Origin of the sequence: Paucibacter sp. TC2R-5 (assembly GCF_025717605.1) — a bacterium.
GTDB lineage: Bacteria > Pseudomonadota > Gammaproteobacteria > Burkholderiales > Burkholderiaceae_C > Paucibacter_A > Paucibacter_A albus.
Map to the genome: position 1 here is coordinate 189,571 of NZ_JAJIRQ010000002.1, position 110,186 is coordinate 299,756.

The window sequence follows — 110,186 nt, forward strand, 5'->3', positions numbered from 1 at the left end:
GCTTTGCGGCGGTCGAACTTTTGCTGTGCAAAGGCGGTTTGGCCCTGTACCGCGCCAGCTGAGAGCCGCTGCGGCTATGCTGCCTCTATGCCAAGAAGAATTCCTATCGACTCAGTTCAAGAAACGCTGCAAGCGCTTGAATGCGAGCTGCATCAACCCAAGGCCAGGGCCGACGCCGGGCGTTTGGCTGAGTTGCTGCACGCCGACTTCCGCGAGTTCGGCCGCTCCGGGCGGGCCTACAACCGCGCCGAGATAATGGCCAGCTTGACGGCCGAAACAAAGCCGGTCACGGTACAAGCGCAGGATTTCAAGCTGACGGTACTCGGCCTTGACGTCTATTTACTCAGTTATCGATCGGCGCATCTGACGCCGGACGGCGGGCTGGTGCATCACACAAATCGCAGCTCGATCTGGCGGCTGACAGCTGCCGGCTGGCAGATGGTGTTTCATCAAGGCACGCCGACCGCTGAGTTTGGCGCTTAGCCCCCGAGCAGCAAACAAGCAAGCGATCGGGCGCACGCATGTCCCAAGCATCCGAACCGGCACCACACCCCCGTCCGCGCTTGCCCGCCGCCATCTGGATGCTGGGTTTTGTCAGCCTGTTGATGGATGTCTCCTCCGAGATGATCCACAGCCTGCTGCCGCTGTTCATGGTCGGCAGCTTGGGCGCCTCGGCCTTCACGGTCGGGCTGATCGAGGGCGCCGCCGAGGCCACGGCGCTGATCGTCAAGGTCTTCTCCGGGGTCTTGAGCGACTATCTGGGGCGCCGCAAGGGCCTGGCCTTGTTGGGCTATGGCCTGGGTGCGGCCACCAAGCCCGTCTTTGCGCTGGCCGGCGGCGTCGGCTGGATCATCGCGGCGCGCCTGACCGACCGGGTCGGCAAGGGCATTCGCGGTGCGCCACGCGACGCGCTGGTGGCCGATCTGGCGCCAGCCGCCTTGCGCGGCGCGGCCTTTGGCCTGCGCCAATCGTTGGACTCGATCGGCGCGGTGCTGGGGCCGCTGCTGGCGGTGGGCTTGATGCTGCTGTGGGCGAATGATTTCCGGGCGGTGTTCTGGGTGGCGGTAATTCCGGGCGTTATGGCCGTCGCCTTGCTGGCTTTCGGCGTCCACGAACCAAAGGCCGTCGCCAGCGAGAAGCGCCACAACCCGATCAGTCGGGCCAATCTGCGCCAACTCTCCCCGGCCTATTGGTGGGTGGTATTGATAGGCGCGCTGTTCACCTTGGCGCGTTTCAGCGAGGCCTTTTTGGTCTTGCGGGCGCAGCAGAGCGGCCTGACGCTGGCCTTAATCCCGCTGGTGATGGTGGCGATGAACCTGATTTACTCGGCCAGCGCCTACCCCTTCGGCAAGTTGTCCGACCGCGTCAGCCACAGGGCGCTGCTGGCGCTCGGTTTGCTGGTTTTGCTGGCGGCCGATTTGCTATTGGCCAGCAGCACGCAGCTGGCGGCCTTGCTGGGCGGCGTGTTGCTCTGGGGCGTACACATGGGCATCACGCAAGGCCTGCTGGCCACGCTGGTGGCTGACACCGCACCGGCGCATTTGCGCGGCACGGCCTACGGCTTTTTCAACCTGCTCAGCGGCGTTGCCATGCTGCTGGCCAGCGCCTTGGCGGGCCTGCTGTGGGATGGCTGGGGTGCGGAAGCGACGTTTTATGCAGGCGCCGTGATGTGCGTGCTGACGCTGCTTGTTTTGTTGGTTAGGCAGCCAGCGGCCGTCAAGCCCGGCTAACAATTACTGCGGGCCGCGATGCAACATCAAGCCGGCAATCGCACAAGTCATCACCTCACGCTGGGGCGCAGGCAGGCGCTCATGCAGCCAAACGGTGCCGGGGTAGTTGAGGCCCAACGCAGCCACAGCGCCTTGCGGGCCATCGACGCGGTAGCCATGGAAGGGCTCATCGGCTGGGATCAATTGCCCCCGGTCGCCATAACGCCCCACCCGGTAGGACTGGCCGTCCACATGGATGGCCAGGCTCAGCGAGGTCGAGCTGCTGCGCCCTTGAACGGACTGATCACCGGCAATGCTCAGCTTGGACTCGTGCCCATCACTGTTGCTGCCGCCGCCATTGCACACGCAGCTGAACAAGCTACGCCCCTGCTCTTGCTCCATGCCGAACTTGGGGGTGCTGCTGCGCTCTTGGCTGCGGCTTTCGCAACGGCCGATCAACTCGGTCTGGCCGCTAGGCCCGCCGACGAGGCGGTAGCTGAAGCCGCTGCGCTTGTTTTCGGTCTTGACCCCATTGATGGTTGTCGAGTTGGCGGAGCTGCTGCCCTTGCCCTGAACACCTGTCACGCGGTAGGGCCCCAGGTCGAAGGACTCATCCACCAGCACGCCGGTCAGGCGGCTGCGGTTTGCCGCCGGCAAGACCTGGCTCTGGCCGGCAAAGTCATGCGGCGTGACCAAAGGGGCGGTGCTGGCGCATGCCGTCAGCAGCATCAGGCTCATGACCATGGTCGATCCCAAGGCCGAAGCCGAGAACTTGTGGTGTTTCGCGATGTTCTTCATTGGGAGACTCATAAAGAGGGGCTGATGGGCAGGCACTGTAGCGACCGCGGCCCGTTCAGGCCAAGCCCACGCCAGAAGTATCGAAATGCGCCCCCCGGCATGTCAAAACCCAGACCTTTCATGAGCCTGCGTGCAAGAGCAGGCCCGCCAGCGCGCAGCTCACCGCTGCTCTTTGCGAGGCCGGCAAGTTGTCGTGCAGCCAGACTTGGCCTGGAGAGAAAAGCCCCACCGCCGCCGCCGGCCCGCCCGCTGAGTCGAAACGGAAGCCGACAAAGGCGCGTCCGTCCTCAGAGGTGTCACCCATCAGGTCAAAAGGCCGGCCGGTGAGGCTCTGTCCATTGACCCTGAGCTGAACCCGCTCGGGCAACCAAGCATCCTCGATCTGCCAGCTGGAGGCGCTCGCCAGCTCCAGCTGCGCATGGGTTTGCGGGCCTTGGCAATCGCATTTCAGCCCAAAGCTCGCCTGCAGCGGGATCTGATTGCCCCACACCGGCAGCCGGGTTTCGCCTTCCCTGCGCTCGCAGCGACCCTGCACCCGCTCCTGCGGGCCTTGCAGCTGGAAGGAAAAGCCGTCCGCCGTTTTACCCCAGCTCAAGGGTCCCAGGCTCAGGCTGCTTTGGCTGCTCGCCAGATCGCGTCGGACCTCGGCCACGCGATAAGGGCCCAGGTCGAAAGATTCATTGGTGAACAAGCCGCTGCCCGCTTGGCGCTGGCTCGCCGCCCAGGCCTCGCTATGCCCGTCAAACCCTCGCGGTGCGTTGACGGCGATCGGGGCCACGGTGCCGCAGGCGCTCAACAGCAGGGGCGCGACAAGGCCAATCCATAGGATGGGGCCGGAAAAGCGTGCGGTTGTCTTCATGGTGAATGTTCTTTGGCTGGGCCAAGCAACTGACTGTGGCGCCATCCTAGGCCGGCCGTCATGCCGGCCCTAGCGCCCTCTTGCAGGTCGCATTTGCCGGCGCCGACGGTAGCGCTTGACGAGACTTTTGGCCGGGGCTGGGCCGATCGACCGTCCGCCCGACAGACATATGGGCGCAACAAAAAAATTGCAGAATTCATTTTGCTGCGCTGCACAATAGCGTGGCCACCGCTTCTTTTTCTGGCTGGCTGCATGACTGGAATACCGATGTTCAATCAGAATTTTTTCGCCGCCACGGGCCCGAGCTGGGTCGAGAACCTGCCTGCGAAGCACGCGCTAACTTATTGGATTGACGCATGGCAGCGCTCGGTGCTGACGCTGGACGTGCTGCGCGAACGCGGCAATGTCTACGCCCAGCATGCCAAGTCGGGCAAGCCGCCGGTGCTGGTGTTCGACTTTGAAACCATCCTGGACGCGCGCGACTTCGAGCTGCCGGCCAACTACGCGTTGGTGCGCATCACGCCGCCGGCCGAACACCCGACTGATCCCGCCAAGCGGCCATTTGTTGTCATCGACCCGCGCGCCGGCCATGGCCCCGGCATCGGCGGCTTCAAGCCCGACAGTGAGATCGGCATAGCCCTGCAGGCGGGCCACCCCTGCTACTTCTTCAGCTTCTTCCCCGAGCCCATGCCGGGCCAGACCATTGAGGCAGTGGCGCGTGCCGAGCTGAAGTTTCTGCAGCATGTAGGCGAGCTGCACCCAGGGGCCGAAGGCAAGCCCTTTGTGATTGGCAACTGCCAGGGCGGCTGGGCCTTGATGCTGCTGGCCGCCGCACAGCCGGAGTCCGTCGGGCCGATTCTGTTGGCCGGCGCGCCGGTGTCCTACTGGGCCGGCGTCGAGGGCAAGCATCCCATGCGTTACTCCGGCGGGCTGATGGGCGGCTCTTGGCTGGCCTCCTTGACGGGCGACCTCGGCAACGGCAAGTTCGATGGTGCGCATCTCGTCAGCAACTTCGAAAAACTCAACCCGGCCAACACCTACTGGAGCAAGCTCTACAACTTGTATGCGCAGGTCGACACCGAGCGCGAGCGCTTTCTGGACTTCGAGCGCTGGTGGGGTGGGCATTACCTGATGAACAAGGCCGAGATGGACTGGATCGTGCAGAACCTGTTCGTCGGCAACCGGCTCGCGCGCGGCGGCGTGCAGACGGCCGATGGCGCGGTGCAAATCGACCTGCGCAAAATCCGCGCGCCCATCATCGTGTTCGCCTCCTGGGGCGACAACATCACGCCGCCGCAGCAGGCGCTGAACTGGATTGCCGACCTCTACGCCGATACCAGCGAGATCCGCGCCCACGAGCAGACCATCGTCTACTGCTTGCATGAGAAGGTCGGCCATCTCGGCATCTTTGTGTCCGCCGGCGTGGCCAAAAAAGAAACGACCGAGATCGCCGCCGCGCTGGATCTGATCGATATGTTGCCGCCGGGCTTGTATGAAATGACCATCGAAGACACGGCGCCGGAGATGAGCCATCTGGAGCTGACCGACGGGCGCTATTTGTCGACCTTTCACCCGCGCGAGGTCAGCGACATTCTGGCGCTGGACGATGGCCGCGAAGATGAGCAGGCCTTTGACGTGGCACGCCGCGTGGCCGAAATCAACCAGGCCAATTACGACAAATTCCTCTCGCCGGTGGTGCGGGCCGTGGCCAACGAGCCCAGCGCCAAGCTGGCCCGCAAGCTCAACCCGGCGCGCATGGAGCGCTGGCTGGTGTCGGACAAGAACCCGGCACTGTGGCCGGTCAAGGCGGTCGCTGAGGCCGTGCGCCAGCAGCGCCGTCCGGTCGCCCCGGACAACCCCTTTGTGCTGGCCGAACAAGCTGGCTCGGCCTGGATCGAGCAGACGCTCAACAGCTACCGCGACGCACGCGACGCCGTGCAGGAGCAGTTGTTCCTGAGCATCTACAACTCGCCGCTGCTGAGCGCAGCCCTGCCGCAAGCAGAGCAGGCGCCTGAGCGGGCTGCCGTTCCCGCCCACACGCATGCATCCGATGAGGCCTGCATCGAGCAAGGCAGCGCGCTGGACGCCGGCATGCGCATGTTGATCCATATCGCCTCGGACGGCTCAGGGCTGGACGAGCGCCCGCTGCGCATGATGCAGCTGCTCTTGCAAGAAGCCCATGCCGCCGGCGAGACCTCGCTGACGCTGGCCGATCTGAAACGCTCGGCTAAAACCCAGCACCGCGCCTTGCTGCTCGACCGCAGCCGTGCCATCGCGGCGCTGCCGCAGATGCTGCCCGACCCCGCGCAGGCGCACAGCGCATTTGCCTTGGTGCGCAAGATTGCCCGCGCCCAAGGACCGCTCAGCGAGGCCCATGCGAAGCGCTTGGCGCAGCTGGAGCAAGCCTTGCACTTGCAGCCGGTCGTCGAGGCTTCAAGCGCATCAGCAGAGGCTGTGAGCGCGACCGAACCCACGCCAAACACAGGAGCAGCAGCACATGAGTGAACTCAAGCCGGGCGAAAAATACGAACGCCTGATTGCAGCCGTCAAAGACCTCCCGCCGGCCCTGACGGCCGTGGTCCATCCGGTTGACGCCGCTTCTTTGGCCGGCGCCATCGACGCAGCCAAGCTCGGGCTGATCACGCCCATCCTGGTCGGGCCACGCGATCGCATCGAAGCGGCTGCACGCGCCGCCGATCTGGACATCTCGCCTTACGACATCGTCGACGCACCGTTCAGCCACGCGTCCGCCGAGTTGGCCGTGGCCTTGTTGCGCGACGGCCGCGCCGAGCTGCTGATGAAGGGCAGCTTGCATACCGACGAGCTGATGGCCGCAGTGGTCAAACGCGACAGCGGCCTGCGCACCGAGCGGCGCATCAGCCATTGCTTCGTCATGGATGTGCCGCGCCACGCCAGCGCCTTGTTCATCACCGATGCGGCCATCAATATCGCGCCCAGCTTGCAGGACAAGGTTCATATCGTGCAGAACGCGATCGAGCTGGCCCATGCCCTGGGCATTGCCTGCCCCAAGGTGGCGATTCTGTCGGCGATGGAAACCGTCAACCCGAACGTGCCTTCCACCATCGAAGCGGCTGCCCTGTGCAAGATGGCCGATCGCGGCCAAATCACCGGCGGCCTGCTTGACGGCCCCCTGGCGCTGGACAACGCGATCAGCCCCGAGGCCGCCGCCATCAAGAAGATCGGCGGCCCGGTCGCCGGCAATGCCGACATCCTGGTCGTGCCCAATCTGGACGCCGGCAATATGTTGGCTAAAAGCCTGTCCTTTCTGGCCGAATCTGACGCCGCCGGCATCGTGCTGGGCGCCCGCGTGCCCATCATCCTGACCAGCCGCGCCGACTCCCTGCTGACTCGGCTGGCCTCCTGCGCGGTGGCGGTGCTGCTGGCGCGGCACAACAAGGCGCTGCAGGCTCAACAAACACAACAAAGCCTGCCCGGCTTGCCCGTGAAGGTCGCGCCATGAGCCTGCCGCACGGCAGCAGCCACGATGCACTGCTGGTGCTGAATGCCGGCTCGTCGAGCCTGAAGTTCAGCGTCTACCGGGTCGATGCTGACGAACAACTGCATCTGCTGGCCAGCGGCGGCATCGAGGAGCTGGGGGCGGCCGCGCATTTTTGGGCCAAGAATTCACGTGGCGAATTGCTCGGCGAGCAGCGCTGGCCCGGCCCCGCGCCAGCACCTGCACCTGGCCCCTTGGGGCATAGCGGCGCGATCGACTTCCTGACCGAGTGGCTGCGCGAGCACAACGGTGGCGGCATGCGTTTGATCGGCGTCGGTCACCGGGTCGTGCATGGCGGCCTCAGCCATTCGGCGCCCGAGCTCGTCACCACTGAACTGCTCAGTTATTTGCAGTCCCTGGTGCCGCTGGCGCCGCTGCATCAGCCACACAATTTGCTGGCGATTCGCTTGATTGCGCAGCGCCTGCCGGGCCTGCCCCAAGTGGCCTGCTTCGACACCGCCTTTCACCGCACGGCGCCTGCCGTATCGCAAGCTTTTGCGCTGCCGCCCACGATCACGGCCAAGGGAGTGCGGCGTTATGGCTTCCACGGCCTGAGCTATGAGTACATTGCACGCGCGCTGCCCGACTATGACGCGCAAGCGGCCGCCGGCAGGACCGTCGTGCTGCATCTGGGCAATGGCGCGAGCATGTGCGCGATGCAAGCCTGCAAGAGTGTTGCCAGCTCTATGGGCTTCACTGCCGTGGACGGCCTGGTGATGGGCAGCCGCTGCGGCAGCCTGGACCCCGGCGTGCTGCTCTATCTGATGGACGAGCTGAAGATGGATGCGCGCGCGGTGGAGCGCCTGCTGTACAAGGAGTCGGGCTTGCTGGGCGTATCCGGCATTTCCAGCGATATGCGCGCCTTGAGCGAAAGCCAAGACCCGCGCGCGATCGAAGCCATCGAGCTTTTTGTTTACCGCATAGGCCGCGAGTTAGGCTCGCTGGCCGCCGCACTGGGCGGGCTGGACGCCATCGTCTTCACCGCCGGCATCGGCGAGCACAGTGCACCGGTACGCGCAGCCATCTGCCGCGCCGCCGCCTGGCTGGGCGTCGAGCTGGATGAGGCCGCCAATCTGGCCGGCGGCCCGCGCATCAGCACAACAGGCAGCCGCTGCGCTGCCTGGGTCATCCCGACCAACGAAGAGCTCACCATCGCGCGCCACTGTCTGGCGCTGCTCAGCCAACAAGAGGAAGGCACCCGCCATGAACAACAGCACGCATGAACACGCCGGCATCAACCAACCATTGGCCGGCAAAAAGGCCTTGGTGGTGGGCATCGCCAATGATGCTTCGATTGCCTGGGGTTGTGCCCAAGCCTTTAAGGAACTGGGCGCCGAAGTCGCCGTGACCTTTTTGAACGAAAAGGCTCGCCCCCATGTCGAGCCCTTGGCGCGCGCCATCGAAGCGCCGCTGTGTTTGCCACTGGACGTCACCCAGCCGGGCCAGCTGGAGGCCGTTTTTGAGCAGATCGATGCGCGCTGGGGCCAGCTCGACATCGTCCTGCATTCAATCGCCTTTGCACCCAAAGACGATCTGCAAGGCGGCCTACTGAACTGCTCGGCCGAGGGCTTCGGCAAGGCGATGGATGTCTCCTGCCACTCCTTCATCCGCATGGCCAAGCTGGCCGCGCCCTTGATGACCGAGGGCGGCACTCTGTTTGCGATGAGCTATCACGGCGCCAACAAGGTCGTGCCGAACTACAACGTGATGGGCCCGGTCAAAGCCGCGCTGGAGGCCGCTTGCCGCTACCTGGCCTATGAGTTGGGCCACCAAGGCATCCGCGTACACGCCATCTCGCCCGGCCCGCTGAAGACCCGTGCGGCCTCGGGGCTGAAGGACTTTGAGGCGCTGCTGCACGACACAGAGCAGCGCGCGCCACTGGGCGAGCTGATAGACATCATGGACGTCGGCTACGCCTGCGCCTATATGGCCACCCGCTATGCGCGCCATATCTCGGGCAACACCAGCTATATCGATGGTGGGGCGAACATCATGGCGTGAGGGCCGCTCAAGGCCCGTCGCCCGATGGTTTTAGAAATGAGCGCGCCGCCCAAAAGGCGGCGCTTTTCAATCACTCCATCGCCCGCCAGCAGCGTTGGCGGGCACATTCACTGCATCAATCAGTCTTGCCGGCGGCGGCGTGTCACAAAGCCGATCACAAACAAACCGCTGAGCAGCATCGCGTAGGTTTCTGGCTCGGGTATCGGCGGTGTTCCGCCCCCACCACCGCCCATGCAGGACGACGTCGTGCACAAGCCACCGCCGCCGGTCACCACCCCGCCATAGTCGGCACCGGATTGCGCCAGAATCCGGATGCCGGTCGGCACTACAACCTTGGTCAGCATGACAGTGTTCTCGGCATCGGATATGCCATTGCCCGAAACCCAAGACTGCGCAAAAGAATCGACGTAGACGATCTCGCCGGTAGCGAAAGCTCGGTTGCCGCTGATTTCACCGGAGAAGCTGACGCCATCCGAGGAAACCAAAGTCATGCCAGCTGCGCCGCCCACGGTCAACGAGCCGGTGCCCAAGTAAGTGTGCCAACCGAACAAACTGCTGGACGCGTCATTCGAAAATGTTTGCGCCCACCAGCTGTCACTGCCGGCGTCATAGCCGCCATAAAACTGGGCGACGGTGTTGTTGCCGAAGTCCCGCTCATGCCAATAGAAGGTTGAGGTGCCATATGGCGCGCCGCTGCCACTGGTGCTCGCGCCCAGCGAGGCATGGATGTTGTAGCCCATGGTCAAGGCGCCGGCGCCACCGGCCGTTTGATAAATTTCCTCCCAGCGCGACTGCGAGTTGGCGTAGGCGCTGTTGTAGGACGAGAACGTTTGGGTCTGCTCAGGCGCGCCAGGAATGCAGTTGCCTGTGCCCGGGATGGTGGGGCAAAGTGTGGTGGAAGAGGAAGTGCTGGTTTGATCGAAGCCAGAGATCGACGCGTAAGTGTGATTGGCCCCCCAGGTCGTGCCTGCACGGGCATCAATTTGCACCGTCCATGGGCTGGTGATGTCACTGCCATAACGGCTCTGGCTGATCACCGCCGGCGCCGGCACAGCGGCTGTGGAAGTCCCGCTGTTGCCATCACCGCCGGAGTAAAACCACTGCGTGCTGTTGTACGTCGGCAGGGGATTGCCACCAATCGAAATATCAAGGCTGGTATTGGCGAAATACTCTCCCCACACATTGTTGCTGACGCGCGCCACTTGCGCCGAAGCATTGGCGCCAAGCACCAGCAACGCAGCGACCGTGATGATTTGAACCTTGAACCGTCGAGACATACTGTTTCCTTTCAAAACGCTGCGCCACACAGCAGAAAAAAGTTCGGCGGAGCGATCATAGGTACGCCAAGCGTAGACGCCCCCCCCTAGAACATAGGAGTTTGTCTTGGGTCAAGTCGAAGCCCAGGCTCGGCTAAACCTTCGTTGCTTGAGCTACAAGCGTGGCAGGGCAATGGTGCGCATCGTGGCCGGACTTTCGCCCATCGCTGTGCCTCTTCATAAGCTCAGTTGTTCTCCGTATATCGAGCGGCCCTGCCAGGCCGCACAATGCCGCCACCACTCTTTTTCAAATGGCCGCCCGACCCGGGTCGCCTGGACACGCGCATGAAGCTCTATTTGTCGACGCCCCGCACGGCCACCGCCGCCGCAGCTCTCAGCCTGGCTGCCCTGTTCTGCCAAGCACCCACCGTTCACGCGGCGGCTGCCGCCACCAGCCCCGGTGTGGCCTGGCAGGCCGCCAGCGCCGACGCCGATATTGAAAAGGCCTTCGCCCAGGCCCGCGCCGAGAAGAAGCCAGTGCTGCTCTACTGGGGCGCCAAATGGTGCCCACCTTGCAATCAATTGAAGGCGACGCTATTCAACCGGCAAGACTTCATCGAGCAAACCCAGGCCATAGTGCCGGTGCATATCGACGGTGACTCGCCCGGCGCGCAAAAGCTAGGCACTCGCTTCAAGGTGCGCGGCTACCCGACGATGATTTTGTTCAGCGCCGATGGCCGCGAAATCACGCGCCTGCCGGGCGAGATCGATGCGCCGCAGGTGATCAAGGTCTTGCAGCTGGGTCTGGCTGGCGGCCGGCCCGTTGGTGATGTCTTGGCCGACGCCAAGGCGGGCAAAAAGCTCAGCGCCAATGAATGGCGCTTGTTGGGCTTCTATTCCTGGGAAACGGGCGAGTCGCAACTGGTGCCTGCGGCCGAGCTACCGGCCTTGCTGGCGCAGCTGGCAGCGGCGTCCCAGGGGGTTGACGCTGAAACGACGACGCGGCTGTGGCTGAAGGCCTTGAGCGCCAGCAATGAAGGCAAGGGGCTGAAGCCCGACGCCAAGCTGGCGGACTTGGTGCACGGTGTGCTGGTCAGCCCAGCCGAGTCGCGCGCACAAATGGATGTATTGACCAACGGCGCGGCCGACATCGTCAAGACGCTAACGCCAGAAGCCGGCGCCGCCAGAACCAAGCTGCTGGGCGAGTTCGAAGTGGCGCTCAAACGCCTGGAAGCCGACACCGGCTTGTCACGCGCCGACCGCCTCGGTGCGCTGGGCGCCCGCCTGGACTTGGCTCGCCTGGACACGGCCAAGACCGAGCTGCACCCCAAACTCAGCCCGGCCCTGGTCAAGGAAGTCAAGGAAGCCGCAGCCAAAGCCGACCGCGAAATCACTGACGGCTACGAACGCCAAGCGGTGATCAGCTCGGCCGCCTATCTGCTGGGCCAGGCCGGCCAGTGGAAAGACAGCGACGACTTGCTCAAGAGCAGCCTCGCCAAGAGCCACTCGCCCTACTATCTGATGAGCCAGCTCGGCGGCAATGCCAAAAAGCAGGGCCGCAAAGACGAGGCGCTACGCTGGTACGAAGAGAGTTTCAACAAGAGCGAAGGCCCGGCCACTCGCTTGCAATGGGGGTCGGGCTATGTGGCCGCGCTGACCGAACTGGCGCCGCAAGACACCGCCCGCATCGAGAAAACCGCCGCGCAATTGTTAAGCGAGGCCGCGCAGGACAAGGGATCTTTCTACGAGCGCAGCGCCCGCTCTCTGCAAAAGGTCGGCAGCTCATTGGTCAAGTGGAACGCCGACGGCAAGCATGACGCGAGCATCGCCCGCCTGAAAACGCAGTTAGACGGCATCTGCACCAAGGTCGACACGGCTGACAAGCAGCGCGCTACCTGCGAGAGCTTGCTGAAGGCCCCGGGCAAGAAGGCCTGAGCGAGCGCCAGGGTCGGGTTGGCCTGCACCGTCGGGCAAATCTTCTGGGCTAGCTCGACGGTTGAGCGCACCATTCGTGCGTCGCCCAAATCGGCTTCCATCGCCAGCACAAAGCTCTTGTCGATCTTCAACTCGTCGACCGGCAGCCCCTTCAAATTAGCCAAAGAAGGGTAGCTGGCGCCATGCTGTGCCGGCATCGCAGTGATTCTGCAAGGCATCAATGCAAACTCATCTCCGCTCAAGCGCAGCAGCAATATGTCGCTGCAAACGCAATTCTGATCGGGCACAGCGCCCTCAGGCCAGCCACTCCCGCAGTTGCAGCACATTGCCTTCCAGATCGTAAGCATTGCGCATCTGAAAGCCCGGCCCCGCATAGACCGGGCCGAACAGGCCGCCGCCCAGCGCACGCGCCCGCTCGGCCGCTGCTGCCAGGCTGTCCACACTGAAGAAGAGCTTAATCGCCTGATCCTCTCGCTGCACGGGCGGCACAGCAATGCTGAAACTCGCCGCAACCGAGGCGGGCAAGGCATGGATGAGCAGCTGAAAGTCAGCCGAAACCATCACATGAAGTTCGGTGCTTGTATGCAGCAAGCGCATGCCCAGCACTTGCTGATAGAAGGCCGAGAGCTTGTCCAGGCTGTGGGCGTAAATGAGCGCACCGGCGCGGGCGGGTCCTGCCATGGGGCCAACTCCTGAGTTGAGCGCTGATTATCAGCTCCCAACCCAGCACAATCAAACCCAATCAGCGAAGGCAGCAGCTCGCGGCGTGCTCAGAAGACCTTGTTCATCGCCGCCTTCAGCTCGGCCGGCGTGACGGTCCGGCTCGCGCTGGGTGTGCCGGCGCCGGTCGGCCGCAGTTCCAACAGCACATTGTTGCCCAACTCCGACACACTGAGCACAGAGCCATCGGCCGCGGTGATCGTATCGGCCCGCGCATCGCTGTAGACGCTGATCTTCAGGGGTTGGGCGAATTTGGCGGTCTTGATCGTCACGGTGGCCGATACCAGCACCTCGCCGAAACCTTGCGGGGTCTGGCGGTTCTCGACATTGTCAACAAAGGTGACGCTGATCTGCTGACCGTTCTTGCTGGCAATGTAGTCGGCCGTGCGGCTCAGCATGTTTGTGCCGGTGCTGCGCTCAGCCACCTTGCCGGTGAGGGAGATGGTGTCCAGCGCGGCACCTTCCAAGGGGTTGTGCAGCGACGAAACCCAGTCCTTGTAGCTCAAGTCATAGTCATTGCCGGCGGCACTGGCGACCTTGGCTGTGCTGACCGTACCCGAGCTGAGCAAATAGTCCTTGCCCACATAGGCATGCTTGCAAGCGCTGGCGCTGAGGCTGAAGTCACTGCCGGTCTGGCTGTAGTTCACCGAGCCGGTGCTTGAGCAGTTGCTGCTGGCGCTGCCGTTCTGTCCGGTCGAGAACCAAAGCGGCAACAGGCGGTAGCCATTGGCCACCAATTGGCTCTGCGCGCGCTCGTAGCCGGCAAGTGCCGCTACATCGACCATATTGGCTGCATTGATTTGCGTGGGCGCCGGCGCCGGTGGATCGACCGGGTCAGAGCCGTCTCCGCAGGCGGTTAAGGCGAGTGTGGCGGCCAGTACGGCGGCACTCAAAGAGAAGGATTTGCTTGTGGCAAGGGCGTTCATATCGGATTGCTCCCTGGTTGTGTGAACGGAGCGGATTGTGCGAATCCGATCCGTACATCGCCACTGCCATCACCCAAGTAGCAAAATTCGAAACCGACGGTAGCTTTTGCCACTACCGCAGGCGAGCCTGACCCCTGGCAAGGCTAGCTCAGCGCCCTGCGCGCCGCTTCAGGGCCATCCAAGTCCAGATGGCACCGGCCAGATCGACCGCGCCAAAGGCCACCAACATCGGCGGAGCAAGGCCCAGCAGCGCAAAATCCAAGAAGGCCAGAAAGACCAAGGCGCGCGTCAACACCGAGGCCCGAAAGGCCGACTCGGCTTCTGCCTGGGCGGCAAAAAGGTAGTACACGCCGATATTGAAAACCAAGACACCGACGACCCGAATCCACACCTCCTCGGTCGGCGGGATGAAAAACAGGCGCAGGAGCAGATTGGGAAAGGCCGTCAAGACCGCCCCCAAACCCAGCAAGTAAAAGCCGAAGACTCGAATCGAAATCGCTGCTTTGGACATGAACGCTACACCTGTGAGAAGGACTTGCTCTGCATTCTATTGAGCCACGACTGGCCTGAGCAGGGGTCCAGCTCTCAGTCACTCACGTTAGGCAGCTCTGAGTGCATAAAGCATCAGCTGCCGCTCGCTGCCGTCCGGATGCGGCATCAGGCGCTCGAACTGCAGGCCGAGCTTTTCCAGCAGCTTTTGGGAGCGCAGATTGTCCGGCCGCGTGGTGGCCAGCACGCATTTGAGGCCCAGCTCACCCTGCGCATAACGCAATACTTCGGCGGCAGCCTCGTAGGCAAAGCCCTGGCCGCCATGTTCGGGCAAAAAAGCGAAACCCAGATCGGGACTGTCTAAATAGTCGCGCTGCGAAATGCCGCAGATGCCCAAGCGCTGTCCTGCCGAGTGCTTGCTTTCGACCATGCAAAAGCCAAAGCCCAAACGGCCATACATCTCGACCGGACCGTTTTCGATATAGGCTTGGGCGTCTGCGAGCGTACGCACGCCTCTGTCGCCGATAAAACGCAGCCAACTGGGATCATTCAGCAAGCTCAACATAAAGGCCGCGTCTTCGGCGGCCGACATGCGGCGAATGCGCAGGCGTTCAGTCAGAAGTGTTCTCATGTGCGGCTTGGTGATTTCTGGCGTGTCTAGAAGGCGGCCATTTGAGCTCAAACGCTTGCTACATTCACTGAGCAATCGACGACTTCTGCTGCGCAATACCCAGCAATAGCCGTTGCTGCGCCTCAATCAGCGCGGGGTTGGGATCATGGCCGGCCAAGGGCACGACGGTGAGTGATTTTTCGGGGGCCTGGATGCTGTCCACAAAGCCCCGCGTGACGACGAGCGGCGTCAGCAGATCCTGCTCACCTTGGATGAAATGCATGGGGACGCGGTACTCGGGGCCCAGCGCTGGCAGATCGATCTTGGACAACATGCCGTCACCGGCCAAGCCGACGAACTGCAGGAAAGAATACTCTTCGCCCTCTTCCGTGGCCGCCTGTGCCTCGGCACTCTGATAGCGAGCCTCGGCCTGCCACCAATCGCGGGGAGCGGGCGCGGAAGTTTTGGATTCGTAAACCTTGATGGCGCGGCGCAACACGCCGAAAGCGCGCGGGTCGCGGTGTGGCGGCGGGCCGATGGCTTTCAACGCGGCGACCGTGCCAGCATCGCCGGCCGCCTCGGCCAAGGCCAAGGTCTGCGTGAAGCTCGCCTTGCCATTGGCCTGCGCGCTGACCAATTGCCCCGTGCCCACATAGGCGGCAAACAAGTCGGGCCGGCGCTTGGCCATGTGCACGCCCAGCACCGAGCCCCAGGAGCTGCCCATCAGCAAGACCTTGCGCGGGCCGAGTTGCTGCTGCAACTGCTCCGTCAGCTCAATGCCGTCGGCCACCATGCGCTCCAGCGTCAGTGATTCTTGCGCCTGCGCGGGGTTCTTGCCAAAGCTGAGCCCGGCGCCGCGCTGATCCCATTGCACCAGGACGAAGTCGCGGCTCCATGTGCCGTAGATGTTTTTGGCAAAAGGGCTGAGCGGGTTGCCGGGGCCGCCATGCAAAAAGAGCAGCACCGGTTTGCTGCTGTCTTGGCCATGGATAGTGACCCATTGCTCGATGCCGCCTATGCGCCTAAAGCCCTCTTGGTCGACCGCCGTTGCGGCCTGGGCCGAGCCCACGGCGCTGAAAAATCCGAGCGTCACAACAAGGCTAAAGCTCAGAACGCCGATCAAACGGCGGCGGGATTTTGTACGGTTCATAAGGCTGGCCTTGGATTCGCGACAAGGCCAATTCCAACGATTGGCCAGTGTGGCCGCACTGTAGGCCAGGCGCCCGCCTTACTCAAGCCAACAGGGACAGACTGCAAATCGGTCTGACAGGCCGCACAAAAACCGCAAGGCCCGAAGTTTGCGGCCCAGCCTCAAGAACAAATCACTTACTTGCGCAGTTGCAGGGACCAAGCCGCGAGTGCGGCCAACTGCGCCTTGACGCCGTCTTTGATCTTGTCGTCGGTGAGGTTGCCATCGGCATCAAACTGGCCAGCGAAGGCATTGGCGAAAACCTCGGGTTTGTTCAGCGGGTGCACGTCAATGAACACGCAGACCTGGCGCAAATGGTATTGCGCCCGCGAGGTGCCCATGCCACCGCCGGCGCCCATGATGGCGGCCGCTTTGCCGCCTAGCAAGGCGTTGTTCGGCGCACGCGAAGCCCAATCCAATGCATTCTTCAAGGCCGGCGAAATCGAATAGTTGTATTCGGGGCCACCGAAGATAAAAGCATCGGCAGCGCCAAACTGCGCCAGCAATTGCGTGACGGCCGCCGGCACCTCGGTGATGTCCGCGTTGTAGAAAGGAATTGCCGACAAATCGGCAATCTCAATACTCATGCCCTCGGGCGCATGGGCTTGCGCAAAGCGCAGCAGCCCTTTGTTCGAAGATTTGGCGCGCAGGCTGCCGCACAGGGCCAGAACTTTGGTGCTTTGAGTCATCGAAAATCTCCAGGTTGCGGAGCGAAGATCAGACCGAATACTTGTTGAGAATTTTTTGGTTCTCGGCTTCGATGTGCTTGAAGAACTCGACGTCCGACAACTTGCTGGCGGCCGCCTCATCCACAATCACGATCGCATTCTCATGCAATTGCAGCGCCGAGGCCGGGCAGGCTGCAGACAAAGGGCCTTCCACCGTCGCCTTGATCGCCTCGGCCTTGCTTTCGCCGGTGGCCAGCAGCACGATCTTCTTGGACTCCAGGATGGTGCCAATACCCATGGTCAGCGACAAATGCGGCTGAAATTCATCGGGGCCAAAAAAACGCGCGTTGTCTTCAATGGTCGCGCGCGTCAAGGTTTTGACGCGGGTGCGCGAGCGCAGCGAGGAGGAAGGCTCATTGAAGCCGATATGGCCGTTGCGCCCGATGCCCAGCAGTTGAACATCGACGCCGCCCTTGGCGACAATCGCCGCTTCATAGGCGGCACAGGCCTTCAGCGGATTAACGGCGTCGCCGGCCGGCACGGCTGTGCGGGCCTTGTCGATATCGATATGGTCAAACAGCTGTTGATTCATAAAGTAGCGATAGCTTTGCGGATGGGTGCCGGCCAGGCCCAGATATTCGTCCAGATTGAAGGTGCTGACCTGGCTGAAAGAAACCTTGTTCTCCTTGCGCGCAGCGATCAATTCTTTGTACAGCGCCAGTGGCGTTGAGCCGGTCGCCAGACCCAAGACAGCATTAGGCTTGGCCGCAATAGTCTTGATGAATATCTGCGCGCCATAAGCAGCCACCTCGGCGGCATTTTTCAAAATCACAACTTTCATAGCGCGTCCTTGGTAACAAAATTTATGCACGGCACCGTCGCATCGCCAAGCGCGGGCCAGTCTCAGCTGCAGGCGCACAGCGCCATCGCGCGTAAGTATTGCATGCAGGGCTCGTAACCGTTTTGTACCTTGGCAGGCTTGAGTGCTTGCCGAGGCGCGGGCAAATGCCCTGTGCAGCCATCGACTATGCTGCAGGCGCTGCTGCTGCCAGAACAAAGGCGTACTGGGTCGGCACTGGAGGATCTAGATGGCTCGTCGGACGTGGGAGAAGCCTGGACTGGGCCTGGCGATAGTCCTTGCTTGGAGCATCAGCTTTGGCGCCATGAGCGCTGCTCCGCCCTTGAACTTTGTGACCGAGTCTTTCCCGCCCTATACCTATGCCCAAGGCGGCCAAGCTGCTGGGCCTATGGTGGAAGTCTTACATGAGGTCTGCGCGCAGCTCAAACGCGAGTGTCGGGTCGAGTTGCTGCCTTGGCGGCGGGCGCTGCGATCCGCCGAGCGCGGCGAGGTCGATGGCATCCTGGCTTTTGTAGATTTGCCGGCGCGGCGCAAGCTCTTCTACATTTCGGCACCTGTGATTGATGCCCGCTATGTGTTCTTCGCCCGCGCTGGCCAGGAGTTCAATTACCAAGGGCCGAATTCCCTGCGGGGTCATACCGTTGGCGTGTACGGCCCCTCAGGTGCCAGCCTGGTGCTGGCCGATCTGACCCAGGGACTGGACGTGAAGACGGTCCTGGAGCCCGACAACCCGACCGTGTTGCGCAAACTGCTGGCCGGCCGCTACGGCGAGCAGGGTTTGGTCTTGCTCAATGAAAGCATGGCCTTGTTGCTGATGCGCGGCGAAGGGTTCGGCGGCCTGCAAGCCGCCGGCACAGCTAAGACCTTTGGCTACAGTTTTGGATTGTCATTGCAACGTGTCAAACGCAGTGAGCGCCAAGCCTTTGATGCGGCCCTGAGCGATCTTTGCCGCAAAGGCCGCGTAGCCGACCTGCTCAAGAACCACGGTCTGCCCGCCTCGGCGTGCCGCAAGGTGGTCAATTCGGGTTGACCATTGATCACGCACATAGGGAACAAGCCCGCCCATAGCAGAAGCGAGCTGCCCATCGCTGATAACCATCCAGCGTGAGCCAAGCTCGCCTTCTTCGGTTGAAAACTTCAATTCGATATTCGCCGCGCGGCCGAAATATTCTACTTTGCTGCGTACGGTATTGCCGTATAGCTTAGTTTCGAACGCTGCCAGTCATCCACACGACTGGTCATCAAATAGTAAGCTGAGTCTTTCAAGAAAAAATAATCCGCACTGTTTTTCTTGCCATCCTGATCTTCCGCTTCGCAGGCTACCAACAATGCTTCGCCCTGCAATGACTCATGTAATTTATTCGCTGGGACACTTTCATTCCCAACCTTGCATTTTGCATAACTACTTCGCTCAAATACTTTTGTGCCACCAAAAATACCGCTAGTCTTCATCGTCAATTCATATAAAAACTTATAGTTGAACTCCTGTCCAACCGAGGGATTACACAAGGATGGATAACTCGATTCAAGCTTCGTCAGCCGATATCTATTAGCGAAATCAACGCTCGATTTGATACCAAATGGAATAAACAACTTCCCAATAGGCAAAATGCTGGTAGACGAAGTATCCGTACTTGATTGCGATTCAGACAAGACAGTGATCAATCCACAAACACTCATTCCCCGACCTACTCCTTGTGCCGCGCCGGAACGATAAATCGTCTTTGATGAAGCACCTGTCAAGCCATTTTCAAGCAGCAGCAACTGCGCTACTGAATCCACGTATATTTTGGATAAGTTGGTTTTATGATCGATTTCTTCGACCACGGTATAGCCCGCCAATGGCCGCATTGGAATATCATTCGACGCATGCGCCTTGAGCTGGGCCTGCAGTTCCGCTGATACGGTGATTTCAGGCTCAGCCGACTGAGCCTGAGCACCAATAAAACTCAAGCTTGCCAATAGCAGCAGGATTTTGAAATTAGAATTTACTGAAATTTTACTCACTGTTTTCTCAATAAAATTTACAAACTCACCCGCACAAAGCCTTAACAGGCCGTATTGCAATCCTGATCACCCAATCGCTAATCAAACGCCCCTGAGAAAAGCATTGGATCAGTCGCCAACACTCTATTTAGAGACTATGACGGTAGCCGGCTTGCCGGTTTGGGCATCTTCTATCCAGACTGAAGACTTTTCTTTCTTTAGTTCGCCCTTGACGACGTATACACCACCCGCTTGCGGCGTAAATTCAATGATACCCTCGACGGAAAAGAAGGTACCCGCCATTTGGCTGGCAATTGCGGCCACCGGAGCGCCGGTGGCATGGCTGGCCCTAATTTGGATTTTGCTTGGCACGGCCTTCACTTTGCGCTCCGGAAAGACAGTCAGAATGCTCATGCCGCGACCTTGGCTGGCGTTTGCAGTCGCCCCAAACGCATTTTCGAGTCGATTTCCATCAATTTCCATAGCCGCGAAGATCTGCGCTTTTGTACCATCTTCAGAAAACCCGCTGTCTTTCAGAACGGCGGTCGGACCGCTGTAGTCCTTGGGTACAGGCACATAACTCGCGCATCCACTCAAAGCCAGGGCGGCGCTCACGATCAGAGAATTGAGAGTAAATCTCATGTCTTTATTTGCATTATTCGTATTAACTGATAACTAGCAGGTACCTTCTTGCGGCGGCTTCCGTTCGAACTTGCACTGCCAGCCCCGATAACTGCTGATTCTCACTGTAGAACGCATATTTGCGGCCCCACCATAGGTGGGAAGGGTTTTTCACAATATCCCGCCAAAACGATTCTTGATTTGCGTATTCGTGCTCCGGACAGGGGTGGATTCATTTCCTTGGCTCTTGCCTATTCGTCCAAGCAAATTGGCCTCACTCCCCCACCCACCTCCTCAGCAAGCCTCGCTCCACATTCGGCAACTCGTGTACCGACACCCAGCTCGACTTGTCGGCCCGATACAGCCATTGCGGCGGCGCGCTCTTGGCCATGCGCTCGCGCAGCGGCGCCAAGACCTGCTGAGACTCCTCAAGCCGCCCCAATGACTTCAAGGCTGCCCCCTTGACGATCAAGGCCAGATCATTCCACGGCGCCTTTTCCAGCGCCGCATGGGCCAAGAGCCGCGCACCCTCGGGATCTTTCTTGCTCTCAAGTGCCAGCCAAGCCCCCAGCGCAGCCAAGCGCGGATCCTCGGCGTCCAGCAACAAGGCCTCGCTCAGTTGCTTGGCGGCAAGATCAAAACGGCCGGCGCGCAGCAGGTCTTGCACCAGATCGGCACGCAGTGCGACGACCCCGGTGCGCAGGCGCAGCGCCTGCTCATAGACGGCAAAGGCCTCGTCCCAGCGCTCGTCCAGCATGGCCAACGCGCTAGCGCGGCCCCACAAACCCTCGGGGCTGTCGGACTGATAGGCCAGCGCCGCATCAAAAGCAGCCAGTGCGCGCGGGCCGTCGCCGAGCTTGCGGTGGTTGTCACCCAAGGCGAGATCGACCAGATAACGGTCGTCCGCGCCGGTCAAGCCCAATCGGCCGGCAGCCAAGTTGTCGGTCACTGCCTCCAAGCTGTGGCCTGCATGCCAAGAGGCTTCGGCCGCCGCCACCGCCAAGGCTCCGCTGCCGGGCTGTGCTTTCTTCGCCTGCACTGCCAGAGTCAACACCGCCGCCGGCTCGGCGCCGCTCATAGCAAGCCCGCTGAGTTGCGCCGTCAGCACGACCGCATCATTCGGCGCCACCTGCGCAGCGCGTGCGTACAAAGCCAGCGCTTGCGCGGCCTGCCCCTCCTCCAGTTTTTGGTTGCCGGCATTGACGAGGGCGATGGGCAGGCTCGCGCTGACATCTTGCTTGGCCAGCAGGCGGGTCACCAAGGCCTGCAAATCGGGGTCGATCTCGATCAGGCGCTCGCGCACGATCTCACGGTTGTCAAAGGTGTCGCGGCGCGGCGTGTCCAGACTATTGGCGCCTTCCGCGAAATACTCCCACACCGAGCCGGCGGCATAGCGCGACAAAAATCCGTTCTTACTCGCCTCGTCGCGCAGCTTGGCGCGTTGATACAAAGCTTGAATCTCGCGCGTCTGCTCGACCGTCATCACCCCATGCACTTGGTGAGTGAGCTCATGCAGCACGGTGTTGTAGCGATCAAAGATCGAGCGCTCCACATCCTCGATGCCGGTCACCGTGTTGAAGCCGCCGGCGCCGCGCACGTCGTCCCACAGGCGCGAGTCGTAATTGATGCGCTGATCCTTCAGCGCCTGCCCGCCGGGCGTTTCGGACAGCTTCATATGCAGCGGCTTGATGAAATGCGTGGCACCGCCCTCCACCAGCACGGGCACATAGGCCTTCCAGGGTGCGATCGACAGCGCCACGCGTTTCTGATGGCGCGGCGACAGCTGCGCCCAATTCAGCACATAACGCTCGATACCAGGGATTGCCGGCATAGGCATGGCGGCAAAGCGCGCCTCGGCGCCCGCACGGTTCACGTCCAAGACCATGCGCTGCGATTCCAAGGCCTTGGCCAGCACCGCGTGCGCCCGGCCGTAGCCCGGCAGCAGACGCAGCGCCTGCTCGCTTAGAGCGGCCGCGCGCTTGAAGTCGCCGCCGACAAAGGCCTCGGACGCCTCGCGCGTCAGCTGCTGCGCCTGTGCGTATGCGGCCGGCTGCGCGGCGGCCAGTTCGCTGTAGTTCTTGCGTGCATAGCCGTTACCGAGCAGGTAATGCGCCATCTCATGCTGCGGCTCCAGCGCCACCGCCTGCTCGGCCGCCGTGACGGCCTCGGCCGTGCGGCCCAAGCGAATCAAGGCATCGGCTAAGGCAATCAGCCCGTCGCCCGAAGGCTTCAACTTAATGCTGGCCTGCGCCTGCTTGAGTGCCACCTCATAGTCTCGCTGCTGCAAGGCAAGCTGGCTCAAGCCCGACAGCGCGGCGGCTTTGTCCTGCGGTTGCGCCTTGGCATGTGACAGCGCGCGAGCGAAGGCGCGCTGCGCCCGCTCAAAATTGCGCTGCTCCAACGCCAGGCGGCCGGCCGCCAGCAAATCAGCCGGCAGCACGCGCGACTGGGCCGCCGGCTCAAGCGCGGCCTGGGTGCGCCGTTCGATCTCGGCCAAGTCATCGATGGCAAACAGCCAGCGGTAGACCTGCGCTCGCTCTTGATTGCTGCTCGCCTGTTGCGCTTTGCTGAGCAAGGCCTGACCGGCCAAGTAATCGGGCGCAGCGGCAAGGGCAAGCACCGAGCCACACAAGCTCGCCGCAATCAGGCCAAGCTTGGCCATGGAATTCAATCGTTTCATGATGGAAATTTTCAAAATACTAGGGAGCTTTGGGGCTCAGCCCATTGGCAATGCGGCAGCGCTGAATGTCACAAGCAGTCGGCAAGATCGAGCGGTACTCCACCACGCTTTTGAGCTGTGTCAGATCGCGCGCGTAGCAACTGCCGCCCTTGCCATCGTTGTAATACGAGGTGACATCAACGCAGCGGCGCGAATGCGCCATCAAGCCGAAGAAATGCCCCATCTCATGCGAGACCACCATTTGCAGCGTCTGCTCGGCGGGGTAGTTAGGGTTGCGGGTGCGCAGCAGCGCAAACATGGCCGGGCTCAGCGCCAGCGTGCGCTGACCCAGGTTGGCGAGGCCGAAGTTGCCCCGGCTGCCAGGCTCGCTCCACTGCACGACCACCGCCTCGGGCGGCAGCTCCGCATTGCCGACCAAGGCAATGATCTGACTCTCCACGCCGCAGCCTCCCCAGGCGCGACCCGCTCGCTTGAGCACGGCCATCATCTGCGAGGACGAAAACCAGGCCGGCGCGCCCGCATGCCAGTACACAAACACCAGCGGCTTGCTCAGCGCCGGGCGGTCGCGGCCATCGCCCCAGGTGGCGATTTCGCCAGGGCGGCATTCGGCGATTTCTTGTTCGCGCACCGACTCGGCCGCTGCGGATGAGAGGCTGCTGAGAGCCAAAACCGCCGCTACTACAGCCACCAAGAAGTCAGACCGCACAGCCGCCCTCTTCTGCGCCCGAGCGCAGTTGCGAGCTGCTCAAGCGAACGCCGTAGCGCTCCGCCGTCATGTGAGCGAGTATGGACAGCGCAATCTCGGGCGGCGTGCGTGCGCCGATATGCAAGCCCACCGGCCCATGCAAGCGAGCGAGTTGCTCGTCGCTCAGACCGAAATGCTCGGCCAAGCGCGCCTTGCGCTTGCTTTGATTGACACGCGAGCCGATCGCGCCGACATAAAAGGCCGGGCTCTTGAGCGCCTCCATCAAGGCCAGGTCGTCAAGCTTGGGGTCATGCGTCAGGGCGACCACGGCGCTATGGCCGTCGGGGGCAAAAGCCGTCACCACATCATCGGGCATCTCGCGCGTCAGCTTGGCCCCAGCCAGCACCAAGCCATCTGCATATTCCTCACGCGGGTCACAAATCAAGACCTGGTAATCCAGACCCAGCGCCATGCTGGCCAAGTAGCGCGTCATTTGACCGGCGCCGATGATGAGCAAGCGCCACTGCGGGCCATGATGGGTGATCAGCTGGCGCTCGTTGACACTCAATAGATCAGCGCCGGCCAGCGGCGCGCTCAAGACCACGGCACCGCTGGCCAGGTCCAGCGTGCGGCAGACCCGCTCGCCAAGATCCAGCCGCGCCAGCAACTCGTCAATCATCGAGGCGCCGGTGAGTGGTTCCAGCATCAGCTCCAAAGTGCCACCGCAAGGCAGGCCAAAACGGGTAGCTTCTTCGGCACCAACGCCCCAGCGTTGCAAGCGTGGGCCGGCCAAATTTAGCGCGCCCTCGCGCACCCGGGCGATCAAATCATCTTCGATGCAGCCGCCCGACACCGAACCGGCAATTGCGCCATCATCGCGCACGGCCACCACCGAGCCAACCGGGCGCGGCGCCGAGCCCCAGGTGCGCGTGATGGTGCCCAGCACCACGCCACGGCCTGCTTTTGACCAGGCAGCGACTTGGCGCAACACATCTAAATCAACGTTATCCATGACCGAGATCCTACGATGAGTAGCTGAACCCCGGCCGCTCAAGCCTGATGGCGCAGCCCCGCGTCGAGCTGGTCGACCAAGCCGGCCCAGTCAGCATCATCACGACGCGACTTGCGCAGCATCTCTGCCTGCGCGGCGTTCCAGAACGGCGCGTCGGCGAGGCGAATCTCCGGTGCCAAGGGGGTGTGGCGACTCAGAAAGTCGTGGATGCCCGCGTCATCATTCGGCAGACCCAGCTGTGCGAACAGCTCATTGAAGCGGTGATATGCGTTTTCCATGCGGCCGGCCTTTGCACTCTTAGATTGAGACCCCGATAGTCGCATGATCCGCCCTGCCCATGCTGCTGCGCTCTCGTAAAGCCAAAACGACACAGCGCGAACGCAGCCGAACAGCCCATGTATGGACATACAGGCGGGTAAACCGTGAGTGGCGCGCCGGCCCGGTGGAGGAGATGATGTGGCGGGGTTTGACAAGCCCGCCCGCCACCCTCCAGGAGACGAGAGATGAGCCAAAGCAAAATTACGCTCAAGGTCAACGGCAAGACGGTCACGCGCAGCACTGCGCCCGAGCGCCTGCTGTCGCAACTATTGCGCGAAGACCTGGCCCTGACCGGCACGCACATAGGCTGCGACACCGGCCAATGCGGTGCCTGCACCGTGCATGTGAACGGCCGCGCCGTCAAGAGTTGCACCCTGCTGGCCGTGCAAGCGGCCGGCACCGAAGTGACCACCATCGAAGGCTTGGCTGCCGCCGACGGCACACTGCATCCGATGCAAGCCGCCTTCAAGGAATGCCATGGCCTGCAATGCGGTTTTTGCACGCCAGGCATGGTGATGAGCGCGGTGGACTTGGTTCAACATCACGGTTGCCACTCCGAGGCGCAGGTGCGCGAGGCGCTGGAAGGCAATTTCTGCCGCTGCACCGGTTATCAGAACATCGTGCGAGCCGTCATGCTGGGCGCGCAAGGAGTGCAGCCATGAGCGCGGCGCTGGGAGCCCAGACCGGCCTGATCGGCCAAAGCGTGCGCCGCCGCGAGGACGCACGCTTTCTGACCGGGCGCGGCCAGTACACCGATGACATCGTGCTGCCGCGCCAAACCTACGCTTACTTTCTGCGCTCGCCCTATGCGCATGCGCTGATCAAGTCGATTGATACGGCAGCGGCTGCAGCGGCCGAGGGCGTGCTGGCGGTCTACACCGGCGAGCATTTCCGCGCGGTGGGCGGCTTGCCCTGCGGCTGGCTGATCAAGAGCCTGGACGGCAGCCCGATGAAGGAGCCCAAGCATCCAATTCTGGCCGATGGCAAGGTGCGTTATGTGGGCGACCAGGTCGCGCTGGTGGTGGCAGAGACCTATGAGGAAGCCAAGGCCGCCGCGCAGCTGATTGCAGTCGATTACGAGGAGCTGCTGCCGGTGGTCGATACCGCCAGCGCCAAGAACTTCGCCAGCAGCGTGCACAGCGAAGCGCCCGACAACGTCTGCTACACCTGGGGCTGCGGCGACCAAGCCGCCACCGACGCGGCCTTTGCACGCGCCACCCATGTGACCAGGCTGGAGTTCCGCAACAACCGTCTGATCCCTAACGCGATTGAGCCACGGGCCGCGAATGCGTCCTACAACCCCGGAGACGAGAGCTGGACGCTGTATGTGGCCAACCAGAACCCGCATGTGGAACGGCTCTTGATGTGTGCCTTTGTACTGGGCATCCCCGAGCACAAGGTGCGCGTGGTGGCTCCGGACGTGGGCGGCGGCTTTGGTTCCAAGATCTTTCTGTACGCGGAAGAAACCGCGCTGACCTGGGCGACGCGCCAGCTCGGCCGGCCGATCAAATGGACGGCCGAGCGCAGCGAGAGCTTCCTCACCGACGCGCATGGCCGCGACCATGCCACCGTGGCCGAGCTGGGCCTGGACGCAGCCGGCAAGTTCGTCGCCATGCGGGTGCATACCAGCGCCAATCTCGGCGCTTACTTATCCACCTTTGCCAGCAGCGTGCCGACGATTCTGTACGCAACGCTCTTGGCCGGGCAGTACACGACGCCGGCCATTTACGCCGAAGTCACCGGCGTGTTCACCAATACCGCGCCGGTCGACGCCTACCGAGGTGCGGGCCGCCCGGAGGCCACTTATGTGGTGGAGCGCCTGGTCGAGACCGCCGCTCGCGAGCTGGGGCTGGACCCGGCCGAGCTGCGCCGGCGCAACTTCATACGCAGCTTCCCTTACGCCACGCCGGTGGGCTTGAGCTATGACATTGGCGACTACGACGCGACGCTGGACGGCGTGATCGCACTGGCCGATGTGGCGGGCTTCGCCGCCCGGCGTGCCGCCAGCGAAGCCCGGGGTCTCAAGCGCGGCCTGGGCTACTCGACCTATATCGAGGCCTGCGGGCTGGCGCCGTCCAACATCGCCGGTGCCCTGGGCGCGCGCGCCGGCTTGTTCGAGGCCGGCGAGGTGCGCGTGCACCCGACCGGCAAGGTCACGATCTTCACCGGCAGCCACTCGCATGGCCAGGGTCATGAAACCACCTTCGCCCAGGTGGTGGCCGAGAAGTTGGGCATCGCCTTCGACGATGTCGACATCCAGCATGGCGACACCGGCAAAGTGCTGTTCGGCATGGGCACCTACGGCAGCCGCTCGCTCTCGGTCGGCGGCACGGCCATCGTCAAGGCGGTGGACAAGGTGATCGCCAAGGGCAAGAAGATCGCCGCTCATTTGTTGGAAGCGGCCGACAGCGATATCGAGTTCGAACAAGGCGTCTTCAAGGTCGCCGGGACAGATCGCAGCGTGCCTTTCGCTTCCGTCGCGCTAACGGCTTATGTGCCACACAACTATCCGCTCGACAAGCTGGAGCCGGGCCTGAACGAGAACGCTTTTTACGACCCGACCAACTTCACCTACCCCGCCGGCAGCTACGTCTGCGAGGTCGAGGTGGACACGGACACCGGCCATGTGCGGGTGGACCGCTTCAGCGCGGTGGATGACTTCGGCAATATCGTCAACCCGATGATTGTCGAGGGCCAGGTGCAGGGCGGCATCGCGCAGGGCATAGGCCAAGCCTTGCTGGAGCATGGCATCTACGACACCGAGTCGGGCCAATTGCTGACCGGCAGCTATATGGACTACGCGATGCCGCGTGCCGATGACCTGCCCAGCTTTCAGATCAAGACCGCCAAGGGCACACCCTGCACGCACAACCCGCTGGGGGTCAAGGGTTGCGGCGAGGCGGGCGCGATCGGCTCGCCGCCGGCCGTCATCAACGCGATCTGCGATGCGCTGGGCATCAAGGACATTGCGATGCCAGCCACGCCGCATGTGGTCTGGCAAGCGATTCAGGCCGCCCGGCTGGCGCAGTGAACTCACAGCAAGGAGCTTGCAATGACCACTTTCACCTATTCCCAAGCCGCTAGCCTGGCCGAAGCCGGCCAGCGGGCCGCCGCCCCGGAAGCCAAACTGATCGCCGGCGGTCAGTCCTTGCTCGGTGCGATCAAGCTCGGCCTGGCCGCACCCGAGGCGCTGATCGACCTGAGCGGGCTGGCCGACCTGAAAGGCATCCGCGTGAATGATGAGGGGAGGGGCGCCCATGTCGTGATCGGCGCGATGACGACGCACGCGGCCGTGGCCGCCAGCAAAGAAGTGCAGCAGGCCATCCCTGCCCTGGCCGATCTGGCCGGCCGCATTGGCGACCGCCAGGTGCGCAACCGGGGCACACTCGGCGGCAGCTTGGCCAATAACGACCCGGCCGCTTGCTACCCGGCGGCAGTCCTGGGCCTGGGTGCCACCATTTACACCGACCGCCGCAGCATCAGCGCCGACGACTTCTTTCTCGGCCTGTTCGAGACCGCTTTGCAGCCGGGCGAGATCATCAGCTCGGTCAGCTTCCCGGTGCCAGCCAAGGCCAGCTGGCAAAAGTTCAAACAGCCGGCTTCGCGCTTTTCACTGGTCGGCGTGTTTGTGGCGCAAACGGCCGCCGGCGTGCGGGTGGCCGTCACCGGCGCTGCTGCCGGCGTCTTCCGCGCGACCGAGTTGGAAGCAGCGCTGTCCGCCAAGTGGAGCCAGGCTGCGACGCTGGCGGTCAGCATCAGCCCGGAGCAGCTCAGCAGCGACCTGCACGGCTCGGCAGCCTACCGCGCGGCACTGATCCCGGTGCTGGCGGGCCGGGCCGTAGCCGCTTGCTCGTGAAGTTAGCGTCAGCTGCGCTGCCGGACTCGATAGACGCCACCGCCGCGCTCTTGTTGGAACATGGCTATGTGGCGCAGCGCGAGCTGGCCACGGCCGCTTTTCTCGCCCTGCGCCTGCAGCGCCCGCTCTTGCTCGAAGGTGAGCCGGGCACCGGCAAGACCGAAATCGCCAAAAGCTTGGCCTTGATGCTGGATCGGCCCTTGATCCGGCTGCAATGCTATGAGGGCCTGGACCTCAATGCTGCCGCCTATGAATGGAATTACGCCCGCCAGATGCTGGAGATCCGGCTGGCGGAAGGGCCCGAGCAAAAAGCCTCGCTGAGCGAGGACTTGTTTGCGCGGCGCTTTTTGATTCCACGCGCCCTGTTCAAGGCCATAGACCCGGCCAATGCCATCGCGCCGGTCTTGCTGATTGACGAGCTGGACCGGGCAGACGAGGCTTTTGAGGCCTATTTGCTGGAGGTCTTGAGCGAGTTTCAGCTGACCATCCCTGAGCTGGGCGTGATCAAGGCCACCCAGCCTCCCATCGTCATCATCACCTCCAACCGTACGCGCGAGATCCATGACGCACTGCGGCGGCGCTGCCTCTACCACTGGGTGGATTTCCCCGACGCCGCACGCGAGCTGCAGATCCTGCGCCTGCGTCTGCCCGGCTTGCCATTGCGGCTGGCACAGCAAATCGTCGCCTTCATCCAGGGCCTGCGCCAGCTAGAGCTTTACAAACTGCCGGGCCTGGCCGAGACCCTCGAATGGTCGCGCGCCTTGCTGGAACTCAACGCCCTGGTGCTCGACCCCGCGACGCTGCACTCGACGCTGGGCGTGCTCTTGAAATACCAGGACGACATCCTGCGGGTGCAGGGCTCGGAGGCTGCGCGGCTGTTGGAGCAGTTGCAGGCTCAAGTGATCAGCGACCGTGGCTGATCACCTGGCCGAGAACGTGATGCACTTCGCCCGCGTCTTGCGCGAGGCCGGCATGGCCGTGGGCAGCGACCGCGTGTTGTTGAGCTTGCAAGCGCTGGAACTGGCGGGGCTGGCCTCGCGCCGAGACCTCCACGCCACCTTGTCCGCCTGCTTGCTGGACCGCGCCGAGCACCGTGCGCTGTTCGACCAAGCCTTTCACATCTTCTGGCGCGACCCCGATCTGCTCGGCCGCGTGATGCGCATGCTCTTGCCGCAAGCGCAGGCCAAGTCGGGCCTGCCAGCCCTGCCCGAAAATAGGCGCTTGGTGCAGGCCTTGTTTCCACATGCGCCCAAGCAACAGGCACAGGCGGCCGAACCCGAGCAGCAGTTGGACATCGACGCCCACTTGAGCTGGAGCGAGCGCGAACAGCTGCGCCAGCGCGACTTCGACACCATGACGAGCGAAGAATGGCTGATGGCCAAGCGCCTGCTGGGCCAAATGGGCGCGCTGCTACCGCCCAGCCCGACGCGGCGCTGGCAAGGGGCAGCAGGCGGCCGGCTGGACTGGCGCGCTAGCCTGCGCGCGCAGGCGCGGTCCGAGTCTCTGGCGCTGCTGCGCCAAAAGCCCCGACAAACCGTAGCACCGCTGCTGATCCTGGCCGATATCTCGGGCTCGATGAGCCGCTATTCAAGAATGCTTTTGCATCTGGCCCATGGCCTGACTAACCCGCAAAGCCAGCGCAGCAGCAAACACACCAATCATCGCGGCTCGCCCCGCATCCACAGCTTTGTGTTTGGCACCCGCCTGACACCGATAAGCCGCTTGCTGAAGCAACGCGACCCCGATCTGGCCGTGGCGGCAGTGGCGCGGCAGGTGCAAGACTGGTCGGGCGGCACCCGCATCAGCGCCTGCCTGCATGCCTTCAACCAGCATTGGGCGCGCCGCGTATTGAGCAGCCAAAGCATCGTGCTGCTGATCACCGACGGGCTGGAACAGGGCAGCGACAGCGACCCGCAATGCCGACGCCTGGCCTTCGAAGCCCAGCGCTTGCGTCTGAGTTGCAGGCAGTTGATTTGGCTGAACCCCTTGCTGCGCTTTGAGGGCTTCGAGCCCAAAGCGGCCGGCGTGCGGGCGCTTCTGCCCGAAGTCACGCGGCATTTGCCGGTACACAATCTGGCCAGCCTGCAGGATCTGATGGCCATCCTCTCCCACACCGAAGCCCAACGATGAATTTAACCGGACAAGAATCGCTGCCCGTCTCCCAAGCCCAGGCCTGGGAAGCCCTCAACGACGCCGACTTGCTCAAGGCCAGCATCAACGGCTGTGAAAGCCTGAGCTTGATCGGTGAGCAGGAATACGAGGCCTTGATGACCGTCGCCATCGGCCCGGTCAAGGCCAAGTTCAAAGGCAAACTCAAGCTCAGCGACCTGCAGCCGCCACACAGCTATAGCCTCGCGTTTGAAGGCAATGGCGGCGCCGCCGGCCATGGCAAAGGCACGGCCCAAGTTCGGCTGGAATCCCAAGGCCCAGCCTTGACCCTGCTGCACTATGAAGTGCAAGCCAGCGTCGGCGGCAAGATCGCGCAAATAGGTTCGCGCTTGGTGGACATGGCTGCGCAGAAGATGGCAGGGGATTTTTTCGCGGCCTTTAACACCGCTTTACAGGCGCGTTATGTAGTGGCTGCCGCCGTTGCGCCAGTTGAAGCGCCGCAGAAGAGCCGCTGGCAGCGGCTGCTGGATTGGTACTTGGGCTGGTTGGGGCGGGTGTTCACGGGCAAAATTTAGACCCGCAATTTTTCATCACGCTTGGAGACTGCAATGATTGGCTATGTGACTTTCGGAACCAATGACCTGCCGCGCGCGGCGGCTTTTTATGACGAATTGCTTGCCACCATAGGCGTCAAGCGCATCATGGATTTTGGGCGCGGCTATGCCTGGGGCATGTCGATGAGCCAACCCAGCCTGGGCATTCTCACCCCCTTCGATGGCCAGCCCGCCAGCCCAGGCAACGGCGCCATGGCGGCCTTGGTGGTGGACAGCCGCGCCAAGGTGGACGCACTGCACGCCAAAGCTTTGTCGCTCGGCGGCAAAGACGAGGGCGCTCCGGGGCCGCGCGGCGAAGGCTTTTATGCCGGCTATTTCCGTGATCTAGACGGCAATAAATTGAATGCGTTTTGTATTGGCTGACATCAAGGCTCGCCGAGCGCTATAGCAACACGACGAGAGACTGCCCAGCCTGGACAGGGCTTTGCTGTGCTGCGCATGGGCCTACGCGCGATGGAATCAAAAGACTCACTAACGCCCTGTGTTCATGCATGCGCTCGGCCACCTTGCACGCCTTGCACTGACGCGAACGACATCAATATTGACATCGCCGCGATCAGCATGGCTTCAGCGCCCCCTCAATGCGCCACAAACCGGTACTCATGCTGCGCGTCGCGCATCACCAACGTGGGCTTGGCGGCCTTGTCGTCCCGCACCAACTCGAAGCCGGCCTCGCCCGGGTCGATGGAGAAATAGCTGTGCGTGCCGTCTTCGTTCTTGCGCAGCGCGACTTCACTGTCCCAGTGGGCGAACTTGAAGATCAGCTTGCCGCCCTTGGCCTTTTGCACCTGCAGTGAACCGAGCTCTGGGCTGTGGTAGCGGGCGGCCAACAGCTTGATGGCCTCCGCCGGCACCGGCAAGGTCAGCAGTTCGCGCTGCTTGTCGTTCCCCGCCTTGCGGTTGGCGATGGCGACTTGCAAGCGCTCGTCAGCCTCGGGCTTGCCGTCGAACACCAGCTCCAGCAGCTTGCGCTGCAGCGGGCCGCGCAGCAGCACGCCCGCGTCGGAGTTGGTCAGGATGGTGACGCCGATGCCGTACTCGGGCAGCCAGATCATATTGGAGTGAAAGCCCAGCATGTCGCCGCCATGCGAGGCGACGGTGATGCCGTATTGCTTGTCGATGAAGAGGCCCATGCCGTAATAGGTGTCCTCCCCCACCATCACCTGCGGCTTGTAGCGCTCGGCCCAGTTGGGCTCGCTGATCACCACCTTGCCATCGGGGGCGCGGCCCTTGCCGAGTTCCATCAGCACCCATTGGCTGAAGTCGCGCGGGCTGGTCCACACCGCACCGGCCGGGCGGGCCGGCACGATGGTGTAGTTGACGTCCATGCTGGCGCGGCGGGTGCTGCCATCAAAAGCGTCGCCATGCGGCTCGGCATGGTTGCCGCTCAGCGCCTGCTTGTAGTCAAAGGTGGTGCGCGTCATGTTCAGCGGCTTGAACAGCTGTTCGCTCATGGCCTGGTCATAGGCTTTGCCCACTTCCAAGCCCGGCTTCAGCGTGGCTGCGGCGATATAGCCGCCCGCACCCACCATCAGATTGCTGTACTGAAACACCTCGCCGAATTTGGAGGTCGGCTTCATGCCGCTGAGTTGATCGAACGTACTCTTGGCCGGCGCAGCGCCGTTGGCAAAAATCCAGTCCAGGTCTTGACGCGGCATGCCGGTGCAGGCGCAAACCAGGTGCTTGATCAGCACGCTCTGGGTCACCTCCGGGTCGGCCAGCTTGAAGCCTGGGTAGGCTTGGGCGGCGGGCTGGTCCCAGCGCAGCTTGCCGGCGTCCACCGCCTTGGCGAGCAAGCCGGTGGTCATGGCCTTGGTATTGCTGGCCGCCATGAACAAGGTGTCAGCATCCACCAGCTCGGGCTTACCCAATGCACGCACGCCCAGGCCGCCGGCCCAAACCACCTTGTTGCCGTCAATAAAGCTCAGGCCCACGCCGGGCACATCCAGCTTCTTCATGCCGTCGGCGACAAAGGCCTTGAGCTGCTCGACCCGCTCGGGCGTGAGCGGCTTGGGGCTGCGGCCCGCGAAGCTTTCGCGCTCATAGCCCTTGGGACGCAGGCTGCTGTAGAACTTGCCGATCGGCGAGCCGCGTTTTTCCAAAGTGGCTTGCGAGGCTTGCAGCAGCAGCACCACCCAGCCGCCATCGGTGCTGGAGCGCCTTGCCAAGGCCTGGATCACCAACTTTTCATTCGGCGAAGTCTCGTAATCGAACACCGACTGCTCCACCCAACCATTGCGCTTGGGCCTCGGCGTGGCCAGCAGCAAGGTGCGTTTGAAGTCGGGCTGCACCTGCTGCCAAGCCTGCGCCACAGCATCCGCGGCATCCTTGGCCTGGGCCAGCTCCACCACGGTAACCGTGGCATCGCCCTCGGGCGCGGTGAGGCGCAGCAGCGAGCCGGTCTGGCTGATCGCAAACGCATCAGGCGGTGTGTAGGTATGCCCGACCGAAGTAGCTTCGGCTTGAACCCCCACAGCAAAGCAAGCGGCCAGGGCAGTAACGATGAGCAGACGACGCATCAGGGGCTCCGGTTGAACAGGGAAGCCGCGATGTTAGTTCGTTATGCCAGGCCATGGCATTGGTCATACTCGGAATTGCCCCCAAGGCAAGGCAGCTCAGCTCAGCTCAGCGCTGAGTTCGGTGCGAGCGCCAGCAAGACCGGCCGCCATGCCCGGCCCAAGGCTTGTGTGGCCCGGCGGATTTCGGCCGGATCCACGGTGGCAAAGCCCAGCGTCAAGCCGGCTTGCTGGCTATGCGCCGGCAAGCCGCCGACTTGGGCCAGGGCGCCAATGTCGATACCGGCGTCCAGCGCCGCCTGATGCAGCTGCACTTCCAGCTGGAGGCTGGGCAAGGGCAAAAAGGCCTGCAAGCCAGCATCCACCGGCTGCAGCTTCAGATACTCCTGCCAGGGCGGCGGTAGTTGCGGCAGCATGAGCTGTGTCCAAGCATCCATCATCGCGTCGCGCCGCTCCAGCGCGGCGCGACGCATGCGCCGAACATGGCGCAAAAAATGCCCTTCGGCCATGAAGTCGGCCATCACCACCTGGTCGGCAATCGATGACTGGCGGTCCAGCACCGAGCGCAACTTGGCCAAGGTCGGCATCCAGGCAGCGGGCGCCACCAGATAGCCCAGGCGCAGGCCGGGAAACAAGAGCTTGGAGAAGCTGCCGATGTAGAGCGTGCGCTGGCGGATGCTGCCACTGGCCAGGGTCGCCAAGGGCGCCAGCGGTACCCCGTTGAAGCGGTATTCACCGTCGTAGTCATCCTCCAAGATCCAGGCCTGCTCGCGCTCGGCCCAGGCCAGCAGTTCCAGCCGGCGCTGCAAGCTCATGGCCACACCGGTCGGATATTGGTGCGAGGGTGTGGTGTAGACCAGGCTCAGCGGCCCCAAGGCCTGCAAGGCGCCGATGCGCAGACCTTGGCTGTCCAGCGGCACCGGCACTACGTCCGCTCCGCTCAGGCTCAAGGCCGCCGCCGCCGCCCGGTATCCGGGCGACTCCATGCCAACCCTGTCGCCCGGCTGCACCAGCGCCAGCGCGGCCATCGCAATCGCCTGCTGCGAGCCGGCTGTGATGATGACTTGCTCGGCGCTGCATTGCAGACCACGGGAGTGGCTCAGGTAGGCGGCAATCAGCTCGCGCAGACGCGGCAGGCCGGCAGGATCACCGTAGCTCAGGCCGGCAGCTTGGCGCTGTTGCTCTTGCTGACGCCAAAAGCGTGCCTGCAAACGGGACCACAAGGCGTGCGGAAACAAGTCCAGCGCGGGCAGGCCATGGCGAAAGGCACGCGGGCGCAAGCCCACCGTCGGCGCGGTCTCAAAGTCCTGCAGCCGCGCCCACAGCGCAGTGCCCGGTTGCTGCCCCTGGCTTGCGGGCGCGGGCGCCTTGCCCGCAGCGGGCTGACTCAGGCCGGCAATCTCGGCCACAAAGCAGCCCGAACCCACTCGCCCGAACACAAAGCCCTCGCTGATCAGCGCCTCGTAGGCTCGAACCACGGTATTGCGCGACACCCCCAGCGCCAGCGCCAGTTCACGCGTGGTGGGCAGCCGCGCGCTCGCGGCCAAGGCGCCTTGCAGGATTTTGTCCTTCAGCTGCGCGTAGATTTGCTGGGCCAGACCCTGACCGGGACGCAAGCTCATGCCGGCCGGGTCCAGCGTCATGGGGGCTGCTTTGATTGGATCCATGATATTGACGCAAAGTGGATCTTTGATCGTACCAAGCCGACCACTATGCTGCAGGCCTGTCGTTTGAATTGTTCACCGTACCCGAGGCGCCCACCATGTACAACCCCGCCCATTTCGCCACCGAAGACCTGGCCCAAGCCGCCCGCCTGATCGAGCTTTACCCCTTGGCCTTGCTGATTGGCCCGGACGTGCAAGGCCAAAGCTTCGGCACTCATCTGCCCTTGACCTTGCTGGAGGCGCCTTCACCCAAGAGCGGCTGCACCCTGCAGCTGGAAGGCCATATGGCGCGAGCCAATCCGCACTGGGCCTGGCTGGCCGGCATGCATGAACAGGGCCGGGATGTGATGGCGGTGTTCAGCGGCCCCAGCGCCTATGTCTCGCCGCGCCATGCCGACAGCAAATTGTCGGTGCCGACCTGGAACTATGCGGCCGTGCATGCCTATGGCGAGCTGGAATTGGTGCACGATGAGCAGGCCAAGGACGCCTTGCTCAAGCGCCTGATCGCCCAGCATGAGCCGGCCTATGCCGCTCAATGGCGCGACTTGCCGGCGGACTTTCAAAGCAAGATGTTGGGCGCCATCGTCGGCTTTCGGCTGCATGTCCGGCGCTGGGAGGGCAAGTTCAAGCTCAGCCAGAACCGCAGCGCCGTCGAGCGCGGCCGCATCCGCGAAGCGATGGCGGCGGGCACGGCGGCCGAGCAAGATGTCGCCGCCTGGATGGCGCATCTGAGCCTCTGACACATCAGCCACTTACTCTTCTCAATATTCTCTTTTTGCAACACCTTTAGCCATGACGCCACAGCCTATACCTACGATGCAAGTAGCGCCCATCACCCTGCAAGGCCCGGGTCTGCGCTTGGAGCCCTTGAGTCTGGACCATCTCGATGGGCTGAGCGCCGTCGGGCTTGAGCCCGCCTTGTGGCGCTGGGTACCCAGCCAGGTACGCACGGCCGCCGACATGCGTGCTTACGTCGAGGCGGCGCTGAAAGATCAAGCCAGCGGCGTCTCCTTGCCCTTCGCCTTGGTCTTGGCTGGCCCCGGACAAGCCGGCCCAGTGGTCGGCAGCAGCCGCTTCGGCAATATCTCGCTGCGCGACCGGCGTCTGGAAATCGGCTGGACCTGGGTCGCGCCGGCATGGCAGCGCAGCAACGTCAACACCGAGGCCAAGACGCTGTTGCTGACCCACGCCTTCGAGACCTTGGGTGCGCACCGGGTCGAGTTGAAGACCGACGCCTTAAACGACAAGTCACGCGCTGCGATTGCGCGCATAGGCGCAAGCCAAGAAGGCGTGTTCCGCCGCCACATCGTCACCGACACCGGCCGCGTGCGTGACACCGTCTACTTCTCCATCATCGACAGCGAGTGGCCCGATGTGAAGGCGCGGTTGCAGGCGATGCGGCGATGATGATTCGACTGTCGACCCAGGTCGAAGGCCTTGACTGGCTTGCGCTGGCCGAGGTGTTCGAGCGCGCGCCGCTTGGCACGCGCGATCCGGCCACGCTGGAGCTGAGTTTCAGAAACAGCCAAAGCCGCTGCTTTGTCTATGCGGACGGCCGCATCATCGGCGCCGGCCGCGCCTTGAGCGACGGCGTGCTGTGGTGTGTGATCTTCGATGTGGTGCTGCTGCCCGAGTACCAGGGCCAAGGTCTTGGCCGCGCCATCATGGACTCGCTGGCCGAGCAAGCCGGCGCCGCCCAAGTGATGCTGTATGCGGCGCCCGGCAAAGAGGCCTTCTACGCCAAGCTCGGCTTCAAGATGATGAAGACGGCAATGGCCAAGTTCGCCAATGTGGAGCGGGCGCAAGCGCGCGGCCTGATTGAATAGCTGCGCCGCCTTCGCAACCTCACTTGCTCAGGCCGGCTTCTTGCCCAGACTGCAGCTCGCCGGCCGGCTTGAACAGCTGCTTGACCCGCAGATCAAAATCGGGCGGGAAGGTCCAGTAACGCGCGCCTCGATCGGCATGTTGGACTTCCAGACCGCGCCGCTGTGGCTCGGCGTTGAGCAGCAAAAGCCCGAGCAGATCGCTGCTGACCCAGGGGTCTTCGTACCAGAATGCGTGCGAACGCTGCGGCAGTTTGGGAATGGACTGGGGGTCGACCTTGATCAGATCGAAGTCATACTGCCTTGACGCGTCGATCAAAAAGCCGGTCTGCTCGGCATCGAGTTCCGACCGGTCAAGCCGCCCTATGCGCGAAGCCCGGTTCACCAGGGCGCTGAAGCGCAGCGCCGAGTCATTCAAATTGCCGGCATTGCTGACCCGGCCCACCAAGTCGACATAGAGCTTCAACTCGTCGACGAAGCGGCGCGTGTCAATGTCGGCGGCGGCGAAATAGATATGGTTCAAGCGCAGGCGCTGGCGCAACTGCTCACGCGTCTCACCCGGGCGGGCCGACTGGCCCAGCTGGGCCAGCGCCGGGCTGACAATCTGCGCGCCCGCGCTGTAGGCCAGCACATTGATGCCACTCGCTTTGGAATGTTCGGCCAGCAGTTCCAGCAGGCGGACAAAGGGCTCGACCGAGGCCTTGGCATTGCCGACGTCGGTAAAGTACTTGAGGATAGAGCCTGCAGATGGCCACAAAAATGACAAGACCACCATGCGCCTGCCGGTGAAATGGCGCAGTTGCGCCGCCTGCGCAGCGCCGCGCGGAATGGTGTTGTTGGAGCCGTGCACATAAATGACCAGCTCCTGGCTCTCGCTGGCCGCCAAGGTCTTGTTCAGCAGTGCGAAGAACGCTTGGGTGGAGGCCGAATCGCTGAAGCTTTGCTTGGCGTCCAAGGAGGCCATTTGCTCCAAGGACTCCAGTTGCACGAGCGGGCGCTCATCCGCATCGTCGCTGGTGGAGAGCCGATGCAGCGTTTCCCAGTCGAGGTATTCATCACCGATGCGGACATGGGCGACGCCCATGCGCAGGCGTTCGCTGGGCAAGATGGAGTGGATGGGTTCGGGCTTTTCGATCACCGCGCCTCGGTTAGTGACATAGAGCACAGGCACCTCGGTGCCAAGCAATTTGGCGCCGGCTTGCGCGAATGGATCAACATCGCCGGTTCTGAAACTGACCGGCGTCGGCATCAGCCTGATCGGTGATTGGCAGGCGCTGAGCAGCAAGGCCAAAAGTAGGGTCAAAGCCACACGGGGCTTCGCAGGGGATGGGCGATTCGGAGTCATACGCATCGTGTTGGAATCAATTGCTTGTCGGGAACATCCAGCGCTCATAGATCTTCTTGGCCGTGCCGTCGTCGACGATGGTTTTGAAGATGGCATTGACCTGGGCCTCGGAAGCCAGCAAGGGCGATTTTTTCGAGAAAGCCACGGTCAGATAGGTGGTGTTGAGCACCAGCACATCGCCGAATTCGTCCTCCAGGCCCAGCTTGTGAATGATGTGACCCAAGGAAGACAGGGAGCCCGCCACGGCCTTGGCATCGCGCTGCGCAATCGTCATGCGAATGGCTTGGGTGTAGTCCACCAGCAATTCCTTGCGCACATCCGCATCGACGTCAAAGCGGGGGTCCACCTTGAGGCCACGCGGCGCGGCCACCACGATTTGGCGCAAATCTTCGTAGCTCCTCAGCCGCACACCTTTGCGCGCCTTAACGCCGAAATCAAGCGGCACAAAGGCCGTGCCTCGGTTGGCGTAAGCCGCTCTGGCCTCGCCCCAGGCCATGATTGAAAAATCGGTGTCACCCAGTTGCAGGTCGCGCTCCACACGGGCATAGGGCGTGAGGGTCCTGACGGTGCTGTGGCCGCTGCGACGCTCGAATTCGTTGAGCAGATCCGCGACGATGCCGACATAAGCCTCCTTGCCCTTGCGCCCAGGGTCCGGATTGGGTTTGGCCCAGGGATCCAGCTGAATCAGGTCAACCCGGAACTCCTGCGCGCCGGCCGCCGCCCAAGCCATGGGGGGCGCAAGCGCGGCACAGGCCAAGGCCAGCCGGAGCAAATTCTTGATGAGGAAGGGAGCACAGGACACGCAGGCAATTTACCAGACGTGGCCGCTGGGCCCTCAAATGGGCCGGACGCGGCGCTGTCTAAGCGTATAGGGCCAAGTCAAGCCGCCGAGAAAATCGCCTCGATCGGCATCTCAAACACCCGCGCAATTTCGAAAGCCAAGGGCAGGCTAGGGTCATAGCGTTCGTTTTCGATGGCATTGATGGTTTGCCGCGACACCTTCAGCCGCTCGCCCAGCTCCGTCTGCGACCAGCCGCGCTGGGCGCGCAGTTCGCGCAAGAGGTTCTTCATTTGTAGCGCCTCGCCGCCAGCAGCAGGCCCAGCATCCACAGCACGGCCATCAGCGGCCAGATCACAAACATGCTCAGGCGCGGGTAGCCCAGGCCTTCGAGAAAGCCATAGCTGAAACTGATGAAGGCCGTCCCCGCAAAAGCCAAGGCCAGGGCCTCGAACTGCACACGCTGCTGCAATTCATCAAGCCGGCGCAGCTGGCGCAGGATGGCCCACACCGCCAAACCTCCACCCAACATCGGGCTGAGCGCAATCAGGTCGCGCCAGGGCGAGCCCAAGTTGGGATCGCCGTTGAGCCACGCGATCGATGCGATCAACAGCGCCGCATAGGCCAACAAGGCCAGACCAAGTTCCTTCAAATATTGCTTCGAATTCATCTCGCACGCACCTTTCATGTAAAGCGTGCTTTCCACTTTACTGAAAATACGCAGACATGTAAAGCAGACTTTACATGTCCAAAGTTCCAGCGGCAGATGTTTGCTTGCCAGACTTGATCGCCTCAGCGCTTACATTACCGGACCGTTCATATTTCCGAGACTTGCATGAAGAAGACAACTTTGTCGCTGGTGGCCGCCCTTGCTGCCTTTTCCCTGATCGTGATGCAGGTCTCCCTGGTCACCGTCGGACACTCGGGCGGCGGATCCACCACCTTGCTGCTACGCCACCAAGCGCCGAAGCAGCTCAATTTCTTTGAGTCGATTGAACATGCCTGCGCCCAGGCAATCCCTCGCGAGTCCTGCGAAGCCGAATTGAAATCGGCCTTGGCCAAACATGGTTTGTTGACCTTGCCCTACTCAGACACGGTCAAGAGCCTCAGCCTGCCCGAAAACTGACGCTCAAGCGCCGGTCTATTGAGCCGGCTGGCCCGGGCCTTGCGTGCCCTCGGACCTTGCGCTCAGGTAAGCGTACAGGTCGACGATATGCGCATTCACCATCGGGTTGCTCTGCCATGCGGGCATGACGGCCTGAGCACCCGTCTGCGGGCTGCTGGCGGCGGCCGGCGTAGCGCTCCAGTCATAGCGCTTCAGCACCAAATTGGAGAAACGCTCGGCACCCATCTCGCGCACCCGTGGCAGCAGATCGGGCGCTTTGACCGTGCCCTGGGCGGCCGGGCCGTGGCAGCTGGCACAGCGCTGCTGAAAGACTCGCCAGCCGGTCGACACCGAACCCGGCAGCTTGGCGTTCTCGGCGATTTCCTTGGCACCTTGCTGGTTCAAAATCTCGATCGCATAACTGCCGGCTGGCGCCAACAGGGCCGCACAGACTGCCCCCAGCAGGCCCAGGCGACTGATCGTTAGGCGGCGCGTTGCTTGATTCAAATGGGGCATCTCTATCTCCTGGGGCTGACACTTGCTTTGATTGTGCAACAGCCCCGGGCGGACTCAGAGGCTGAGAACTTTTAGCTGCGCTGAAACTTCGTTTTGTAGCGAGCGGCCGTCAGGCTAGGCGGCCCGCGCGCAGAAACCGCAACGTACTCCCTGTACGTGAGGATTTCGAGCACCGGGCCAAGGACGCATGGCGGCCGCGCAGTAAAAAGTCCTCAGCCTCTCAGGCGATGCTGACCCCGTTGCGCCCATGCTCTTTGATGGCATACATGGCTTGATCGGAGCGACTGAGGGCCAACTCTGCATTCGCGTCGCTGCTCAATATCGCGCTGATGCCTATGCTGACGGTCACCAGGATGATGGACTGCCGATATTGCACCGGGTTTTGCTCGATGCGCAGGCGCAGTCGCTCGGCCAAAACCTGCGCGTCTTCACAGCTGGTGTCGGGCAGCAAGAGCGCGAACTCTTCGCCGCCTAGGCGACCCACCACATCCAGCGGGCGCGTGCCCAGCCGCATCAACAGCGTCACATGGCGCAAGACGGCGTCTCCCGCAGCATGGCCGAAGCCGTCATTGATTTTTTTGAAGTGATCAAGATCCAAGGTCACGACGCAACTGCATAGCTCCGGGCGCCGCTGGATGCGGCCGTACTCGGCCTGCAGACGCTCCATGAAATGACGCCGATTGGCGGCGCCGGTCAGGTGGTCGGTGCTGGCCTGGCGGTGCAGTTCTTGGCGGGTGCGAATCAGCTCGGTGATGTCCTCAAAGCTGGTGTAGGCCTCGGTCAACAAACCTTGCTTGAACAAGGGCGTGGCGTTCACCTGCAGCCAGATCAGGCTGCCCTCGGGCAAGCACAAGCCCATCACGACCTGGCGCACCGGCTGGCCGGTACGCAATGCTTCCATGGCGGGATGTTGCTCGGCGGGGAAGTCGCTGCCGTCCTCGCGGATCGCCCGCCACCCGGGGTCAAAAGGAGTCTTGCCCAGCATCTGGTCAAGACTGAGCCGCAGCAAGGCACAGGCAGCCGGATTGGCAGCGGTGATTTGCCCCGAGGCGGCATGGTAGACAACGCCTTGCGGCATGGTTTCAAAAAAGATCCGAAAGGATTCGGTGCTGGCCTTGAGCGCAGTTTCAGCCTGCTTGCGGGCCGAAACATCGGTCAAGACGCCGGTCAGCACGCATTCACCCGGCCCCGTTAATTTGGGCGTGGCCTTGATCTGCAAGCACTTGGGGCCAGCCCCGGCTTCGGGCACCCATACCTCCACTTCCTGTTCCCAGGCTTGGCCGCTTGCAACAGCCCGGCGCAAGGAGACCTCACAGGCCTCGCGATACTCTCGCGTCATGCAGCGCAACAGGGCGCGGCCATCGCCACAGGCTTTTTCGGGACTGAGGCCAAACAAGTCCTGCACACCGGGGCTGAAATAGACAAACTCAATTTTCCCCGAGGGCCGCACCAAGAGGCGAAACAAGGCACCTGGAACCGAAGCGGCCAAATCCCGCAGTTCGGCCTCTTGGCGGCGCAGCGCTTCTTGCACCAGCTTGAGCTCGGTCACGCTGTCATGCGCAACGACGATGCGTGGCGGCTCGACATCTAGCGTGCGCGACACCCGCGCCAAGAACCAACGCGGCCCTTGCGCTGAGTGGCAGGGGTATTCCACCTGAAAGCTCTGCAAGCGCCCCGCCAAAACCTCTGTGAGCTTGTCAGCGAACTCAAGCGCACCAGCATCAGCAAACGCCAGTGGCTGCCTGCAAAAATCAAGGTAGTTCTTGCCTTCGGCGCAAAGTTCGTCCGATCCGCCATTGGCAGCGGCAAACTCACGCCAAGCCCGGTTCACCTTGATGATCACGCCCTGCTCATCCAGCACGCAGATATGCGCGGTGAGTGCGTCCATCACGGACAGCACTTGCCGGCGCGATTCCTCTTTGGCATGTTCCGCTCGGCTGCGTGCGGTGATATCCAGCACATAGACCAAACGGCTCATCTGCCCATCGGCACCTCGCACCGCCACCGACTCCGACAAGACGCGCAGCAGCTTCCCGTCGCGATTCACCACATCCCACTCACCCTTGAGTTCGCTGCCCTTGCTCAGGAAGCGCTGGTGACGCTGCAGTACCGGTTCACGCTGCTCGGGCGCAAACACCATCAGGAAGCTATTGCCCAGCATCTCGGCCGCGCGATAGCCGTAGAGTTCACAGTAGGCAGGGTTGACACTCAAATACTTGCCGCTCAGGTCAATCACGGCAATGCCGACCGGCGCATGCTGGATCAAGGCATCAAGCCAGGCTCCCGTCAGCGGGAATGCCCCAGCGGCACAGGGCGCCTGCAAATCTTGATCTGGATTCGGCATCAACTCCCCTTTTGGGCTGTGGCCCAAGCCGCCCAAACAAAACCGGAATTTAACGCCGCAGCAGAGTCTTGTGATTGCGAGCTGACAATTTCATACAAAGAAAAAGGGCGCATAGCGCCCTTTTGTCCCGCGCGAGACTTTCGATCTCAATGCACACCGGCCAGCAGGGCCGCATTGCCACCGGCGGCTGCCGTATTGATGGTCAGCGTCTGCTCGGCACTGAAGCGATATTGCTGCCGCGCATCGAACAGCTCTTGCGCGCTGATCAGCGGCCGAATCGCGCCGTCCAATGCGGCCATCTGCCGCAGCAAAGCGCGCTCGGCTAAGGCGTTATTGCCAAGCCAGCAGATGCCGGCCAAGCGATCGTCATCGAGCAAGGCGCTCAAGCTCTGCACGGCACCAGGCAACAAGAGCAGGGCCTCGGTCGGCAGCCCGGCCGCACGCAAGCTCGTTTGCAAGGCTTCGGCCCGCGCCACGCAGGCGCCGTCCACCAGCAAGGCCACGCTATTGCCTGCCACCAAGGCCGCTGCGACACCCAGAGCCAAGGCTTGTGGCGAGGCGGCAATGGCCTGCAGCGCCAGCACACCCCGGCCATGTTGGCGCAGCTCATTGCTCTCACCGGTGGGGCCGGGCAGCGCTTTATCGGCCAATGCCAGCCTGGCCTGCGCCAGCCGGCTGCTCACCAAAGCGGCATCGGCCTGACCCTCAAAAGCACGTTCCAGCAAGGCGGCGCGCTCGCTCAAAGGCCGCTCGCTCCAGACCTCATGGCCGGCGGCCAAGGCCGCCATGGCCGACGCCACCTGCACGGCCGGCACGGCGGCGCTTTGCGCACCATGAGCTGAAGGGGCCGGCCCGTTCGGTGCAGCTTCGCTCACCGCCGGCACCGCACAGAAGCGATACAGGTAGTTCGGCCCGCCCGCCTTAGGCCCGGTGCCCGACATCCCTTCGCCGCCAAACGGCTGCACGCCGACCACCGCACCGATGATGTTGCGGTTGACATAGACGTTACCGATGCGAGCCTTGTCGGCCAGGCGCAGCGCCCGGCTGTCGATGCGGGTTTGGATTCCAAGCGTCAGGCCATAGCCCAGCGCATTGATTTGCTCGATCACCGCATCCGGCTCGCCGCCCCAACGCACCACATGCAGCACCGGGCCAAAAATTTCTTGGCGCAAGGCGCTGATGCTGCTCAACTCGAAGGCCACGGGGCGGATCAAGCGCGGCATCGCATCGTGCACCGGCGCCTCGGCGATCAGCTTGGCTTCGCGCTTGAGGCGCTCGATATTCTTAGCAACGTTCTCGAAGGCCTCCTCATCGATGACCGGCCCCACATCGGTGGCCAGATCGGCCGGCCGGCCGACCCACAACTCCTGCAGCGCACCGCTGAGCATTTCGATCACGCCGTCGGCAATGCTCTCATGCACGCACAGCAGGCGCAGCGCCGAGCAGCGCTGGCCGGCGGAGCGGAAGGCCGATTGCACGACCGCGTCGATCACCTGCTCGGGCAAGGCCGTTGAATCAACCAGCATGGCGTTCAGACCACCGGTTTCGGCGATCAAAGGCACGACCTGACCTTCCTTGGCGGCCAAGGTGCGGTTGATGATCTGCGCCACCTGCGTCGAACCGGTGAAGCACACGCCGGCGGTTTGCTCAGCGGCCACCAGGCCGGCGCCGACCGTCTCGCCCGCGCCGTGCAACAACTGCAGCGCGTCATGCGGCACGCCGGCAGCGTAGAGCAACTCGACAAACTTCAGCGCCACAAACGGCGTCTGCTCGGCCGGCTTGGCCGCTACGGTGTTGCCGGTCACCAGCGCCGCCACCACCTGACCGGCAAAAATCGCCAGCGGGAAGTTCCAGGGGCTGATGCAGACAAACACGCCGCGCCCTTGCATCGCCGGGCCGTCGCTCTCAGCCTGGTCGGCGTAATAACGCAAGAAGTCCACTGCCTCGCGCACCTCGGCCACGCAGTCGCCTTGGGTCTTGAAAGCCTCCTTGACGAGCAAAGCACAGAACTCGGCCAGGCGCGCGTCCAGCGCCGCAGCGGCACGCCGCATCACAGCCGCACGCTCTTGCACCGGAGTCGCGTTCCAGCCCGCAAAGCCGGCTTGCAGGCCGGCCATGGTCGAGGCCAGATAGGCGGGGCTGGCCTCGGTCACGGGCAAGACCTGGCACTGTTCCAAGGCACGCAGCAAGGGCTGGCGCTGCGCCATATCGGTCAAGTCGGCGCCGGTCGAGTTAATGCGGCCATGACCCAAACGGTCGAGGTAGAGCGCGCCCGGCAGCGGCAAGGCGCCACTGATTTGCACCTGCTCCAAGGGCGAGCCGAGCAACTCGGGCACCTGCACATTGACGTCGGCGAGCTGGTGCACAAAAGACGAGTTAGCGCCGTTCTCCAGCAAGCGGCGCACCAAGTAGGCCAAGAGATCGCGGTGCTCGCCGACCGGCGCGTAGACGCGGCAAGGGATGCTGCCATCGCGCAACACCTCGCGGTAGACGCCCTCGCCCATGCCGTGCAGACGCTGCATCTCGAACTTGGCATTCGCCTTGCGGGCCATCAGCACAATCGCGGCGATGGTGCCGGCGTTGTGGCTGGCGAACTGAGGGTAGATCACATCGGCGTGGCCGATCAGCGCCTGCGCGCAGGCCAGATAGGACACATCGGTGTGCTGCTTGTGGGTGAAGACCGGGTAAGCCGCCAAGCCCTGCTCCTGGGCGCGCTTGATCTCGCCGTCCCAATAAGCGCCCTTGACCAGGCGCACCATGAAGCGCAGGCCATGCTTTTTGGCAATCGCGGCGACTTCGTGGATGACGCTGAGTGCGCGCGTTTGGTAGGCCTGCACGGCCAGACCGAAGCCGCGCCATTGAGGATAGGTACTGGCGATGCGTGCGGCCAGCGTGTCCAGCACGTCCAGCGACAACTCCAGGCGCTCGACCTCCTCGGCGTCTATCGTCAGGTTGATATTGGCCTGAGCGGCCAGCGTGATCAGCTCCCACACGCGCGGCAGCAACTCGGCAAACACGCGCTCGCGCTGCAGCACTTCATAGCGCGAGAACAGAGCGCTGAGCTTGATCGAAATGCCGTCGGCCTGCTCCGGTGCATCGGCCCGTGCGCCGCTGGCGATCGCCTTGATGGCGCCCACATAGGCCGCATGATAGCGGCGTGCATCGGCCTCGGTGCGCGCACCTTCGCCCAGCATGTCATACGAAAAACTCAGCTGCGGCTGGACCTTGCGGGCACCGGCGGCCTCAGTCATCGCCTCCTTGATATTGCGGCCCAGCACGAACTGGCGGCCCAGCAGCTGAATCGCCCGCACCGTCGCGCTGACGACGGTCTGCGCGCCCAGCCTTGTCATCAAGCCACCCGAGCCTTCTGCGTCGGGCAGGAACTTCTTGGACAGCGAGATCGCCGAGGCCGACAGCGCCGCGAACATCTTGTGCGGGCCCTCCGAGCTGCCGTCGAACTGACCCCGGCCGAGCTGGTCGGCGGTCAGCGCGATCGCGGTCGGTGCGTCGGGCACGCGCAACAGCGCTTCGGCCAAGCGCATCAGGGCCAGGCCCTCGGAGCTGCTGATCGGGTACTCCCGCAGCAGCGACTCCATGGCCCAGAACGGCGCCGGGTTGGCGCGCACCTGCTGCACCCAGGGGCCGGCCAGCGTCAGGACGCTGCTCCAGTCCAGCCCCGCGCCGATGGATTGCGCCAAGGCGTGAACGACCGCGATCTCCTCACGGTAAGGGTCGGGCAGGCGGGCGGCTTCAGGGGGCAGAGCAAATGTGGACATGGCGAAAGCCTCAATCGGTTATTTCTAGTGAAGGGCCGAACTATATGAATGAATCAGCTGAATTAAATTCAGATGATTCACCCATCTGTAGTTGAAAATACTGCATGACCCCGGAAACCCCACTCGACAAGATCGACGCCCGCATCCTTCGTGTGCTGCAAAGCGATGGCCGCATCTCCAACCTGAAATTGGCCGAGGCCGTGCACCTGTCACCGACCGCCGTGCTGGAGCGCGTCAAACGCCTGACCCGCGACAACTACATCCTTGGCTACGAGGCCCGGCTGAACCCGGAAAAGCTCGGCGCCGCGATGCTGGTCTTCATCGAGATCTTGCTGGATCGCACGGTACAAGACGTGATGGATAACTTCAAGGCCGCCGTACAAGCTCGGCCCGAAATACTGGAGTGCCATCTGGTGGCCGGCGGCTTTGACTACCTGCTGAAGACGCGGGTCTCCGATATGGGCGCCTACCGGGAGTTCATAGGCAGCGTGATCTGGACGCTGCCGGGCGTGCGCGAGACGCGCACCTATGCGGTGATGGAAGAAGTCAAGAACACAACGGCGCTGCCGTTCTGAGCCCCCCCCTCCGGTCGACGCAAACCCCAGGGTAAACACTTACCCCCTTGGGGGGTACCGAATCCGCCCTCAGGCGGATAGGAATGACGCCGGCCAGCGCCGAATATTGCTGCACTGAATAGCCAGTTCCTTCCCGCACCTCAGTCCAAGGATACGGAGTCCAAAAATGCAAGTCCAGGCCGCCCCAAGTCTCGCTACCACTAGCTTCGCCTCAGCCCGCGCTTCAGCGCGCTTTACAGGTGCCCCTTCAAACGCAAATCAGGCTGCCAGCCTGGAGTTTGTGAGCCCCGAACCATCAAGCGGCGGCTGCGGCTACTTTGATTCCAGTTTCGAGCTCAACCAAGGCTTGCGGGTTACCGAGGAATCGGACCCGATTCTGTTGCAACTTTGGGTGCGGGTGCTGGATAGCGCGCTGTCCTTGCATTGAGTGGGGCAGGTCTGAGCCGGTGCCGATCGCCACGCACAAAGGGCTGAGTACGCCCAGACAGCTGCAGCGAGAGCTGAATCACCCAATCATGACTGCGCGATTTGGGCGCGCCGACCGGCAACAAGAGCAAGGCGCTCAGCAGGCCGACCGGCAGCCAGAGCGGCCGCGCATTGACGGGCTGCGCTTGCGGCAGCAGCTGCAGGCTGAGCAAACTGGCCAGGCCCCCGACCATAAAACCGGCCAAGGCCTCGGAAGGTGAGTGGGCGCCCACCTTGAGTCTGGAGTAGGCAATCAAAGCCGCCAGCGCAAAGCCCGAGGCCAGGCCGAGCCGGCGCAGTCGCTGGGAACACCCCAACAAGGCACACCAGGCCAAGAGCGGCAGCACCGCGGCGGAAGCCATCGCATGACCGGAAATGCCGGTGAAATCCCAGGCCGCAACACCCCAACCCCAGCCGAAAAAGGCCAGCTTGCTGGCGGCGGTCAGCCCTATGGCCACGCCCAAGCAGCCCATCCAGCGGCGGGCCAGGCGCGACTGTTCGGGCGTTTGGCTCAGAACAGACTGGCGCCACAGCCACAAGGCGCACAGCAGCGCCAAGGGCAGCAGAATTTGAATTTCGCCAAGGCGAGTCAGCAAAGCCCAAAACGGGGAGATGGAAACGGAAGGTACGCTGAGAAAGGACATCCCGCCATGCTAGCGGCACAAGATGACAAGCGCTCGTGGCAATCCGTTCAATAAATCTCGGGAACCACCATTTCCGGCGGTACCGGCTGGCGCGCATAGTCCTCATGGCGCTCGCGCGGCGGCAAGGTCACCGGCGCATGCTCGACCTCGTGATACGGCATCTGCGCGAGCAAATGCGCCATGCAGTTCAGCCGCGCCTTCTTCTTGTCGACCGCCTGCACCACCCACCAAGGCGCTTCCTCGATATGGGTGCGCTCCATCATGGTCTCTTTGACCTTGGTGTAGTCCTCCCAGCGGCGGCGCGACTCCAGATCCATAGGGCTGAGCTTCCACTGCTTGAGCGGGTCATGGATTCGGCCCAAGAAGCGCGTGTGCTGCTCCTCGTCGGTGATCGAGAACCAGTATTTGATGACTTGGATGCCGGCGCGCACCAGCATCTTTTCGAACTCGGGCACCGAGCGGAAGAATTCCTCGTACTCGTCGTCCGAGCAAAAACCCATCACCCGCTCGACCCCGGCGCGGTTGTACCAGCTGCGATCAAACAAAACGATCTCGCCGCCGGCCGGCAGGTGCGAGATATAGCGCTGAAAGTACCACTGCGTGCGCTCGCGGTCGTTCGGCGCCGGCAGCGCGGCCACGCGGCACACGCGCGGGTTCAGGCGTTGGGTGATGCGCTTGATGACGCCGCCCTTGCCGGCCGCGTCGCGGCCTTCAAAAATGATCACCGCCTTGTGCTTGGTCGCCACCACCCAGTCTTGCAGCTTGACCAGCTCGCCCTGCAAGCGGAACAGCTCTTTGAAGTAGGCGCGGCGCTGGGTCCGCTGCTCGGCGCTGAAGACGCCACGGCCGGTCTCGTCAAAGGCGCGGTCATCGATCTCCATCTCCAGCTCTTCGTCGTAGCTGTCGATCAGATCCGCCTGCATGCGCTGCATGAACTCGGCATGCTCTTCGGCGGCCGAGACTTCTTGCTGGGGTGTTTTGCTAGTCATTTCGCCAGCCTGCCAGAGCCGTATGACAAGGCCATGAAATCAAGCCAGCTGCAACCGCTTCACCACCGCCAGCTTCGGACCCACCGGCAAGACCTGCTGAACAACGACGAAGTCCTCCGCCGGCATCGGCCGGCCGAAATGCCAACCCTGCGCCCAGTCGCACCCTTCGCGCTGCAGCCAGGCGGCCTGCTCGGCCGTCTCGACGCCCTCGGCCAATACGTCCAGCTGCAGACTGCGTGCCAGCACGATGACGGTGCGGGCGATCGCCGCGACGTTGGCGTCCTGACCCAACTCCGACACAAAGCTGCGGTCGATCTTGAGCGTGTTGACCGGCATGCGGCGCAGATAGGACAGCGAGGAATAGCCGGTGCCGAAGTCATCGATCGCCACCCGCACGCCGCGCGACTTCAAGGCGCCGAGCAGCTCGATCGCGCCCTCAGCATCTTCCAGAAGCAGGCTCTCGGTCACTTCGAGTTCCAGCGCATGGGCGGGGCAGCCGGTCTCGGCCAAAACGAAATCCACGGTCTGGATGAAATCGGCCTGACGCAGCTGGCGCGCCGACACATTGACCGCCACTTGTTGAGGCTTGCCCGCCACACCTTGCCAGCGCGCGGCCTGGGCGCAAGCGGTCTCCAGCACCCAGCGGCCAATCGGGATGATCAGCCCGGTCTCTTCGGCCAGCGGGATGAACTCCAGCGGCGAGATCGGCCCCCGCGTCGGGTGGCGCCAGCGCAGCAGTGCCTCGGCGCCGATCAGCGCGCCGTCCGAAAGCCGCACCTGCGGCTGATATTCCAGACGGAACTGCGCCGCCTCATTGGCGTGGCGCAAGGCATGGGTCAGCTCAAAGCGCTGCTTGACTGCCTGCGTCAGCTCCGGCCGATAGGCTTGCACGCTATTGCGGGCATGGGCCTTGGCGCGCACCATCGCCGCCTCGGAGTTGCGCAGCAAATCATCCACCGTCACGCCGTCGGTCGGATACAGCGCGAGGCCAATGCTGGCACCCAGATTGAAGCGCTTGCTGATGTCGGTTTGGCCGTCAAAAATAGGCTCGCGCATCGCATCGATCAAACGCTCGCCGAGCCGCATCGCCGTTTCTTCATCGACCAGGCCGGACAGCACGACAACAAACTCATCCGCACCGACCCGCGCCACCGAGTCGCTGGCCCGCACCACATTGACAAAGCGCGCCGCCGCTTCTTTCAACACCGCATCGCCGGCGGTGTGGCCGGCAATGTCGTTGACCTCACGGAAGCCGTCCAGATCCACATAGAGCACCGCCACACGGGTCTGGTCGCGCTCGGCCAAGCCGACCTGGCGCTCGATCCGGTCCCGCAGCAAGGCGAGGTTGGGCAAGCCGGTCAGCCGGTCATGCAGCTTTTGGTGCAGCAACTCGGCCTCGGTCTGCTTGATGCGCGAGATGTCGGTCAGCACCGCCAAGAAATGCGGCTCGCCGCCCTGCTCGTGCGCCGGCACGCAGACGATGGTCACCCACAGCGGCACACAGCTGCCGTCCTTGTGGCGATCGACCAACTCACCGCTCCACTTGCCCTTGGAGCCGACATCGGCCCACAGCTCCTTCAGCAGCTCCGCGCCCTGCTCGCCGAGTTGCAGGTAATTCGGCATGGTGCCCAGCAACTCATCGCAGCTGTAGCCGGTGATCGCGCTCAAGGCCGGGTTGACGTCGCGAATCAGCAGATCGGCATCCATCATCATGATGCCTTCGCCGCAATGCTCGAACACGGTCACCGCCCGGTGCAGCTTGGTCGTCACCTCGCGCAGGGCGGTCACGTCGCGAGCGACGCCGATCTGCCCCAGGCACAGCCCCTCGTCGAACACCAGGGCCTGCGCCACATCCAGGCAAGCGCGTTCGCCGTCCGGCTGCGTCACCCAGGCCAGCGTGCGTTGGGTGGCCCCGCCGGCCCCGGCCAAAGCGTCGCTCCAGGCCGGGCGTTGGTCAACTTGATCATCACGACGGCCGATCAGCTGCGCTTCCAACAGGCCTGTGCAGCGCTCGAAGGCCGGATTGCAACCCTCGTAAGCGCCATTCGCATCCTTGAAGTAAACCGGGTCGGGGATGGCATTGAGCAGCGCGCTGAGCTTGCTGCGCTCGCGCCGCACCCGCGCCAACTCGCTACGCCGCTGCCGCAAGCGCAAGCGCTGCGAATGCACCAGCGCCAGCACCAGGCCCATGGCCACGGCGCCTAGCAGGCTGAAGGCGATCAGCCAGAAAACCGGGTCGCGCAAGTCGGGACCGGCTCCGCTGATCACGGCGTCGCCTGCGCTCGCCGCGCAGGCAGCGCAGGCGAGCAAAACCCCCATCAAGCGTTGAAAAAGTTGACTCATCGGCTACCAAAACATTTTTTGCTCAGGCATTTCAGATGCAGCTTTTTAAGCCACCCCCCTGCAGCGCCTTGCATTTGTAGATTTCCAAGTTCACCCGGCTGACCTCGCAGCGCAGGGTGTCCCCTCGTTCTCGTCGTTTCGGTAGTGTCGGGGCCAGCTTGAGCCCGGCTAGGGTTTACAGCAGGCAGCCAAGCTGGGTTCCCTGCAATATTGCACGCTTGGCGTCCAATTCGCCGGCCTCGAAGGCACCGCCCAGCAAATGCACGCGTGCGCCTGCCGCACGCAAGGGCGCTTCCAGCTCGCGCAAGGGCACCTGGCCGGCGCACAAGATGATGCTGTCGCAGGCTATCAGCTGCTTATCAACATGACCCTTGTCATAGCTGATCCACAGGCCCTCGTCGGTGATTTCTTCGTAGTTGACACCGGCCAGCATCTCGACCTGCTTGCTCTTCAGCGCCGCGCGGTGTATCCAGCCGGTGGTCTTGCCCAGCCCCGCCCCGACTTTGCCTTGCTTGCGCTGCAGCAAGGAGATGATGCGGGCCGGGCTGGCGGGCTCGGGCGTCACCACGCCGGCGCGCGCAAAGCTGGGGTCACCGACGCCCCATTCACGCCGCCAAGCGGCGGGATCCAAGGTCACGGAGTGGCCCGCTTCAACGCCCTGCTCGGCCAGATACTCGGCCACATCAAAGCCGATGCCGCCGGCGCCGACGATGGCCACGCGTGGGCCGACCGGCTTTTTGTGACGCAGCACGTCGATGTAAGTCAAGACCTGACCCCGCGCTTCGCCTTCGGCCTGCCCTTTGATGCGCGGATCACGCGGCGTCACGCCGGTCGCCAACAAGACCTCGTCAAAGCTCAGCAAGGTATCGGCGGCCACACGCTGCTGCAGATGCAAGTGCACGCCAGTGATCTCGATGCGGCGGCGGAAGTAACGCAGCGTCTCGGCGAACTCCTCTTTGCCGGGGATCTGCCGCGCCATATTGAACTGCCCGCCTATTTCAGCGGCACCATCAAACAGATGCACCTCATGGCCACGTTCGGCCAGCATAGTGGCCGCCGCCAAGCCGGCCGGGCCGGCGCCTACGACGGCGATCTTCTTGCGCGCCTGTTGGCTCTTGGCGAGCGGGATGACGCGAATCTCCTGCTCAAAAGCCGCTCTGGGGTTGACCAGGCAGCTGGCAATCTTCTGCTCGAAGGCGTGGTCCAGGCAGGCCTGGTTGCAGGCGATGCAGGTGTTGATCTCATCGGCGCGGTTCTCGCGCGCTTTCTTGACAAACTCGGGGTCGGCCAGAAACGGCCGCGCCATGCTGACCATATCGGCCGAGCCGTCGGCCAACACGCCTTCGGCCACCTCCGGCGTGTTGATGCGGTTGCTGGTGATCAGCGGGATATTGATGCCCTCCAGGCGCAGCTGATCACGCAGCTTCTTGGTCACCCAGGCAAAGCCGGCGCGCGGCACCGAGGTCGCAATGGTCGGCACGCGCGCCTCATGCCAGCCGATGCCGCTGTTGATGATGGTGGCACCGGCTTTGACGACGCCGCGCGCCAGCTCCAGCACCTCTTCCCAGCTGCTGCCCTTGGGGATCAGGTCCAGCATCGAGAGCCGGTAGATGATGATGAAGTCTGGCCCGACCGCCTCGCGCATGCGCGTGAGGATTTCCAGCGGCAGCCGCATCCGGTTCGCGTAACTGCCGCCCCAAGCGTCGGAGCGTTGATTGGTGTGAGTGACCAAAAACTGATTGATGAAGTAGCCTTCCGAGCCCATCACCTCGACGCCGTCATAGCCGGCCTCGCGCGCCAGCACGGCGCAGCGGACAAAGGCGCGGATCTGCCGCTCGATGCCGCGTGCACTCAACTCGCGCGGTGTGAAGGGCGTGATCGGCGACTTGATTCGCGAGGGCGCCACGCAAAACGGCTGGTAGCCATAGCGGCCGGTGTGCAGGATCTGCAAAGCGATCTTGCCGCCTTCGGCATGCACGGCCCGGGTGATGGTTTGATGACGCTTGGCCGCGCCGCCGGTCGCCAGCGTGCCGGCAAAGGGCTTGGCCCAGCCCTCGATATTGGGCGCATAGCCGCCGGTGACGATCAGCCCGACCTCGCCGCGTGCCCGCTCGGCAAAAAACGCAGCCATGCGCTCGAAATGCTTACGCCCATCCTCAAGCCCGGTATGCATGCTGCCCATCAGCACCCGGTTCTTCAGGGTCGTGAAGCCCAGGTCCAGCGGTTCAAGCAAATGGGGGTAGCTCATGAGGAGGCTCGGTGACACCCGGTAAGAGGGTGGTCGATGCTAGCAGTCGGGCCCGCCCGAAAAGAGCAGGTTTGCCCTGCATTGGGGAGCTCGCCCTAAGTGCCCCAGCAACAAGACTTCACCCGCCCGCAATGTGGCCACACGCCTCAGCAACAGAGCTCAAGCCCAATCGCGCAGCACCTTTCAACGGAGTTTTCTCGATGCGATCCAACCTTCTATCCCTAAAAAAATGGGGCCTGCTGACGCTGACCTGCGCCGGCTTACTGCTGAGCGCATGTGGCGGCGGCAGTGGCTCGGGCGATAACAACGCCAATATTCGCCTGCTCAATGCCACGCGCAGCTATGCCGGCCTGGCCTTGAGCGTCAACGACAAGAGCGTCAATGCCGATGTGGCTTACGGCTCGGTGGGCGCCTATGCCAGCGTTGATACCGGGACGACCAGCAGCCAGATCCAGACGACCGGTATCGGCACCACGGTGGCCAGCCTCTCGCCTTCGCTGAACAAGGGCAGCAACTACACCATGATCGCCTACGGCTGGGCCGGCGCCGTCCACACCAGCATGCTGCAAGAAGACCAAACCGCCGCCGACAGCGGCAAAGCCAAGCTCCTGGTGATGAATCTGGCGCCCGATTCGGGCGCCTTGGACTTCTATCTGTCCGTGATCGGTGACAGCCTGGACAACGAGGCCGCCATCGCCAGCAATATTGCCGGCGGTCTGACCAGCGGCTTCAACACCATCAACAGCGGCAGCTACCGCCTGCGCGTCACCACGGCCGGCAAGAAGGAGGAGGTGCGCCTGGACATTCCTTCCATCAGCTTGGCCTCTACCGATGTGGCGTCGCTGATCGTCACCTCCAATGAAGGCGGCATTTTGGTCAACGGCATCTTGCTGCAACAAAAAGCACAGTCCAGCAGTTTCCTCAACGGCAATGTGCGTGCCCGAGTGATCAGCGCCTTTGGCGACGGTGCCCGCGTCACGGCGCAACTCAATGGCGCCAGCTTGATCAGCAATGCCGCCTCGCCGGCCATTGGTGAATATCAAAACAGCGCCGCCGGCTCAAGCAGCTTGAGCGTGAACGTCAACGGCAACCCAATGAGCCTGGCGCCGCCAAATCTCAAGGCCGGCGGCGACTACACGCTGCTGGTCTGGGGCGACAGCGCCGCGCCGCAGCTGACCGTGCTGAGCGACGACAACCGACTGGCCGCCACGGCCGGCGCGGTCAAGATGCGGCTGGTCAATGCGGTCAGCAATCTGAACTCGGGGCTCACGCTGTCGGTCGACTACAGCGCCATCGCGGCCAATGTGCTGCCAGGCAGCAGCTCGACGCCCGCCTTGTTGTCATCCAGCACCAGCTCGCTGCTGAGCGTCAACTCCAGCGCCAGCAGCACGGCGGCCTATTCGATCTCGGCCTTGCCGCTGGTGAGCAATGGGGTCTACAGCGTCTTCATGCTGGGCCGCGCCGACAATATGATGGGCACGCTGCGACGCGAAAGGTAGCGGCGTCGGTAGCGGTGCCAATATAGGGTTAGGGCGGCATCAGGCAAGATGCCGCCATGCCCAGCGCCAATAACATCAAACCCAGCCCTTCGTCCCCGCACAGCCTGGCCGTCGGCTTGGCCATCGTGATCGCCTGGGGCCTGAACTTCCCGCTTCAAAAAGCGCTGTTGACGGCCATGCAGCCGGAAGGCTTTTTGTTCCTGCGCTTTGCCCTGATGCCGCTGCTTGTGACGGGCCTGCTCTTGGAACGATATGGCCTGCACTGGCCACGCGTCTCGCGTCGCGATGCCTGGGCCCTGGCGCGCTTAGGGCTGCTGGGCCAAGGCCTGCACCTGGCTCTGAGCAGCTACGGCATCCACTTTTCGACGCCGTTTTCGAGCTCGGTCTTGCTGGCCTGCGGGCCGGTGTTCACCTTATTGATCCTGCGCGCCTATGGGGTCGAGCGCCTGCAGCGCGCGCAGCTCTTGGGTATCGCGGTGGCGGCGGCCGGCGCCTTGCTGTTCATGTCAGACAAGCTGCTGGCTGCCAACTGGCGCGCCGGCGGCGGCGACGCCGTGCTGCTGCTGGCCGCTGCGATGTTCAGTTATTACACGGTCGCCGCCAAGCCGCTGATCGAGCGCCTCGGCGCCGTCCTGGTCATGTGTTATGCCAGCCTGGCCGCGACGCTGCCGGTCTTGATCTATGCCGGACCCAAGGCGGCGCGCGTGGACTGGGCCGCTGTGTCGCCGCTGCTCTGGCTGGGTGCGGCCTGGGCGATTGTCTGCATCGGCTTCATCACCTGGCTGGCCTGGGGTTGGGTCAACGCCCAGCGCGGCGTGGCGCGCACCGCGCCCTTGATCTATTTGATGCCTCCCATAGCCGGCCTGGCCGCCTGGGCCAGCACCGGCGAGCAGTTCGGCGCAATCAAGCTGCTCGGCGCGGCCATCACGCTGAGCGGCGTGGCCCTGGCGCAGTTCGCACCGCAGGGCAAACGATGACGATGACCTATTTGGCGCGGACCTCGGCCCCCAGCATCAGGGCCTCTTCTTCCTGATACTTTTTGCTCTTGCGTGCACGCTCGATCGCCGCCCAGACTGATTTCACCAGCGCCTCGTTGCCGGCATGGAACTGGCCATTGAACAACAGGTATTGATCGGCCACCTTGACCGGCGGGCCGTCTTCCACCAGCAGCGTGTGCAGCTCGGGCCTGGCTTTCAGCAGCCGCTGCGCCTCATAACGCTGCAAGACCACGACCTGCAAGACGCCGACCTCCAACATGCGCAGCAGGTCTTCGGCGCTGCGGGCGCTCTTGACCGGGTAGCCCAGCTCCTCGATATTGCGCCCCACGCTATAGCCCAGTTGCACGCCGACCGGCTGCCCCGCGATGTTTTCAAAACGCTGATTGAGCCAGCGCACCGGGCTGTCAATGCGCCTGAACACATGGAAGCTGTCCGTGTGCATGCGCTGCTCACGGTTGAGGCTGCCGTCCACATTGAGCGGGTAGCTGCCCCAGCTGGCACGCTCGCTGTTGTAGCTGGCCGCAATCGCGGCGTGAATGCGGCCGGTCTGGACCTCCAGCAGGCAGCGCCGCCAGGGCAGGCGGCTGTATTCGATCTTCAGGCCCAGCTCTTTTTCGACCAGCGTCAACTGCAGCAGGGCCAGGCCCTTGTCGTCGCCGGTGATCCACGGGTAGACCGAGCTGTCCTCAAAACAAAGCTTGACTGGGCCGTCAAAAGCCTGAACCGCCCCGAGCCAGAGGCTCAGAACTGCAGATGTCACGGCCCGCCAAACTTTCATTCTCGCCCCCCCGTTTTGCTTTGCCCAGCTTTAGCCGGGCAAGTGCTCCGCCCATTGGGGCGCCATGCTGACACAGATGCAGGGTCGCAACAAGGCGAGACAACCCGAGCGAGCACGCCAGCCGCTACCATCACGCCCAAGCCCAGCCCTCCCGCGATCAACATTCACGCCCCCAACACGGGCCGCATCAACTCACCATGAAGCTCCAAACCATAGAACTCTGCCCCGCCGTCCAAGCCCCCGCCAAAGCCAGCGCCAGCATGATCGTGCTGCACGGCCTGGGCGCCGATGGCGCCGACTTCATTCCCATGTGCGATGCGCTCGATTTGTCGGCGGTTGGCCCGGTGCGCTTTGTGCTGCCGCGCGCGACCGAGCGACCCATCACCCTCAACAACGGCTACCGCATGCGTGCCTGGTACGACCTCTACGGCATGGAGCTGCAGCGTCGCGAAGACGAGGCGGGTTTGCGAGATTCGATCCGCGAGGTGCATGCCCTGATCGACATCGAACGCGAGCGCGGCGTACCCGCCCACCGCATCGTGCTGGCCGGTTTCTCGCAAGGCTGCGCGATGACGCTGCTGGCCGGCCTGCGCTACCCCGAGCGCTTGGGCGGCTTGGTGGCCATGTCGGGCTATCTGCCGCTGGCTGCCAGCACCGCAGCCGAGCGCCATGATGCCAATGCTCTGGTGCCCATCTTCATGGCCCATGGTCGCCAAGACGCGATGGTGACGATGGCGCGCGGCATCCATGCGCGAGACACACTGACGGCGCTGGGCTACAAGGTCGCCTGGCATGAATACCCGATGGAGCACTCGATGTGCATGGAAGAGGTGACCGAGCTGAACCATTGGCTGCTTAAGGTCTGGGGCTGAAGCATGGCTGCGATCAAGACTTCATCGGCGCGGCGCAGCCTCTTGCGCGGTCTCACGCTCGGCCTGCTGCCTTTGGCCCTGGTGGGCTGCGCCTCGCTGGGGCAGCGGGACGCCTTGAAGGTGACGGTGGCGGGGCTGGAGCCCCTGCAGGGCGAGGGACTGGAGCTGCGCTTTCTGGTCAAGCTGCGGGTGCAAAACCCAAACGATGCGGCGGTCGAGTTTGACGGCGTGGCGCTGGAGCTCGAACTCAACGGCAAGAGCTTGGCCAGCGGCGTCAGCGATCAAAAAGGCGTGGTGCCGCGTTTCGGCGAGACCTTGCTGGAAGTGCCTTTGACGGTATCCGCCTTTGCCGCCGTGCGCCAAGCGATGGGCATGAGCGATGCGGCGGAGCGGGGCGAAATGCCTTACACCGTCAGCGGCAAGCTGGCCGGAGGCCTGTTTGGCAGCGTGCGCTTCAGCAGCAGCGGCAAATTGACCTTGCCGAGAACTGCTGCTCGCTAGACCCGAAGGCGAAGCCTACTTGCGCAAGTTCTGCTCCGCCGTACAGGTCACGGGCCTGCCGTTTTCCTGCAGCTTGGGCGTCACGGCGGTCGTCACGTTCGGCAGCGTAGCGTTGCTGCTCTGACTCTGGAAGACCAGATAGACGATGCCGTCAATGCAGGCTTCATTGACGATATTGCGCAGCACCGTGCCGCTGCTGTTGAAGCTGGTGCGGAATTTCACTTCTTCGGCGGCGCCGGCCAAGCCGACGCTGCAGAGCAAGACCCAGCTCAAGGCCATTTGTTTCATCATCTTCAACCCTTGTTTGCGTTCGACTCTTTGCGCTCAAGACTGGCCAAGCATGGCGAATCACAGCTTGGTCTAGGCCATGGCCAGGTAGGCCCATGATGAGGATAGCAGCCGATGCGGGCGCCCAGCTCAGTGCCTGGCCGGCGGCGATTTTCAAGATCGCGTCCCAAACGCCGGCTTGGCAGGCCGGTCAAGCTATCCGCTGCGCCAATTCCGGCGACTGAGCCGGCCGGCTTTGTGTTAATTTGCTTCCCTGCGCCCGAAGCGGGCGTTTGGGACAGCAGTTTCTGAACCTCAGGGTGGCTTCGATGGCATTAGCAAATGAGTTCACTTTGTTCCCGCTGGAGCACGATGTGCTGGCGGCTGGCGAACTGCTGAACGAGCGCGCGGACTGGAACTCCAGGCTGTACGTCGCTTGGGGGCTGCGCCAGCTCAATAGCCCGCAGGCGCTGAGCCTGGCCAACGGGCTGCAAGCGGAGCTGGAGCAGGAGGCGGAGCAGGTCGCTTTTGTCGACCCAGCGGCGCTGAGCCATATGCGCGGGCGCCTGTTCCTGATCCAGGCCGAGGTGGCGATTTTGACCATGCGCCTGGACGAAGCCGAGCCGCTGCTGGCCAAGGCGCAGGCCGAGTTTGCGGCCTACCCGAATGCGAGCGCCCAGGCCGATTTGCAAAGCCTGCGCGCCAGCATGCATGTCGACCGGGGCGAAGTCGACGCGCACCGCGAGGCGATGCAGAACGCGGTCGACCTGGCCGATCAGGCACAGGACAGCGAGCGCCAGCTCTACTACCGCGCCAGCCTGGCCAGGTCGGACCTGTTCCGGGATTTCGAACTGGCCCGCATCACCTGGTCGGAGCAGCTACCGCACAAGGTCGACGGCCTCAGCCCGCAGTGCAGCGCGGCCTTGGCCGACTACCGGGCGCTTGAGCATGGCCTTGCATCCGACTATCTGGAAGCTGCTCGCTGGCTGAACCTGGCCTATGAAGCCAGCCTCGAGTCGGGCCAGGTGCGCCGCGCCATCGCCGTGGCCTCCAATCAGGGCTACACCTACACCCAGATTGCCGACTTTGAGACCGCCTTGGCATGGCTGAAGAAAGGCCTGGCCCTGGCGCGCAAGGTGCGCTGGCCGGGCTCGATCGGCATGTGTCTGGCCCACACCGGCGAGGCGCTGCGGCGAGTCGGCCAGACCGGCTCCGCGCGCGAGCTGTTGCGCGAGTGTTTGCAAACACTGTCTCAACACCCGAACAGCCACACCTCGATGCTGGCGCTCAACTACCTCGGCCAGACCGAGCTGGATGAGGGCCATTTCGAGGTCGCGCTGCAGCATTTTGAAATGCTGGGCGAGCGTGAAATGCAGGCCCATGCCTCGGACATGCGCAACAACGTGGTCTTGGGCCGAGCGCGGGCGCTGATGCATCTGAACCGGCTGGACGAAGCCCGCGAGGTTGCGCTGGAAGCAGCCAAGGCCGCTGCCGTGCAGCAACAAAAATCAAGCCTGGTGGAGCTGCGCCAGCTGCTGGCGGAAATCGAAAAGCGCAGCGGCGGCACGCCCGAGGCGGTGCTCAACTGGCTGAATCTGGCGCTGGAGCAAGCGCAAGCACTGGAAGGCTTCCAGGTGCCGCCCAGCCTCTTGGACGCCGCCGCCGAAGCCCTCGACCAAGCCGCTCGCCCGCAAGAGGCCTATGCCATGGCCAGGCGGGCCGCCATTGCGCGCCAAAACAGCTGGAATATCTCCGCCAAACATGCACGGCAACAGATCGAAATCGCCCGCAATGAACGCCAACATGCCCGGGCCTTGGCGCATGCCAAGGAGACTCGGATGAACAAGCTGCAGACGGCGCATGAGGACTTGCAGCAGTTGGTAGTCCTGAGCCGCGAGCTGTGGCGCCAGCCCAGCCCCGGCATGATCTTCACCGCCCTGGGCCGCGCGCTACGCTCGGTGCTGGGCGTTGAGCTCTTGGCCAGCTACCGGCCCGACCCCGCCGGCCGCGCGCTGCGCCTGGGCGAATCATCCAAGGGCGAGCATGAGGATCTCGCGCTGAGCGTGGCGCTGGATGATCCCAGCCACCCCTGCGCGGCTTGCAGCCGCGATTGGTCGGAGCGGCAACAGCCGCTGGCCTCGGGCCTGACGCGGGTTTTCGCGCCCATGGTCGGCGACGACGCCATCCCCGGCGTGTTGGTGCTGGACCTCGCTCATGGTCAAGCCTGGGGCGCCCGTGAGCAAGGCATCTTGCGGCACCTGAGCACCGACGCCGCACTGGCCTTTAAGCGCAGCCTGGCCTGACATGCCCGGTCGCTTGAGCAGCTACTGCGCGCCCGAGTAAAAACGCACGCCGCCCTGCCCGACCACCTTGGCCTCATACATGGCCTTGTCGGCCTTGGCCATGATCTCGATGCGCGTCTGGCCGTCCTGCGGATAGCGGCCAATGCCTATGCTGGCCCCCAGGCTGAGCTCCTGCCCTTGATAGGAAATTGGCGCGGTCAGCCCGTTCAAAAGCTTGTCGGCGATGCCCAGCACATGCTCCTCGCCGGTCTGCGTGTCCAGCAGCACCACGAACTCGTCGCCGCCCAGGCGTGCCACCGTGTCGACCTCGCGCATCATCCCTTGCAGGCGGCCCGCGATGATTTTCAGCACGGCATCCCCGGCGTCATGGCCATAGCGGTCGTTCAGCTGCTTGAAGCGATCCAGGTCGATGAACAGCACACTGATGCCGCCACCGTGGCGCCGCGCGTTGGCGATGGCTGCGTCCAGCCGCTCTTCCAATAGACGTCGGTTCGGCAGTCCGGTCAGCATGTCATGCTGGGCCAGATGCTCCAGCGCCTCCTGCTTGTGCAGCAGGTCGGCCAATTGCTCGGTAATCTGCGCCTGCATGCGCGCAAAACTGCGCGCCAGGCTGCCAATTTCATCCTTACGCGCCAGCGGCAAAGGCCCCGAAGGCTGGCCCTCGGCAAAGCGCTGCGCCGCCGCGCTGACGGCGTTAATGGGCCGCGTGATCGCGCGCGCCAAGCCTACCGCCAGGAATAGACACAACAAGCACAACAAGGAGACGATCTGCAGCAGCTGTTGCGCCAGGGGCTGGCTGCGGCTCAAGACATCGGCCAGCGGTTGCGCAACGCCCAGCACCATGCGGCTCTCGTTCGAGCGCACCTTGATGGGCTGGCCGATAAAGGCCGCCACCCTCGGCGGATAGTCAGCGTCCTTGCCTGCGGTCTCGAACACCGCGGCATTGACTTTGCCGCTGACGACCTCGGCCGTTTGCGGCATTTCGTCTTGTATCAAGGCCCGCTGGCCGCGGTCGAAGCCGAAGGTCTTGCTGGCATCCGGATGAATCAAGATGTCGCCTTCGCCATTGACCAAAAAAACCTGGTACCCCGTTGGCAGGTCGGCTTGCAGCAGTGCGAACATGCCTTTCAAATCGATGTTGACGACGATCAAGCCCAGCGCCTTGTCTGCGCCTTCGGCCCTGACCGGCATCGCCAATTGCAAGGTCGGCTGCTCCTGCCCGGCATTAGGGCCTAACTCATGATTGATGCTGACCCGTGACAGATAGGTTTCACCGGTGTCCAGCTTCAAGGTGTCAGCCACATACTCAAAATGCCCCTTCTCCTGCAGCGCATCGCCGCTGACACGCAGCAAGCCGGATTGAGCACTGTCGACCCGCACTCGCTCCAAGCCATAGTCACTGGCAGCGATCAGGCGCAGCTGAAAGTAGGAGGGGTTGGCCCGCATCAGCTGGGCGAACAGGGTCGCCATTTGATCCGCCGCTTGATCTGCCGCTGGGCCCGCATCAGCAGCTCGCAAGGCCTGCAGCGCGGCCGGATGAGTGGCCAGCACTTGCAAATTGCGGCTGATCTCCTCGCGGCTCAGCGTGATGCGCCGCGCCAGCACACGGGTCGAGGTCAGCAACTCTTGGCGGGCCGACTTGAGCAAGATATCGCGGCTGGCTTGATAGGCATAGAAGCCACTCATGCCGGCCGCCACCACGCCCACCACCGCCAGCAGCACGCCCAGCTTGAAGGCGATGCCGTACTTCATGGCGCCAACACCTTGGCCGCCCGGTCGCCCGACAGGATGCGGTGCCAGAGATGATTGCGGCGCGCTTCGTTTTCCACCGTCTGCAGCCAGATCAGCTTGTCACCTGCTGGATAGTCGGGCGTTTCTTGCGTCGTATTGCCCAGGCCCTGGCGGCTGCTCAGCAGCTGGCTGGCCGACTCGCCCAGCAAATGATTGATCCAAGCATGGGCCAAGGGGGAATTTTGCTGGGCGGCCCGACTGATGACCCAGCAGTCCAGCCAGGCCAGCGCGCCTTCTTTGGGAATGACGTAGGCCGCGTCCACGCCCGCCGCCTTGAGCAGCAGCAATTGTTGACGGCCGAAATTGGCGAACATCAGCGCCGCCTGGCGGCTCTTGAACAGGGCCACCGATTCTTCCGGCTGGGTGTAAAAGCCCGCCGCATTGCGCCGCAGTGCGATCAAGCGATCCACCGCCGGCGCCCAGTCCTTGTCGCTCAGCCGGAAGGGCACCGGCAGATTCAGGGCCTGCGCCGCCAAGGAAAAATTATGCGTGCCGCCGTTGTAGGCGACGACCCGGCGCGACAAGCCGGGGTCCCACAGCGCAGAAATGCTGTCCGGAGCCCGCTGCAGCTGCCGGCGGTCATAGATCAGCCCCATCTCGGCAAAAGCAAAGGGCACGCCCAGCACATCCTGGCCCGCGTTCAAGCCCGGGATGGCCGCCGCTTGACGAAAGCGCGGCAACTGCAAGGCCAGATTCGGGATCAAGCCGCGCTCAATCGGCGCCACCAAACCTTGGCCAATATAGCGCTGCAGCTCGGCGGTATTGACGGCGAAGACATCGAAATTCGCACCCTGCTTGGCATTCATCTTCTGCCACAGATCGAGGTCGGAATCGATCAGCGTCAACTCGACGCTGGCACCGCTGCTTTGCTCAAAGCTCTTGATGACCTCGGGCTCTGCATAACCCGGCCAGGCCAAGACGCGCAGGCGCGGCCTGCTTTGCGGCGCGGCGAGGGGGCGCCGGGACATCAGCCCCAAGCCAAGCCCCATCATCAATTTACGTCGCTGCTGTTGCATATCGCCTCTTTGGCCTCGATCTGCGGCTTAGAACCTCGCCTTCAACTCAGAGTGTGCCGTAACGCAGCGTTCAGACGCGGTTTCAGCACGACAAGATGTCGTTTACTGTTCACTTCTGCGCCTTTTAGGCCAGCACGGGCTCTGGCCCGCTCTTGCTGGCCGCTGGGTCTAGGCCCACAATCGCCTTCGGCCAGATCCACATCCGCAGCGAGGAGTAGTTCATGAGCAAGCCGATTTCGCCCGCATCTCAAGCCAATCAACAGCAGCAACAGGCCCAAGTACAGGCCAATGCTGCCGCACAAAAATCCAACGCGGCCCGCCAGGCCCAGGCCAAGCAGGCAGCTGCGCAAGCGCAGGCCCCCGCTCCACCTCCTCCGCCCAAGCCCTCGCCTCCTTCTGCAAGCTCGGGCAATCGGCTCAATGTGGTCGCCTAAGGACGATTCAAGAACAGGCGCTTCAGCCCCTCCAGCAAGAGCAAGACCACGCCGCCCAGCAGCAAGGAGGCGGCCAACAACTCGGTCGGTGGCAACTCGAACTTGAACACCTCGCGCAGGGGCGCCAGACCCAGGGCCAGCGCCAGCAAGGCCGCTGTTGCCGCCACCATCCACCCCAACATCCGGTTAGGCCGCAGCCAGCCCGCGAGCAGCGGGCCGCTGTAGCTGCGGTTGGCCAGGATCAAAGCGATGTCACAAGCCACCAGGGCCACAAAGGCCAAGGCACGCGCGGGCTCGGGGGCCACGCCGTAAGACAGCAAAGCGGCAAACCAGCCGCCCACCGCCAGCAAAATCAGGCCGCCTTGCAAAAAGCTCCAGGCCAGCAAGCCTTTGGAGAACAAGGGCGCTGCCGGGTCGCGCGGCGGGCGCGCCATCACACCGGCCTCTTCGGGCTCGGCCTCGAACACGATCGAGCAAACCGGGTCGATCAGCAACTCCAAAAAGGCAATGTGCACCGGTGACAGGATCAGCGGCCAGCCCAAGAGCAGCGGGAGCAAAGACAGGCCGGCGATCGGCACATGCACCGCCAGCACAAAGGCCATCGCCTTGCGAAGATTGTCAAAAATTCGCCGCCCCAGGCGCACTGCTTGCACGATGGCGGCGAAGTTATCGTCGAGCAACACCAAGCTGGACGCTTCGCGCGCCACATCGGTGCCGCGCCCGCCCATGGCGATGCCGATATGGGCGGCCTTCAGCGAAGGCGCGTCGTTGACACCGTCGCCGGTCATCGCCACCACCTCGCCCTGCGCTTTCAACGCTTCCACCAAGGCGAGTTTTTGCGCCGGCTTGATGCGGGCGAACACCTGCGTGGCCTGCAGCTGACGGTCCAGTTCAGCGGCACTCAATGCGCCCATCTCGACCCCGGTCAGCGCGGCCGGACTGCTGGCGAGACCGGCCTGCGCGGCGATGGCCAAGGCGGTGGCAGGGTGGTCGCCGGTGACCATCAAGACCCGGATACCCGCAGCGCGGCATTCGGCAATCGCCGCCGGCACCTCGGGACGCAGCGGGTCGGCAAAGGCGGTCAGGCCCAGCAATTCGAAGTCAAAACCGACTGGATCGGCGGGCCAAGGCACAGCCGGCCAGTGATGGGGCCAAGTGGAACGGGCGACGGCCAAGACCCGCAGCCCGCGCGCGGCCATCGCCTCGGTCTGCCGCAACAAGGCCTGGGTTTGTGCGTCGCTGCAGCGGCACAGCCCCAGCACCGCCTCAACTCCACCCTTGATCGCCACCACAAAGCCGACGCCCTCGCCCTCGCCACCAGCAACATCGTCACGGCGCCACACATGGGTCATCGCCGGCAGTTCGGGGCTAAGCGCATATTCATGCTGCAGGGTCCAGCTCGGATGCTGCGCGGTGGCCGGCAGCTGAGCTTGGCCCAGCTCCACCAAGGCCTTCTCCATCGGGTCAAAGGGATCACGCTCGCTGGCCAGCACGGCGTATTCGAGCAGCAGATGGAAGGACGCGGGCAAGGCCGGCTCATCCGCTTGCCAAGTTGACGATTCGCCGGCGCTTGTCGCATCTGCACCAGCAGCGAGGGTCAACTCGGCCACCGCCATCTTGTTGACGGTCAGCGTGCCGGTCTTGTCGGTGCACAGCACGGTGGCTGCGCCCAACGTTTCAATCGTCGCGGCGCGCCGACTCAGCACGCGCTGGCGCGACAAGCGCCAAGCGCCCATGGCCATGAAGACCGTCAGGATCAGCAAGAACTCCTGCGGCAGCATAGACATCGCCAGCGTGATGCCCGCCAGCAGGCCCGCCAACCAGTCGCCCCGCAGCAAGCCATAAATCAGCACCAGCGCGGCACTCAGGCTCAGGCCCAAGACCGAGAACAGCTTGACCAAGCGCCTCGTTTGCTGATGCAGCGGCGTTGGCGGCGCCTCGATCTCGGCCAGCGACTTGCCAATGCGGCCCATCTCGCTGCGCGGCCCGGTGGCCGTGACCCGCGCCCGCCCTTGGCCGCCCACCACCAAGGCGCCGGCGAAGACGCGGTGCTCCTCGGCGTCGGAGGGGCCCGGCGGCGCCCGCTTAGACAGCGGCAAGGACTCGCCGCTCAGCAGCGACTCATCGCATTGCAAGTCATTCGCCTCCAACAGCAGCGCGTCGGCGGCCACGCGGTCGCCCTCGGTCAGCACGAGCAGGTCACCACGCACCACCTCCCGGCCGGCAATACGCTCAAGCTGGCCGTCACGAATCACCAGCGCGCGCGGGCTGGTCAGGTCGCGCAGCGCTTCCAGCACGCGCTCGGTGCGCTGCTCCTGGCTGACGCTGATGATCACCGTCAGCAGCACAAAGGCCAGCAGCATCAAGGCCTCGCCCCGGTCGCCCAGCAGCAGGTAGATGGCGCCCGCCGCCAGCAGCAGTTGCAGCATAGGTTCGCGCGCCAAATCGGCCAAGATATGCCAGACCGTGCGCTTCTTCGGCGGGCTGAGCTCGTTGGGGCCATCCTCCAGCAAACGCTGCGCAGCCTGAGCTTGGTTCAGGCCCGCAAAAGGGTCAATCTCGTCTTTGTTTTGCATGCAGATGATTGTCGACTTGCCCCAGATCAAGGCACTGATGTAGCGCAAGGCAGCGGCTGAAGCAGCCTTAAGACTGCCCTAAGACTGGGCTAGCAAGATGCAGTTCATGAACACGCGCACACTCCTTTTCAGCGGGCTGCTGGCTCTTTTGACCGCCCTCGCCGGCATCGCCAAGGCCGCATCTGCCGACTTGTTGGCCGATTACAGCGCCCAGGCAGGCCGCAGCGCCGACCCCAAGCTGGGCCAACGCTTTTTCACCGTCACCCATGGCGGGGAATGGAGCTGCGCGTCCTGCCACCAGGCGCTGCCCAGCGCAGCGGGGCGCCATGCCGGCACCGGCAAGCCGATTGACGCCTTGGCGCCGGCCTTCAACCCCAAACGCTTCAGCGACCCCGCCAAGGTCGAGAAATGGTTTCGGCGCAACTGCAAGGATGTGCTGAGCCGCGAATGCAGCGCCGCCGAAAAGGCCGATGTGCTGGCCTGGCTGATCACGCTCAAACCCTGAGGAGAGCCACATGATGAAAACTTCACTGCTGTTGCCCTGGCTGGCCCTGACGCTGCTGGCCGCCGGCGCGGCTCATGCCGATGACGATGGCCGGCGCGGCGCATCCGTCCCCTTGCTGCCCAAGTATCAGCAAGAGTGCGCGGCCTGCCATCTGGCCTATCCGCCGGGCATGCTGCCGGCAGCGTCCTGGCAACGCCTGATGGCAAATCTGCCCAAGCATTTTGGCTCCGATGCCTCGCTGGATGCAGCCAGCGTGAACGAGTTGAGCCGCTGGCTCGTCGGCAATGCCGGCACCTACAAGCGCGTGGGCTACGCAGCGCCGCCCGCCGATCGCATCACGCGCTCGGCCTGGTTTGTGCGAGAGCACGACGAAATCTCCGCCGCCACCTGGCAGCGCGCCAGCATCAAGAGCGCCGCCAACTGCGCCGCCTGCCACACCACCGCCGAACAAGGAAACTTCAATGCACACCGCATCCGCATCCCCAAATGAATCGCCGCTGGCGACGCCGGGCCACCCGCCCAGCCGCCGCGTCATCGACGCACCGACCCGGGCGCTGCACTGGCTGCTGGCCTTCAGCTTCACCGGCGCCTACCTGAGCGCCGAAAGCGAGCGCTGGCATTTGCTCCATGTCACGCTGGGCTACACGGTCTTGGGCCTGGTCTTGGCCCGGCTGGCGTGGGGCTTGGTGGGGCCCAAGCGCGTTCGCCTGTCGGGCTGGTTCAGCAAGCTTCGCGGCCTGCCGCAGCAGTTGCTGGCCTGGCCGCAGGGCAAGGGCAATCTGCTCGCCAGCTACCAGGGGCTGAACACCTTGGCGGTGGTGGCGATACTGCTGGCAGCCCTGACGGCCGCGCTCAGCGGTGTCGGCTTGGAGCAGGCTTGGTGGGGCAATCGCTGGGAAGATGCACTGGAGGAATTGCATGAGCTGCTGGGCAATGCCAGCTTGGCAGTCGTGCTGGCTCATCTGGCCTTGATCGCGGGGGTGAGCCTGCTGCGCCGCCACAACCATGCCGGCCCCATGCTGAGCGGCCGCTCGCCCGGCAAAGGTCCCGATCTGGTCAAGCAGAATATGAGCCCGCTGGCCCTGCTCCTAGTTGCCGTAGTCATGGGCTTTTGGTGGTGGCAATGGCAGGATGCACCGTCCAAGTTGTCGGACCGCCCCGGGATCAGCGCCCGCCATCAAAGTAGTCACGATGATGACGATTGACGGCGTGCAGGCTCAATAATCAGCCCATGCGAATCCTGCTTGCCGAAGATGATGCCTTGCTGGGCGATGGCCTGCGTGCCGGCCTGCGCCAGCAGGGTTTTGTGGTGGACTGGGTGCGCGACGGCCTGGCCGCCGAGCGCGAGTTGCGCGCTGAAGCTGCAAATTATGCGGCCGCCGTGCTGGACCTGGGCCTGCCGCTCAAGGATGGGCTGGACGTGCTGGCCGGCCTGCGCCGCGACCAGATAACGCTGCCGGTGCTGGTGCTGACCGCCCGCGACGCGGTGCCCGATCGCATTCGTGGCCTGGATCTGGGTGCCGATGACTATGTGATCAAGCCGGTCGATCTGTTCGAGCTGGGCGCCCGGCTGCGTGCGCTGGTGCGTCGCTCCGCGGGTCAGCCGCAAGAGCTGCTACGAGCGCAGGATGTGCTGCTCGATCCGGCCGCCCGCACCGTGCTGCGCGGCGGTGCTGCGGTGAGCTTGTCGACCCGCGAATTCGATCTGCTGCAGGCCATGATGCTGGGCGCCGGCCGCGTGCTGTCCCGCGAACAGCTGGAGCAGCAACTCTATAGCTGGGGCCAGGAGGTCGACAGCAATGCGGTCGAGGTCCACATCCACCATTTGCGCCGCAAGCTCGGGGCCGATTTGATACAGACCGTGCGTGGTGTCGGTTATGTCTTGTTGCGTGAGGCAGCGCCTTGATGCTGCGCGGTCCCAAATCGCTGCAGGGGCGGCTGCTCGCGCTGGTGCTGAGCGCGGTGCTGCTGATCTGGCTGGGCCTGGCCGCCACCGTCTGGCTGGATGCGCGCCATGAACTCGATGAGTTGCTGGACGGCCATCTGGCCCAGGCGGCCGCCTTGCTGGTGGCGCAACAACAGGGCGAGGCGGAAAGCGACGAACGAGCGATCGACGCCCCGACCCTGCACCGCTACGCCAACAAGGTCGCCTTCCAGGTTTTCCACGAGGGGCAGTTGCTGCAGCGCTCGGCCAATGCACCGGCGACACCGATGATTGCGTTTGACGAGGGATTTCGCCAGGGTTTGCGCAGCACCGTGATCGAGGGCCAGCGCTGGCGCGTGTTTGCCGCCTTTGGGGCCGAACGCGATGTGCAGGTCTATGTGGGCGAGCAGATCGATTCGCGCCTGGCCATCCTGTGGGCGGTCTTGCGCGGCGCGCTTTGGCCGATGGCCTTAGCCCTGCCCTTGCTGGCGCTGGCGGTGTGGTGGGCGGTCTGGCGCGGCACGGCACCGCTGCGCGAGCTCGGCAGCAGTTTGGCCGACCGCTCAGCGCTTGATCTGGCGCCGCTGACTCCAGTGGACGCGCCGACCGAGATGGCGCCAATGTTGCAAGCCATGAACGGCCTGTTCGAGCGCATCAGCGCGATGATGCAGGCCGAGCGTCGCTTCACCGCCGACGCCGCGCATGAGCTGCGCACGCCGATCGCGGCGATACGCACACAAGCGCAAGTCGCGTTGGCCGAGCCCGATGCCGAGCTGCGCCGGCATGCGCTGCAAGCGACCCTGCTCGGCTGCGACCGCGCCACCCGGCTGGTCGATCAACTGCTGACGCTGGCGCGGCTGGAAGGGGGCGAACGGCCGCCCTGCCTGCCGCTTGATTTAAGCGCATTGCTGCGCCAAGTGCTGGCCGACCTGGCACCGGCCGCCCTGCAACGCCGGCAAGACCTGACCCTAGATTTGGAGCCCGGACCTGTGCCCGAGATCGCCGCCAATGAGCCCTTGCTGCGAGCCTTGCTGCGCAATCTGATCGACAACGCCTTGCGCTACAGCCCGGCCGGCGCGCGCATCGATGTGAGCTTGCAAGCCCATGCAGGCCGGCTTCAGCTGCAAATCAATGACAGCGGGCCGGGCCTTTCGGACGCAGAACTGCAGCGCCTGGGTGAGCGCTTCTACCGGGTGCTGGGCAATGAAGCCAGCGGCAGCGGCCTCGGTTGGTCCATCGTGCGGCGCATCGCCGAACTGCATGACGCAGCGCTGCAGGTGGGGCGCAGCGAAAAGCTAGGCGGTCTGGAAGTGCGGCTTGATTTCCACGCGTCTGCGCAGACACATTAGTTCAAACGCATCACGCCCGGATAAGGCTCGCTCTCGCTGATCAGCTGAGTGACATCACGGCTGGACTGCTTGGCCGTCAGCACGTCCACCGTCACCAAGCGCCGAGCCGTATTGCGCCCGCCGGCGTCGTAGTCGAACACGACCAGGGCAAGCACATTCTCTTTGGCCTCGGCCAAGTAGCCGCGCACCACCGAGCTGGCCGCATTGGCCGTGCGCAGATCGGCGATCAAAGCCACCGACTTGGCGGCAGGATCCAACTTCATCAGCTTGCCGTTCGATGTGCCGTAAGCCAAGACGCCACTCTTGAGCGAAAAAATTCGCGTCGAGGGCACGTCGCTCAAACCGCTGACGAGCGGCGTTATCACCGGCTTTGCCTTGCACAAATCGGCGTCGGCCACACCCTTGTCCACCTCGAAGACCGTGCCTTGGTCGGCATCGGCGAGCTTGGCCGTGGCCAGATACATGGCCTTGTTCGCGGGCGAGTAGCTGGCGCCATAGACGATGCGATGGGCATTGCCAAAACCGGCTTGCGCGGGGCCCAAGGCATCGGACCGGATGAAGGCCGCCGGACTATCAACGCGCATGCAGGCGAGCGTGACGTCGGCATAGCCCTTGGCGGCATCGACATTGGCCTTCCAAAACGGCAGATAGAGCGCCGTACTGCCACGCCCGGCCAAGGCAAAAGGGTCGGCCGGAAAGCTGGTTTCATCACAACGCTCGGCCTTCAGCGGCAGCAACTTGCCACTGCTTGCATCGATTTTGTTGAAGGCGCGGCAGTCACCGAAGCCGTCGTTGAGGTTGTAAACAATCGCCTCCCACAAGCTGCCGTCGTCGAGCTTGACCCGCTCTTGCGAGAACGCCTTGATGGCGCGATCCTGCGACACGCTGCGCAGCATTTGCTTGGTCTTCAAATCGAACCAGGCATAGCCCTGTTGTGAGGCCAACATGCCCGGGCCACCGGCATAGCCGCCGACGCCTTCGTAAGCCTTCTCGGCCTTGGGGTTGGGCGCGGGCGCGGCGGCCAGCACGCGAGCCATGGCCTGGCCATTGCCCAAGTCCAGCAGCGGGCCCAGCGGATGCGCGCCGCTCTTGGGATCGAGAGGCAAGGTGGTCGTTTTACCGGTGGCACGGTCGTATTTGTTCAGCACCGCCGAGTAGCCCTTCACCATCGCGCCGAACCAGACCACATAGCGGTCGGCCATCGGCTCGGTCATCGCAGCGCCCACCGCCGGGTCGCCCAGGAACAGACGACCGCTGCTGGTCATATCGCCCTTGGCCAATATTTGCTGAAAATAGCCCGTCACCGGATCCAACTCCTCCAGCGTCGAATCGGCAAGACAAGGCACCGTGACGGATTCGCTGCAATCGGAGCTGAGGTCACCACCATTGATAAAGACGCGCCGCGACGCCAACGAGGAGGTTGACCCATTGATGAACTTGCGCTCGGGGTAAAAGTTATTGAGCATCGCCTGCTGGGTAAAGAAGCCGTTGGCGGTGTAATGGAAGATGCGCGGCGGCGAGTCGGGCACGGTGTCGGAGCCGTTCAGGCCGGAGCACATGGCGATCGAGTCGCCGCCCAGGTTCAGCGGCAACAGGCCTTGCAGGCGGAAGCACTGCTCGGTCGCGCCGAAATACAGCCGTGGGCCGCCATCGCCCCCGGCATAGAAATCCAGCATGCCGCCACCGACGCTCTCGGTTGTCCAGCGGACGGCTTTCTGGCGGCTGTCCCAATACAGCTGGCGGCCCAGATGCAGCAGCGGGTCGAAGGTGGTGTAGCCATGGCTATAGGACCAAGGCTTGGCCAGATCGCTCGCATCGCCGGGCTTCAAGGCAAACATGCGGCCCATGATCTTGTCTATGGTCTTGCCGTCTATCGTGGCCAGATTGCAGTTGCGCGGCTCGGTCGGATTGCTGGCCAGCGACACATCGTAGGCGACGCCCTGCACGGCCATATAGACCACCGCTTTGCCGGCGGGGTCCTGGCCCCAGACCATTTCAGAGATCTGATCATCGCCGCTATTGCGCAGCGAGTCGCAGTAGTTGCCGCGTGATTTTTCGTAGTCGAAGAAGCTGTAGGCCAGACTGTCTTTCAGGTAGTCGGCACTCTTTGGATCGAGGTTGATGTGGATCAGCGCACCTCGATCATCGACGCCGCCGTAGCTGCTGCGCAAGAGCATCGCCTTGCCGTCCGGGCTCAGCAATGGCCGCCTGAAAAAGCCGTTAGGCGCCTCGAAATCGAAGGTCTCGCCATTGACGCCCGTCACCTTGGGGTAGCTGCGTCGAGGCAAACTCTTGAGCAGGGTGAGTTTGTCGGTGGACGGGTCGAAGCTGATCAACATGCCCAATTTGTCCGCGCCGGCACCGTTGAGCAGCGCATAGAACTTGTTGTCCGCGCTGTTGAAGACCAGCCCGTGGCCGCTAGCCCGGACGCCGCGAATCCACGCCGTACCCTCGAACTTTGCATAGGCGGTCGCCGCAGCACCGGCCTCCAGCGACAACTCATTGATGGCGCCCAGCAAGCTGGCCCCGCCGTCCACGCTGCTCAACAGCAGCGTCGGATCGGCGACCACGACGGGCGGCGGTGGCGGCGTGACCGCCGCGACATCGTCTTGATGCCCGCCATGACTGCAGGCCACCAACAAAGCGGCTGTCATGCTGAGCCATCGGCGCAAAGGCCATGATGCGGACGAAGGCGCAGGAGAAGAGGCGGCGAAAGCGCCACGGCCAAGCTGAGTCATCATGAACACCCTTCATTTGCGTACGAAGTGAGTCACAAATAGTCGGGCCGCACGCATGGCCAGATGTCTTGAAATCAAGGGCAATAGCAGCTCTTTTGCAGCGATACCCTGATCAACGCGTCGCCAAGCCAGGCCGCAAACGCACTACTCGTCGAATCTATCGGATCAAGCTCAGCTTGAGCTCAACGACTTGGCCCGATTTGTTCGACCACATCCAGCAGTAGTCCTGCTCGCTGACGATCTTCAACAGACCCGAAGCGGCGGTGGCACCCTCCACCTTGGCCGGGTAGGTCACCTTCTCACCTTCATGAAAATGGATGTTGAAGTTCAGCGCTCGCTCGGCACTGAACTGCCAGCTGACCGGTTTGGCTTTGTCCAGCTTGCCGCAGATTTCGACAAACTTGCCCGCAGCCAATGGCTTGGCATGCTCAAACCGCCCGGCCTCGGTCCATTGAATCTCAATCAACTCGGCTCGCGCTTGGGCGCCGAGCAAGGCAAGGCCGAGCGCCAAGCCGGCGGTCAGCGCTATCGACCGCCGCTTCATTTGATTGCAAAACGGACCGTCACCGTCTTGCCTTCAACATTGCTCAAGGTCGCCACCACCTTGGCACCACTGGCGATTTTGATGCCGTGGGCTTCGAGTTTGTTGTCACCAGCGGCCTTGAGCTCGGCCTCGCTCTTGGCTGTGCCATTGAGCACCGTCAGCTTGCCGTTGATGCCCGCCGAGCTCATCGGCTCGTCATGGTCAACCAGATAAAGCAGTGCGCCATCGGCCAGCAACACCAGCTCGAAGCTGACGTCATTGGCGACCTGCACCACGCCGCCATGCTGCGGCTTGGCCGCACCATGCGCGTTGGCTGTGTTGAGGGTCAGAGCGCTCAGACCCAGAACCAGGGCTTGAGCCCAGTACTTCATAGTCAGCATATTGAATTCTCTCGATTGAATGCGGCGCACTTCAACATGAGGCGCCGCTAGACCTTATTATCAAAACGCCTCGCGCCCCTGGGAACTGGCGTCGCCGGCTTCGCCGCCCTCATCGTCCTGCAGCAACCGCTCGGTCGCGTTGCGCCCGAGCCGCCAGAACAAGAGCGGCGTGAGCAAAGTATCGAGCAGGGTCGAGCTGATCAGGCCACCGAAGATCACCACCGCCACCGGGTGCAGAATTTCCTTGCCCGGCGCATCACCGGCGAACAGCAGCGGCGTCAGCGCGAAGGCTGCCACCAGCGCCGTCATCAAGACCGGCGTGAGGCGCTCCAGCGAACCCCGCACGATCATCTTCTGATCGAAGACTTCGCCTTCGAATCGGCACAGATTGATGTAGTGACTGATCTTCAGGATGCCATTGCGCGTCGCGATACCGGCCAGCGTGATGAAGCCCACCATGGTCGCCACCGACAGGCTGACACCGCTGGCCCACATCGCCGCGACGGCGCCGATCAAAGCGAGCGGAATATTCGCCATGATGATGGCCGCCAGCACGGCCGAGCGGTAGCGCGAGTAAAGCACCAGAAACATCATCGTCAGCGAGACGAGCGAGAGGCCCAGGATCAATCGCGTTGCCTGCTCCTGCGCCTGGAACTGCCCCTCCAGACTGATAAAGCTGCCCGTGGGCAGATTGGTCTTGGCGACCACCTGGCGAATGTCTGCAATCACATGGGCCATATCGGTTCCGGCAGCGCCGTCGGTATTGGCATAGACGACGATGCGGCGGCGTCCGTTCTCGCGACCAATCTGGTTCGGCCCGTCGGATTCTTCGACCGTCGCGAAGCTGGAGACCGGCAAGCGGCCGGCCGGCGTGTCAACCAGCATGCGGGCCAAGTCTTGCGGGCCGCGCTGGCCATCGGCCAAGCGCAGCACCAGGTCGAAGCGACGCGGGCCGTCGACGATCTGCGCGGCGTGGGCGCCATCGGTCAGCACCTGCAGCACGCGCACCGCTTCGCCCGGCGACAAGCCGGTCTGCGCCAGTCGGCGCGGATCAATGCGCACCAAAACCTGCGGGATCAAGACCTGTTTCTCCACCGTCAAGTCCACCAGGCCCGGAATGCCAGACAGTCCGACCCGCATCTGCTCGGCCAAGCCGCGCAGCGTGTCGGTGTCATCGCCATAGATCTTCACCGCGATCTGCGCGCGCACACCGGACAAAAGATGGTCGAGCCGGTGCGAGATCGGCTGGCCTATCGCCACTTGGGCGGGCAGCACCGCCAACTGAGCCCGTATCTTGGCCATCACCGCCTCGCGGTCCACGGCCTTGCCGCCGCGCGCCAGGTCCACATCGATCTCGGCCGAATGCACGCCCTCGGCATGCTCGTCGAGCTCGGCGCGGCCGGTGCGCCGGCCAACTTTCGTCACCTCCGGCACCTGGCTGATCAGCTGCTCGGCCAATGCGCCCATGCGATTGGACTCGGCCAGCGAAGTGCCGGGGTTGAACAAGAGCGAAAGCACCAAACTGCCCTCATTGAAAGCCGGCAAAAACGCGCGCGGGAAGAAGGGCACGCTGGCCACGGCCAGCGCCACCGCGAGGCCGGCCGCCAGGATCAGGGCGCGGGCGCGCGGGAAGGACCAATTCAAGAGCTTGGCGTCCCAGGCCTTCAACTTCAGCACCAAGGGGCTGTCGCCATGATCGAGGCGCTTCATGCCCGGCAGCAGATAAGTGCACAGCGCCGGCGTCACCGTCATCGACACCAGCATCGAAGCCAGGATGGAGACGATATAGGCAATGCCCAGTGGCGAGAACAAGCGCCCTTCAATGCCGGGCAGCGCGAACAGCGGCACAAACACCAGCACCACGATGACGGTCGCATAGACGATGCCGGAACGCACCTCGACACTGGCTTGGCGCACCACCTCCAAGATCGGCCGCGGCTGGGCGGCGGCGCGGTTGTCCTTCAGGCGGCGCAAGATGTTCTCAACATCGACGACCGCGTCATCGACCAACTCGCCGATCGCGATCGCCAGACCGCCCAACGTCATCACATTGATGGACTGATCCAGCCAGCGGAACACCAGCGCCGTAACGGCCAGGGACAGCGGAATGGCGATCAGCGAAATCAGCGTCGTACGCGCGGACAGCAAGAACGCAAACAGCACGATGGCCACCATGATGGCGCCGTCGCGCAGCGCCTCGCTGACGTTGCCTATCGAGGCCTTGATGAAGTCTGCCTGGCGGAACAAGACCACCGGTGCCGCCAAGCCCGGCGGCAGGCCCGGCTTGAGTTCAGCCAAGGCCGCTTCGATCTGGCCGCTCAGGCGCACCGTGTCGGCGGCCGGTTGCTTTTGCACGCTGACGATCACCGCCGGCGCGCCCATGTAGCCGGCGTCTCCACGCTTGACAGCGGCCGCGAAGCGCACCGTGGCCACCTGCTCCAGCAAAACGGCCCGGCCGTCTTTCCAGGCCACGGCGACGCCGGCCAGATCCTCTATCTTGTTGCTGCGGGCCAGCAGGCGAATCAGGTACTCACGGCTGTTCAGATCGACAAAGCCGCCGCCAGCATTGCCGGCATAACCGCGCAAGGCCTGCTCGAGCTGACTCAGCGACACGCCCAGCTGCGCCATCCGCAGCGGGTCAGGCTCGACCCGCATCTGCCGCACCTCGCCGCCGATCGGGATCACTTGCGCCACACCGGGAATCGCCAGCAAGCGCGGCCGCAGCACAAAGTCGGCGTACTCGCGTGCCGCCATGGGCGTGGCCTTGCCGTCCAGCGGCAGCGCGATCAGCATCACCTCGCCCATGATGGACGAGACCGGCCCCATCGTCGGCGTGACACCGGCGGGCAGGGTTTCGCGCAACTGACTCAAACGCTCGGCCACCAGCTGGCGGTTGCGGTAGATATCGCTGCCCCAATCGAACTCGGCATAGACGACGGACAGGCCAACCCCCGATGTCGAACGCACCCGCGTCACGCCGGGCATGCCGGTGAGCGCAGTTTCCATGGGGAAGGTGATGAGTTGCTCGACCTCCTCGGGCGCCATGCCGCCGGCCTCGGTCAGCACGGTGACCACCGGCTTGTTGAGGTCAGGGAAGACGTCGATAGGCGTGCGCCAAGCTGTGATGGCGCCGGCCACCATCAGCAAGGCCGCAAAGGCCAAGACGAATAGCCGGTTGTGCAGGCTGAATTTAACGATCCAATTGAACATGGCTCGGCCTATCTGATTTGCGCGATCAAGGCGGCGCCTTGAACGACGACGCGGTTGTCGGGCGACAGGCCGCTGGTCACCAAGACCCGGCTCGCGTCCAGCGGCTGCACTTGCACCGGCATGGACATATAGCGCTCGGCGCTGAGCTTGATCCAGACCACCCGCTCATTGGCCGGGTTACGCACCACCGCCTCGGCCGGCAAGACGATGCCTTTGCGACGTTCCTTCAGCGCCACCACCAGCTCCACCGGCTGACCCAGCGCCAAGCTGCCACCGCTCATCTGAGCCTTGAAACTCAGCGGCAAAAGCCCGTCCCGCAAGGCCAGCGCGCCACCCAGAAAGTGCAGCTTGACACCCGGCAATCCGGCGAGCTCCGCACCCGCAATATGCGCGGCCAGCGTAGCGTCTGGGGTGCTCGCCTCCACCATCAGGCGCGCCGGGTCGACCACTTCGACCAAGACCTCGGAGGGCTCGACGACACGCCCCACTTGCAGCTCGCTGCGTGCGATCACGCCAGACACCGGCGCGCGCAGCGGCGCACGGGCATCCAGGCTGGCGGCAACACTCTGCTCCCGCGCAGCCAATGACTGGGCCTCGACCCGCGCCGCCGCGATGTCCTTGGCCGGCACCGTGCCTTCGAGCGCCTCCAAACGCTTGACGCGCTGTTCCGCCAGTTCACGGCCAGCGCGCAGCTCGGCGCGCTGTGCCTGCTGCGAGGCGACGGCGAAGGGATCGGCATGATGGCGCACCCAGGCCAGGATCTCGCCCTGACGCACCGCTTGGCCGGGCACCGGCAAACCTTTGGGCCCGGCTTCGATGCGGCCACCATGGGTCGCTTGCACGCGCCCGCTGGCGTTCGGGTCGGCGACCACACGGCCGGGCAGCAGCAGCGTCGCGGCCGCTTCGCTCTCGGGGGCCAACACGGTTCTGATCCCCAAACGGCGCTGCGCCAGCTTGGGCATATTGACGCTGCCATCGGCCAGCCGAGCCAGACCATCGGCAGCGGCCACCGTCGGCGCATCCAGATGCTCACCGTTCGGGCCATGCGCGCCCGGCCCGGCCTGAGCCGGCAATACGGCCAGCACGGGCCAAAGCAGGCAAGCGCTGATGAATTTGCTCGTCAATGCCTTCATGTTTGTGCTCCCGAGTTCATGCCAAGTTTTCTGGCTTTGCGCACGCGCACCCAGCCGCGTGGTGCCAACAGCAGTGCCAACAGCAGCACGCCCCCACCCAACCAGCGCGCCCAAGCCGGGAAGCGACTCTCGCCGTGGCCGAACTCGGCATCGTGGTCCAGCCCGGCAGCATCTGCGGCCGAGGTCCGCAACACGCCATCCAGCAAGTCGGTTTCAGCGCCGGCCACGATGGTGATCAGCAATGGGTGCTCGCCCGGCGTCGCGAGCAGCTTGAGCAGGGCCGGGTCGCTCAGGACATAAGCGCCCGAGTCGGCCTGAAACTTGGCCTTGGCCTTGAGCGCGCCGGATTCCACTTCGACCTCGGCCTTGAGCACGGGCTCGTTGCTGGCGAAACGGTCGATCATGAGGGTCAAGTCAGCAGCCCCAAGCCGAGCGACGAGTTCGAACAAATCGGTCTGGGCTTCGACGCGCGGGCCTGCCGCAAGCGTAGCGCCGGCCGACGGCGCTTGATCGAGATGCTCGCCGTTCGGACCGTGGGCACCTGGGCCGGCCAAGGCCCAAGTGGCGGCCAGGCTGCAACACACGACGACACAGGCTTGGCGGATGCGCGCACGCCCTGCTGCTTGAAAAAGAGATGTATTCATGGAAAGAGGCCCAATGTTTGTTTGACCCGCGCCTGCGCCAGCGCATGGGCGGCAGCTTGGCGTTCGGCAGCGGACTCGGCTTGCGTGGCGGCACCGAGGGCACGCAGCAAGTCGGGCAGCGAGGTTTCGCCGAGCTTGAATGATTTGTCGAGCAAGCGCGCCCGCTCGCGCAGCAAGCTTGCGCGCTCGCGTTCGGCCGCGGCTTGCGCGGCGGCTGATTGCTCGCGAGCGCGTGCAAGGGCTTGCTCGCCTTCGATCTGCAGGCGGCTGCGCTGGGCGGTTGCGAGGGCGAGTTCTTGTTCGGCCAAGGCCGCCGCCAACTGCTGTGTTTGCTGCGGCGGCTCGCTGCCCAGAGGAAGGCGCAAGCTCAAAGCCACACTGCTTTGCGCCGACTGGCCCTGACCGGGCTGCTCTTGACGCATGCTGATGCCCAGCTCCGGCGGCGCGCCACGCTGCGCCTTCCCGAGCGCCACACGCTGACGCGCACGCTCGACGCTCAAATCGGCGAGCAGCAAGGCCGGATGCTCTGTCTCTTGCGCCCCGTCCTGCGGCACCAGCAAAGCCTCCGCTGCCGGCTCGACATGGAAGCCGGTCAGCAGCTGCCAGGTCGAGCGAAGCGCCAACAAGTTTTGCTCCGCTTCGGCCAGCAGCGAGCGCGCCGCCAGCCATTCGGCCTTGGCGGCCAGCGCGTCGGCCGGAGCCAGGTCACCGGCTTGCACCCGTCGCGCCACGTCGAGAGACAGTTGCTGCAGCAATTGCGTCTGCGCGTCGGCCACCGCCACGTCGGTTTGGGCGGCGCGCAAACCACCACCGAGCTCGCGCAGCTGGCCCAGCAGCCGCCAGCGGGCCGCGCGCTCAGCGGCCTGCGCCCAGTCTTGCTCGACCTGCGCCGCTTGGGCGCCCAGTTGGCGTTGCCCGGGACGCCACAGCGGCAGCTGCAAGCCGATTTCGGTTTCACGCGCACCTGCCGCAGCCGAGCCACGACCTTGGCGCTGCGACATTTCGAGCGCCGGCGCGCCCGCCAACCAGGCATCGGCGACGCGCCGCTCGGCATGGGCCATGCCGAGCTGACCGCGGCTTTCGGCGGACTCAAGACTGCGCGACCAGGCCGCGTCCAGCGCTTGCGCCAAGGTTGGCCTGGCGGTCGAAGTAGTAGAGATAGAAGTAGAAGTAGAAGAATGGCCAGAGTCGGCCAAAGGCTGGGCGAATGCCGCCGCAGCAAGGCAGGCACTAGCGAGCAGGCTCAGCACAGCCGAGCGAGCGCAACTAGGCCCTATCCGAGGATGGGTTTTCACGATAGTCCTGACAGAGACGAGAGCGGCAGGTGCTGACGCTAGGCCTTGGCCAAAAGCGTCTCTCAAAGACAGGAGTTCCTGCCGCCGAACGAAGGTTGCTCGCCGAGGCGAGCAAGGTCACTTGCGTTTCAGGCGCTCAGTCGAGGTGGTCGCTCAAGACCGGCCAGAAATGGCAGCGGCGCCGCAATAGGCAGCGGGGCCGAAGGGGCCACTAGGCCCAAGCCGGGCAGCAGTCTTGCCACCACGGGCAGCAGCGCCGGCGCATGCACGCAGGCGTCATCGATCAGATGCTGGGCCGAAGCCTGCGATTCGTCCAGTTGAAGCTCGGCATGGTCATGGGCGGCATGGTGATGCGCCGCACCCTCGAAGTGCAAGCTGGCATGCAGCTTTTCACTCGGACTGGCCATCAGCACCGCCGCACCCGCGCAGCTCAGCGCCTGCCAAAACAGGCAGAACATCAGCAAGTAGGCGGTGAAGCGGCGGTTCATGGGCGGCGAGTTTAGCGGAAGCTTCGCAAGAGCGCCGCCAAGACCGCTCAATTCCGGACTTTCTCCGGAGCAACCCTGATTACCATGGCGGCGGAAATAGCCGATCCTGACGACGCTCTCAGAACGGCCAAACAGCAAAGGACTGACATGAAATTTTCTTCTAGCTTCCTCGCATTGGCCGCCGGCCTGACCTTCTTGCTGAACGCCGGCCCGGCCGCCGCCGCCACGACGGTCATCACGTTTGAAGATCTCGTTGAAGGCACGCCGCTGAGCACACAGTACAACGCCCTGGGCGTGAACTTCGTCGCCAATGCCTTCAGCGGCATGGGCAGCTCAAGCTCGGGCCAAGCCTGGGCGAGCAACACCGATATGACGGTCACCGCCATTGACCTGCATGGCTTCGGCGGGCCGGCGCTGGTCAGTGGCAAGTTGCTACACAACTACAGCGGCTTTTTGAACGAAGACGGCGATGCCAGCTTTTGGATCAACTTCTCGGCACCGGTCGGCTCGGTCAGCATGGACTTTGCCGGCATCTCCAAACCCGCCGACACGCGGCTGTTTGTCTACAACGGCAGCACGCTGCTGGGTATCGTCAGTGCCTCAGGCTCTGCCGGCCAGCAAACACTGGGCTACTCCGCGACCAGCATCACCAAAATTGGCGTTGCGCCAGGCAGCGTCACTGACTGGGTAGGGGTCGACAACCTCAAATTCGAGGCCGCAGCCCCCGTGCCGGAGCCGGCCACTTATGCCTTGATGGCCATAGGCTTGGGCGCACTTCTGGCCAAACGACGCGGCGGCTCAAAGGCTTGACCTCGGGCGCAACTCGCGCAAGGCATCGGCGCCAATCCAGCGCGCAGCTTTTTCGGGCCGGTCATGCAATTGCTCGGCCAACTGAATGGCCAGCGGCAGCAGCACGCATGAGCGTTTGCCGATCTGCCGCAGCGCCCAGTTGACCGACTTCTTCACAAAATTCCGCTCATCATCGGCGGCTGCGGCGATCAAGGGCAGCAGCGCGATGAAGTCGGCGTCGGCTCGTTTTTTGTCGTGCACGGCCAGTACCGCCAACAGCGAAAAGGCCGCCCGTTTGACGAATTCTGCGTCGCTGTGCGCCCACACCGGGATGCGCGCCCAAGCCAGCGGTGAACGCCGAAACGCATTCAAACAAGTCTGATCGCAGACATCCCAGGACCGCATGCCCTCGGTCCAGTGATTCATCTCGCTCACGCTCAATTGCTTGGGATCGGCGAGCAGAGTGGCCAAGATTTGCGCATCCGGAATGGCCGTGTCCCACAGCACCAAGGCCATTGCGTGATCCATTCCAAGCTGCTTGGCCATTGCGCGCAGCGCCGGCACCGACAACCCCAGCCGCGCATCACCCGTCAGGCCGAATTTGACCATTGCGCCCAGCTGCTCGGGGCGCGCCTGCTGCTTCAATAATTGCAAGACCTGTTTGAGCTCGGCCATCATGGACTCCCAGTTTGGCCGGGCTCAAGGCCGAAGCCGTGCGCGGATGCGGCTCAGGCTGACCGGCGTGACGCCCAGATAGCGGGCCAGGTCCTTCTTCGGCAGGCGCTCGCTCAGGCTGGCATGGGCCTGCGCAAAGGCCGCGTAGCGCTGCTCGGGGTTCAAGGTCAACAGCTCACGCTCACGCGCCTCTTTAAGCGCCGCAAAGTGCTGCATCGCCCGGTACAGCGCCAGCAGCCAAGCGGGATGGCGAGCGGCCAAGGCTTCGAGTTCGAAGTAATCAACCCGCTCCAGGTCGCTGTCCTCCAAGGCCATCACATCGAAACTGCTCAGGCCACCGGCCTTCAACGCCGTCAGGCTGCCGAAGAACATGCCCTCGTGGCTGAAGGACTTGACCCACTCATCCCCATTGGCCAACAGGTAGTGCAGCTTCAACAAGCCCTTGCGCACCAGATAGACATAAGGGTGAGGCTGATCGGCCTCGAACAAGGTCTGGCCGGCCGCCAACTGGACCCGTTTCAGCTTCAGCCCCTCGCTTTCGGGCAAAGGCTGGCCGGCCAGGTTTTGCAGCAAGACCAGCAACAAGGCATCGCTGGCCGGCTTATCTTTTGTAAACGACATCGCGCTGCCGCCTCCCTAAAGTTCGTGGCATGCATTCAAACACATACCTCTGCACCTCAGCGGCAAGGCCGACGCAACTTTGGCTGGTCACCGGTGCCAGCTCGGGGCTTGGCCGGGCGATCGCCCTGCAACTGGCCGAGTCGGGTCAGCAAGTGATCGCCTGGGGCCGTGACGCCGCCCGCCTAGCCGACTTGCAAGCCAGCCACCCCGGCATTGTGGCCACCGCCCGCCATGACCTGGGCAGCATTGGCGACCTGGAACAAGCAGGCCTAGACACCGTCCGCCAATGGCCCGGCCTGAATGGCATCGTGCATTGCGCCGGCATTCAGCATGAGTTGCTGCTCGAAACACCGGGCTATGGCGCCGCCGACATCGAAGCAGAGTTGCTCGTCAATCTGGCCGCGCCGATCGAGTTGACGCGTGCGCTACTGCCGCATCTGCAGCGCCAGGCCAGCGCGCACATCGTCTTCGTCACCAGCGCCCTGGCCCATGTCCCGAAACGCAGATCGGCCACCTACAACGCCAGCAAGGCCGGCCTGAGCGCCTTCGCTTGCAGCCTGCGCGCGCAGTTGCGCGGCAAACGGGTGAAGGTCAGCGAATTGATCCCGCCGCTGGTGGACACGCCAATGACGGCCGGCCGTGGCGGCAAGCGCAAGCTGACGCCGGCGGTGGTGGCACGCAGTCTGCTGCGGGCCTTGCGCTCGCGCCGTCCGCCGGCGCAGATCTGGGTCGGCCCGGCGCGCTGGCTGCCCTGGCTCTTGCGCCTCGCCCCCACGACGATCAAACAAGTTTTTTTACGTTAATCACGCTGGAGAGAATCGCTATGAACACCTGTTTCATCCTCGTCAACGCGCTGCCCGCCTGGTTGCGCCTGAGCCGAGGCCAACGCGCCGAGGTCTTCGCCCAGGAAGTGCTGAGTCTGCTGCCTCAACACCCGGGCATTCAGCTGCGCCATTTCGATGCCGAGGCCTATTCGGCCGTCTGCAGCGATGTACTGATGTGTGAGGTGCCGGATGCCAAAGCGCTGCACTTCTTCATCGAAGGTCTGCGCGACTCGGCGATCTACACCACGCCCTATTTCGAGGTCGTCCACATCATCCCGACTTGGGAGGACGGCTATCGGGCCTATGAAGTGGCGCAGGTCCTTTAGCTTGGTCGACTCAGCAGCGGTTTTTGCGGCCGATGGTCAACAAGGCCAGCAGGCCGACGGCCATCAGCAACATGGTTTGCGGCTCGGGGACGGCGGCCAGCATTTTTTGGCCCAGAATTTGATGCGTCAGCGCCGAGGGGTGAAGGTCATCCCAATACATATAGCTGGCAGGGTCAGCGCAGCTGAGACCGGGCTTGCCCACAGAGCCGCTGAAGCAAGCGTCCGTGACATTGCTGAGGCCGTAGCTGGCGGGATTCGCGATCAGATCATGCTGGCTCGCGAAGATGTCGAAATAGCTGATGTGCACACCGGGCATCAGGCGCAGCTGATCAATGGCAAGACCCAGGCCTTGATTGAAGCCCATGGACAGCAGCTGCAAACTGCTTGACTGCCCGGACGCCAAACCACGCGGCGTGAAGCCCAGATCCGCCAAACCCGGCAAAAGGAAATTCCTTGCGCCCAGGCCATACAGCGTTTGCACACCTGTGCTCAGGTTGTTGATCGCGGTTTGCGCCACAGCGGCGGTAAACCCTTGATATTCAAAGTCATTCGCCCCTGCCCACAGGAAATACAGCGCATTGGCGTCGGCACTAGCGCCGCCCAGGCCCGCCTTGAAGGCGCCGACTTGCGACAGCACGCCCGTGTTTTGCAAGGGCCCAGGTATCCCCGCAGCCACGGCGGCGCCGTTCAACAAGCCTGTTTCCGCGCCGCCGTAAGCATAGTCATTGAGCGCCACACCCAAACCCTGCGCAAGGTATTCCACTGCGACCTGGCCATTGGAGAAGCGGCCGTTGTAATACGGCGCCTGCGGCAAAGCGCCGCCGGTCGCCAGCAAAAAGTTGCCGTTGTCGGACAGGCTGTCGCCAAAGGCGACGACTTTGGAATAGCTGAGCGCATGCGCAGGCAGCGCCGCCATAGTCATGCCGCCCGCAAGCAGCAGCGCAGCGGTGGCCCGGGCAAGTATTGAGTGTTGCATGCAGTTTCCTGGTTAGCAATTTAGGTGCGCTGAAGCATATCGGACGCATGCTGAGAACACCTGCATGTTTGTCACCTCAAACTAGGGGGCGGTCGGCACCAGCCTGTATGGCTGCGCGCAGTGATACAGCGCAGGCTTGGCCGCCTGTACCTGTACCTTGGCGGATTGCCTGGCGGCCACCACAGTCGAGGCCTTGCTGTTGGAGCCCAGACCATGTCCTTATCCCCCGCCGAATTACTGCCCTTGATGAGCTACTGCTTTGTGATGTCGGGCACGCCCGGGCCCAACAATGTGATGCTGGCCAGCTCGGGCGCCAACTTCGGCTACCGCCGCGCGCTGCCCTTGATCATCGGCATCCAGGTCGGCGGCGCCTTGCTGACTTTTGTCACCTGTCTGGGGCTGGGCAGCTTGTTCAACGCCTTCCCGGTCTTGCACCAGATTCTGCGGGTGGCCGGCGCGCTCTATCTGATCTTTCTGGCCTGGAAGCTCGGCACCATGAAAGTCGGCGACGCCGCCAAGCCGATGACCATCACCCAGGCTGCGCTGTTCCAGGCGGTCAACCCTAAAAGCTGGATGAAGTCCATCACGCTGGCCTCGGTCTTCATGCCGGTGGGTTTGAGCGTACCGGTCGGGGCGCTGCTGGTGACCGTCACCGGCGTGCTGGTCGGCCTGCCGATCTCCTCGACCTGGGCGCTATTCGGCGTCGCGATCCGCCGCTTGCTGGACGACCCGCTCAAGCGCCGCATCTTCAACCTGAGCATGGGTGGCACCTTGCTGGTGTTGGCGATCAGCTTCTTGCGCTAATCTCACGCCATGTTTTCCCTCGACCGCAATGCCGCCACGCCCTTGGCCGACCAGATCGAGTTGCGCCTGCGCGAGCTGATCACGGCCGGCCAAATGCCGGCCAGCGCGCGCCTGCTGTCGATTCGCCAACTGGCTGCGCAGCTGCAGGTCAGCCCCAATACCGTCGTGACCGCCTATGACAGGCTGGTCGCGCTGGGTCTGATCGAGTCGAGGGGGACGGCCGGCTATTTCGTCAGCGAAAGCTCGCGCCACTCGGCTCTGCCGGACGCAGCGGTGCTGGAGGCGGGCGAAGAACAAGAAGCCGTCTGGCTGGTACAGCAGTCCGGCGATCAACGTGCCGGCGTGCTGCTGGCCAGTGGCGGTGCCTTGCCGCCGACCTGGCTGGAAGACGGGGTGCCGGCCGCCGCCGTGCAACGTGGCCTGGCGCGCGCCGCAGCCGGTATGGCCTCACGCTGCCCGCCGCAAGGCCTGCCCGAGCTGCGCGAGCGCATCGCCATGATGCTGCGCGGCATAGGCATTGCAGTCGACGCCGGCCGCATCCTCACCACGTTCGGCGGCACGCACGCGATCGACTTGATCTGCCGGGCTTTTTTGCAGCCCGGTGACTGCGTCTTGGTGGAAGACCCCGGCTATTTCTTGATGTTCGACCGGCTGCGCAAAGATGGCATACGCCTGATTCCGATAACTCGTCGCGCCGACGGAATCGATTTGGCGGAGTTGGAAGCCGCCGCCCTCGCGCACCGGCCGCGCTTGCTCTTTATCCAGACCGTGCTGCACAACCCGACCGGCTGGAGCAGCAGCGCCGCTAATTTGCACAAGGTCCTGGTGCTGGCTCAAAAGCATGGCTTTTTGATCGCCGAGGACGATGTGCAGGGGCATTTTCACTCCGGCCATGCCACCCGTTTGGCCAGCCTATCGGGGCTGGACCGGGTGATCTATTACTCCAGCTTTTGCAAGGCCTTGAGCCCGGCGCTGCGCATGGGCTATATCGCCGCCGACCCGCTACTTTTGAAGGCGCTGATGCGCGAGAAGATCTACTCGGTGCTGACCGGCGCCGCGTTGCTGGAATATGTCTTGCTGGAAGTGTTGGCGGCCGGCCGCTGGCGCAAGCATCTCGACCGCTTGAATGCCAAGCTGCTGGCGGCCCGCCATGCCAGTGCGCGTCAGCTGGAGTCTGCCGGTGTCATGCTCGATCACCCCGGCGAAGGCGGCCTGTTCCTCTGGGGATCGGTACCTGCCGAGGTCGACCTGAACCTGCTGGTGCAGGATGCCTACCGCAACAAGATCTTGTTGGTGCGCGGCGCTACCTTCTCCGCTGGCATGGCCTATGACTCGCATATCCGTTTCAATGTCGCTTTCAGCCAGCAGCCCCGCCTGGCCGACTACCTGCGTGAGCGCCTGCAGTCGCTGGCGGGCGCACAGCAGGCGCTGACCCGGGCGAGCCAGACTGCGTCCAAAGCCCCTGAGTAGGCAACTCATCATCCCCAGGCCGCGCTTCGTCGGGCAGCCCGCGAACGAGGCCGGGCAAATGGCTAGGCTGACGACCTTTGCACCTTGAGAGCCCCCCGTTATGCCAAGCCGTATCTGGCCCGTACTGCTGACTGTCAGCCTGTTTTTAAGCACCCTGGCAGGCGCCGCCGAGCCCAGCACCAAGGAAACCCTGGCCGCGGAGCCAGCCCAAGACCTGACAGCTGAGCCCAGCGCCAAAGCCACCTCCCATCTGCACCAAGTGCAGGTGCAGGGCGTGTCCACGATGGCCCGCGAACGCAAGACCTTGGCACAGATCTTCAAGGCGCAAGCGCTGTTCCAGAAGCATCACAAGCTGGCACCCCAGGCCAGTTTGAACTACCGCGTCTATGCCCGCAAATACCCCGACGATCTGCTGCGCGCCGATTTGGGTCTGGTCGGCGCGCAAGGTCGTACCCCGGTCACGCTGGATGAGGAGCAGCGCTTTGTCGCCGATCCGGCTTGGCGCCTCTTGGACCAAGACAGCGAGGTGCGCAGCAAGCTCGCCGATGGGCGAGTCACCTGGCGGGCCGACATCCGCACCCCCGGCTGGCCGGATGGGGAGCGCCGCCTGGGCGACCTGCGCCTGCAATGCCGAGTCGCCTTTAGCAGCGGCCTGGCGCGCACCGACGCGGGGTGGATCGGTACCTTGAGCAAGCTTTTCAGTGCCGACGATGAACAATGCAACAAGCCCGACTGGAGCCCCAGCAACTTTGCCGACCAGCCGATCTTCTCTGTCACCTTGGTGCACGGCGACCGGCGCTTGAGGCTCAACCAGCGCAATCTGCATGGCCTGTTTGATGAATCAGGAGAGGACTATGACTGGGGCTTCTTGCTGCGTGACCGCATGTTCCGCGTTCCGCTGGGCGACCTCACTTGGCCCGACGACACGCGGGTGCTGCTGGAGACTATGGCCAGCACCGCGCCCTCGGTCAACTTGGGCCTGCAAGAGTCCAAGCACCGGCTGGCCGAGCTGGCACGCGCGCTGAGGCCCGGTGTGAGCAGCGAGGCCGACATCCGCGCGCTGGCGGGCAATCTCAAATTCAAACTCTTGCGCTTTGAAAACGGCATGCAGATTTGGCGTTTTTGGAAGGCCGGGGCCGCACCGACAAGGGCCGGGCTGACCGAAATGGCCGCGCTTGCGGGGTCGGCTGGCCTGGCCGACTTGGCCAGCGCGAAGGGCATCGAAGACGCGGCCAAGGCGAAGGCCGCTGTGATCGAAATGGCGGCCAAGGCCGCCAAAGCCTCGCCGATGTCGGCCGAGCGCGGCACCGAGCTCGTCTTGCTGCTGAACGCCGACGGGGTGCTGCAAAAATTCGCCTTCACCGAACGGCTCAATGCGTCGATTGAACCTTAATCCAGCAGTTGGACGAGCCCGAGTGTGGTGCGATGCGGTGCGTTGGCAAGGCGCGACGACGCAGCGGGCTAATGCCCGCAAGGAGGAGCAACGACGCCAGCGTGACGTAGCGCGCCGCAATCGGCTGCGTAGCGCTCTCACCAAAATGGTGATTCACATCGAAGCGAACTTCATCAGTATTCAACGGCTCTTTCGAGCAAAAGCAAGCGGTCAACTGCTGGATTTAGGTTCAAATCCCGGCGCGCCCGAGTCCGGCAAGGTGATGCGCACGCGCAAGCCCTGCGGCTGATTGGGCAGCAACTCAACCTGCCCGCGCATCAGCTCTTCGACCAGATTGCGCACCAGCACCAAACCGAGCCCGCCCTCGGTCAGCAATTGCTCCGCAAAGGGCTCAAAGGCATGAGCGCGGCGGGCCTCGCTCATGCCGGGCCCCCGGTCGCTCACCTCGATGCATAGCCCGGGCTCGGCAGCTCGCCTGCCGAGCAGCAGCGTGATCTCGGGCAGACTGCCGGGCGCCCGGCCAAAGCGCAAGGCGTTCTTGAGTAAATGCTGCAAGACCTGGCCCAAGGCATCGACGGCGCCCAACCATTCGATGCCCTCCTCGAGCTGCAAAACCGGCTGCACGCCCTCCGCCTGCCACTCCTGCTGCAAGGCCACGACTTGCTCGCGCAACCAGGGTGCCAGCTGCACACGCCGGCTTTGATGCAGCTGCTCATGCAGCCCTAGCTCGCTGAAGCGCGACAAGAGGTTGCGTGAGCGCAGCAGATTGGTTTCGATCAAGGCAGCGGCATCGTCCATCTGCCCGACGCTGGCCAGCAGATCTTGCTTGCGCATCGGCGATTGCAGCTGTGCTTGCAGGCCCTGCAGCTGGTCGCGCAAGGCACTCACCGTGAGGCCGGCCGTGCCCAGCGGCGTGTTGAGCTGATGGGCGACGCCGATCAAGAGCTTGCTGACAACGCCGCGCTGCGCGTGCCTGTGCAGCGCCTGCTGAGCCTCGGCCAGCTCGGCACTGCGCTCGCGCACGCGCTGCTCCATCTCGTCGTAAGCAAGGCGCAGGTCGGCATTGCGCGCGCGCAGCTCGGTGGCCAGTTGCGCCTCACGCAGCAGCGCCTCCATGCCCGCATTGTGTTTGGCGCGCAGTTGCCGCAAGACATCGTCTTGCACTTTTTGGCGCTCCTGCAGCGCAATGCGACCGTCCTCGATACGGCCCTGGCGGAATGCACATTCGGCCTGCGCTTCGAGAATTTTGCTCTGCAAATTGGCACCGCGTTGGCCCCTATTTTCGAGCTGTAGCGCACGCGTCAGCTCGGCGGCAGCGAGGTCCAGATGCCCATCGCGCATGCCCACCAAGGCATGGGTATAGGCGCGCCAAGCATGCATCGTAATTACGGCAACTTGGTTGACTCCGGCGTCGAGCAGTTCAAGCTCGCTGAGCAATTGCTGTGCATGCTCAAACTCCCCACCCAAAGCGCAATTGACCGCGAGATTGGTACCCACCATACGGCGAAACTCGCACAGCGCGGGCTGTTTGCTGCGCTCGTACAAATCACGGTAAATCGCAATGCAGGTCGAGCGGCTGTTTTTGTCCCCGGCTTCGGCGCGGCCGTAGGCGGCCGAAGCCCGGCCGACAGCCAAAACGGCGTCTACCCAGTCATAGCGCCCGAGGAGGCGCCGCTCCAACAGCGGCTGCAGGCGCTCAACCTCATCCAGGTCACCGATGGAAATCAAGTGCACCAGCATCTGCCAGGCCGCCATGCATTCGCCAACTTTGCGCCCCGCTTGCTCAAACAGCGCCAGCGCCTCGCCCTCATTCTTCAGTGCCGTGAGCGTCAAGCCCTGCGCCATGCGCCGAGCTGCCAGCAGCAGCAAAAGCTCGCCTCGCTGCATGGGGTCAAGCGTGAGATCCTGCTCCAGCGACTCCGCCCGCTGAAGCACCTCGGGTGCGGCCTGCTCGCCAAGTCGCAAGCCCAGCCAAGACTGCAAAAATTTGCAGCGCTGCGAATCGGGATAGCTCCCGACCAGTGCCCGCGACAACTGCAGCGCCTCGCTCATCCGGTAGCTGCCGGCAGCGGTGTAGACCCCGTCCACCTCTGCATCGCTCACATCTGTTCGAACCGACGTCATAGTGAAGTCTGCCCTTTGCTCGGCGTTTTGCTCGGCGTTTTTCCTGCCGCTGTACCCGCAGCTCAGACCCCCTTGCTGGCCCTACTTTAGACCAAGTCACGCCATCGGTGCCTGCCCCTCAAAAAGTGGCAGCAGCGCCCTTGTGCCCTGATAAACCGCATCAAACAACTGCTTGATGCGGGGCACGTTGCGCAAGTCCTGGCGGGTCAATAGCCAAAGATCGCTGCGCCATTGCTTCGGTGGCGCTTGAATAACCCGGCAAATAGACGGCTCCAAATCACCCAGATAACAGGGCAGAACAGCCAAACCGGCACCCGCCTTGACCAAGTTCAGCACATTGACATGGCTATTGGTCAGCAGATTCGCCTGCGCGTCCAGGCCTTGCTGGCGCAGCCATTTGCTTGAGTCCAGATGCGCAAAGGTGTCGTCGCCAGCGACCCAGGGGAAGTCGGCCAAGTTATCCGGCGTCACGCCGCCGATCTTGCGTGAGCGATAGACGGTCGACTCGATGCGGCACAAGCGCCTGGCCACCAGCGGGTCGGCCGGGCGGCCGCCGGCGCGAATTGCCACATCGGCCTCACCCTTGGCGATATCTTGCTGCACCGTCGAGGTGTTGATCAGCAGTTGCACGCCGGCGGACCGTTGATAGGCGCTCAGCAGCGGCGCCAGCGCGGCATGCATCAGCGTATCGGTGGTGGTCAAGCGCACGATGCCGCCCGGCCAAGCGGCTCGCGCGCCCAAACGCCGAGTGGTCGAGGCCAAGTCGAGCTCCATCGCGGCGGCGACCCGCATCAACTCGGTGCCCGCCGCCGTCAAGCTGTAGCCGGCTCTGGAACGATCGAATAAACGCACGCCCAGTTCAGCCTCAAGTCCTTGCAGGCGGCGGAATACCGTCGCATGACTGAGCCGCAGGCTGGCGGCCGCCGCCGTCAGGGAGCCGGCGCGGCCGATATGCAAGAACAGACGCAAATCGTCCCAGGAGCTCGGGGTGATATTCATGGCTGACGGGTTTGACGTTGTTTGCAAATTTGACAATTATGTTTGCAAGAATGATTGAAGAGCCGTAGCAGTATTTTTCTAGACTGGTCGGATCTATTCAATCAGGCAAGCAGACTACAAATGACTCAAACCGACATCAAGGCATCACCCACCGGCAGCGCGGCGGACTTCGACTTCTTCATCGGCGCCTGGCGCATCCAGCATCGGCGCCTGAAAGAGCGGCTGCTCGGCTGCCAGGAGTGGGAATCCTTCGAGGGCAGCTCGGTGATGCAAAAAATGCTCGGCGGCTTTGCCAATGTGGACGACAACCTGCTCCACTTACCCGACGGCGACTACCGCGCACTGACGCTGCGCAGCTTCGACGCGGCGACCGGGCAATGGGCTATCTGGTGGCTTGATGGGCGCCGGCCCGGCCAGCTCGATGTGCCGGTGGTCGGCCAATTCCGCGACGGGATCGGCTGCTTCTACGCCGATGACACGCTCAGAGGCCAGCCCATTCGCGTGCGCTTCATGTGGACCGCACGCGCCGAAACAGGCCAGCCGCGCTGGGAGCAAGCGTTCTCGAACGACGGCGGCGCGAGCTGGGAATGCAACTGGGTGATGGATTTCAGCCCCCTCCCCGCCGGCCAAGCCGCAACGCCATGCGCGTGATCGAAATCAGGAGCTACCGGCTGCGCGCCGGCAGCCGCGACCGCTTTCATCAATTGGTCGAACAGCACAGCCTGCCCTTGATGCAGGCCTGGGGCATCGAGGTGCTGAACTACGGGCCCTCGCTGCAAGACGAAACGGGCTACTTTCTGATGCGCGCTTTTGCCGACCCGGCCGAGCTGGACGCTGCGCAAGCGGCGTTTTATGCCAGCCCCGGCTGGCGCCAGGGGCCACGCGAGGCGATCATCGAGTTGATCGAGTCCGACAGCAATGTGGTGCTGGCCTTGAGCGAGGCCGCGATAGAGGCACTGCGGCTCAGCGCTACTGAGTCAAGCGGGCCCGCAGCAGCGGACTAGCCTGCTCGATCGGCGCCAGCAGCAGCGGCCAGATGCGTTCGCCCAGTTCGCGCCTGAACATGCCGAAATGCCCGATCGCGCGAAGACCCAGCGCCTTGGGGTCCAGCGTGTGGCGGGCCACCCGTGCGCTGCTGAACTGTTTGCCCAGATGATCTACCGCCGGCCCCGGCCCGAACAGGCTGTCGTCGCTGACGTTCCACAAATGCACCGGGCCGGTGAAGCGGTGATAGCCCAGCTCACCTGCCAAGGCCGGGTCGGTGAACATATAGCCCTTGCGGCGGCCCCAACGGGCCCAGTCCAAGGCCGCCAATTTCGGCAGCCCCTCGGCCCGCGCGCCCAGCAGCCAGGCCGGCGCATGGCCAAAGGCGTGGCTCAAGCCGGGCAGCAAGGCGTGGAAGAACAGCGCCGCTTTGGCGCGCTGCAAGCCCGCCCAAAAACGCCAATCCGCCGCTTGGGCCGCCACGCCCAGCAAAGCGTCGACCTGCTCAAAGCCGGGCGCCAACCCGACCGCATTGCCGCCGAAGGAATGACCGATGGCCAGCAAGCCGATCGCATGCCCCTGCTCACGCTGCTCGAGCAGGCGGCGCTTGTCGGCCGCCCGCAGCGCGGCGGCCATGTCCAGCCGGGCCCAGTCGCGCAGGCCGGCGCCTTCGCGGCGCAGCGGCCCTTGCAAATTGGCACCGATGCCGCGGTAGTCGTAGCTCAACACCGCATAGCCACGCCGGCTCAGCCATTCGGCAAAGCCGCGGTAAAAAGAGCTGGCCACCGCCATCGCCGGGCTGACGACCGCGACCGCACGCACCGGGCCGGCCGCAGCATCCGGCTCGTACCAGCAGGCATTCAACAAGCGGCCGTCGGCGCAGCGCAATTGCAGCGGCCTGGGCGCGCGTGGCGCAGCCGTTGGCGGGGGCGATTGAGACTGGTTTTGTTCGGTATTCATGAGCCTGTACTCCTGCGTAAGAATCTGGGCTCAGTCTAAATTGGCAACTTCTGCGTGACTAGACCAAGTTTCGTCCACAGATTGGTGATTAAATATTGACAATGAAACTGAGCATCTCACGCAGCCGCCGCACTGCCGCCGACCAAGCCTTGGACGCCAATGCGCTGGAGCTGTTCGCCCGCATCGCCCAGGCCGGCAGTTTTGCGCGCGCCGCGCGTGAGCTGGGCCTGACCCGCGCGGCGGTCAGCCGGCGGGTGGCCGCGATCGAGGCCGCCGTGGGCCTGGCCCTGTTTGCCCGCAGCACCCGCAGCCTGAGCCTGACCGAGGCCGGCCGCCGCCTGCATGCCCGCGCCCGCGCCGTGCTGGAGGCCGCCGAGGGCGCGCGGCTGGCGCTGCGCAGCGAGCGCGACATGCTGGGCGGCACGCTGCGCATCAGCGCCGCACCGGTATTTGGCGTCCATGTGCTGGCGCCGCTGCTGGCGCGCTTTCAAAGCCTGCATCCGGCGCTGCGCTATGAGCTGATGTTCACCTATCGCAAGGTTGACCTGCTGCGCGAAGGGGTGGACATCGCCTTTCGCGCCACTGCCCGGCCGCCCGAGGATTGGGTAGCGCAAGCCGTGCTGCGCTATGCGGTGCGCGCCTATGGCGCAGCGGGCAGCGAGCCGCTGAACGGCCCGCAGGCCTTGAGCGAGCGGATCTGCCTGCTGGTCGGCCAACATGAGGAGCCCAGCGCCGCCATCTGGGTGCACGAGTCCGGCGAACAGGTCGAGCTCAGCCTACAGGCCGGTGCCTGGGGGAATGACTTGGACGCCTTGCTAGTGATGGCCAAGCATGGCGACGGGGTGGTGCTCAGCCCGGACTTCTGTGTGCCGCCCGATGCCGGTCTGGTCGATCTTTTGCCGGGTTGGCGGCTCGATGTGCAAGAAGGCGAGTGGATACAGGCCTTGACACTGCCTATGCCGGCCGGCTCGGAGACAGCGCGCGCCTTGCTGCACTTCTTGCGCCAACAACTGGTTTAGGTCGCGCTCTCGGTATTGGCCCAATGACTGGCGCAGCCGGCGCCAAACTCCTACAATCGCGGGTTTTGCGCAGCGGCTGCGTCGCTGCCCGGCCCAGGTCGCATGCTGTGCGGCCCGAGACACGAGTGGCCGCCCCTCCTTAAACATTTCGCGATAGAAGAACAACAACTAGCGCCCCTGCCACGAGCAGGGAGTGCTCGCACACCGGTATGTCCAAGCCCAACATTGCCCGCCTCCTGCATGTCGATGCGCTGAAAGCCTTCGCGGCACAGCTGATCGTGCTTCACCATCTGTCGGCCTATGGGCCTATCGCCGATGCCGTGCAGACCGTAGCACCACAACTGATCTCGGCTCTCTATCACTATGGGCGCATGGCGGTACAGGTCTTCTTGGTGGTCGGCGGCTTTTTGAGCGCACGCGCCTTGTCGGCACGTGGCCAGTTGTTCGAAGGCAGCTTGCCCGAGCAACTGCTGCGGCGCTATCTGCGTTTGACCTTGCCCTTTATGGCCGCCGTGCTGCTGACGCTGCTGTGCTCAGCACTGGTCAGCACTTGGCTGCCCGACTTGGTGCCCGCTTCAGTCACCCTGCCGCAGCTGCTGGCCCATGCCACGCTGTTGCACGGGGTGCTGGGCTTCGAGTCCTTGACGGTTGGTGCCTGGTATGTGGCGGTGGACTTCCAGCTCTTTGCGCTGCTCTTGTCGTTGCTCTGGTTGAGCCGCTACCTGGCCCCCAGCCTGAGCCGCCAGCAAGCGCGCCTGCTCGGCCCGGGCCTGATCTTGCTGCTCTGCCTGGCCTCGCTATTTGCCTTCAACCGCAATAGCGAACTCGACAACTGGGCGCCCTACTACTTCGGTGCCTACGGCCTCGGCGCCTTGGTCCATTTTCTAGGCTTGGTCAACTACCGCCGGCTCGCGCTGTACCTGATCAGCGCGGCTGTCTTGCTCGCTTTGTTGTTTGACTTCCGCGAGCGTGTCGCCTTGGCCCTGGTGTGCGCTTGGGTACTGGCTTGGTTGCAGCAGCGTCATCAGAATGGTCAGCACCTGCTGGCCGACCACCCGCGCGCTGCGCCGCTATTGGCGCATTTCGGCACCCACTCCTACGCGCTCTTCCTGGTGCATTTTCCGATTTGCCTGCTGGTCAACGGCTTGTTTGAGCATCCCGATGCCGAACATGCTGGGTCGGCTGTGCTGGCGGCCTTGGCTGCCCTGGCTCTGAGCAATATGGCGGCCGTGCCTTTCTACCGCTGGGTCGAGGCACCTTCGGCACGCCTGCGCCTGGCCCCTCTGCTGGCTCGTCTGCTGCCCAAGGCCTCACGCTCCTGAGCGCAACAGTTGTAGGGCCAAGCCCCGCTATTTTGGGGCCATGTCTTCCCAGGCCTTGATGACCTCGGCGCTGTACATCAGCGCCGGCCCGCCGCCCATATAAACGCAAACCGACAGCATTTCGTCCAACTCGGCGCGGGTGCAGTCCAGCTTGTGCAGCGCTTTGACATGAAAGCCGATGCAACCCGAACAATGCTGAGTGACGCCGATGGCCAGCGCGATCAGCTCCTTGTGCTTGGCACTCAGCGCACCGTCCTTCATCGCCGCGCCGGCCAATTGGCCAAAGGCCTGCATCGCCTCGGGCTGCGACTTTCTCAAGGGCGCGAGGTTGGCGTTGATGTCTTTGATCAGCCCAATATGGTCAAAGGTGCTCATGCAGAGGCTCCTGATGTCGGTGGAAATGTCTATCTGTTCAGTCCAGCGGCTGCGTCTGCGGCGTGCGCTGAAACGCCGCGCGATCAAAACCCAGCTCGCCCGCCCGGTCCAGCAGCTTTTGCAACACCGCCTCATCCATTTGCGGCGTGCGCGACAGGACCCAGGCGTATTTGCGGCTGGGCTCGCCGATCAAGACATGCTGGTAGTCGCTATCCAGATCGAGCACCCAGTAATTGCCGTAAAACGGCCAAAAGAAAGTCACCCTGAGTTTGGCGTTAGCGCTGCCTTCCACGACCTTGGCGTGGCCGGCCGTACGGTCGACCTCGCCCTTGGCTGTGCGGCAGCGGTTGATCACCTCGACCCGCTCGCCATCGAGCCGATAGCGCGCCTGGGTATCGGCAACGCATTGCTTTTGGAAGCGGTTAGGCAACAGCGCAATCTCGTACCAGGCGCCGGCATAACGCTGCAAATCTACTGCGGCAACGGTCGGCAGGGCAGGCGGTTCCGGCGCCGCATGGGCCGAGCCGCAGCAGGCCAAGATTGAGGCAAGAACAAAAGATGGGGTTCGCATGAGATGGGGCCTTCAGTGATCAGGCCGCCACCATAGCAAAGTGCGAATTCACCGGTCTTTCATCTGGCATGTGTTCATGCCCAATAAGGGATAGGCCGGGCAAAAACGGAACACGCCCGTCAGCAGCGGCACGATGCCGATATAGCCCCAGACACCAACAGTGCCGGTCGCAGCCAGAGCAATCAAGGCCAAGCCACCCGCAATCCGCAGAACCCGATCCACCGTACCGACATTTGCTTTCATCGCAACTCCTTCAACGAGCCCAAGGCCAGATTCAGCCCTATGTCACGATTGTGGGCACGCCCGCTCGGCCAAACTTGCGCCAGATCAAGTCTGACTCTCGGCCCGCCGCATATCGGCCAGCGTCTTGCCGGCTTCGTCGCGAAACTGCTCGTCGAGCAAGGCCAGACCCTGGATGCGATCAACCCGGAAGTTACGGAAACCGGCTCGTTTCTCGCACCAGGCCGCCAGCGTCCAGGTCGGGCCCCAGAAATAACAAGCCAGCGGACGCACCACGCGCTCGCTGGCGGCGCCGGCCAGGTCCAGGTAGTCAAGCCGCAGCTTGTGGCGGCTCTCGGTCGCTTCGCGCAGGCTGGCCAGTCGGTCACGCATGGCCTGGTCGAGCCCGCTCAAGGGGGCATACAGGGCCAAGCTCTCGGCGGCGGCCCTGGCGGCTGAGGGCATCACACCCAGGATCTTCAGCATGGCCTCCTCGGCCTGCCGCGCCAGGCCGCTGTCCAGCTGACCCTGCGCCAAGCGCAAGGCGGCCACCAGCGCCTGTGCCTCTTGCTTGGTGAACATCAAGGGCGGCAGATCAAAGCCGGCGCGCATGCGGTAGCCCACGCCCGCTTCGCCGTCGATCGGCACACCCTGAGCCTGCAAGGCGGCCACGTCGCGGTAGACGGTGCGCATCGACACCTCCAGCCGAGTGGCCAGGAAGTCGGCGGTGGACAGGCGTCGGCCTCGGATCAGATGGACAAGTTGAAAGAGTCGGTCGGCGCGGCGCATGGCCCGCATTGTCGGGCCTGCCCGACAACACTGGCACGCGACTTGCATCTTCCTGGCTACCAACGCCCGCAAACCGTTCACCCTCGGTTCACGCTCGATTCACCCCTGCATCACTGGATAAGGAGCTTTCCATGAGAAGACTTGCTGCATCCGCTTTTCAACTCGGCGCCCTGCCCTTGCAAAATCCCTTTATCGGCTCGCTTCAGGCCTTGCACGGCCAGCACTTTGGCCGTGGCCAGATCTGGGTGGCCCGCGCCAATGACATGGCCAAGCCCTCCGCACCCAGCACCACGGTCAAGATGGAATCAATGGCGCAGCCCGAGGTCCAGGCGCTGCTGACGGCACTCGATCAAGAGCAAGAGCGCCTGCTGCAGCCCCAGCCAGCAGCGCGCCCCAATGCCCGGGCCGCACTGCGCCGTGCGGCCACACGCTTGGTCGTGGTGCGCGACGCCCAAATGCGGGTCATCGCCTGCGGGGCGCTGCTGCTGCATGAGGACTATGCCGAGTTGGCCTGCTTGATGGTGACGCCCAGCCGGCGCGGCCAAGGCATGGGAAAACTTTTGCTCAGCAAACTGGAAGGCGAAGCGCTTCGCCTGGGCCGACCGCTGTTACGGCTAGAGGCTGATGTGCGCCAACATGCGTTGCATCATCTGGCCGAAGGCGGTGGCTTCAAGCGTTGCGGCCCTTTTGATGAGCGCCGCGCCCATCCCTTCGGCGTCTTTATGGAAAAACTGCTGGGCAGCTGAGCCAGCATGCCTGCCGGCCGCTCAAGAGCCGGAATGGCATTCGTCGCAACGCGCCAGCACCATCAGGCGCTCGACTTCTTCGCGATGGTTGATGCAGTTGCGCTGGTGCCAGATCCGGATCAGCGCCATCGTGCCGGCCACGATCAGACCGAAGATCGAGATGGCGATAAAGGCTGACAGCCCGATCCGTGTCATGCCGGTGTAGAGCGCGCCCAGACCCAAGATGCAGGCCTGCTCGTTGAAGTTCTGAACCGCAATCGAGCGGCCCGCGCCCATCAGGTTATGGCCACGGTGCTGCAGCAAGGCATTCATGGGCACGACCAAAAAGCCGCCGACCATGCCCAGCAAAATCAGGAAGGGCACCGCCACCCAGATATTGGTCACCGCATTCAGGCCGACCACCAACAGACCCAAGGCGATGCCCAGCGGGATCACCCGCGTCGCTCTGTCCAAGCGCATATACATAGAAGCCGCCACGGCCCCAGCCGCCGTACCCAACGCCACCACGCCGCCCAAGGTCGACGCTTGCGTGGTGGTGTAACCCAGCGCCGCAGCGGCCCAAGGGAACACGATGATGCGCATATTGCCGGAGATGCCCCAGAACAGCGTGGTCGTGGCCAAGGAGATCTGACCCAGCTTGTCGGCCCACAGGCGCGAGTTGCAAGAGGCGAAGTCGCGTATCAAGGCCAAGGGGCTGTGCGCCAGCGGCTGCAGGGTCGCCTGCGTGCGCGGAATGGCCAGATTGAATATCGCTGCCGCCAGGTACAGGATCACCAAGCTGGCGATTGCCGCCTCGGGCGGGGTATCGATGCCGGTGTCGAAAAATGGCAGATCAATGCCCAGCAAGAGCGGCGCCAGATGCGGCCCGACCAACTGCCCGCCCAGCAAGATGCCCAGAATGATGGAAGCAATCGTCAAGCCTTCGATCCAGCCATTGGCCTTAACCAGTTGCGACGGCGGCAGCAGCTCGGTCAGGATGCCGTACTTGGCCGGTGAATAAGCTGCGGCGCCCAGACCAACGATCGCGTATGACAGCAAAGGATGGGCGCCGAACATCATCATCAAGCAGCCAATGATCTTGATCAGATTGGCGTAGAACATCACCTTGCCCTTGGGCACGGCGTCGGCAAAAGCGCCCACAAAAGGCGCCAAGATCACATAGAAGAGCGCAAAAATCGGCCCCAGTGCGGGGACCTGCCAGGCGGGCGCGCCGGTATTTCTGAGCAGTTCAATAGCGCCGACCAGCAATGCGTTATCAGCCAGCGAGCTGAAAAACTGCGCTGACATGATGGTGGAAAAGCCTTTTTTCATGAACCTATTTTGTACTGCTTGGTACTGCTAAGAAGGCGCAGCCACGGCCAAATGCCCGCGGCGAAAGTGATGCTGCCTCCGGGTTATAGCATGCGCCTTGTTCTAGGGGGGTCGACCCGGCAGACAAAGCCCACGCGCCCAGATGCCACAATTCGGCCATGCCGCGTCCAATTGAAGCCCTCATCCACGTCTCCGCCTTGGCCCATAACCTCGCCCGCGCGCGCGCTTGCGCGCCGGACGCCATGGTCTGGGCGGTCGTCAAAGCCAATGCCTATGGCCACGGCATCGCCAATGCCTATGAGGGCCTGCGGGCCGCCGACGGCTTCGCGCTGCTCGATCTGGACGAGGCGCAGCAGCTGCGCGCGCTCGGTTGGCGCGGTCCGATCCTGCTGCTGGAAGGTGCGTTCGAAACCCGCGATCTGGAGCTGTGCTCGCGCCTCAAGCTCTGGCATGCTGTGCATTGCGAGCAGCAGATCGACTGGCTGGCGATGCACAAGACCCATGAGCCGCACCGGGTCTTCTTGAAGCTCAACAGCGGCATGAACCGGCTGGGCTTCAGCCCGACCGCCTTCCGCGCCGCCTGGACTCGGCTGAACGCCTTGCCGCAGGTGGACGAGATTTCGCTGATGACGCATTTCTCCGATGCCGACGCGCTGCGCTTCGGCATCGACGGCATCCAGCACCAGCTCGACGTGTTCGAGGCCGTCTGCGCCGACCTGCCCGGCGAGCGCTCGCTCAGCAATAGCGCCGCCACCTTGCGCCACAGCGCACGCGTGCACAGCGACTGGGTGCGCGCCGGCATCATGAGCTACGGCGGCGTGCCCGACTACCCCGAGCATGGCCCCGAGCATTGGGATCTGCAGCCGGCGATGACACTGCGCTCCAAGATCATCGGCGTGCAGCATTTGCAGGCCGGTGACACGGTCGGCTATGGCAGCAGCTTCACCGCCGATAAGCCCATGCGCATTGGCACGGTCGCCTGCGGCTATGCCGACGGCTACCCCCGCCATGTGCCGAGTGGCTCACCCGTGCTGGTGAACGGACAGCGCACGACGACGGTCGGCCGGGTCTCGATGGACATGCTGGCGGTCGACTTGAGCGCCTTGCCCCAGGCCGGCTTCGGCAGCGAGGTGACGCTGTGGGGCCAAGGCCCCAAGGGTCAGGTCTTGCCGATCGATGAGGTCGCCAAGGCGGCCGGCACGATTGGCTATGAGCTGATGTGCGCGTTGGCCAAGCGCGTGCCGGTCACTGTTCAACACTTAGAGTGATGCTTTGAACCTGCACTGGACGCCGGCAGATTGGGAGCTCGACTTCAGCTTCATCCGCGCCAGCGGCCCCGGCGGGCAAAACGTCAACAAGGTGTCCAGCGCCGTCCATCTGCGTTTTGACATCCAACGCTCGACGCTGCCGGCCGTCATCAAGGAGCGGCTGTTGGCGCTTTCCGATCAGCGCGTCACCAATGAAGGCGTGATCGTCATCAAGGCGCAGGAGACGCGCAGCCAGGAGCAAAACCGCGCCGATGCGGTGGCGCGGCTGATAGCGATGGTGCAGAGCGTCGCTCACACGCCCAAAGCCCGCCGCGCGACCAAGCCGACCTATGGCTCCAAGATGCGCCGACTGGAGGGCAAGGCACAGCGCAGCGACATCAAGGCGGGACGCGGGCGAGTCAGCGAATAGGCGAGCAAGCAAGGGAATACCCTTGGTTTCGCCGCTTCGGTCGGCGCGACTTGCAGTTCGTCGCATGCCGCTCGCTAGGCCCAAGACTTGACCGCAAACTGCAGACACGGCACTTCAGCCAGCAGCATCAGGAGCTCTCCATGTCTCTCAGCAACGAATTCGAACGCCTCGCCGACCTGCATCAAGCCGGCCAACTGACAGACGATGAATTCGCCCGCGCCAAGGCCAGGCTGCTGGACGGTCCGCCGAGCTTCAAGCCCGATGAAGCGCCGCGCCGTCAGCCCCAAGGCGGCGGCCTCGGCCACGCGATCAATGGCCTGCAGCGCAGCCGCGATGAACGTTGGTTGGGCGGCGTATGCGGCGGGCTGGCGCAGATCAGCGGCCTGGCCGCCTGGATCTGGCGGCTGATCTTTATTGCTTCGATTCCCTGCCACGGGATTGGCTTGATCGCCTATTTGATCCTGTGGGTCTTGGTGCCGGAAGAGCGTGACGAGCCCTTGCGGCTGAACTGAGCCGGGCTAAATCAGCGCCGCTTGGTCGCCATGTAAATACTGACTAAGCAAAGCGCCATGCCACTGACGGACAAAACCGTCGGCACCCAGCCTTCCAGCGCGGCCGAGATCACCAGTGCGATGACCGGGATCACCACCCCGGTCAAAGCGGCACGCGCCGGCCCTTGCAACTGCGCCAGCTTGAAATACAGCACAAAGGCGATGACCGAGCCAAACACCGCCAGATAGAGCAGGCTCAGGACATAGGGCGCATGCCAATCGAAATGCAATCCCTGGCCGCTGAGCAGCGACATCAAAATCAGAAAGACCGCGCCATAGCCCATGCTCCAGGCCAGCACGGGCACCAGCGCCAGCCCGCGCCTTGTCAGCGTCAGCGTCAGCACATTGCCGATGCAGGCGGCCAAGACGGCCAAGAGCCCCAAGCCAAGGCCTAAAGCGGCGCTGGGCCTGGCGCCCGTTGCCGCAATCTCGGGCCAAAAAATCATCACCACGCCGAGCACGCCGCCGCTGGCCGACAGCAAAAACCGCCGCGTCACCGATTGGCCGAAAAACAGCCGTCCGGACAAGGCGTTACCGAACACCATCAAACAAAACAAAACCGCCACCAGGCCGGTCGGGATATGCCGCTCGGCCTCGTAGACCGAAAAGTAATTGCCGCTGTACTGGACGATGCCGGTCGCCAACATCAAGCCATGCGCAGAAGCCGGCATGCGCAAGGACTCGCCCCGCATGCGCGCCAAGCCGACCAGCAACAGCGCCGCAATCGCAAAGCGCCAGGCCACCGAGTTGAGCACGGGCACGCCGCTGGCCAGCTGATACAGGATCACATGCCAGGTGCTGGCCCAGATCAGCGTCGGGCCCCAAAAGAGGGTGCGGGGAGACAGCTGCGCCATCAGGCGCTGCGCTTGAAGCTCGCCAGCAAGGCGCCGGCTACGATGAAGAGCGTGCCGAAGCTGCGGTTCATGATCTGAATGTGATGACTGGAGCGCAGCGCCGACAAGACTCTGGCGGCCAAGGCCGTGTAGCCGGCCATCACCACCATATCGGTGAAGGCCAGCGTCGCCGCGATGACCAGATATTGCTGGGTCAAATCACCCTTGAGATTCAAAAACTGCGGCACCACCGCCAGCAAAAACACCGTGCCTTTGGGGTTGACCGCGTTGATGCCCCAGCCGCGCAGCACCAACTGGCGGCGCGTGATTTGAGCGCCTTCGCTGCGGGCCGCCACCATGGGCGTGGCCGGCGCACGCCATTGCTGCACGCCCAAATAGACCAGATAGGCCACCCCCAAATACTTGACCAGGGCGAAACCGATGCTGGAGGTGGCGATCAAAGCGCCGAGGCCGGCGCCGACCAAGAGAATCTGGGTCAGGATGCCCAGAATCAGGCCAAAAGTGGTGAAGTAGCCGCGCCGGAAGCCATGGTTGAGCCCCGAGCTCATCGCTGCGATGGCGCCCGCACCGGGGGACAGGCTGATGGCCCAGGAGGCGGCGAAGAAGGCCAGCCAAGTCGAAAATTCCATCGCTGAGTCCTGAGCTGCTGAGTCGAAACAAGCCGGGTTTGTAGCACGAACGGGTTTTGCCCCTGTCGCGATGGCCTGGAATCAGTGGGTGGGATTCAGGCTGTCCAGCCCATGCATGCCGTACAAACCGTAGAGGCGCTCGCTCGGGATGCGGGCCATCAGGCTTTTGTCACTCTCTACCGCCACCACCGCAAATTCGCGCTGCGCCGTGTCGTAGCGGATCAGTTGCGCCTTGAGCTGGCCGCGCTTGTCGGCCAAGGCCATCACCAAGGGGCATTGCAGCGTGGCGCCGCGCCGAATCACCACGGCCAGATCACCATTAGCCAAGCGCAGCAACTCGCCCGGTGGGTACATGCCAAATTCCTTGATCAGCGAGGCAGCCAAGGGGTTGCCGGGATTTTGCTCATAGACCTCGCGCGCCGCCTGCTTGATCTCCAGCGCCGGGCGGTTGACCCTGGAGCTGATCTTGGCCAGGAACACATCCACCAGGCGCAGCAGCCGGGCCATCTCACCGACATCGCGCAGACCCCTGGGGTAGCCCCGGCCGCTCACTTGCTCATGATGCTGTGCCACGGCTTGCAGCCATTCCTCATCATCGACGCCGGCGGCCCGCAGGCGTTTGCAGGCTTCGTCCGGATGCAAGCGCAGTTGCTCGCGCTGAGACTGGGTCAGGCGCCCGCCCGTCATCGCATAGACGCCTTGCAGCTCGATGATGCTGGCATTCATCGTCAACGCTGCCTTGACGACCTTGCGCTGGCGCGACTCAGTCCAGCCCAGCCTCCGCGCCACCATCAAGCTCAAGGTGGCCACGTACAAGGCATGCGTCAGGCCGTAAAGGCGCAGTTGCAAGCCTTCTTGACGCACGGTTTGGTAGAGCGCCATATCGCCGTCTTGTACCGCCAGGGCGATCACCTCGCTGGCCGTCTCATCGCAACTTGCCATGAACTGCAGGCCGTCGGGCAAAGTCTTCAACATCGCATCGACCGCCCACACCGCCTGCGCCCAACGAGTGGCCAGCGGCGGCGGCTCGGCGGGCACTTGGCCGCCAGCCTGCAGCGCGCGCAACTCCGCCACATCGGCATACATGCCGCGCGCGAGCAAGGCCGCCAGCTGCGCCGCACTGATGACGATCTGGCCGCAGGCCAAGAGCAGGCCGCCCTCGGCGTCGCGCACATTGAAGGGCAGGCGCGCACCGATCCGAATTTGCTCGGCAACCAGTTTCAGCAGCTGCATGATGCCGGTGAATTTCGGCGCTAGCTGTTGCCGCCACCAAAGCGCAAGGCCATCACGACCTGATTGCGCAGCGTCTTCAACAAGGTCAACTCGCGCTCGCTGATTTGCAAGGTACCGGGATCGGCCTTGTCGCCATAGAAGGCGCCCAGCACTTGGCCGCCCGCCACCATGGGCAGCAGCACAAAGGTGCCGGCCTGCACCTGGTTGCGGAACCAAGCCGGCAGGCGCTGCGCAATCACCGGGTCGGCGGTGTCCGAGATCAAGGTGTCGGCGCCCTTGCTGCACAGCAGGCCGAACAATTCGCTCGGCGGCTGCAGCGGGATCTGGAACACCGGCGCAAGGGCCGTGGCGCGCTCGCCCACGCCCATGCCGCCCTTCAACATCTGCCCGCTGCCGTCGCGCAAGCAGACCACCACGCGGCGCAAGCCCAGCGCTTCATGCATCTGCCGCATGCACAGCTGCAAGAGCTGCCCGGCAGGCGCTCCGGCCAAGACCAGGCCGCTGAGTTTTTCGAGCGCGTCGGACAGCGACTCGGCTACCGCCGGATTGACAGGCGCCACCGGTGCCGCAGGGCGCGGCGCGGCAGCAGCAGGTTTGGGCGCACCAGCGACCGGCGCGGCGGCGGCAGCCGTTGCCAGCTTGGCCGCGCCGGGCTTGGCGGCTAGATCGGCGGCTGGATCGGCAGCCTTGGCGGGCTTGGCCGCCGGAGGTGCCGCCACCGGGCCGAAGCCCAGCACCTGCGCCAAGTCATTCCAAAGCTCTTGAACGCCGGCCACTTCCTCGACCAGCGGCTCCGGGTTGAGGCTCAAGGGCACGGCCATCTCGGCCGCAAAGCGCTCGACGCAGACGCGCCGGGCCTCGGCCTTTTCTTCCGCCGAGCCGCCACCGGGCAGGCCCAGCAACTGGGCCGCCAAGACATTGGCCGAGGTGCAAAGCACGCGCTGGTATTCCTCGGCGCTGGCGGCGCGCTCGCTGCTGCTGGGCTGCAGGCGGCGCATGCCGTGGCGCACGGTTTCGGGCCAACCCCATTGTTCGGCCACATCGATCGCGATGTCCTCAATGTCCACGCCCCAGTGCTCGCGCGCCAGTTTGTCGCGCGCATCCATCCATTCATGCTTGCCGGTGGCCAGACCGCGCGTCGCCAGCTTTTCCTCAAAGCCGTACAACTCCTCGGGGAAATGCAGGCCCCCCAACATGCCGCCGAGGTTCTGGAACAAGGCCGCCAGATAAGCCACCTCAAGATGCTTGTTGCGGTTGCAAAACTGCTGCGCCAGCAACGCGGCCAACTGGGCGCGGCCAAACTCTTCGCGCAGCCGGTTGCCGTCAGACCCCTTGGGCAGACGGTCGAACAACATCAATGAGTTGGCCATCATGCCCACGGTCTGAAAGCCCATCAGCGCGACCGCACGTTGCAAGCTGGTGATCGTGCCGCCACCGGCCGAGCTGTAAAAAGCCGCGTTGACCAGTCGCAAAAGCTTGGACGTCATCGCGATATCTTCCGAAATCGCGCCGCTGAGCGCGCGCGCATGGGCGTTCTCGGAGCGCGAAATCTTCTGCATCAAGCGCACCGAATCCTTCATCGAAGCGAAGTCGGCTTGTTTGGAAATCTTTTGCATCAGGCGCTTGTAGCGCGCCTCGCGTTCGGCTGCGGCCTTCTCTTCTGCTTCGCGTTCCGCCTCACGCTCGGCATCCCGCTGGGCTTGCAGACGGGCGGCCTCCGCCTCGGCGGCGGCTTGCTCTTCTGCGCTCAGTTCGGCTTGCGCAGCGCCGGCCGCCTCTTTCGGCAGTTCCTCCGGCGCCTCGGCTGCAGCGGCCGGCAGATCCGTGATCTCTGTAGTCATTCTTTGTGGTCCCTGTTGACGGAACTAAGACCATCGGCAGTTTTGCTGCATAGCTGAAGCCCGACTTGCAGGGACAATCCGCCCTATGGCCAAAGAAAAATCAATCTACACCTGCAGCGATTGTGGCGGAGTGAGCCCCAAATGGTTGGGTAAATGCCCATCTTGTGGCGCCTGGAACACCTTGGTCGAAGGGATTGCGGAAGTGCCGGGCGCCAGCGTGAAAAACAGCCGCTATCAAGCCCTGGCCAAAAGCCAGCCCGTTGCCACGCTGAGCGAGATCGAAGCGGCTGACTTCGAGCGCACCCCCACTGGCCAGGAAGAGCTGGACCGCGTTCTGGGCGGCGGCATCGTCGCCGGCGGCGTGGTCTTGATCGGCGGCGACCCCGGCATCGGCAAGTCCACCTTGCTGTTGCAGGCGATTGAAGATTTGTCCCACAAGCTGCCGGTGCTGTATGTGACCGGCGAGGAATCGGGCGCGCAGATCGCGATGCGCTCGCGCCGCCTCGGGCTGGCCGGCAGCAAGGTACGGGTGCTGGCCGAAATCAGCCTGGAGAAAATCCTCGCCACCTTGGAGGCCGAACAGCCCGCTTTTTGCGTGATCGATTCGATCCAGACGCTCTATTCCGAACATCTGTCTTCCGCACCCGGCTCGGTCGCCCAGGTGCGCGAATGCGCGGCGCAGCTGACCCGCACGGCCAAGGCCAGCGGCTGCGCCATCGTGCTGGTCGGCCATGTCACCAAGGAAGGGGCGATTGCCGGGCCGCGCGTGCTGGAGCACATCGTCGACACGGTGTTGTACTTCGAGGGCGACACGCACTCGAGCTTTCGGCTGGTGCGGGCGATCAAGAACCGCTTTGGCGCCGTCAACGAGATCGGCGTGTTCGCGATGACCGAAAAGGGTTTGAAAGGCGTTGCCAACCCGAGCGCTATTTTTCTAAGCACGCATGGCGAGCCGGTGCCGGGCTCCTGCGTGCTGGTGACGCTTGAAGGCACGCGGCCGCTCCTGGTCGAGCTGCAAGCGCTGGTCGACAGCGGTGGCCCCAGCCCGAGGCGACTCTCGGTCGGCCTCGACAAGGACCGCTTGGCGATGCTGCTCGCGGTGCTGCACCGCCATGCCGGCGTGGCCACCAACGATCAGGATGTGTTCATCAATGCGGTCGGCGGCGTGCGCATCAGCGAGCCGGCGGCCGACTTGGCGGTGCTGCTGGCGATCCAAAGTTCGCTGCGCGGCCGCCCACTGCCCAAGGGTTTCATTGCCTTCGGCGAAATTGGTCTGGCCGGTGAGGTGCGGCCGGCGCCGCGCGGTCAGGAGCGGCTGAAGGAAGCTGCCAAGCTTGGTTTTAGCGTCGCCGTGGTGCCCAAGGCGAACGCGCCGAAAAAGGCAATCGAGGGGCTGACCGTGCATGCGGTCGAGCGGATTGAAGAAGCGATGGATCTGGCCAGAGGGCTGTGACGATGAAGAATTTCGAGTTCGAGCCACCCTATTACGCGGTGATCTTCACCAGCCAGCGCAACTCGGTCGAGCTGGGCTATGCGGAGATGGCAGACCGCATGGTCGAACTGGCCGCGCAGCAAACGGGTTACTTGGGCGTCGAGAGCGTACGCGGCGCCGATGGTTTAGGCATCACCGTCTCCTACTGGCGCAGCCTGCAAGACATTGCTGCCTGGCGCCGCCAGGGTGAGCATGTGCAGGCCCGCGATCAAGGCCGCGCCGATTGGTACCTGCATTACGCGCTGCGCATCGCCAAGGTCGAGCGCGCCTACGGTTGGGATGCTGCAGATGGCAGCGGCGATCCGATGTTGGCCTCACGCGGTTAGCATTCGCCCCCATGAATACATGGATTGGAAGTGCGCTGGCCGTCCTCGCCTTTATCGCTGGCGGCTTGTTATGGGGCTGGAAGGGCGTGATCCTGGCGCTGAGCGTGGTGGTGTTCTGGCTGCTCTTGCAGTTCGGGCGGCTGATGCGCATCATGCGCGTCGCGTCCGAGGCGCCGGTCGGGCAAATCGACAGCGCCGTCATGCTGGCCGCCAAATTGGAGGTCGGCATGAAGCTGATAGCCCTGCTGCCCCTGAGCCGCAGCCTGGGCCGCAAACTCAGCGACAGCCCCGAGACCTATGGCTGGATAGACGCCGGTGGCGTGCAGTTGGAGATCGTGATGAACAAGGGCCAAGTTGTCAGTTGGACCCTGAACCGGCCGGATGAGCCGGGCGACACCGTCGCCCAGTCAACCTTGCCGGCCAGTCAGCTGGGGAGCTGAACGTTTAGCGATAGAACTAACTAAGGCTTAAGCGGCCTTGCGGCGCTTGGCAA

General features: G+C 63.7%; 108 protein-coding genes (2 of these 108 only partly in view). 50 read left to right on the plus strand and 58 right to left on the minus strand.

Going from position 1 to position 110,186, the window contains the following annotated elements; all coding sequences use genetic code 11:
• The 3 genes in view from LNV08_RS04505 to LNV08_RS04515 are tightly spaced (at most 38 nt apart) and all read left to right on the plus strand, a layout consistent with a single transcriptional unit that may run on beyond the window.
• Positions 1-62: the 3' end of a class I SAM-dependent methyltransferase gene (locus LNV08_RS04505; protein ID WP_263532474.1), read on the plus strand. Its footprint begins 544 nt before the window's first position; the window shows 62 of its 606 coding nt (coding positions 545-606); its start codon lies beyond the left edge, outside the window; its stop codon occupies positions 60-62.
• Between the two features lie 25 nt (positions 63-87).
• Positions 88-483, plus strand: a complete 396-nt coding sequence (locus tag LNV08_RS04510; RefSeq protein WP_263532475.1) for a nuclear transport factor 2 family protein — start codon at positions 88-90, stop codon at positions 481-483.
• A gap of 38 nt (positions 484-521) precedes the next feature.
• Positions 522-1,730 carry an MFS transporter gene (locus LNV08_RS04515; protein ID WP_263532476.1) on the plus strand — a complete coding sequence of 403 codons (1,209 nt, stop codon included), beginning with the start codon at positions 522-524 and terminating at the stop codon, positions 1,728-1,730.
• 3 nt (positions 1,731-1,733) lie between these two features.
• Here LNV08_RS04515 and LNV08_RS04520 read toward each other — a convergent pair whose 3' ends face one another.
• Together LNV08_RS04520 and LNV08_RS04525 are read right to left on the minus strand one after the other, a co-directional pair.
• On the minus strand, positions 1,734-2,507 hold the full coding sequence (locus LNV08_RS04520; protein WP_263532477.1) for a hypothetical protein: 774 nt from the start codon (positions 2,505-2,507) through the stop codon (positions 1,734-1,736).
• Positions 2,508-2,625: 118 nt separating this feature from the next.
• A complete protein-coding gene (locus tag LNV08_RS04525; protein WP_263532478.1) occupies positions 2,626-3,366 on the minus strand; it encodes a hypothetical protein in 741 nt (246 codons plus the stop codon).
• A gap of 267 nt (positions 3,367-3,633) precedes the next feature.
• On the opposite strand from LNV08_RS04525, the gene LNV08_RS04530 reads away from it, so the two are divergent.
• From LNV08_RS04530 to fabI, 4 genes are read left to right on the plus strand one after another with little or no spacing between them, the layout of a single operon-like run.
• Complete coding sequence (locus LNV08_RS04530; protein ID WP_263532479.1) at positions 3,634-5,871, plus strand: DUF3141 domain-containing protein; 2,238 nt, start codon at positions 3,634-3,636, stop codon at positions 5,869-5,871.
• Positions 5,864-6,847: a phosphate acetyltransferase gene (locus LNV08_RS04535; protein ID WP_263532480.1), complete on the plus strand. Its 984-nt coding sequence runs from the start codon at positions 5,864-5,866 to the stop codon at positions 6,845-6,847. Before LNV08_RS04530 ends, LNV08_RS04535 begins: the two co-directional genes overlap by 8 nt.
• Complete coding sequence (locus tag LNV08_RS04540; protein ID WP_263532481.1) at positions 6,844-8,106, plus strand: acetate/propionate family kinase; 1,263 nt, start codon at positions 6,844-6,846, stop codon at positions 8,104-8,106. The genes LNV08_RS04535 and LNV08_RS04540 overlap by 4 nt, the downstream gene beginning before the upstream one ends.
• Positions 8,087-8,884: an enoyl-ACP reductase FabI gene (gene fabI / locus LNV08_RS04545; RefSeq protein WP_263532482.1), complete on the plus strand. Its 798-nt coding sequence runs from the start codon at positions 8,087-8,089 to the stop codon at positions 8,882-8,884. Before LNV08_RS04540 ends, fabI begins: the two co-directional genes overlap by 20 nt.
• A gap of 119 nt (positions 8,885-9,003) precedes the next feature.
• Here fabI and LNV08_RS04550 read toward each other — a convergent pair whose 3' ends face one another.
• On the minus strand, positions 9,004-10,161 hold the full coding sequence (locus LNV08_RS04550) for a PEP-CTERM sorting domain-containing protein (RefSeq protein WP_263532483.1): 1,158 nt from the start codon (positions 10,159-10,161) through the stop codon (positions 9,004-9,006).
• Between the two features lie 324 nt (positions 10,162-10,485).
• Between LNV08_RS04550 and LNV08_RS04555 the strand changes: the two genes are divergently transcribed.
• The gene (locus LNV08_RS04555) at positions 10,486-12,075 is read left to right on the plus strand and encodes a thioredoxin family protein (RefSeq protein ID WP_263532484.1); all 1,590 of its coding nucleotides are present in this window, start codon (positions 10,486-10,488) and stop codon (positions 12,073-12,075) included.
• A 294-nt stretch (positions 12,076-12,369) separates the two neighbouring features.
• On the opposite strand, the gene LNV08_RS04560 is transcribed toward LNV08_RS04555, so the two are convergent.
• The 7 genes from LNV08_RS04560 to nagB all read right to left on the minus strand — a co-directional run bounded on the left by LNV08_RS04560 (position 12,370) and on the right by nagB (position 17,518).
• A complete protein-coding gene (locus LNV08_RS04560) occupies positions 12,370-12,756 on the minus strand; it encodes a VOC family protein (protein ID WP_263532485.1) in 387 nt (128 codons plus the stop codon).
• 89 nt (positions 12,757-12,845) lie between these two features.
• Positions 12,846-13,721 carry a hypothetical protein gene (locus LNV08_RS04565; protein ID WP_263532486.1) on the minus strand — a complete coding sequence of 292 codons (876 nt, stop codon included), beginning with the start codon at positions 13,719-13,721 and terminating at the stop codon, positions 12,846-12,848.
• Positions 13,722-13,869: 148 nt separating this feature from the next.
• The gene (locus tag LNV08_RS04570; RefSeq protein WP_263532487.1) at positions 13,870-14,232 is read right to left on the minus strand and encodes a hypothetical protein; all 363 of its coding nucleotides are present in this window, start codon (positions 14,230-14,232) and stop codon (positions 13,870-13,872) included.
• Positions 14,233-14,319: 87 nt separating this feature from the next.
• Complete coding sequence (locus LNV08_RS04575) at positions 14,320-14,841, minus strand: GNAT family N-acetyltransferase (protein WP_263532488.1); 522 nt, start codon at positions 14,839-14,841, stop codon at positions 14,320-14,322.
• A 64-nt stretch (positions 14,842-14,905) separates the two neighbouring features.
• Positions 14,906-15,970, minus strand: a complete 1,065-nt coding sequence (locus tag LNV08_RS04580; protein WP_263532489.1) for an alpha/beta fold hydrolase — start codon at positions 15,968-15,970, stop codon at positions 14,906-14,908.
• Positions 15,971-16,146: 176 nt separating this feature from the next.
• Positions 16,147-16,698 carry an NADPH-dependent FMN reductase gene (locus tag LNV08_RS04585; protein WP_263532490.1) on the minus strand — a complete coding sequence of 184 codons (552 nt, stop codon included), beginning with the start codon at positions 16,696-16,698 and terminating at the stop codon, positions 16,147-16,149.
• Between the two features lie 28 nt (positions 16,699-16,726).
• Positions 16,727-17,518: a glucosamine-6-phosphate deaminase gene (gene nagB, locus LNV08_RS04590; protein ID WP_263532491.1), complete on the minus strand. Its 792-nt coding sequence runs from the start codon at positions 17,516-17,518 to the stop codon at positions 16,727-16,729.
• A gap of 247 nt (positions 17,519-17,765) precedes the next feature.
• Between nagB and LNV08_RS04595 the strand changes: the two genes are divergently transcribed.
• Positions 17,766-18,566 carry a substrate-binding periplasmic protein gene (locus LNV08_RS04595; protein WP_263532492.1) on the plus strand — a complete coding sequence of 267 codons (801 nt, stop codon included), beginning with the start codon at positions 17,766-17,768 and terminating at the stop codon, positions 18,564-18,566.
• A gap of 140 nt (positions 18,567-18,706) precedes the next feature.
• Here LNV08_RS04595 and LNV08_RS04600 read toward each other — a convergent pair whose 3' ends face one another.
• The 6 genes from LNV08_RS04600 to LNV08_RS04625 all read right to left on the minus strand — a co-directional run bounded on the left by LNV08_RS04600 (position 18,707) and on the right by LNV08_RS04625 (position 24,798).
• Positions 18,707-19,543: a hypothetical protein gene (locus tag LNV08_RS04600; RefSeq protein ID WP_263532493.1), complete on the minus strand. Its 837-nt coding sequence runs from the start codon at positions 19,541-19,543 to the stop codon at positions 18,707-18,709.
• 123 nt (positions 19,544-19,666) lie between these two features.
• Positions 19,667-20,164, minus strand: a complete 498-nt coding sequence (locus tag LNV08_RS04605) for a hypothetical protein (RefSeq protein ID WP_263532494.1) — start codon at positions 20,162-20,164, stop codon at positions 19,667-19,669.
• A 253-nt stretch (positions 20,165-20,417) separates the two neighbouring features.
• A complete protein-coding gene (locus LNV08_RS04610; RefSeq protein WP_263532495.1) occupies positions 20,418-22,823 on the minus strand; it encodes a tetratricopeptide repeat protein in 2,406 nt (801 codons plus the stop codon).
• Between the two features lie 19 nt (positions 22,824-22,842).
• Positions 22,843-23,529 (minus strand): hypothetical protein, encoded by a 687-nt coding sequence (locus tag LNV08_RS04615; RefSeq protein ID WP_263532496.1) that lies wholly within the window; start codon positions 23,527-23,529, stop codon positions 22,843-22,845.
• On the minus strand, positions 23,519-24,520 hold the full coding sequence (locus tag LNV08_RS04620; RefSeq protein WP_263532497.1) for an XdhC family protein: 1,002 nt from the start codon (positions 24,518-24,520) through the stop codon (positions 23,519-23,521). The genes LNV08_RS04615 and LNV08_RS04620 overlap by 11 nt, the downstream gene beginning before the upstream one ends.
• 38 nt (positions 24,521-24,558) lie before the next feature.
• Positions 24,559-24,798 carry a DUF2789 domain-containing protein gene (locus tag LNV08_RS04625; RefSeq protein ID WP_263532498.1) on the minus strand — a complete coding sequence of 80 codons (240 nt, stop codon included), beginning with the start codon at positions 24,796-24,798 and terminating at the stop codon, positions 24,559-24,561.
• Positions 24,799-25,023: 225 nt separating this feature from the next.
• Here LNV08_RS04625 and LNV08_RS04630 point away from each other — a divergent pair, with 225 nt between their 5' ends.
• The 7 genes from LNV08_RS04630 to LNV08_RS04660 are packed head-to-tail and all read left to right on the plus strand — an operon-like array spanning position 25,024 to position 31,780.
• Entirely contained in the window at positions 25,024-25,500 is a 477-nt protein-coding gene (locus LNV08_RS04630; RefSeq protein WP_263532499.1) for a (2Fe-2S)-binding protein, read from the plus strand.
• Entirely contained in the window at positions 25,497-27,869 is a 2,373-nt protein-coding gene (locus tag LNV08_RS04635) for a xanthine dehydrogenase family protein molybdopterin-binding subunit (protein ID WP_263532500.1), read from the plus strand. Before LNV08_RS04630 ends, LNV08_RS04635 begins: the two co-directional genes overlap by 4 nt.
• A gap of 21 nt (positions 27,870-27,890) precedes the next feature.
• Complete coding sequence (locus LNV08_RS04640; RefSeq protein ID WP_263532501.1) at positions 27,891-28,694, plus strand: FAD binding domain-containing protein; 804 nt, start codon at positions 27,891-27,893, stop codon at positions 28,692-28,694.
• The gene (locus LNV08_RS04645; RefSeq protein ID WP_414858678.1) at positions 28,691-29,614 is read left to right on the plus strand and encodes an AAA family ATPase; all 924 of its coding nucleotides are present in this window, start codon (positions 28,691-28,693) and stop codon (positions 29,612-29,614) included. The genes LNV08_RS04640 and LNV08_RS04645 overlap by 4 nt, the downstream gene beginning before the upstream one ends.
• On the plus strand, positions 29,607-30,824 hold the full coding sequence (locus tag LNV08_RS04650) for a vWA domain-containing protein (protein WP_263532502.1): 1,218 nt from the start codon (positions 29,607-29,609) through the stop codon (positions 30,822-30,824). The genes LNV08_RS04645 and LNV08_RS04650 overlap by 8 nt, the downstream gene beginning before the upstream one ends.
• Positions 30,821-31,378 carry a CoxG family protein gene (locus LNV08_RS04655; protein ID WP_263532503.1) on the plus strand — a complete coding sequence of 186 codons (558 nt, stop codon included), beginning with the start codon at positions 30,821-30,823 and terminating at the stop codon, positions 31,376-31,378. Before LNV08_RS04650 ends, LNV08_RS04655 begins: the two co-directional genes overlap by 4 nt.
• Positions 31,379-31,411: 33 nt before the next feature.
• The gene (locus tag LNV08_RS04660; protein ID WP_263532504.1) at positions 31,412-31,780 is read left to right on the plus strand and encodes a VOC family protein; all 369 of its coding nucleotides are present in this window, start codon (positions 31,412-31,414) and stop codon (positions 31,778-31,780) included.
• Positions 31,781-31,995: 215 nt separating this feature from the next.
• Here LNV08_RS04660 and LNV08_RS04665 read toward each other — a convergent pair whose 3' ends face one another.
• Together LNV08_RS04665 and LNV08_RS04670 are read right to left on the minus strand one after the other, a co-directional pair.
• Positions 31,996-33,936 (minus strand): serine hydrolase domain-containing protein, encoded by a 1,941-nt coding sequence (locus LNV08_RS04665; RefSeq protein WP_263532505.1) that lies wholly within the window; start codon positions 33,934-33,936, stop codon positions 31,996-31,998.
• 101 nt (positions 33,937-34,037) lie between these two features.
• Entirely contained in the window at positions 34,038-35,600 is a 1,563-nt protein-coding gene (locus LNV08_RS04670) for a PLP-dependent aminotransferase family protein (protein WP_263532506.1), read from the minus strand.
• A 95-nt stretch (positions 35,601-35,695) separates the two neighbouring features.
• Between LNV08_RS04670 and LNV08_RS04675 the strand changes: the two genes are divergently transcribed.
• The 3 genes from LNV08_RS04675 to LNV08_RS04685 are packed head-to-tail and all read left to right on the plus strand — an operon-like array spanning position 35,696 to position 37,423.
• Positions 35,696-36,337: an FMN-binding negative transcriptional regulator gene (locus LNV08_RS04675; protein WP_263532507.1), complete on the plus strand. Its 642-nt coding sequence runs from the start codon at positions 35,696-35,698 to the stop codon at positions 36,335-36,337.
• A gap of 52 nt (positions 36,338-36,389) precedes the next feature.
• Positions 36,390-37,004, plus strand: a complete 615-nt coding sequence (locus LNV08_RS04680) for a GNAT family N-acetyltransferase (protein WP_263532508.1) — start codon at positions 36,390-36,392, stop codon at positions 37,002-37,004.
• Positions 37,001-37,423 (plus strand): GNAT family N-acetyltransferase, encoded by a 423-nt coding sequence (locus LNV08_RS04685; RefSeq protein ID WP_263532509.1) that lies wholly within the window; start codon positions 37,001-37,003, stop codon positions 37,421-37,423. The genes LNV08_RS04680 and LNV08_RS04685 overlap by 4 nt, the downstream gene beginning before the upstream one ends.
• A gap of 19 nt (positions 37,424-37,442) precedes the next feature.
• Here LNV08_RS04685 and LNV08_RS04690 read toward each other — a convergent pair whose 3' ends face one another.
• From LNV08_RS04690 to LNV08_RS04705, 4 genes are all read right to left on the minus strand, one after another.
• Positions 37,443-38,729 (minus strand): alpha/beta hydrolase, encoded by a 1,287-nt coding sequence (locus LNV08_RS04690; protein WP_263532510.1) that lies wholly within the window; start codon positions 38,727-38,729, stop codon positions 37,443-37,445.
• Between the two features lie 52 nt (positions 38,730-38,781).
• A complete protein-coding gene (locus LNV08_RS04695) occupies positions 38,782-39,495 on the minus strand; it encodes a substrate-binding periplasmic protein (protein ID WP_263532511.1) in 714 nt (237 codons plus the stop codon).
• Positions 39,496-39,644: 149 nt separating this feature from the next.
• The gene (locus LNV08_RS04700; protein WP_263532512.1) at positions 39,645-39,836 is read right to left on the minus strand and encodes a helix-turn-helix transcriptional regulator; all 192 of its coding nucleotides are present in this window, start codon (positions 39,834-39,836) and stop codon (positions 39,645-39,647) included.
• Entirely contained in the window at positions 39,833-40,213 is a 381-nt protein-coding gene (locus LNV08_RS04705) for a hypothetical protein (RefSeq protein WP_263532513.1), read from the minus strand. The genes LNV08_RS04700 and LNV08_RS04705 overlap by 4 nt, the downstream gene beginning before the upstream one ends.
• 165 nt (positions 40,214-40,378) lie before the next feature.
• Here LNV08_RS04705 and LNV08_RS04710 point away from each other — a divergent pair, with 165 nt between their 5' ends.
• On the plus strand, positions 40,379-40,669 hold the full coding sequence (locus LNV08_RS04710; protein ID WP_263532514.1) for a hypothetical protein: 291 nt from the start codon (positions 40,379-40,381) through the stop codon (positions 40,667-40,669).
• Between the two features lie 15 nt (positions 40,670-40,684).
• Here the strand turns inward: LNV08_RS04710 and LNV08_RS04715 are convergent, their stop codons facing one another.
• The 3 genes from LNV08_RS04715 to LNV08_RS04725 form a co-directional block, all read right to left on the minus strand.
• Entirely contained in the window at positions 40,685-41,164 is a 480-nt protein-coding gene (locus tag LNV08_RS04715; protein ID WP_263532515.1) for a c-type cytochrome, read from the minus strand.
• Between the two features lie 220 nt (positions 41,165-41,384).
• Positions 41,385-43,508, minus strand: a complete 2,124-nt coding sequence (locus tag LNV08_RS04720) for a PAS domain S-box protein (RefSeq protein ID WP_263532516.1) — start codon at positions 43,506-43,508, stop codon at positions 41,385-41,387.
• A 146-nt stretch (positions 43,509-43,654) separates the two neighbouring features.
• On the minus strand, positions 43,655-47,284 hold the full coding sequence (locus tag LNV08_RS04725; protein WP_263532517.1) for an L-glutamate gamma-semialdehyde dehydrogenase: 3,630 nt from the start codon (positions 47,282-47,284) through the stop codon (positions 43,655-43,657).
• A gap of 104 nt (positions 47,285-47,388) precedes the next feature.
• Between LNV08_RS04725 and LNV08_RS04730 the strand changes: the two genes are divergently transcribed.
• Positions 47,389-47,859: an Lrp/AsnC ligand binding domain-containing protein gene (locus tag LNV08_RS04730; RefSeq protein ID WP_263532518.1), complete on the plus strand. Its 471-nt coding sequence runs from the start codon at positions 47,389-47,391 to the stop codon at positions 47,857-47,859.
• A 353-nt stretch (positions 47,860-48,212) separates the two neighbouring features.
• Here the strand turns inward: LNV08_RS04730 and LNV08_RS04735 are convergent, their stop codons facing one another.
• The 4 genes from LNV08_RS04735 to LNV08_RS04750 form a co-directional block, all read right to left on the minus strand.
• Complete coding sequence (locus LNV08_RS04735; protein ID WP_263532519.1) at positions 48,213-48,968, minus strand: phosphatase PAP2 family protein; 756 nt, start codon at positions 48,966-48,968, stop codon at positions 48,213-48,215.
• 47 nt (positions 48,969-49,015) lie between these two features.
• Positions 49,016-49,900 (minus strand): polyphosphate kinase 2, encoded by an 885-nt coding sequence (gene ppk2, locus LNV08_RS04740; protein ID WP_409993961.1) that lies wholly within the window; start codon positions 49,898-49,900, stop codon positions 49,016-49,018.
• 96 nt (positions 49,901-49,996) lie between these two features.
• Positions 49,997-52,300 carry a putative bifunctional diguanylate cyclase/phosphodiesterase gene (locus LNV08_RS04745; protein WP_263532521.1) on the minus strand — a complete coding sequence of 768 codons (2,304 nt, stop codon included), beginning with the start codon at positions 52,298-52,300 and terminating at the stop codon, positions 49,997-49,999.
• Positions 52,301-52,475: 175 nt separating this feature from the next.
• Positions 52,476-54,548 carry an FAD-dependent oxidoreductase gene (locus LNV08_RS04750; protein ID WP_263532522.1) on the minus strand — a complete coding sequence of 691 codons (2,073 nt, stop codon included), beginning with the start codon at positions 54,546-54,548 and terminating at the stop codon, positions 52,476-52,478.
• 200 nt (positions 54,549-54,748) lie between these two features.
• Between LNV08_RS04750 and LNV08_RS04755 the strand changes: the two genes are divergently transcribed.
• Complete coding sequence (locus LNV08_RS04755) at positions 54,749-56,047, plus strand: DUF4397 domain-containing protein (protein WP_263532523.1); 1,299 nt, start codon at positions 54,749-54,751, stop codon at positions 56,045-56,047.
• Between the two features lie 56 nt (positions 56,048-56,103).
• A complete protein-coding gene (locus tag LNV08_RS04760) occupies positions 56,104-57,024 on the plus strand; it encodes a DMT family transporter (protein ID WP_263532524.1) in 921 nt (306 codons plus the stop codon).
• Positions 57,025-57,031: 7 nt separating this feature from the next.
• Here LNV08_RS04760 and LNV08_RS04765 read toward each other — a convergent pair whose 3' ends face one another.
• Positions 57,032-57,805, minus strand: coding sequence for a substrate-binding periplasmic protein (locus tag LNV08_RS04765; protein WP_263532525.1), 774 nt, complete (start codon positions 57,803-57,805; stop codon positions 57,032-57,034).
• A gap of 215 nt (positions 57,806-58,020) precedes the next feature.
• Between LNV08_RS04765 and LNV08_RS04770 the strand changes: the two genes are divergently transcribed.
• Entirely contained in the window at positions 58,021-58,695 is a 675-nt protein-coding gene (locus tag LNV08_RS04770; protein ID WP_263532526.1) for an alpha/beta hydrolase, read from the plus strand.
• Positions 58,696-58,698: 3 nt separating this feature from the next.
• Complete coding sequence (locus LNV08_RS04775) at positions 58,699-59,196, plus strand: LEA type 2 family protein (RefSeq protein ID WP_263532527.1); 498 nt, start codon at positions 58,699-58,701, stop codon at positions 59,194-59,196.
• A 15-nt stretch (positions 59,197-59,211) separates the two neighbouring features.
• Here LNV08_RS04775 and LNV08_RS04780 read toward each other — a convergent pair whose 3' ends face one another.
• A complete protein-coding gene (locus tag LNV08_RS04780) occupies positions 59,212-59,487 on the minus strand; it encodes a hypothetical protein (protein ID WP_263532528.1) in 276 nt (91 codons plus the stop codon).
• Between the two features lie 92 nt (positions 59,488-59,579).
• On the opposite strand from LNV08_RS04780, the gene LNV08_RS04785 reads away from it, so the two are divergent.
• Both LNV08_RS04785 and LNV08_RS04790 read left to right on the plus strand, forming a co-directional pair.
• Entirely contained in the window at positions 59,580-59,708 is a 129-nt protein-coding gene (locus LNV08_RS04785) for a hypothetical protein (protein ID WP_263532529.1), read from the plus strand.
• Positions 59,709-59,792: 84 nt separating this feature from the next.
• Entirely contained in the window at positions 59,793-61,766 is a 1,974-nt protein-coding gene (locus tag LNV08_RS04790) for a hypothetical protein (RefSeq protein ID WP_263532530.1), read from the plus strand.
• A gap of 21 nt (positions 61,767-61,787) precedes the next feature.
• On the opposite strand, the gene LNV08_RS04795 is transcribed toward LNV08_RS04790, so the two are convergent.
• Together LNV08_RS04795 and LNV08_RS04800 are read right to left on the minus strand one after the other, a co-directional pair.
• Entirely contained in the window at positions 61,788-63,518 is a 1,731-nt protein-coding gene (locus LNV08_RS04795; protein WP_263532531.1) for a diguanylate cyclase domain-containing protein, read from the minus strand.
• Positions 63,515-64,573, minus strand: a complete 1,059-nt coding sequence (locus tag LNV08_RS04800; RefSeq protein ID WP_263532532.1) for an extracellular solute-binding protein — start codon at positions 64,571-64,573, stop codon at positions 63,515-63,517. The genes LNV08_RS04795 and LNV08_RS04800 overlap by 4 nt, the downstream gene beginning before the upstream one ends.
• A 221-nt stretch (positions 64,574-64,794) precedes the next feature.
• Here LNV08_RS04800 and LNV08_RS04805 point away from each other — a divergent pair, with 221 nt between their 5' ends.
• Positions 64,795-65,007 (plus strand): hypothetical protein, encoded by a 213-nt coding sequence (locus LNV08_RS04805; protein WP_263532533.1) that lies wholly within the window; start codon positions 64,795-64,797, stop codon positions 65,005-65,007.
• Here the strand turns inward: LNV08_RS04805 and LNV08_RS04810 are convergent.
• The gene (locus LNV08_RS04810; protein ID WP_263532534.1) at positions 65,004-67,583 is read right to left on the minus strand and encodes a cation-translocating P-type ATPase; all 2,580 of its coding nucleotides are present in this window, start codon (positions 67,581-67,583) and stop codon (positions 65,004-65,006) included. The two genes, LNV08_RS04805 and LNV08_RS04810, sit on opposite strands and share 4 nt — an antisense overlap.
• A gap of 106 nt (positions 67,584-67,689) precedes the next feature.
• On the opposite strand from LNV08_RS04810, the gene LNV08_RS04815 reads away from it, so the two are divergent.
• Genes LNV08_RS04815 through LNV08_RS04835 form a run of 5 tightly spaced genes read left to right on the plus strand, consistent with a single transcriptional unit; the run spans position 67,690 to position 71,361 of the window.
• Positions 67,690-68,088, plus strand: a complete 399-nt coding sequence (locus LNV08_RS04815; RefSeq protein WP_263532535.1) for a DUF1924 domain-containing protein — start codon at positions 67,690-67,692, stop codon at positions 68,086-68,088.
• 10 nt (positions 68,089-68,098) lie between these two features.
• Complete coding sequence (locus tag LNV08_RS04820) at positions 68,099-68,578, plus strand: diheme cytochrome c (RefSeq protein WP_263532536.1); 480 nt, start codon at positions 68,099-68,101, stop codon at positions 68,576-68,578.
• A complete protein-coding gene (locus LNV08_RS04825; protein WP_263532537.1) occupies positions 68,550-69,293 on the plus strand; it encodes a cytochrome b/b6 domain-containing protein in 744 nt (247 codons plus the stop codon). The genes LNV08_RS04820 and LNV08_RS04825 overlap by 29 nt, the downstream gene beginning before the upstream one ends.
• Before the next feature lie 26 nt (positions 69,294-69,319).
• The gene (locus LNV08_RS04830; RefSeq protein ID WP_263532538.1) at positions 69,320-69,994 is read left to right on the plus strand and encodes a winged helix-turn-helix domain-containing protein; all 675 of its coding nucleotides are present in this window, start codon (positions 69,320-69,322) and stop codon (positions 69,992-69,994) included.
• On the plus strand, positions 69,994-71,361 hold the full coding sequence (locus tag LNV08_RS04835) for an ATP-binding protein (RefSeq protein ID WP_263532539.1): 1,368 nt from the start codon (positions 69,994-69,996) through the stop codon (positions 71,359-71,361). Before LNV08_RS04830 ends, LNV08_RS04835 begins: the two co-directional genes overlap by 1 nt.
• On the opposite strand, the gene LNV08_RS04840 is transcribed toward LNV08_RS04835, so the two are convergent.
• The 8 genes from LNV08_RS04840 to LNV08_RS04875 form a co-directional block, all read right to left on the minus strand.
• Positions 71,358-74,015 (minus strand): hypothetical protein, encoded by a 2,658-nt coding sequence (locus tag LNV08_RS04840; protein WP_263532540.1) that lies wholly within the window; start codon positions 74,013-74,015, stop codon positions 71,358-71,360. The two genes, LNV08_RS04835 and LNV08_RS04840, sit on opposite strands and share 4 nt — an antisense overlap.
• Before the next feature lie 241 nt (positions 74,016-74,256).
• Positions 74,257-74,643, minus strand: a complete 387-nt coding sequence (locus LNV08_RS04845; protein ID WP_263532541.1) for a hypothetical protein — start codon at positions 74,641-74,643, stop codon at positions 74,257-74,259.
• Positions 74,640-75,023, minus strand: a complete 384-nt coding sequence (locus LNV08_RS04850; RefSeq protein ID WP_414858680.1) for a hypothetical protein — start codon at positions 75,021-75,023, stop codon at positions 74,640-74,642. The genes LNV08_RS04845 and LNV08_RS04850 overlap by 4 nt, the downstream gene beginning before the upstream one ends.
• A 60-nt stretch (positions 75,024-75,083) precedes the next feature.
• Positions 75,084-78,233: an efflux RND transporter permease subunit gene (locus tag LNV08_RS04855; protein WP_263532542.1), complete on the minus strand. Its 3,150-nt coding sequence runs from the start codon at positions 78,231-78,233 to the stop codon at positions 75,084-75,086.
• Positions 78,234-78,241: 8 nt separating this feature from the next.
• Complete coding sequence (locus LNV08_RS04860; RefSeq protein WP_263532543.1) at positions 78,242-79,366, minus strand: efflux RND transporter periplasmic adaptor subunit; 1,125 nt, start codon at positions 79,364-79,366, stop codon at positions 78,242-78,244.
• Positions 79,363-80,010 (minus strand): hypothetical protein, encoded by a 648-nt coding sequence (locus tag LNV08_RS04865; RefSeq protein ID WP_263532544.1) that lies wholly within the window; start codon positions 80,008-80,010, stop codon positions 79,363-79,365. Before LNV08_RS04865 ends, LNV08_RS04860 begins: the two co-directional genes overlap by 4 nt.
• The gene (locus tag LNV08_RS04870; RefSeq protein WP_263532545.1) at positions 80,007-81,140 is read right to left on the minus strand and encodes a TolC family protein; all 1,134 of its coding nucleotides are present in this window, start codon (positions 81,138-81,140) and stop codon (positions 80,007-80,009) included. The genes LNV08_RS04865 and LNV08_RS04870 overlap by 4 nt, the downstream gene beginning before the upstream one ends.
• Positions 81,141-81,433: 293 nt before the next feature.
• Positions 81,434-81,793, minus strand: coding sequence for a hypothetical protein (locus LNV08_RS04875; RefSeq protein WP_263532546.1), 360 nt, complete (start codon positions 81,791-81,793; stop codon positions 81,434-81,436).
• 147 nt (positions 81,794-81,940) lie between these two features.
• Here LNV08_RS04875 and LNV08_RS04880 point away from each other — a divergent pair, with 147 nt between their 5' ends.
• Positions 81,941-82,603 carry a PEP-CTERM sorting domain-containing protein gene (locus LNV08_RS04880; protein WP_263532547.1) on the plus strand — a complete coding sequence of 221 codons (663 nt, stop codon included), beginning with the start codon at positions 81,941-81,943 and terminating at the stop codon, positions 82,601-82,603.
• Here LNV08_RS04880 and LNV08_RS04885 read toward each other — a convergent pair.
• Both LNV08_RS04885 and LNV08_RS04890 read right to left on the minus strand, forming a co-directional pair.
• Positions 82,592-83,257, minus strand: a complete 666-nt coding sequence (locus LNV08_RS04885; protein ID WP_263532548.1) for a DNA alkylation repair protein — start codon at positions 83,255-83,257, stop codon at positions 82,592-82,594. The two genes, LNV08_RS04880 and LNV08_RS04885, sit on opposite strands and share 12 nt — an antisense overlap.
• A 24-nt stretch (positions 83,258-83,281) precedes the next feature.
• Positions 83,282-83,878: a Crp/Fnr family transcriptional regulator gene (locus LNV08_RS04890; RefSeq protein WP_263532549.1), complete on the minus strand. Its 597-nt coding sequence runs from the start codon at positions 83,876-83,878 to the stop codon at positions 83,282-83,284.
• Between the two features lie 29 nt (positions 83,879-83,907).
• Between LNV08_RS04890 and LNV08_RS04895 the strand changes: the two genes are divergently transcribed.
• Together LNV08_RS04895 and LNV08_RS04900 are read left to right on the plus strand one after the other, a co-directional pair.
• Positions 83,908-84,681 (plus strand): SDR family NAD(P)-dependent oxidoreductase, encoded by a 774-nt coding sequence (locus tag LNV08_RS04895; RefSeq protein WP_263532550.1) that lies wholly within the window; start codon positions 83,908-83,910, stop codon positions 84,679-84,681.
• A 20-nt stretch (positions 84,682-84,701) separates the two neighbouring features.
• Entirely contained in the window at positions 84,702-85,028 is a 327-nt protein-coding gene (locus tag LNV08_RS04900; protein ID WP_263532551.1) for a darcynin family protein, read from the plus strand.
• Between the two features lie 10 nt (positions 85,029-85,038).
• Here LNV08_RS04900 and LNV08_RS04905 read toward each other — a convergent pair whose 3' ends face one another.
• Positions 85,039-86,004, minus strand: a complete 966-nt coding sequence (locus LNV08_RS04905) for an SGNH/GDSL hydrolase family protein (RefSeq protein ID WP_263532552.1) — start codon at positions 86,002-86,004, stop codon at positions 85,039-85,041.
• Between the two features lie 213 nt (positions 86,005-86,217).
• On the opposite strand from LNV08_RS04905, the gene LNV08_RS04910 reads away from it, so the two are divergent.
• From LNV08_RS04910 to LNV08_RS04920, 3 genes are all read left to right on the plus strand, one after another.
• Complete coding sequence (locus tag LNV08_RS04910; RefSeq protein ID WP_263532553.1) at positions 86,218-86,808, plus strand: LysE family translocator; 591 nt, start codon at positions 86,218-86,220, stop codon at positions 86,806-86,808.
• A gap of 9 nt (positions 86,809-86,817) precedes the next feature.
• Positions 86,818-88,278, plus strand: coding sequence for a PLP-dependent aminotransferase family protein (locus tag LNV08_RS04915; protein WP_263532554.1), 1,461 nt, complete (start codon positions 86,818-86,820; stop codon positions 88,276-88,278).
• A 100-nt stretch (positions 88,279-88,378) separates the two neighbouring features.
• Positions 88,379-89,671 (plus strand): hypothetical protein, encoded by a 1,293-nt coding sequence (locus LNV08_RS04920; RefSeq protein ID WP_263532555.1) that lies wholly within the window; start codon positions 88,379-88,381, stop codon positions 89,669-89,671.
• Between the two features lie 210 nt (positions 89,672-89,881).
• On the opposite strand, the gene LNV08_RS04925 is transcribed toward LNV08_RS04920, so the two are convergent.
• Positions 89,882-91,774, minus strand: a complete 1,893-nt coding sequence (locus LNV08_RS04925) for a sensor histidine kinase (RefSeq protein WP_263532556.1) — start codon at positions 91,772-91,774, stop codon at positions 89,882-89,884.
• A gap of 117 nt (positions 91,775-91,891) precedes the next feature.
• Positions 91,892-92,794 (minus strand): LysR family transcriptional regulator, encoded by a 903-nt coding sequence (locus LNV08_RS04930; RefSeq protein ID WP_263532557.1) that lies wholly within the window; start codon positions 92,792-92,794, stop codon positions 91,892-91,894.
• 120 nt (positions 92,795-92,914) lie between these two features.
• Here LNV08_RS04930 and LNV08_RS04935 point away from each other — a divergent pair, with 120 nt between their 5' ends.
• Complete coding sequence (locus tag LNV08_RS04935; protein WP_263532558.1) at positions 92,915-93,445, plus strand: DUF1579 domain-containing protein; 531 nt, start codon at positions 92,915-92,917, stop codon at positions 93,443-93,445.
• On the plus strand, positions 93,436-93,798 hold the full coding sequence (locus tag LNV08_RS04940; RefSeq protein ID WP_263532559.1) for an NIPSNAP family protein: 363 nt from the start codon (positions 93,436-93,438) through the stop codon (positions 93,796-93,798). The genes LNV08_RS04935 and LNV08_RS04940 overlap by 10 nt, the downstream gene beginning before the upstream one ends.
• On the opposite strand, the gene LNV08_RS04945 is transcribed toward LNV08_RS04940, so the two are convergent.
• Positions 93,764-94,738, minus strand: a complete 975-nt coding sequence (locus LNV08_RS04945) for a serine aminopeptidase domain-containing protein (RefSeq protein WP_263532560.1) — start codon at positions 94,736-94,738, stop codon at positions 93,764-93,766. The genes LNV08_RS04940 and LNV08_RS04945 overlap by 35 nt on opposite strands.
• A 101-nt stretch (positions 94,739-94,839) precedes the next feature.
• Between LNV08_RS04945 and LNV08_RS04950 the strand changes: the two genes are divergently transcribed.
• Together LNV08_RS04950 and LNV08_RS04955 are read left to right on the plus strand one after the other, a co-directional pair.
• Positions 94,840-95,757, plus strand: coding sequence for a LysR family transcriptional regulator (locus LNV08_RS04950; protein ID WP_263532561.1), 918 nt, complete (start codon positions 94,840-94,842; stop codon positions 95,755-95,757).
• A gap of 209 nt (positions 95,758-95,966) precedes the next feature.
• On the plus strand, positions 95,967-97,079 hold the full coding sequence (locus LNV08_RS04955; RefSeq protein ID WP_263532562.1) for an acyltransferase: 1,113 nt from the start codon (positions 95,967-95,969) through the stop codon (positions 97,077-97,079).
• Between the two features lie 27 nt (positions 97,080-97,106).
• On the opposite strand, the gene LNV08_RS04960 is transcribed toward LNV08_RS04955, so the two are convergent.
• From LNV08_RS04960 to LNV08_RS04975, 4 genes are all read right to left on the minus strand, one after another.
• Positions 97,107-97,454 (minus strand): carboxymuconolactone decarboxylase family protein, encoded by a 348-nt coding sequence (locus tag LNV08_RS04960; protein WP_263532563.1) that lies wholly within the window; start codon positions 97,452-97,454, stop codon positions 97,107-97,109.
• Positions 97,455-97,491: 37 nt separating this feature from the next.
• A complete protein-coding gene (locus LNV08_RS04965) occupies positions 97,492-98,025 on the minus strand; it encodes a lipocalin family protein (RefSeq protein ID WP_263532564.1) in 534 nt (177 codons plus the stop codon).
• Between the two features lie 48 nt (positions 98,026-98,073).
• Positions 98,074-98,268, minus strand: coding sequence for a DUF2892 domain-containing protein (locus LNV08_RS04970; protein WP_263532565.1), 195 nt, complete (start codon positions 98,266-98,268; stop codon positions 98,074-98,076).
• A gap of 84 nt (positions 98,269-98,352) precedes the next feature.
• A complete protein-coding gene (locus LNV08_RS04975) occupies positions 98,353-99,033 on the minus strand; it encodes a helix-turn-helix transcriptional regulator (protein ID WP_263532566.1) in 681 nt (226 codons plus the stop codon).
• A gap of 131 nt (positions 99,034-99,164) precedes the next feature.
• Between LNV08_RS04975 and LNV08_RS04980 the strand changes: the two genes are divergently transcribed.
• Positions 99,165-99,779 carry a GNAT family N-acetyltransferase gene (locus LNV08_RS04980; protein ID WP_263532567.1) on the plus strand — a complete coding sequence of 205 codons (615 nt, stop codon included), beginning with the start codon at positions 99,165-99,167 and terminating at the stop codon, positions 99,777-99,779.
• 21 nt (positions 99,780-99,800) lie between these two features.
• Here the strand turns inward: LNV08_RS04980 and lplT are convergent, their stop codons facing one another.
• Positions 99,801-101,090, minus strand: coding sequence for a lysophospholipid transporter LplT (gene lplT / locus LNV08_RS04985; RefSeq protein WP_263532568.1), 1,290 nt, complete (start codon positions 101,088-101,090; stop codon positions 99,801-99,803).
• Between the two features lie 158 nt (positions 101,091-101,248).
• On the opposite strand from lplT, the gene alr reads away from it, so the two are divergent.
• The 3 genes from alr (at position 101,249) to LNV08_RS05000 (ending at position 103,279) form a co-directional block, all read left to right on the plus strand.
• Positions 101,249-102,358 carry an alanine racemase gene (gene alr, locus LNV08_RS04990; RefSeq protein WP_263532569.1) on the plus strand — a complete coding sequence of 370 codons (1,110 nt, stop codon included), beginning with the start codon at positions 101,249-101,251 and terminating at the stop codon, positions 102,356-102,358.
• A gap of 4 nt (positions 102,359-102,362) precedes the next feature.
• A complete protein-coding gene (gene arfB, locus LNV08_RS04995; protein WP_263532570.1) occupies positions 102,363-102,767 on the plus strand; it encodes an alternative ribosome rescue aminoacyl-tRNA hydrolase ArfB in 405 nt (134 codons plus the stop codon).
• A 140-nt stretch (positions 102,768-102,907) separates the two neighbouring features.
• The gene (locus LNV08_RS05000; protein WP_263532571.1) at positions 102,908-103,279 is read left to right on the plus strand and encodes a PspC domain-containing protein; all 372 of its coding nucleotides are present in this window, start codon (positions 102,908-102,910) and stop codon (positions 103,277-103,279) included.
• A gap of 11 nt (positions 103,280-103,290) precedes the next feature.
• Here LNV08_RS05000 and LNV08_RS05005 read toward each other — a convergent pair whose 3' ends face one another.
• The 4 genes from LNV08_RS05005 to LNV08_RS05020 all read right to left on the minus strand — a co-directional run bounded on the left by LNV08_RS05005 (position 103,291) and on the right by LNV08_RS05020 (position 107,875).
• Positions 103,291-104,172 (minus strand): DMT family transporter, encoded by an 882-nt coding sequence (locus LNV08_RS05005; protein WP_263532572.1) that lies wholly within the window; start codon positions 104,170-104,172, stop codon positions 103,291-103,293.
• On the minus strand, positions 104,172-104,801 hold the full coding sequence (locus LNV08_RS05010) for a LysE family transporter (protein WP_263532573.1): 630 nt from the start codon (positions 104,799-104,801) through the stop codon (positions 104,172-104,174). The genes LNV08_RS05005 and LNV08_RS05010 overlap by 1 nt, the downstream gene beginning before the upstream one ends.
• An 81-nt stretch (positions 104,802-104,882) precedes the next feature.
• The gene (locus tag LNV08_RS05015; RefSeq protein ID WP_263532574.1) at positions 104,883-106,034 is read right to left on the minus strand and encodes an HD-GYP domain-containing protein; all 1,152 of its coding nucleotides are present in this window, start codon (positions 106,032-106,034) and stop codon (positions 104,883-104,885) included.
• 20 nt (positions 106,035-106,054) lie between these two features.
• Positions 106,055-107,875 (minus strand): HDOD domain-containing protein, encoded by a 1,821-nt coding sequence (locus LNV08_RS05020; RefSeq protein WP_263532575.1) that lies wholly within the window; start codon positions 107,873-107,875, stop codon positions 106,055-106,057.
• 85 nt (positions 107,876-107,960) lie between these two features.
• Between LNV08_RS05020 and radA the strand changes: the two genes are divergently transcribed.
• Genes radA through LNV08_RS05035 form a run of 3 tightly spaced genes read left to right on the plus strand, consistent with a single transcriptional unit; the run spans position 107,961 to position 110,133 of the window.
• On the plus strand, positions 107,961-109,328 hold the full coding sequence (gene radA / locus LNV08_RS05025) for a DNA repair protein RadA (protein ID WP_263532576.1): 1,368 nt from the start codon (positions 107,961-107,963) through the stop codon (positions 109,326-109,328).
• Positions 109,329-109,330: 2 nt separating this feature from the next.
• The gene (locus LNV08_RS05030; protein ID WP_263532577.1) at positions 109,331-109,693 is read left to right on the plus strand and encodes an antibiotic biosynthesis monooxygenase family protein; all 363 of its coding nucleotides are present in this window, start codon (positions 109,331-109,333) and stop codon (positions 109,691-109,693) included.
• An 11-nt stretch (positions 109,694-109,704) separates the two neighbouring features.
• A complete protein-coding gene (locus LNV08_RS05035; RefSeq protein ID WP_263532578.1) occupies positions 109,705-110,133 on the plus strand; it encodes a hypothetical protein in 429 nt (142 codons plus the stop codon).
• 27 nt (positions 110,134-110,160) lie between these two features.
• Here the strand turns inward: LNV08_RS05035 and LNV08_RS05040 are convergent, their stop codons facing one another.
• Positions 110,161-110,186, minus strand: partial view of a PEP-CTERM sorting domain-containing protein gene (locus LNV08_RS05040; RefSeq protein WP_263532579.1) — the 3' end only. It continues 556 nt past the right edge of the window; the window shows 26 of its 582 coding nt (coding positions 557-582); the start codon falls outside the window, past its right edge — the gene reads right to left on this strand; its stop codon occupies positions 110,161-110,163.

What these genes read in the sequence shown, in the direction of transcription:
- LNV08_RS04510 (WP_263532475.1), top strand. Translation starts at nt 88, where the DNA reads ATGCCAAGAAGAATTCCTATCGACTCAGTTCAAGAAACGCTGCAAGCG.
- LNV08_RS04515 (WP_263532476.1), top strand. Translation starts at nt 522, where the DNA reads ATGTCCCAAGCATCCGAACCGGCACCACACCCCCGTCCGCGCTTGCCC.
- LNV08_RS04520 (WP_263532477.1), bottom strand. Translation starts at nt 2,507, where the DNA reads ATGAAGAACATCGCGAAACACCACAAGTTCTCGGCTTCGGCCTTGGGA.
- LNV08_RS04525 (WP_263532478.1), bottom strand. Translation starts at nt 3,366, where the DNA reads ATGAAGACAACCGCACGCTTTTCCGGCCCCATCCTATGGATTGGCCTT.
- LNV08_RS04530 (WP_263532479.1), top strand. Translation starts at nt 3,634, where the DNA reads ATGTTCAATCAGAATTTTTTCGCCGCCACGGGCCCGAGCTGGGTCGAG.
- LNV08_RS04535 (WP_263532480.1), top strand. Translation starts at nt 5,864, where the DNA reads ATGAGTGAACTCAAGCCGGGCGAAAAATACGAACGCCTGATTGCAGCC.
- LNV08_RS04540 (WP_263532481.1), top strand. Translation starts at nt 6,844, where the DNA reads ATGAGCCTGCCGCACGGCAGCAGCCACGATGCACTGCTGGTGCTGAAT.
- fabI (WP_263532482.1), top strand. Translation starts at nt 8,087, where the DNA reads ATGAACAACAGCACGCATGAACACGCCGGCATCAACCAACCATTGGCC.
- LNV08_RS04550 (WP_263532483.1), bottom strand. Translation starts at nt 10,161, where the DNA reads ATGTCTCGACGGTTCAAGGTTCAAATCATCACGGTCGCTGCGTTGCTG.
- LNV08_RS04555 (WP_263532484.1), top strand. Translation starts at nt 10,486, where the DNA reads ATGAAGCTCTATTTGTCGACGCCCCGCACGGCCACCGCCGCCGCAGCT.
- LNV08_RS04560 (WP_263532485.1), bottom strand. Translation starts at nt 12,756, where the DNA reads ATGGCAGGACCCGCCCGCGCCGGTGCGCTCATTTACGCCCACAGCCTG.
- LNV08_RS04565 (WP_263532486.1), bottom strand. Translation starts at nt 13,721, where the DNA reads ATGAACGCCCTTGCCACAAGCAAATCCTTCTCTTTGAGTGCCGCCGTA.
- LNV08_RS04570 (WP_263532487.1), bottom strand. Translation starts at nt 14,232, where the DNA reads ATGTCCAAAGCAGCGATTTCGATTCGAGTCTTCGGCTTTTACTTGCTG.
- LNV08_RS04575 (WP_263532488.1), bottom strand. Translation starts at nt 14,841, where the DNA reads ATGAGAACACTTCTGACTGAACGCCTGCGCATTCGCCGCATGTCGGCC.
- LNV08_RS04580 (WP_263532489.1), bottom strand. Translation starts at nt 15,970, where the DNA reads ATGAACCGTACAAAATCCCGCCGCCGTTTGATCGGCGTTCTGAGCTTT.
- LNV08_RS04585 (WP_263532490.1), bottom strand. Translation starts at nt 16,698, where the DNA reads ATGACTCAAAGCACCAAAGTTCTGGCCCTGTGCGGCAGCCTGCGCGCC.
- nagB (WP_263532491.1), bottom strand. Translation starts at nt 17,518, where the DNA reads ATGAAAGTTGTGATTTTGAAAAATGCCGCCGAGGTGGCTGCTTATGGC.
- LNV08_RS04595 (WP_263532492.1), top strand. Translation starts at nt 17,766, where the DNA reads ATGGCTCGTCGGACGTGGGAGAAGCCTGGACTGGGCCTGGCGATAGTC.
- LNV08_RS04605 (WP_263532494.1), bottom strand. Translation starts at nt 20,164, where the DNA reads ATGAGATTTACTCTCAATTCTCTGATCGTGAGCGCCGCCCTGGCTTTG.
- LNV08_RS04610 (WP_263532495.1), bottom strand. Translation starts at nt 22,823, where the DNA reads ATGAAACGATTGAATTCCATGGCCAAGCTTGGCCTGATTGCGGCGAGC.
- LNV08_RS04620 (WP_263532497.1), bottom strand. Translation starts at nt 24,520, where the DNA reads ATGGATAACGTTGATTTAGATGTGTTGCGCCAAGTCGCTGCCTGGTCA.
- LNV08_RS04625 (WP_263532498.1), bottom strand. Translation starts at nt 24,798, where the DNA reads ATGGAAAACGCATATCACCGCTTCAATGAGCTGTTCGCACAGCTGGGT.
- LNV08_RS04630 (WP_263532499.1), top strand. Translation starts at nt 25,024, where the DNA reads ATGAGCCAAAGCAAAATTACGCTCAAGGTCAACGGCAAGACGGTCACG.
- LNV08_RS04635 (WP_263532500.1), top strand. Translation starts at nt 25,497, where the DNA reads ATGAGCGCGGCGCTGGGAGCCCAGACCGGCCTGATCGGCCAAAGCGTG.
- LNV08_RS04640 (WP_263532501.1), top strand. Translation starts at nt 27,891, where the DNA reads ATGACCACTTTCACCTATTCCCAAGCCGCTAGCCTGGCCGAAGCCGGC.
- LNV08_RS04655 (WP_263532503.1), top strand. Translation starts at nt 30,821, where the DNA reads ATGAATTTAACCGGACAAGAATCGCTGCCCGTCTCCCAAGCCCAGGCC.
- LNV08_RS04660 (WP_263532504.1), top strand. Translation starts at nt 31,412, where the DNA reads ATGATTGGCTATGTGACTTTCGGAACCAATGACCTGCCGCGCGCGGCG.
- LNV08_RS04665 (WP_263532505.1), bottom strand. Translation starts at nt 33,936, where the DNA reads ATGCGTCGTCTGCTCATCGTTACTGCCCTGGCCGCTTGCTTTGCTGTG.
- LNV08_RS04670 (WP_263532506.1), bottom strand. Translation starts at nt 35,600, where the DNA reads ATGGATCCAATCAAAGCAGCCCCCATGACGCTGGACCCGGCCGGCATG.
- LNV08_RS04675 (WP_263532507.1), top strand. Translation starts at nt 35,696, where the DNA reads ATGTACAACCCCGCCCATTTCGCCACCGAAGACCTGGCCCAAGCCGCC.
- LNV08_RS04680 (WP_263532508.1), top strand. Translation starts at nt 36,390, where the DNA reads ATGACGCCACAGCCTATACCTACGATGCAAGTAGCGCCCATCACCCTG.
- LNV08_RS04685 (WP_263532509.1), top strand. Translation starts at nt 37,001, where the DNA reads ATGATGATTCGACTGTCGACCCAGGTCGAAGGCCTTGACTGGCTTGCG.
- LNV08_RS04695 (WP_263532511.1), bottom strand. Translation starts at nt 39,495, where the DNA reads ATGGCTTGGGCGGCGGCCGGCGCGCAGGAGTTCCGGGTTGACCTGATT.
- LNV08_RS04700 (WP_263532512.1), bottom strand. Translation starts at nt 39,836, where the DNA reads ATGAAGAACCTCTTGCGCGAACTGCGCGCCCAGCGCGGCTGGTCGCAG.
- LNV08_RS04705 (WP_263532513.1), bottom strand. Translation starts at nt 40,213, where the DNA reads ATGAATTCGAAGCAATATTTGAAGGAACTTGGTCTGGCCTTGTTGGCC.
- LNV08_RS04710 (WP_263532514.1), top strand. Translation starts at nt 40,379, where the DNA reads ATGAAGAAGACAACTTTGTCGCTGGTGGCCGCCCTTGCTGCCTTTTCC.
- LNV08_RS04715 (WP_263532515.1), bottom strand. Translation starts at nt 41,164, where the DNA reads ATGCCCCATTTGAATCAAGCAACGCGCCGCCTAACGATCAGTCGCCTG.
- LNV08_RS04720 (WP_263532516.1), bottom strand. Translation starts at nt 43,508, where the DNA reads ATGCCGAATCCAGATCAAGATTTGCAGGCGCCCTGTGCCGCTGGGGCA.
- LNV08_RS04725 (WP_263532517.1), bottom strand. Translation starts at nt 47,284, where the DNA reads ATGTCCACATTTGCTCTGCCCCCTGAAGCCGCCCGCCTGCCCGACCCT.
- LNV08_RS04730 (WP_263532518.1), top strand. Translation starts at nt 47,389, where the DNA reads ATGACCCCGGAAACCCCACTCGACAAGATCGACGCCCGCATCCTTCGT.
- LNV08_RS04735 (WP_263532519.1), bottom strand. Translation starts at nt 48,968, where the DNA reads ATGTCCTTTCTCAGCGTACCTTCCGTTTCCATCTCCCCGTTTTGGGCT.
- ppk2 (WP_409993961.1), bottom strand. Translation starts at nt 49,900, where the DNA reads ATGCAGCGCATGCAGGCGGATCTGATCGACAGCTACGACGAAGAGCTG.
- LNV08_RS04745 (WP_263532521.1), bottom strand. Translation starts at nt 52,300, where the DNA reads ATGAGTCAACTTTTTCAACGCTTGATGGGGGTTTTGCTCGCCTGCGCT.
- LNV08_RS04750 (WP_263532522.1), bottom strand. Translation starts at nt 54,548, where the DNA reads ATGAGCTACCCCCATTTGCTTGAACCGCTGGACCTGGGCTTCACGACC.
- LNV08_RS04755 (WP_263532523.1), top strand. Translation starts at nt 54,749, where the DNA reads ATGCGATCCAACCTTCTATCCCTAAAAAAATGGGGCCTGCTGACGCTG.
- LNV08_RS04760 (WP_263532524.1), top strand. Translation starts at nt 56,104, where the DNA reads ATGCCCAGCGCCAATAACATCAAACCCAGCCCTTCGTCCCCGCACAGC.
- LNV08_RS04770 (WP_263532526.1), top strand. Translation starts at nt 58,021, where the DNA reads ATGAAGCTCCAAACCATAGAACTCTGCCCCGCCGTCCAAGCCCCCGCC.
- LNV08_RS04775 (WP_263532527.1), top strand. Translation starts at nt 58,699, where the DNA reads ATGGCTGCGATCAAGACTTCATCGGCGCGGCGCAGCCTCTTGCGCGGT.
- LNV08_RS04780 (WP_263532528.1), bottom strand. Translation starts at nt 59,487, where the DNA reads ATGATGAAACAAATGGCCTTGAGCTGGGTCTTGCTCTGCAGCGTCGGC.
- LNV08_RS04785 (WP_263532529.1), top strand. Translation starts at nt 59,580, where the DNA reads ATGATGAGGATAGCAGCCGATGCGGGCGCCCAGCTCAGTGCCTGGCCG.
- LNV08_RS04790 (WP_263532530.1), top strand. Translation starts at nt 59,793, where the DNA reads ATGGCATTAGCAAATGAGTTCACTTTGTTCCCGCTGGAGCACGATGTG.
- LNV08_RS04795 (WP_263532531.1), bottom strand. Translation starts at nt 63,518, where the DNA reads ATGAAGTACGGCATCGCCTTCAAGCTGGGCGTGCTGCTGGCGGTGGTG.
- LNV08_RS04800 (WP_263532532.1), bottom strand. Translation starts at nt 64,573, where the DNA reads ATGCAACAGCAGCGACGTAAATTGATGATGGGGCTTGGCTTGGGGCTG.
- LNV08_RS04805 (WP_263532533.1), top strand. Translation starts at nt 64,795, where the DNA reads ATGAGCAAGCCGATTTCGCCCGCATCTCAAGCCAATCAACAGCAGCAA.
- LNV08_RS04810 (WP_263532534.1), bottom strand. Translation starts at nt 67,583, where the DNA reads ATGCAAAACAAAGACGAGATTGACCCTTTTGCGGGCCTGAACCAAGCT.
- LNV08_RS04815 (WP_263532535.1), top strand. Translation starts at nt 67,690, where the DNA reads ATGAACACGCGCACACTCCTTTTCAGCGGGCTGCTGGCTCTTTTGACC.
- LNV08_RS04820 (WP_263532536.1), top strand. Translation starts at nt 68,099, where the DNA reads ATGATGAAAACTTCACTGCTGTTGCCCTGGCTGGCCCTGACGCTGCTG.
- LNV08_RS04825 (WP_263532537.1), top strand. Translation starts at nt 68,550, where the DNA reads ATGCACACCGCATCCGCATCCCCAAATGAATCGCCGCTGGCGACGCCG.
- LNV08_RS04830 (WP_263532538.1), top strand. Translation starts at nt 69,320, where the DNA reads ATGCGAATCCTGCTTGCCGAAGATGATGCCTTGCTGGGCGATGGCCTG.
- LNV08_RS04835 (WP_263532539.1), top strand. Translation starts at nt 69,994, where the DNA reads ATGCTGCGCGGTCCCAAATCGCTGCAGGGGCGGCTGCTCGCGCTGGTG.
- LNV08_RS04840 (WP_263532540.1), bottom strand. Translation starts at nt 74,015, where the DNA reads ATGACAGCCGCTTTGTTGGTGGCCTGCAGTCATGGCGGGCATCAAGAC.
- LNV08_RS04845 (WP_263532541.1), bottom strand. Translation starts at nt 74,643, where the DNA reads ATGAAGCGGCGGTCGATAGCGCTGACCGCCGGCTTGGCGCTCGGCCTT.
- LNV08_RS04850 (WP_414858680.1), bottom strand. Translation starts at nt 75,023, where the DNA reads ATGCTGACTATGAAGTACTGGGCTCAAGCCCTGGTTCTGGGTCTGAGC.
- LNV08_RS04855 (WP_263532542.1), bottom strand. Translation starts at nt 78,233, where the DNA reads ATGTTCAATTGGATCGTTAAATTCAGCCTGCACAACCGGCTATTCGTC.
- LNV08_RS04860 (WP_263532543.1), bottom strand. Translation starts at nt 79,366, where the DNA reads ATGAAGGCATTGACGAGCAAATTCATCAGCGCTTGCCTGCTTTGGCCC.
- LNV08_RS04865 (WP_263532544.1), bottom strand. Translation starts at nt 80,010, where the DNA reads ATGAATACATCTCTTTTTCAAGCAGCAGGGCGTGCGCGCATCCGCCAA.
- LNV08_RS04875 (WP_263532546.1), bottom strand. Translation starts at nt 81,793, where the DNA reads ATGAACCGCCGCTTCACCGCCTACTTGCTGATGTTCTGCCTGTTTTGG.
- LNV08_RS04880 (WP_263532547.1), top strand. Translation starts at nt 81,941, where the DNA reads ATGAAATTTTCTTCTAGCTTCCTCGCATTGGCCGCCGGCCTGACCTTC.
- LNV08_RS04885 (WP_263532548.1), bottom strand. Translation starts at nt 83,257, where the DNA reads ATGGCCGAGCTCAAACAGGTCTTGCAATTATTGAAGCAGCAGGCGCGC.
- LNV08_RS04890 (WP_263532549.1), bottom strand. Translation starts at nt 83,878, where the DNA reads ATGTCGTTTACAAAAGATAAGCCGGCCAGCGATGCCTTGTTGCTGGTC.
- LNV08_RS04895 (WP_263532550.1), top strand. Translation starts at nt 83,908, where the DNA reads ATGCATTCAAACACATACCTCTGCACCTCAGCGGCAAGGCCGACGCAA.
- LNV08_RS04900 (WP_263532551.1), top strand. Translation starts at nt 84,702, where the DNA reads ATGAACACCTGTTTCATCCTCGTCAACGCGCTGCCCGCCTGGTTGCGC.
- LNV08_RS04905 (WP_263532552.1), bottom strand. Translation starts at nt 86,004, where the DNA reads ATGCAACACTCAATACTTGCCCGGGCCACCGCTGCGCTGCTGCTTGCG.
- LNV08_RS04910 (WP_263532553.1), top strand. Translation starts at nt 86,218, where the DNA reads ATGTCCTTATCCCCCGCCGAATTACTGCCCTTGATGAGCTACTGCTTT.
- LNV08_RS04915 (WP_263532554.1), top strand. Translation starts at nt 86,818, where the DNA reads ATGTTTTCCCTCGACCGCAATGCCGCCACGCCCTTGGCCGACCAGATC.
- LNV08_RS04920 (WP_263532555.1), top strand. Translation starts at nt 88,379, where the DNA reads ATGCCAAGCCGTATCTGGCCCGTACTGCTGACTGTCAGCCTGTTTTTA.
- LNV08_RS04930 (WP_263532557.1), bottom strand. Translation starts at nt 92,794, where the DNA reads ATGAATATCACCCCGAGCTCCTGGGACGATTTGCGTCTGTTCTTGCAT.
- LNV08_RS04935 (WP_263532558.1), top strand. Translation starts at nt 92,915, where the DNA reads ATGACTCAAACCGACATCAAGGCATCACCCACCGGCAGCGCGGCGGAC.
- LNV08_RS04940 (WP_263532559.1), top strand. Translation starts at nt 93,436, where the DNA reads ATGCGCGTGATCGAAATCAGGAGCTACCGGCTGCGCGCCGGCAGCCGC.
- LNV08_RS04945 (WP_263532560.1), bottom strand. Translation starts at nt 94,738, where the DNA reads ATGAATACCGAACAAAACCAGTCTCAATCGCCCCCGCCAACGGCTGCG.
- LNV08_RS04950 (WP_263532561.1), top strand. Translation starts at nt 94,840, where the DNA reads ATGAAACTGAGCATCTCACGCAGCCGCCGCACTGCCGCCGACCAAGCC.
- LNV08_RS04955 (WP_263532562.1), top strand. Translation starts at nt 95,967, where the DNA reads ATGTCCAAGCCCAACATTGCCCGCCTCCTGCATGTCGATGCGCTGAAA.
- LNV08_RS04960 (WP_263532563.1), bottom strand. Translation starts at nt 97,454, where the DNA reads ATGAGCACCTTTGACCATATTGGGCTGATCAAAGACATCAACGCCAAC.
- LNV08_RS04965 (WP_263532564.1), bottom strand. Translation starts at nt 98,025, where the DNA reads ATGCGAACCCCATCTTTTGTTCTTGCCTCAATCTTGGCCTGCTGCGGC.
- LNV08_RS04970 (WP_263532565.1), bottom strand. Translation starts at nt 98,268, where the DNA reads ATGAAAGCAAATGTCGGTACGGTGGATCGGGTTCTGCGGATTGCGGGT.
- LNV08_RS04975 (WP_263532566.1), bottom strand. Translation starts at nt 99,033, where the DNA reads ATGCGCCGCGCCGACCGACTCTTTCAACTTGTCCATCTGATCCGAGGC.
- LNV08_RS04980 (WP_263532567.1), top strand. Translation starts at nt 99,165, where the DNA reads ATGAGAAGACTTGCTGCATCCGCTTTTCAACTCGGCGCCCTGCCCTTG.
- lplT (WP_263532568.1), bottom strand. Translation starts at nt 101,090, where the DNA reads ATGAAAAAAGGCTTTTCCACCATCATGTCAGCGCAGTTTTTCAGCTCG.
- alr (WP_263532569.1), top strand. Translation starts at nt 101,249, where the DNA reads ATGCCGCGTCCAATTGAAGCCCTCATCCACGTCTCCGCCTTGGCCCAT.
- LNV08_RS05000 (WP_263532571.1), top strand. Translation starts at nt 102,908, where the DNA reads ATGTCTCTCAGCAACGAATTCGAACGCCTCGCCGACCTGCATCAAGCC.
- LNV08_RS05005 (WP_263532572.1), bottom strand. Translation starts at nt 104,172, where the DNA reads ATGGCGCAGCTGTCTCCCCGCACCCTCTTTTGGGGCCCGACGCTGATC.
- LNV08_RS05010 (WP_263532573.1), bottom strand. Translation starts at nt 104,801, where the DNA reads ATGGAATTTTCGACTTGGCTGGCCTTCTTCGCCGCCTCCTGGGCCATC.
- LNV08_RS05015 (WP_263532574.1), bottom strand. Translation starts at nt 106,034, where the DNA reads ATGCAGCTGCTGAAACTGGTTGCCGAGCAAATTCGGATCGGTGCGCGC.
- LNV08_RS05020 (WP_263532575.1), bottom strand. Translation starts at nt 107,875, where the DNA reads ATGACTACAGAGATCACGGATCTGCCGGCCGCTGCAGCCGAGGCGCCG.
- radA (WP_263532576.1), top strand. Translation starts at nt 107,961, where the DNA reads ATGGCCAAAGAAAAATCAATCTACACCTGCAGCGATTGTGGCGGAGTG.
- LNV08_RS05030 (WP_263532577.1), top strand. Translation starts at nt 109,331, where the DNA reads ATGAAGAATTTCGAGTTCGAGCCACCCTATTACGCGGTGATCTTCACC.
- LNV08_RS05035 (WP_263532578.1), top strand. Translation starts at nt 109,705, where the DNA reads ATGAATACATGGATTGGAAGTGCGCTGGCCGTCCTCGCCTTTATCGCT.